We start from the raw sequence: 113,808 nt of genomic DNA on the forward strand, positions 1-113,808 counted from the left end.
CCCGGCTCGCGAGTTCGCCGCCATCCTGCGCGGGCACGGCACCAACGTCGTCATGACCCTCGAGGTCGACGGCAAGGAGCAGCTGGCGCTGACCAAGTCGGTCGTCGTCCACCCGATTCGCCGCTACATCGAGCACTCCGACCTGCTGATCGTCAAGAAGGGCGAGAAGGTCTCGGTCGAGGTTCCCGTCGTGCTCACCGGTGCTGCCGCCCCCGGCGCGCTCGTGACCGAAGAGACCACCACCATCAAGCTCGAGGTCGAGGCTCTGCACATCCCCGAGAACGTCGAGATCTCCATCGAGGGCGCCGAGGTCGGCACCCAGTTCCTGGCCGGCGGCGTCACGCTGCCGAAGGGCGCAGCCCTGGCTGACGATCCGGAGCTGCTGCTCGTCAACATCGTCGCCGCTCAGGCCGCCGAGCCCGAGGCCGCCGACGCTGCAGCCGAAGAGGCCTGAGCAGCTCCACGCTGAACGTCGTGCGGCGCGCCGAACCCGATTCGGGTTCGGCGCGCCGTTTGTCGTAGGACACCGCTGTCGTACGACACGGATCGTGAAAGGACACCTCGGTGAGCGACGAGAACGGCACCGCATTGGTGGTCGGCCTGGGCAACCCCGGGCCGCAGTACGAGAAGACCCGCCACAACATCGGTTTCATGGTGGCCGATCTGCTCGCCGCACGGGTGAGTGGAAAGTTCAGCGCCCACAAGCGCAGTGGCGCCGAGATCGTCCAGACCCGGATCGCGGGTCGGCAGGTGGTCCTCGCCAAGCCCCGGTCGTACATGAACCTGTCGGGCGGCGCGGTGTCCGGGCTGGCCCGGTTCTTCTCCGTCGAGCCCGGCAACATCGTCGTCGTGCACGACGAACTCGACCTCGACTTCGGCACCATCCGCCTCAAGCTCGGCGGCGGCGAGGGCGGCCACAACGGGCTGCGCTCGATCTCGAACTCCCTCGGCACCAAGGACTACCTGCGCACCCGCGTCGGCATCGGCCGGCCCCCGGGACGTCAGGACCCCGCCGACTACGTGCTCAAGCCGTTCTCGACCGTCGAACGCAAGGAACTCGACCTCGTCTGCGAGGAGGCCGCCGACGCCGCCGAACTGGTCCTGCAGCTCGGCCTCGAGGCCGCCCAGAACCGGCTGCATTGACCGCGCAGCCGGTGCACCGGTCAGGCTGCCATCGTCGGGGCGATGGCCTCCATCTGCTCGATGACCAGTTTGATCGCGGCCGGCTGACGGTCCGGCGGATACCCGTGCCGGGTCAGCAGTCGCTTGATCTGTGACCGAAGGCGGGCCTTGACGTCCTCCCGGACGGTCCAGTCGGTCGACGCGTCACGGCGCATCACCGAGACGAGTTCGCGGGCGATGTCGGCGAGCTTGCCCTCCCCCTGTTCCTCGACCGCCGACTCGTTCTGCGCGACAGCGTCGTAGAACGCGAGTTCGTTCTCGTCGAGCGGCGGCGTGAAGTGGCTGCCGCGATCCGATTCGGCGGCCACCTCCTTCGCCATCTCCACCAGCGCGGCGATCACCTCTGCGGAGGTGAGCTGGCTGTTGGTGTACTTCACCATCAACGACTGCAGCTTCTCCGAGAAGGCCCGGAGCCGAACCACGTTGTGCTTGGCGGACTTGCGCGCCTCGTCGTTGATCAGCTTCCGCAACGCCTCGATCGCCAGATTGGGGTTCTTCGCGTCCTGTGCCTTGCGGATGAAGTCGACGTTGATGTCTGCCAGCGACGGCTTCGGCATCCCCGCCGCGTCGTAGATGTCGAGGACCTCACCGGATTCGACGGACGCCGCCATCAACTGACGCAGCGCCCGTTGGATGTCCTCGGGTACGGCCTGACCGCGGGCGTAGCGTTCCTCCGCATCCCACTTGGCCATGTAGATGCGCACTTCCTCGAAGAACTGCGCGTTCGGGGCCTGCTCGCGGAGCGCCTCCTGACTACCGCAGATCGCCCATGCCCGCGACAGTTGCGACGCGAACTTGCGATAGCGGGCCGCGAGGGTCTCCTCGCCCTCCCCTACCTGGTTCTCTGGATTGCGGGGATCGCGCAGATAGTTGACGGTCGCATTGGCAGCATGGAAATAGGCTCGCGGACCGGGCTTCTGCAGCTGCGCTTTCCAATCGAATCCGTGCAGGATCTTCTCGATGATCGTGATGAGATTCTTCACGGTGTCGACGGCGGTGTCGATGTCGCGCCCCATCGGCTTCTGCTGCCGATCGGTCTCGGTGTACTCCGCCAGCGCGTGCGCGAGATTGTCGGCCAGCGGCGCGTAGGCGACGAGCAGTCCGTCCTGCTTGCCGCGGAACGTACGATTGACCCGCGCCAGCGCCTGCATCAGCAACGCGCCCTTGAGCGGCCGGTCGAGGTACATCGTGTGCAGCGGCGGCGCATCGAAGCCGGTGAGCATCATGTCCTTGACGATGACCAGCTCGAGCTCGTCGTCGATGTCCTTGATGCGCTTCTTGATCGCGGCGTTCTCCGAGTCCCGGCGCACGTGATCGCTGATAGGCGCCGTGTCGCTCGCGTTGCCGGAGTAGACGACCTTGATCCGCCCGGTGGACAGCTCGTCGCTGTGCCAGTCCGGGCGCAGCGCGACGATCTCCCGATACAGGTTGGCACAGATCTCGCGGGTGGCGCCGACGATCATCGCCTTGCCCGTCGCCGTCGGATTGTCCTGGGAATCGACGAACGGGCGCATCGCGGCCCGCCGGATCTCCCAGTGCTCCACCAGATCGGCGGCAAGCTTCTTCAACCGGGCGGGGGCACCGTAGACGGCGTTGATGACCGCGACGCTCTTCTCGATGCGGTCGCGTTCGGTGTCGTCGAGCCCGATCGTCGCCTCGTCGACGGAGGCGTCGAGATCGTCCTCCGAGATGTCCTCGGCGAAAGCAACTTTGACGAGCCGGCTCTCGAAGTAGATCGGGACGGTGGCGCCGTCCTCGACCGCCCGCGTCAGGTCGTACGTGTCGATCGTCGGGCCGAACACGTCCTGGGTGTTGCGGTCCTCGAACGAGATCGGCGTGCCGGTGAACGCGATCAACGTCGCGTGCGGCAGCGCGTCGCGTAGGTGTCGGGCGTAGCCGTCGAGGTTGTCGTAGTGGCTGCGGTGCGCCTCGTCCACGATGACGATGACGTTGCGGCGCGCGGTCAGGAGCGGATGGCTGGCACCCGAATCTCGCTCGTCCTTGGTGCGACCGAACTTCTGCAGCGTCGTGAAGTAGATGCCCCCGGTGGTTCGGCCGGACAGCTCCTGTCGGAGGTCCTCGCGCTTGCGTACCTGCTGCGGCTGTTCGGGGAGCAGCCGCGACCGCAGGAAGGTCTCGTAGAGTTGGCCGTCGAGTTCGGTTCGGTCGGTGATCACCACCACCGTCGGGTTGGCGAGCGCCGGATGCCGGATGACCTGGTTGGCGTACAGCTCCATCTCCATGGACTTGCCCGAGCCCTGGGTGTGCCACACGACGCCGGCCTTGCCGTTGCTGGCCACCGCCTGCACGGTCTTGCCGACGGCCTTGCTCACCGCGAAGTACTGGTGAGGCTTGGCGATCCGCTTCAGCAGACCGTTCTCGTCCCGGTCGAAAGCAGTGAAGTTGCGGAGCAGCTGCAGGAAACGTTCCTGGTTGAACAGTCCGTGCAACGCGGTGTCGAGAGGTGTCGTGCCGTCGGCGAGTGATTCGGCCGTGACCGGGGTGCCGTAGTCGTCGACGTTCCAGGGTGAGAAGTGGTTGAACGGCGTGAACGGCGTTCCGTACCGCGCGGTGATCCCATCCGAGATCACGTTGAAGACAGCGAATCTGAAGGCGAGCGGGAACTCCTTCAGGTACGTCCGCAACTGCGCGTGCGCCTGTACCAGACCGGCGTTCTCGCCGGCCTTCTTCAGTTCGACGACGCTGACCGGCATCCCGTTCAGGTACAGCACGACGTCGAATCGGCGGTGATGGTCGCCCTTCACCACGGTTACCTGGTTGACCGCGAGCCAGTCGTTGTCGTCCGGTTCCGCCGACAGCAGCCGGATGGTCGGCGTCGTCTCCTCGCCGGACTCGTCGACGTAGGTGATCTTCCGGAGCCCCTCGGTGAGGAACTGATGGATCACCTCGTTCTCCGCGATGGCATCGGTGGACCCTGCAGTCGAGACCGCGGCGACGGCCTCGTCCACCACGTGGTCCGGCAGGTGCGGATTGAACCGCGCGATCGACGCTCGTAGGCGCGGCACGATCAAGAGCTCGTCCCACGACGCCCGTTCACCCGAACCCGGCGCGATGTCCGCGCCCGCGGTGGGCTTCCACCCGAGTTCGCCGAGAACGTCGAGGGCCATCTGCTCCCAGTCGTTCTCGGTCAGCGCGCGGCTTTCGATCACTGCCATGTCCTCCCTCACAACAACACAACAGGGCAAACAGTACCGGGCATCCGCAACGGTCAATCTTGATCGCACCGACACACTTGATATCCCCAGTTATCAACATTCTGCTTGGCAAACTACCGACTCGATCCGCACGATGTGGACATCACCGAAACGAACCTGCGAGTCCGTTACGACCGCTCGTGGCGACAGACGCCGAGCATCCGATCCGTTCGACACCCATCAGAAGGACCCACCATGACCGCTCCTCAGAATCCGCTGCAGCCGAACCAGTTTCCCGCCGCTCCCCCGGCGGCCCCGCCGGCGAAGAAGTCGAAGAAGTGGCCGTGGGTGGTGGGCGCCCTCGCCGCCGTCGTCGTGATCAGCGCGATCGGCAACGGCGGCAAGGAAAATTCGACGCCGGCCGACGGTCAGGCCGCGTCCGCAGACGTCGTCGCCGGCGACGCGGCAGCGCCTGCCGCACCCGCGGCGGCGCCGGCACCCGCCCCTGCCCCGGCCGAGAAGAAGGCCCTGCCGGGATTGAACGCGCCGGTCCGCGACGGCAAGTTCGAGTTCGTCGTCACCGACGTCGAGGCGGGGCTCGGCACCGTCGGCGACAACCCGTTCCTCACCAAGAAGGCGCAGGGACAGTTCGTGATCGTGACGATGACCGTGCAGAACACCTCGGACAAGCCGAAGGGTCTGAGCCCTAGCGACCAGGAGATGTACGACTCCCAGGGACGCAAGTTCACCTCCGACACGTCGGCGGGAATCGCGCTCGACTCGGACGTCTCGGTCTGGGACGAGATCAACCCCGGCAACAAGGTGACGATGAAGGTTGTCTACGACATGCCTGCCGACGCCGTACCGGCCGAGATGGAACTGCACGACTCCATGTTCTCCGGCGGCTCGCGCGTCGCCCTCGGCTAGCGGCCCGATCTGGTGCGGGCGCGAGCGCTGGGGGGTGCCCGCGCCCGCACCGACATATTCCGTACGACAACAAGGGGAGGAAGCAGCATGACCGGCTCGGCCACCGAACGCATCGCCACACTGGAGTACGCCGTGGGGCCACGGCGCGGAATCGTCCACACACACAATCCTGCGCGCCGGGGGGCCAGTGGAGCGGTCCGACCCGATTCGATGTCGGCACCGCACGCTGCGGCCGTGGAATCTGCCGCATCCGCGTTCCGCTACTCCGACGCCTGCGCGCTCTGGCGGCATCTCGCCCAGCCGGCGCCCGACCGCATCGAGATCACGCGGTGCAACGACGATGCGCTGGTGGCCTCACCCGACCCGGAGGTCGTCTACCACCTCAGCGGGGTCGACAGCATCTGGCATCAGGGGCGAGATCCACTCCGCTACAACGAAGTTCCGACCCGCGACGTGCTGAACGAACTGCTCGACAGGCTCGACGACCACAGTGGCCTGCTGGACGCCTCACCCGCGAGTGCCCACGACATCTGGGACCACCTCACCATGCGCGGCGAGCAGAGCTGTTCATCGGCGCCCGAGGGCGTCGGCCCCTACACCGGCTGGAGGCTGATTCCCGGAGCCTCCGTACGCGTCGAACCGCTGGGCCGGAACAACTTTCGAGACGGCAATGAGGTGGCTGCCATTCAGGCGGTGATCGACAGCGCCGGCGGCACGGTCGCGGGGTGGTGTGACGCGCACGACGCACTGCTCCGGCCGTCGGGGATCGCCGGCGATCCCGATCTGGACGACCGGCGACTGGTCCGCGAGTTGTTCCTCGATCTCGTTCTCTGGCAGGCCGGTCGGACGTCAGTGGCCGGCACGGGAACGATGCGGCACGACAGTCTCGGTGTGCACCGGCCTGCCGACGTGGACGTGGTGTTCCTCGGGATCGGTGCGGACCCGGACGGGCGCAAGCTCTTCATCGGCGCGGGCAGGGACGGATTCGAGTTCGCGGCTTACGCTGTCGACGCCGTCCCGGGGTCGGCGCAGCCGGTGTACCGGCTGACGGTGTCGCACGCGCGCATCCGCTCCCTGTGCGACGGGTGGGGTGCGCCGTCGCATGCGCATCCGCTGCCCGTCGTCAGCCTGTTCGCGGACGAGATCGGCGAACTCGGCCCGCAGGAGTGGCTGCGGCGCAACGGCGTGGACGACTGGACCGAGGAGCGTCCTGAGCCCGTCGCGACACCCTCGTCGCGGGAACTCGCGGAGGACTTCGTCGCAACCCTGTTCCGGCCGCCCGCCGGCGGGCACGGATCGGGGGTCGGGATTCCCGGCAAGACCGAGTTTCCCGCCACCTGGTCCCGGGGGACAGTGATGGAGCGGATCGAGTCGACGACGGTAGAACCGATGTCGCGGACGGTCATCGGAGCCACGGTGTTCGACGAACGCGCATTCGACGGCGTCTGGGTCTGTGTGGTGTGGCGACGCCGACCCGACGAGGAACCGTGTGTGGTCACCGCCTATCCGTTCGGCGGCGACGGGGTGGTGTTCAACGAATTTCCGGATGACTACCCGAGGAACCTGGTGATTCCGACGGCGAACGACCTGTGCAAGGCAGTGGATTCGGCGCTGGACGAGTTGGTGCGCCTGGTCCGGAATGCCGTCTCCTGCGGCGAACCGTACGAGGCAATCCTCGCCGGCCTGCATGTCGCGGCTGTGCACGATGTCGCCCTGCCACTCGACCTCATGAACACCGTCGCGCAACTCATCTTCGACAGGTACTTCGACGACGCCGACTACGCGGAACTCACCGACGTCTTCACGACCTTGGCGGAGCGCGACCATCCCGAATCGACCTGGGGGCCTGTGGGATGGCTGCCCGCGTGAACGTGAATTGGATACAATTAGGAGTCGTCCGTCTCACGTCGGAACAGTTCGTCGTGAAGTATCGGGATGCGTGGCAGTTCGTCATCGACCGCGGGCTGGCCGCACCGTTGGCCTTCGGCGACCGGATCCCCGATATCCCTCTCACTGGAGGCGCACCGGCAATCCCCGTATGAGTGGCTGCACCTGCGGCTGCGATACTCCGCTACAAAGATTGTGGCGGGGCTTACACCCTGAGTAGTTCCTCGACGGGATCGATACGCCGGGGGGACGCCCAATCCGCATGCGCCATACGGAAGCCGAGACGAGAAGCCATGCCGCGATGCTTGTTGACGATCGCATCATAGGCGAGCTTCATTTTCGTTCGGGTCACGAGTTCCGAGATCAGAATCAGCTCGAACGCCACCGATTCGACCCAGTCGACGTTCTTCGTGTAGCCCACGATCGCCCGTGCTTTCGTCTTGCGGCAGAATTCCCGCAACGTGTCGTCAGAGACCGAGAGCGTGCTGCACGATCCCAGATAGATCGTTCTTCCTTCGCACTTGCCGCTCAACAGGTCGGCGATCTCATCGAGGGTTATGTCCTCGGCACCCAGATGCAGCATTTGCGCGGAACCATGGAACGCGAGGCACAGCAGGTTGTATCGCTTGCTTCGCATCCGTAGCCACTTGTCGAGCAGGTACTCCAACTCGCGACGAGTGGCGACGTCTCTGTGAACGAGCGATATCATCTCGCTCCGTTCGAGCAATCGGAGCGCTGGTTCGATGCTCATCCGCTCCTCCAGCGAGTCACCCCAATCCCCCTCGAGACACAGCACGCCAGGTGGCTTCGACAACGTGTCGCCCTTCTCTCTCTTTCGATCAACATGAAGTGCGATCGGAAGAGTAGTTCCTTTTGTCGCCGACGACCTCAAAAGGGCGCTGAACCACCGCCGGTGCCGATCGTGGGCGTTGAGGTGCGGTGGCCGGTGTCTTGCCAATCGGATCCGCGGCGTCTGCGTTGCCGCAATGGGATGTGACTTTCGAGGAGGAAGTCGAGGTCGAGTTCGGCAAGCGTGTAGTTCAGCCTTCGGAGGGTGGCGCTGTCGGTGAGTCGAGCGGCGAGTCGTGGATCGACCCCGGCCCGGAGGGTCGATGGTGACGTCGGATCGGAGAACGGCCCCTGTGGGCGCGTCTCGGTAGCCCGGCCTGTGGGGTCGAGCCATTCGAGTCGGCCGTCCCCGACTTGGCGGACGGTCCAGTAGCCGAGTGTCTTGAGCCGGTGATGGGTTCGGCACAGGCACGCCAGGTTCGATTCGACGGTGAGTCCACCGCGGTCGGGGTTGTCGTGATCGAACGGGACAGTGTGGTCGAGGTCGCACGCGGTGGCGGGCACACCGCAATTCGGGAAACGGCACACGCCGTCCCGGGTCCTGACGATCTCCGCCAACTGGGTGTTCGGCCGGTATGTTGTTGCCCGCAATCGTTCTCGGGTTCTCGAGGCGACCGCTTGCGGGGAGTGTTCGGGTGACGGCAGAGCCGGGCCGATTCCGAGGACCGGCCCGGTGTGGCCGCTGCCGGCGAGTAGCGCGCGGTCGGCTGCGGACAGCGTGAGGACCTGCTTCCACGTGGCATCCGCGGCGAGTTCGCGGGCGAGGTCTGCGTCGATTGCGCCGTAGCCCGACAGGTAACCGGGCGCGTCGTCGAATCCCAGCAGGGTCGACGCGTCCACCCCGACGAGCACCTGGATCTGGACTCCGGTGCCACGTTTCGCTGTCATGTCGACGCGCGCTGTGCAATCTGTTCGTCCACAACGGCATTCGAGGTGGGTGTGACCGGAGGCGAGCGCGACGAGGGCGTCTGCCCGGCGCTGCGCCTGCGTCCGCGGATCGTGCCTGCAGGCGTCGAAAGTCATGGCGCGGAGTCTGGTTGCGAGGATCCGGCCACCCTCGGCGGGTAGCAGCCCGTCGAGTTGCGACATTGCGTCGTCGCCGGCTATCACGCGCACGTCGCGGTCCTCGGTGGCACGTCGGCGTCGTTCCCGCGCACCGTCGGGGTCGAGCCGGGAGATCAGACGTCGGGCACGTTCCTTCAGCCGGGTGGTGCTCGCCTGTGCCGCGCCGTCGAGCAGACAGCGCTCGATCTCCTCGAGTTTGTCGTCGGACACGTTTGCCAGTGCCTCGGACAGTGCGTGGGCTTTCGCGAGGTCGACCCGTCCGGCCTGGAACTGTGCACGAACCTGATGCAGGCGCCACCGCAGGTCGCAGCCGAGTCCGATCATTCGCCGCGCCGCCGTCTCGGTGAGCCCCAGGATGCCGGCCACCTCGACGTGCGCGAATTCGCCGTGGTGCGCCTCGTTCCGGCCGAGCCGCGCATCCTCTTCGCAGCGGGTGACGAACAGCGTCGTCACCGCGTCGATCTCACCGAACTGTTCCCGCGCGATTCGGGCATGCCGCGCGACGAGGACCGCGGCCACATCCGCGTCCGCCGTCTCCGTCAACACCCCCGCATCGAACATACTTTCGACTCTAGTCGACCGCTCTGACAATCTCCGGCGTTTGCCCAGATCCGGCCGGAGCGAATGGCCTCCCGCGTCAGCGAACGCTGCGTCCGCGCTGCTTACCCGTCGAGGCAGAGGACTTCTGCGGCACGCTGCGCTGGATCCCCTGCTTGGTCGCGGATGGCACGACGGTGGGCGGCCGGCGTCGCCGCGATGCGAGTGCGTGCATCGCTTCCCGACCTTCCGCGCGGATCCTGGCCATGCCGGCGACCTCACTCTGTACCGCCTTCTCCAGCGGCGGCGCTCCGAGCGCGGCGAGGGCCCTCTTCGAAGAAGCGATCTCCTTCTCCAGGCGAAGACACGTTACGCACCGCCAACGGTCCTCGTACCGCGACAGGTTCTTCACCTCCAGGCACACCCCGCACCGTTTCGACTGCGGCGCGGGCACCGCCTTCGGTTCCGGCGCCGGGCGGCGGGTCGGTTGCGCCTGCACCTTCGCCTTCGCAACCGGCGGCGGGCTCGGGGTCGGCTTGGGTGGCGACTGCTGCGCCCGCACAGGTTCGGACGGTTGAAGGGGCTTGGGCGGGCGGATCACTTCCAGTTCCGCTGCGAGTTTCGCCACCCGCTCACGCTTGCTCTCGATCAGGGCCGAAAGTTCGTTTGCGAGGCCGCTCGGAGACTGTTCGAGGTAGCGGAGCTCCGCCTCGGCCTGCCGGTACTCCGCCTCGAGTTGAGCGACACGGCGACGGTCGACGATGGCCGTCTCGCAGGCCCCCAACCCGCCTGCAGGCAAGTCGGATTCACCGAACACAGCCATTGCAAGTTCGGTGCGGGCGCGGTTCCAGGCCAGTACGCGCGGCTGGAGATTCACCTCCAGGGATTCCTCTTCCGCGACGAGTGCGAGCGCGAACTCGAGTTCGTCGGTCAACGCCCGAGCGGCAGACCGGGCCCGATCCAGCAGTGCATTCAGATCGTCTACCGAACTGGTCAATCCTCAGTCCTTTGTTTCAGTTTCAGCTTCACCCGCGCCGGGGCGTGTCAGGAACAGTCTCCGGGTTCCCCCAGCTTGACGACCGACAGCATCGCGTCACCCTCGGAGATCGGGGCACCGACTGCGGGGCTCTGTGCCACGACCACCCAGCTGCGGTCCGAGACCTGCATGCGCCCCTTACCGGTAGCGTCCTCGCTCTGCGAGTAGTAGACCCCGGCCTCCTGGATCGTGTCCTGCGCCTTCTGCAGATTCATGCACATCACGTTCGGCATCAATGCTTGCGCCGTACCGGTACCGGCCGATGCGGCCGAAGTCGGTTGCTGGGCAAGCGGTGCCTGCGCGGCGGGTGCTGCGGGCGGTGTAGGCGCCGGAACCGGTGTCGCGGATGTCTTGGTGGTGCCCTCCGTCGACGAGTCAGGGTCGAGTCCATCGCTGATGTCGCCGATGATCCCGATCAGGACGAACGCAGCAGCCACTGCGGATGCGATGACGACACCCCGGCGAACAGGCTTCTTCGCTGGCATCTCCGGGGGCGGGGCGAAGGCCGCGGAGGTATCGCCGGCGAGGAACGCCTCGTGCCCGGCCTGGGCGCGGGCGGCCAGGGCGTCCTTCTCGGCCTTGATCCGCGCGAAGTGATTGCGGATCGGTCGTCCGATGGCGAGATACCACAGGCCCGCCGCCATGATCAGGAAGATCGCGACGGAGCCGAAGTCGAGTTGCACGAGGCTGACGATCGCTAGCCAGGTCGCGACGCCGGCGAAGAGTCCGGCAATGACACGAAGGTACGGGGTTACGGCGTTCATCATCTTCCTGGTGCTGTGCAGGGACAGGCTGGGTGCCAGCCGATTCTGACGTGATTGTGACAGGTCCCACCGACGGTTCGGGCGGGGTGTCGCGACTACGACTCCGCCGCCGGCACAAGCAGGCGACGGAGTGGGTTCAGCGCCACCAGCGCGTCTTCCGGTCGTCGGTCGTCTATTGCTCCTCGGCTGGCTGTAAGTCGAGCAGTCGTTCCAGGAGCGGCAGCAGCATTCCGAACTCCAGTGCGTCGTGGGTCGCCCGTGCCGATGTGCAACCGACGCCGATAGTGTTGGCGATCATCCCGAGAACCTCGGTAGGACCGAGCCGCAGGGCAAGATTCCGCATTCCCATCAGGTTCAGTTGATCGACCACCCACTTCCCTTCGAGGTGATTGGGGCCGATCAACTCGTGATCATGGAGGAAAGTCACGACCTCCTCCACGAGCGGATCCGGTGCGTCTTCGCGGTCCCACGGGGCGCGGAAGTTCGATCCGTCCGCCGGCCAACGTGTTTCGATCCGCTCAACCAGCGACCGGAGTTGCACCCAGGCTTCTTGGTCGAGGTCGGCGATCACGTGCGGGGTCCCGGATTCGACGATCCCGGTCTGCCCCGCGTCCATTCGCGTCTCGTCGCTCACAGCACCGCTTCGACCTGGCGCTCCGCATCACGGACACGGAGTTCCCCGGACATCAGGCGTGGGAGCAGCACATCACGGGTGGTGGTGAGGGTGTCGCACTCACTTAAGTGATGCCCAGACAAGCCGACCAGACTTTCGAGCCGGTCACGAAGCCCGATTTCCCTATCCGGTGTGATGAAAGGCAGTCGCAGGCGTCCCAACTGCTCGCGGGATAGCTCCGTCTGGCCGGTGCTACCCTCGCCCATCGATTCGATTACTTGTTGGGCCTGCAGCACCGTGAACCCGGCACACATCGGATCCACCAGGGCCTCATCAAATCGAACGATCGACACATGTGAATCCACGGTTGCCTCCACCGGATGACACCAGCGGGCAACTCGGCCGAGTGTTCCTTGCCCAGTGGAGTTCACGAGAACATCGTTGCTTCGAAGTAGCTTTACTTCTTGCGCTTTACTCCGAAGGGTCTTCCGCGCAGGCGCGAGGTTTACACGATTGTCACGGATGCACTTCTGATTCAAGACAATCAGTTCGGATTCGTCTTCGGTGTATTTCGGTGCGACACCGCGGGTGATCAGCTGGGCGACGTCCACGAGTGAGCGCTCAAGAGACCCCATCCGCGAGGCCTCAACAAACAAGGCCATGGCCATCTCTTCGGCAGTACGCGCGATCCTCCGGTTCGCCGAGATCTTGTCGTCTAGGGCGCCTAGGACATCCGCGACGGCATGCTGTTCATCCAACGACGGGAGGAGTATCGGTACTGATCTCAAAGAACGGAGTGGTTGCCCAATCCCCGGTGTTCCTACGGTTGAAGCGCGGGTGAGAAGCTCCTCGCGTCCTGGTCCACGGAAGTAGTAGAGAACGAACTCGGGATGCGCAATTTCGGGATCGCAGGTGAGCTTCATCATGCTTGACGACAGAAGACACGAGCGATCTCCCACCAGCGCAACCGCTCCGATCGCGCCTCGATGAGGAAAGACCAGGTCATCTTTCTGGACGATCGCGCCAGGCAACGACTGAGCAACGTCTTCGGGAACAAACACGGGGTCTTCGAGACTCACATATCGGCCATCTTTGATGTCCTGTCCTCGAATTACCGGGAACCCCTCTTGCACATACATTTCAGATTTCAGACTTGATCCGAACGGTCCAATTGCGATTGATCGTCCTTGCGCTGCAATTGCCTCGACGGTGGTCCTTTTCCAACCATGTGGTGGAGCGACATCTCGCCGATTCACAGCAACCTCCCGAACTGATCACGCACGACGGCCTGCAGACGCACCGATTCGTCGAACTGCTCGAACAGCTCCTTGGTCAATCTCTCGAGCTTCTCGGCGATCGGCTCACCATCGTCCTCAATCGGCGCCGCACCGACGTAGCGGCCGGGAGTGAGCGCGTAGTCGGCTTCCTTGATCTCCGCGAGAGTGGCCGAATAGCAGAAGCCCGCCTCATCCTCGTAGACAGAATCTGAAGCGGATTCCGTTCCGCGCCAAGCGTAGAACGTGCCCGCGATCTTGGCGATGTCGTCGTCGCTCAGGGCCCGCTCGGCGCGATCGACCATGTAGCCCATGTTGCGGGCGTCGATGAACAGCACCTGACCCTGGCGGTCGATCTTGCCCTTGGGCCCGACAGCCTTGTCCTTCGCGAAGAACCACACGCACACCGGAATGCCGGTGCTACGGAACAACTGCGTCGGCAGCGCGACCATGCACGAAACCAGATCGGCCTCCACCAACTGCGCTCGAATCTCGCCCTCTCCACCGGAATTCGACGACATCGAACCATTGGCCATGACGACGCCGGCACTGCCGCGCTCGGCGAGCTTAGAGATGATGTGCTGGATCCACGCGTAGTTCGCATTACCCAGTGGGGGGACGCCGAACTTCCAGCGCTTGTCGTCCTCCTTGCGGGTCCAGTCCTTGATGTTGAACGGTGGATTGGCAAGGATGAAGTCCGCCAACAGGTCCGGATGCTTGTCCTGGGCGAACGTATCCTCCCAGCGATCCCCGAGGTTGCCGGTGATGCCGTGGATCGCGAGGTTCATCTTCGCCATCCGCCACGTGCGCTCGTTGAGCTCCTGGCCGTACACCGCCACCTCGGTGGGGTTACCGCCGTGCCGCTCCACGAACTTCTCGGTCTGCACGAACATGCCACCCGAACCACAAGCCGGGTCGTACACGCGGCCGCTGTACGGCTCGAGCATCTCGACCAGCACGCGCACCACACCGGCAGGCGTGTAGAACTCGCCGCCGCGCTTGCCCTCCGCGCGAGCGAACTTCTCGAGGAAGTACTCGTACACCTCACCCAGCAGGTCCCGTGCCTTCGTGGCGCCATGCCCGGTGAACCGGGTGTCGCCGAACAGGTCGATCAGCTCACCCAGCCGGCGCTGGTCGACGCTGTCACGGTTGAAGATCATCGGAAGGGTGCCCGCGAGAGTCGAATTGGCCTTCATCAGCTCCTGCATCGCACCGTCGATGAGCTGGCCGACCGTCCGACCCTCGACACCGACAGCGTCCTGGATTCCCTTTGCGTTCTCCGCGAGGAAGCTCCACCGCGCCGGCTCCGGCACCCAGAAGACACTGCTGCCGAGGTATTCGTCCTCGTCGTCGATCAGCGTCGCGATCTGCTCCTCGTTCATCCCCTCTTCGAGCAGCTCATCCCGGATCTGGCCACGGCGCTCGTCGAACGCGTCGGAGACGTACTTGAGGAACACCAGTCCGAGGATCACGTCCTTGTACTGCGAGGCGTCCATGGACCCGCGCAGCTTGTCCGCGGCCTTCCACAACGTGTCCTTGAGTTCCTTCATCGTCGACGGCGCAGAATCCGCAGACTTCTTCCTCGGTGGCATCGTCAGCCTTTCTCTGTGACGTTCTGTGGTGCCGGTGCGACGGTGAGCGCTCCGTGCGCCACGCCGTCCACCAGTGTGGTGGTCAAGTCGTCGATGGTGGAAAGCAGCCGTCGGGCCGCTTCCCTCCGCTCTCGGAGGTCGGCGAGTGCGGCCGTGACCGGACCCACCTGATCGGGTTGCACTCGCGGGATCTCCCAGGTCTTCCACGCCGATCCGCTGCGGATCGCGCCCGGCGGTTTGGCCCCGACCCCGCGGCTCAGCAGATGCCGCGCAACGAGTTCCGGGATCAGCCCGGATGCGGCCGAATCCGCGATCCGGAGGATCCGCGCCGGCCACATCGCCACCGACGCCCCCTCGACATCGACGATCACCCCGAACGACGGACTGGTGCAGAAGACGACGTCTCCCGGTTCGGTGTAGCGGCCACTGGGGTAGTCGGTGACGAACGTCAGTCGGTCGATGCCCCGTGACCCGATCTCGCAGCGACCAAGGATCTCGTCGGTACCGATGACCGGCACCGCACCGCCTGTTTCGATGTCGACGGCGTCGATCCGGTTGCCCGACAGCACTCGGAGTTCTTTCGCGGCCGCGAGTTCGCCGGCCGTCTGGAACTGCCGGTCCTTCGTCGCTCGGTACTCGACCCGCAGATCGAGTCCACCGTCGACAACCTCGGCCGCGCCGTCGAGGGCGCCCACCAACTCGAGCACGCGGGCCGCGGCCTCACCGGCGTCGACCGGAGGGCGGTGCACCTTGGGCTTCGCGGTGAGCACGCCGCCGGTCGCAAGCAGTTCCGCAATCTTGTGGACGTGACTGAACCGAAAAGCATGGGCGCGCAACGATTTCCACGCTCCCATCGCGGCAGTCACGTCGGCGATCACGCCGTCGACGACGTCGTCCGTGAGCTCGACGGCGCTGAGATCGGCCAACACCGTGCGCCGTTCTGCAACCGAGATGGTGCTGTCCTGCGCACCCAACACCCACAACGCCATCGACGTTCCCGGGCGGGCGGGCAGTAGCCCCTCCGACAGTCGGATGACCGCCCGCAGGTGGCCCGAGCGCAGCAGGTCCGAGCGCACCGTATCGGCTTCGCGATCGCGCAGCGGGTCGACCAACGTCGCGGCCGGACCGATGACCACCGCACGCTGTCCCGGGCCCATCTGCAACGAGATGTTCTCGATCTCCGCAAGGATCTCGACGTCCGTGTGGCCGATCGTGGACGGCGACGGGTACTGCATGACGAAGATTGCCGGGCGGCCGACGCTGAAGTCCGCCCCGAAACCGCCCTCGGGCGGACGCTCACGCCGCAACCCGTGCGCCGCGAGCCGCCGCAGCGCCAGTCGCGCAGCCGGAGTGGACGACGCCCCGGTCATGACCGTCGGTTCCGCGTACTCGGGCAACGCGGTCCTCAACGCGATCAGCAGATCAGTACTCGCCGGGGCCGGATCGATGAACAACGTGTCGGTGTCGTCCGCGAGGGCGACACTCACCCGGGCACCCAGAGCCAACGCGGCAGCGCCGAGGGCACTGTCCGACAGTTCGGGTCGCTGCATCCGGAAACGGCGTGCCATCACGGCCTCGAACGCATCCACCGCCGTGAACGCAGCGTCGGACATCCGATCCGTGTACCGCGCAAAGGTCTCGAGTTCGTCGCCGAGAGCCTCGATCTCGGCGGAGAGGAACTCGTCGTCCGGATCGAGCTCGTCCACCTCGTCGAGCAGGTCTGCGGGCGGGAGCTCTCCGAGCCTCTCCCCCAGCATCGTCTTGACGGCCAGCAGAGCCGTGATGCCGTCGATCACCGCCCTCGGATGCAGTTCCGTCTTGTGGTCCAGCGCGGCGTGGATCGCGACGTCCTCGGCGAAGGAACTGTTGTTGCCGAGGCCCCGCGACCGTAGCCACTCGACCACCTCGTCGGCGTCGAATTTGTCCAGGACGCCGTCGACGACGGTCGGCCGCGGGAAGGGGCGATCGTCGCTGCAGTACCGCTGTGCCCACGCGGACACGACCGCGCGTTGCACCTTGGCCAACTTCGCGATGTCCGGCCGGGTGAGGAGCAGCGGTGACTGATCGGACTCGCGCATGCGTCGGACTCCCCCACCTCGCCTCGATCCGGCCTCGGTCGACGGCCGTCCGAGCAATCTATCCGATCCGACCGATCGTCCCGACAACTCTCGTCAATCAGGTTTCGATAACCCCGGTTATCAATCTTCGTACGAACTTTGTCGTACGTACCGGGCATTCTGTTCGGTGTCCCCCGAACGAAGGAGAAGCCCTTGCTTGCTGTGATCCACGCCCGCAAGAACCGCGGCGTCGACGGTGGCCTCGCCCGCGCTGTCGCCGTGTGGCGGGCGAACGACGAAACCCACACGCGCCTGTTCGTCCGTGACGATGCGACCGACGCGTCGTACTTCGCGGCGGCACTCGACGCGTTCTCGTTCCTCCTCGACCTCTCGACCGCCGGCGCGGAGCCCATCCTGCTCCACCTCACCGACAACACCCTCCGCAAGGAGATTTCCGACGTCCTCGACGCGTTCCCGTCGGTCACGATGGTCGGGGTGGCCCGGGGCGCCGTCGCGGATCTCTCGCGCGCCGGTCTGGACGCCCTCGATGCCGACGCCGGCGCGCGGACGGCCGCACGCGAGGAGCTCGAACGCCTGCGGATCGCGGCGTTGCCGGAGCTGACGGTCGCGACGGATGCCTCCAAGTCACGCCGTCGGGGAGTCGGCGTGGCCTGCGTGAGCGAAGAGGGCAATCGTCACCAGCGGATGGTTCCGAACGTCAAGACGGTGCTCACCGGCGAGCTGCTCGCGATCGAGCTCGCGATCGACCGATTCACCGACCGCCGCCTCCACATCCTCACCGACAGTCAGGCCGCGCTGAAGTACCTCGGGGTCACGCCTTCCACTCCGCCGCTGCCCCGCGACGGGGAGGCCGCCGTGGTGGCGGACCGGATCAGGCACGCGTCGGTCGGCCGGCGCATCCGATTCTCCTGGGTGCGCGGGCACAGCGGACACCTGCTGAACGAGACCGCCGACCGGCTCGCCATGGCGGTCCGGCGCGCCCACGAGGCGCAGATCCCCACCGAGATCCGCCGGGCCGTCGCGCAGCGCATCGTCGAGCCCGTCCTCGCCGCGGCCTGAGCAGCCCGATTCGGGGCCGTCAGAGCAGACTGATCGAACTCGACCGTCGCAGCTTGCCCGACGAGGTCTTCGGGATCGACCCGGGTCCGAGGACGGCGACGGTGCGGGGGCGGACGCCGACCTCGGAGACCACGGCGTGCGCGACCTCGCGCTCGATCCGTCTCACCTCGTCCTCGTCGTCGATTGCGTTGGTCTCCACCGCAACTGCGAAACTCTCCCGCTTGTCACCGGCATCGAGGCGGATCGCCACGGCGTTGCCGGGGCGCACGCCCGCGACCGAGCCGGCGGCGCGCTCGATGTCGGTGGGATAGATGTTGCGACCACCCATGATGATGACGTCCTTGACTCGACCGCACACCACCACCAGACCGTCCTCGGTGAAGTAGCCGATGTCACCGGTGTTGATCCAGCCGTCGTCGTCCTGGGTCGGCACCGGCCCGTCGACGGTGAGATAGCCCGGGGTGACGGACTTTCCGCGCAGTTCGATGACACCGACGGCGCGGCGCGGCAGCTCCAGCCCGTCCCGCGCGACCACCCGCCCCTCCAGACCCGGGACCAGCGGCCCGAGTGTCGGGAGGGGCCGGGCGTTACTTCGGTTGGAGCGCACCGCCATTCCGCCGGCCTCGAGCAGATCCGGGTCGACGTGGTCGAGCACCATGCCCTGCCCGGGTTCGGGGACCGACACCGCGAGCGTCACCTCGGCCATCCCGTAGGTCGGCGCGAGCGCCATCGGATCCAGCCCGAATCGGGCGCCGGCCTCGGCGAGTGCGATCATCGTGTCCGGGTCCACCGGTTCGGCACCGTTGAGCAGGCATCGCATGGTCGACAGGTCGTACTCACCGTCGGGCGCCTGTGCCAGTCGGCGGGACAGCAGCGAGTACGCGAAGTTCGGTGCCGCAGTGAGAGTTCCCCGGTACTTACCCATCAGCTCGGCCCACAGCAGCGGCGACTTGAGGAAGTCGAGCGGCGTGATGTGGACCGTGGTGGCGCCGATCTGCATCGGGACGGTGAGGAACCCGATCATGCCCATGTCGTGGAACAGCGGCAACCAGCTGACCATGACGTCGCGGTCGGGGTTGAACTTGACGCGGTCGATCATCGCGTACGCGTTGGCGTAGAAGTTGCCGTGCGTGAGCTGCACGGCCTTCGGAGATCCGGTGGAGCCGGACGTCAACTGCTGCAACGCAATGTCGGTCTCGGCCGCCTCGACCGGGTCGATGGCTTCACCCGTACGCATCTGATCGATGGTCACGACTTCGATCCCCCGCTCGACGAGCAACGGGCCCGCTGCCTCGAACGGCGCGCCGACGATCACCGCGGTCGCCTCGATCATCCCGATGATCGCCTCGGTGTCCTGCGCCCACACCTGCAGGTCGGTACGCGGCGTGGGCTGGTGCAGCATTGTCACCGACGCGCCCCGCATCCACGTCGCCTGACAAGCCGGCGCGATGTCGGCGGGCATGCCGGCCAGGACCCCGATCGCATCGCCGTGCCCGATCCCGGCGTCGGCGAGAGCACCGGCCATGCGGCGCGCGATCGCATGCACCTCTCCCCATTCCTGGCGCAGTGGCGCATCGGGTTCGCCGGTGATCAGGGCCTGCGAACTCGTCGCGGCCGTGGCATACATCTCGTCGGTGAACTTGCTCATCGCAAACTCCTGCCGGTCCCTGTCGGGACACTACGACTGCACCACCCGGTTCCCGACACGTATATCCACAAGCGGTGCCGACCTGTTACCCGTCGGCGGTGCCGTCCTCACTTCCGCACAGCGCCCGCGTACCCTGGTATCGGTTTCTCACCACCGCTGCATCGCTCCGACTCCGACCACGAACCTGAGAGGCACACCCGTTGAACAGCGCGCCCGACTCGGCCGAGCTCACCACCGCCGAGGCGGCGTCCACCACGGTTGCCGTGCCCAAGTCCCTGAAGGTCGAGGCCACCCGGCGTCGCACGTTCGCCGTCATCTCGCATCCCGATGCCGGTAAGTCGACGCTCACCGAGGCTCTCGCGCTGCACGCGAAGATGATCTCCGAAGCCGGCGCCGTGCACGGCAAGGCCGGCCGTAAGTCGACCGTCTCCGACTGGATGGAGATGGAGAAGGCCCGCGGCATCTCGGTGTCGTCGACGGCCCTGCAGTTCAACTACCACTCCGACGAGACCCCCGACGACCAGATCAACGTCATCAATCTCGTGGACACCCCGGGTCACTCCGACTTCTCGGAGGACACCTACCGCGTGCTCACCGCAGTCGACGCGGCCGTGATGCTGATCGACGCCGCCAAGGGCCTCGAGCCGCAGACCCTCAAGCTGTTCCAGGTCTGTCGCCACCGCGGCATCCCGGTCATCACCGTGATCAACAAGTGGGACCGTCCGGGCCGCACGCCGCTGGAACTGCTCGACGAGATCGACGAGCGCATCGGCCTCACCCCCACCCCGCTGTACTGGCCGGTCGGCATCGCCGGCGACTTCCGGGGCCTGCTGCGCCGCGGGGAGGACGGGGCTCCGAGCGAGTACATCCGGTTCACGCGCACCGCGGGCGGCGCCAAGATCGCCCCCGAGGAGATCCTCGACGCCGACGCCGCCTTCGAGCGTGAGGGCGACGAGTGGGAGACGGCCGTAGAGGAGAGCGAACTGCTCTCGGCAAGCGGCCAGGACCACGACCAGGAACTGTTCCTCGCCGGCCAGACCTCACCGGTGATCTTCGCGTCCGCGATGCTGAACTTCGGCGTCCGGCAGATCCTCGACACCCTCGTCGCGCTCGCGCCGCCTCCGGGTCCACGCAAGGACATCGCCGACAACGCGCGCGAGGTCACCGACCCGTTCAGCGCCGTCGTGTTCAAGGTGCAGGCCGGTATGGACACCGCACACCGCGACCGCCTCGCCTTCATGCGTGTCGTGTCCGGAGTGTTCGAGCGCGGCATGGTCGTCACGCACGCACAGACCGGGAAGCCGTTCGCGACCAAGTACGCGCTCACCGTCTTCGGACGCGACCGGACCACCGTCGAGAACGCCTACCCCGGCGACATCGTCGGCCTCGTCAACGCCAACGCGCTGGCCCCGGGCCACACGTTGTTCACCGACAAGAAGGTCGAGTTCCCGCCGATCCCGTCGTTCGCGCCCGAGCACTTCTCGATCCTGCGCGCCGAGAGCGCCAGCAAGTACAAGCAGTTCCGCCGCGCCGTCGACCAGCTCGAGTCCGAGGGCGTCGTGCAGATCCTGCGCAACGACATCCGCGGCGACGCTTCCCCCGTCATGGCGGCCGTCGGCCCCATGCAGTTCGAGGTGGTCGCCGCCCGGATGAAGGCCGAGTTCAACGTCGAGGCACGGATGGAGCCGCTCGGCTACGCGCTGGCCCGCCGTACCGACGCCGAGTCGGCCGTCGAGCTGGGCCGTCAGCGCGGTGTGGAGGTCTTCACCCGCACCGACGGCGTGCTGCTCGCCCTGTTCAGCGACAAGTGGCGCCTGCAGTACATCCAGAAGGAGATGCCGGAGCTCACGCTCGAGCCGCTCGTCGCCGCAGGCGACTAGTGAGCGTTCTGCAGACGCTGTTCGACGCCGAACTGCACATCGGCGGTGCCACGATCCTGTGGCGCGAGATCATCGGGAACGCGTTCGGCATCGCGTCGGCGATCGGCGGGATGCGGCGCGTCGTGTGGGCGTGGCCGGTGGGGATCATCGGCAACGCGCTGCTGTTCACGGTGTTCATGGGCGCGCTGTTCCACACCCCGCAGGACCTCAACCTGTACGGCCAGGCCGGGCGGCAGCTGCTGTTCATCACCGTGAGCGTGTACGGCTGGACCCGTTGGCTCCAGTCGCGCCACGACTCCGGGAAGGCCGTGCTCCCGCACTGGGCGTCGACCCGGGCACGGGTCGGGATGATCGCGACGATGGTGATCGGCACCGTCGTGTTCGCGAAGGTCTTCGAGATGCTCGGTTCATGGGGTCCGTGGCCCGACGCCTGGATCTTCACCGGGTCGATCCTCGCGACGTACGGCATGGCCCGCGGCTGGACCGAGTTCTGGCTGATCTGGATCGGGGTCGACGCGGTCGGCGTGCCGCTGCTCTTCAGCGGCGGCTACTACCCGTCGGCGCTGCTGTACCTCGTGTACGCGGGATTCGTGCTGTGGGGTTTCGCGGTGTGGCTGCGGATCCAGCGCACTGCGACGGCACACACCGCACCGACACCGGCGGAATGATTCACCGACCGGTCCCGTTGCAGCCGGTATGACACAGGACACAGCAGAGCCCCTGAACTTCGGCGCGTTCGGCGTCTGGCGTCACGCCTTCGGTCTGCAACCGGAGGTGGGCGCGGAGATCGAACGTCTCGGATACAGCGCCATCTGGGCGGGTGGGTCTCCCCCGGCGGATCTGCAGGTGATCGAGGACCTTGTGGCCGGCACCGAGAAGATCCCGGTCGCGACGGGCATCGTGAACATCTTCGCCGCACCCGCCGACGAACTGGCCACGTCGTACCACCGCATCGAGTCCAAGTATCCGGGGCGGTTCGTCCTGGGCATCGGTGTCGGCCATCCGGAGGTGCCCGGCATGGGCGCCGAGCGGCCCTACGAGGCCCTGGTTCGCTACCTCGACGTCCTCGACGACGCCGGCGTCCCGAAGAACCGCCGCGTGCTGGCCGCCCTCGGTCCGAAGGTGCTGAAGCTGGCCGCGGAACGCTCGGCGGGCGCCCACCCGTACCTGACGCCGCCCGAGCACACCCGGGAAGCCCGCGAGGTGCTGGGCCCGGACGCGCTCCTGGCGCCCGAACAGAAGGTGGTGCTGAGCACGGACACCGAATCCGCCCGGGCGATCGGCCGCGAAGCCGTCGAGAACCCGTACCTGCACCTGCGCAACTATCGCCGGAACCTCGAACGTCTCGGCTTTCCGACGGCCGAGCTCGACAACGGCGGCAGCGACCGCGTCATCGACGCCCTCGTCGCACACGGCGACGCGGCGACCGTCGCGAGCAGGCTCACCGCACACCTCGACGCAGGCGCGGATCACGTTGCGGTGCAGGTGCTGCCGATGGCGGGCAACCCGCTACCGCCGCTGCGGGAGCTGGCTACAGCGCTCGGGATCACACACCCGTGATTCTCTAACGGACCCCTAAGACTTCGCTAACGAGAAGCGAGTTTTTCGCCCATAACTTGGTTGATGTCGGGGCCACAAGGGCCCCGACATCGAGCGAGGAGTCCGACGATGAACAAGTCTTCCACCACCCACATCACCCGCCGCCGGTTGGCCGTGGCCGCCGCGGGCATCGCCGCAGCGGGCGCGCTGGCCGTACCGGGCTTCGCGTGGGCCCAGAACGCAATTCCGGAGGGCGCGCCGACTGCCGTCGACTCGCCCGCGGTGTCCACCCCGGCCGGCGACGCACTCGAAACGGTCGAGGGTGTGGCCTCGCCGAGCGATACGCCGGAGGCCACGGTGCTCGTCCCGGCCAGCGAAGCCACCGCGGCCGGCGACGCGGCCCAGGGTGAGCTCGCGCTCGACACCGTCGAGGGTGTGACCTCGCCGAGCGATACGCCGCACGTCACAGTCATCGTGCCCAACCCCTGAGTTCACGGGAGCGGGCACTATGGACCGAGTGACCGATAGCGCCCGCATCCTGCTCGTCGACGACGACCCGAAAGTCCTGTCATCCCTCACGCGGGGGCTCCGCCTGTCCGGTTTCGATCTCGAGACCGCGGCGGACGGGGCCTCCGCGTTGGGTGCCGTCGCCGCATCCTGCCCGGATGCGATCGTGCTCGACGTCAACATGCCGGGGCTCGACGGGGTCAGTGTGGTGACGGCTCTGCGGGCTATGGGCAACGAGGTGCCGATCTGCGTGCTCAGCGCGCGGAGCACCGTAGGCGACCGGATCGCGGGACTCGAGGCCGGCGCCGACGACTACCTCACCAAGCCGTTCGAACTGGGCGAACTGGTGGCCCGGCTGCGGGCTCTGCTCCGCCGTGCACCGCGTACACCGGCACCGGCGGGGGTCGTCACCGTCGGCGCGCTCGAGGTGGACCTGCCGGGCCGACGCGTCCACGCCCAGGGCCACCGGATCGAGCTCACCAAACGCGAGTTCGACCTGCTCTGCGTCCTCGCCGAGAACGCAGGCATCGTGCTGAGCCGGGTGCAGTTGCTGCGCTTGGTGTGGGGCTACGACTTCGACGCAGACACCAACGTCGTCGACGTCTTCGTAACATATCTGCGAAAGAAGTTGGAGGCGAACGGGATGCCGCGAGTGCTGCACACCGTGCGGGGGGTCGGGTTCGTGCTGCGGGAGCAACCGTGAAAGCACGTCGCCGCTCGCTGTCTCTGAGGGCCCGCGTCGCCCTGGTCACCGCGCTGGCCGCCACCAGCGTGATCGCGGCAATCGGGGTGGCCTTCGCGGTATTCCTGCGGATCAACGGATCCGAGCAACTCGACCGCACACTCGACGCGGTGACCATCAGTGCTGCGGCGGACACCACTGTCACAGAGAGCGGTCCGCCGTCGAGCTCCCCCGAAACCGGTGCCCATCCCACCGTGGTCCTGCCCGCCCCGGTCGCGGTCCGCGCAACGACGATCGACGGCGAAGCCGTCCGCGCGAAGGACGTCCCGATCGGTGGTTCGGTCGGCCAGACGGTCGCCATCTCGATACCCGAGGACGCGCTGAGCCGCGCTATCCGCGAACAGCAATGGCAGGTGGCCGGTGCCGCAGTCGTCGCGATTGCGGCGGCAGCGGGACTCGGCTGGCTTCTCGCCGGCCGCGCGGTCCGACCACTGCAGCGGCTCGCGGCGGCCACCCACACGGTCGGAGACGAACTACCAACCGCCCTACCCGACATTCGCGGGGCGCGCGAGGCCGAGGAGCTCGCCGACGCGATCGCACACATGCTCGACCGAATCAGCAGGGCGCAGAGCCGGACACAGGAGGCTCTCGGTTCGGCGCGCGACTTCGCAGCTGTCTCCGCACACGAACTGCGTACCCCCCTCACCTCGATGCGCACCGACCTCGAGGTGCTCGCCACGATGCCGTTGTCCGCCGAGCAGCGCGCCGAGATCGTCCGCGACGTGCTGGCCACCGAACAGCAGATCGAGACCACGCTGTCGGACCTCGAGAGCCTGGCCGTCGGCGAACTGTCCGACGCCGACGATCACGAGGATCTCGACGTCGTGGAACTCGCGGACCGATGTGTGCAGGAGGCGGCCAGGCGCCTGCCCGACGTCGCGATCGAACTCTCCAGTCCGGCGTCGCTGAGAATGCGTGGGCTGCCATCGGGGCTCCGCATGGTCCTCGAGAATGCGGTCACCAACGCAGTCCGGCACGGACGGGCCGATCGGGTCCGGATCACCATCGTCGACGACGGTGCATGCGGGGTCGCGATTGCGGTCGACGACAACGGGATCGGTGTACCCGAGCACGAACGATCGACGCTGTTCGAGCGCTTCGCGCGGGGATCGTCCGCGCATCCCGACGGGTCCGGGCTGGGACTGGCCCTCATCGCACAACAGGCCGCCCTGCACGGCGGCGGCGCCGAACTGACCGACAGCCCGCTCGGCGGCGCACGCCTACGGATCGTCCTGCCCTCGACGCCCTGACCGCGGCTACTCCGCCGGTTCGGCGGTGACCTCGGCGAACAGCGCCTCGATCGCCTCGGCGTCGATGTCGTCGAGGGAAGGCGGATTCCAGGACGGATTGCGATCCTTGTCGACCAGGACGGCCCGCACACCTTCGATGAAGTCCGCGTTGCGGGCGACCTCGGCGCCGAGGACCAGCTCGAGCTCCAGACACTGTTCGAGGGTCAGTGCTGCGCCCCGGCGCACCAACTCGGCCGTGATCCACAAGCTGCTGGGGGCCATCGCGGCCAGCGCCTCACGGGTGGCCTTGGTCCACTCGTCGTCCCCGGTCAGCCGGGCCACCATGTCGGTGACGGTGCCCGACCCGAAGACCCGGTCGATCTCGTCGAGCCGAGCCGCCATCTCCGATGCGGGCGCCTCGGTGGTGTGACGAGCGAGCACACCGTCGAGAACCGCGGCATCGCTGCCGCGGATCGAACGAATCTCCTCGGCGAGCGCGTCGAGCTTGTCGCTGGGCACGAAATGGGTGGCCAGTCCGGTGACGACGGCATCGGCTGCCGTGGCGCGGGCACCGGTCAGGCCCAGATACATTCCCGTCGCGCCGGTCAGGCGGGGCAGGAAGTAGCTGGCCCCGACATCGGGGAAGAAGCCGATTGCGGTCTCGGGCATCGCAAGACCGGCCCTCTCGGTCACGACACGAACCGACCCGTGCACCGAGATGCCTAGCCCACCGCCCATCGCGTGCCCGTCGATCAGCGCGACATACGGCTTGGGGTAGTTCGCGATGAGCGCATTGAGCTGATACTCGGTGGAGAAGAACCTGTGGACGGCGTTGTGGTCACGGTCCAGGGCAGACTGCCGCACCGACTTGATGTCACCGCCTGCGCAGAACGCGCGTTCGGACGAACTGGTCACCAGCACCGCGACGATCGCGTCGTCGTCGCGCCACTGCACCAGTGCCGCGTACATGTCTCGGATCATGCTCGCGTCCAGGGCGTTGAGCGCCCTGGGCCGATCGAGCACGATCTCTGCGATGTTCCCGTGTACCCGGGTCTGGATGAACGACGTCACCGGACCTCCTTATGTTCTTCTCGATCGGTTCACGGCCACAGCGCGTCACGGGCCCAGCTCACACCCTCGACTTCCAGGCTGCGCCGGTACCGCACCCGCAGGTGCCGGCGGCCCGGATCGGCGTGCCAGAACTCCACCGTCTCCGGGACCAGACACCAAGCCTGCCAGGTGTCCTCGACGTAGGACGGATCGGCCTCCACCTCGGCCACCGACTCCCGCACCGCGGCGTCGTATTCCGCGACATCGGTGAGGATCTCGCTCTGCCGGCTCGCCGCGGCCACCGCACGCGCCGTCACCGAACGCTCCAGGAAGTCCCGCGCGCTGACGTCCGCGTCGCCGCGCACCACCGAACCCCGCACCCGCACCTGACGGCCCTGCTCCCGCCAGTAGAAGGTCAGCGCCGCAACCGGATCAGCGTCCAGTTGCCGCGCCTTGGGCGAACGCCGATCGGACGAGAACCACCATCCCGCCTCGGTGACGTCCTTGAGCAGCAGCGTGCGGGCATCGGGCGCGCCCGCCTCGTCCACCGTCGACAGCGTCGCGACGTGCGGTTCGACCACGCCGGCCACGACAGCCTCCTCGAGCCAGTCCAGGAACAGGGCCACCGGGTCGGCGGGCAGCGCGGCGGCGCCCGTGGCGCCGGGCATCGGGAGTCCGGTGGCGGGCGCGGTGGCCGACGCACCGGGAATGGCCCGGATCCAACTACGGGCGTCCGGATACGACGCGCGGATCTGCCTGGCGGACATACGCGGAACCCTAGTCGCCCACCCGCGCGTGCCACCCTGCGGCACGCTCGATTGCTGTGATGCGCCACACAGCCGACCCTGTGGATTCGTCGACTGACGTAGCCACATCGAAGGAGTGCTATGCATCTTCCGCACGCCGCGCACACGGATCCCTCACCGAAGGATTCGCGTCGCGCGCTGGTCTCGAGCTTTCTGGGATCGACGGTCGAGTACTACGATTTCCTGCTCTACGGCGCCGCCGCAGGATTGGTGTTCCCGGCGCTGTTCTTCCCGGAAACGATGGATCCGGTGCTGGGGTCGACACTCTCGTTCATCATCCTGCTCGCCGGATACATCTCGCGCCCGATCGGCGGCATCCTCTTCGGGCACTTCGGCGACAAGTTCGGGCGCAAGAACATCCTCGTCATCACCTTGCTGATGATGGGGCTCGTGTCGGTCGCGATCGGCCTCATGCCGACCTACGCGACGATCGGCGTGGCCGCCCCGCTGATCCTGGTCACCCTCCGCGTCATCCAGGGCCTGGCCGTCGGCGGCGAGTGGGCGGGCGCCACCCTGATGGCCGCCGAACACGTGAAGCAGGATCGTCGCGGCTTCGCCGCCTCGATCGCCGTCACCGGCGGTCCCACCGGGTCCGTCCTCGCGACTCTGATCCTGGCCCTGTTCGCGGGGCTTCCGGACGAGCAGTTCCTCAGTTGGGGCTGGCGCGTACCGTTCCTCCTCTCCGCGGCCTTGGTGATCGTCGGCCTCTTCATGCGCTATCGCGTGACGGAGTCCCCGGACTTCGCCAAGGCGCGGGCGGCCGGCGACGTGCACACCGGCACGCCGATCCTCCGCGTCCTGAAGAAGTACCCGGCGTCGACCGTGTACGGGATCCTGGCCACGGCCGGACCGCTGTTCATGCAGGCCCTGCTCGCCGTCTGGGTCGTTCCGTACGTCGCGGCCCAGGGTGTGGTGCCGCGCCAGGACGCCCTCTACATGCTCACCTTCTCCAGCGTCGTGCACATCTTCGCGATCCCCTTCTTCGCCTGGCTCTCGGATCGATACGGACGGCGTCCGGTGATGCTCTTCGGTGGCCTGGTCTCCGTCGTGCTCGTCTTCCCGATGTTCGCGCTGTTCAACTCCGACAGCTACTGGCTGGTCGCGGTCGGCTTCCTGGTGGGTAATCCGATCATCCAAGCATCGATGTACGGCCCCATCGGCGCCTTCCTCGCCGAGAAGTTCGAGACGCAGGACCGCTATACCGGTGTCTCCCTGACCTTCCAGTTCGGCTCCGTCATCGGCGCCGGGACGGCGCCGCTCATGGCGAACTGGCTCATCGGACTCGGGAACGGCGGCGGCACGGACAACATCGCCTGGTACTTCATCGGGCTCATCGCACTGTCCGCCCTGGCGGTCTTCCTCTCCAAGGAAACCCTGGTGCGGGCCAGCCGACCGGTCCCGCGACCGGACCCCCGCGAATCCGTCAGTTCTTGATCGGACCCGACAGCATCCAGCGGTGCCCGAACGGGTCTATCAACGTCGCGTTACGGCGGCCGTGGTTCTCCGAGATCCACCGCTCCACCGTGCCGCCGGCGTCGTGGGCCCGTTCGAGCACCGCGTCGGTGTCGTCGACGGGCAGCATCAGACTGACCGACGTGGCACCCGATTCGGGCGCGCTGAGCCCCATCTCCGGGAACTCCTCGGCGAGATAGATCATCCCGGACTGGAACCGCAGCTCGGCGTGCCCGATCCGACCGTCGTCCATCACGATCGGCTCGCCGACCAACTCGGCGCCGAACGCCTTCCGGTACCACTCGATCGCCCGGCCCGCCCCGCGCACCGTGAGGTACGGCAGAGCACCGGCGGCGGGCAGATCCGTCACGGCACGATCCCGGACGCCGTTCCGGACTGTGGCGACCCGATGAGGGCCCACCGGTTCGACGTGAGACGGAAGCTCGGCATGTCCGCGAGCGAGTACACCGACTCGTACGTGCGCTCGTACGCGGTGCTCGCGATCTTCCACCGGCCGGCGGCGTCCCGCCGGTAACTGTCCTGGTAGAAGGCCGCGCCGTGCATCATCATCTGGTCGCCCGGCACCACGACGGTGTCGGACAGGTACCAGATTCCGGTCGCGGTGTCGCCGCTCACGTCGATCTCGGGGTGCCCGCAGTGGTGCTCGGTGATCACGTGCGGACCGAGGGTGTCCTGCAGGAAGGACACGAACGCGTCCCGCGAATCGAACCGCAGGTGCTCGGCATACGTGGCCGTGGCGTCGGGCAGGAGAGTGTCGGCGAAGTCGACCCACGACTTGGTGTCGAGGGCACGCACGTATCGGTACTTGAGCCGACCGATCTCGGCTATCGCCTCCAGATCCACGCTGCCCGCCCTCCGCCCGAACCCGTACGGTACAAGTGCAGGCTAACCGTCACCACGGACTTATGGGGTCCGTAGTGCGATTATCGTTGCCGGGCAGCTACACCGCCGCGTCTCAGTCGAGCTCGGCAGCGAGCTCCATCCACTGCTCCTCCGTGGCCTCCTTCTCGGCCACCACCTGCTTGAGCTCGGCGTCGAGCGCCATCAGCTTCGCCGGATCCGTCGCCGCCTCCGCCAACTGGGCGTGCAGCTTCGCCTCTCGTTCGTCGAGCTTGGCGACGGCGCGCTCGAGCCGCGAGAGTTCCTTGCGGGCCGCCCGATCGGCGGCACCGTCGCGGGCCGCCCTCGGCGCGGACGCCCCCGCGGTGGACGCCACCGACTGCGCCACGTTCTCCGGCTTCTGGGCCAGGATCGCGCGCCGGCGCAGATACTCCTCGATGCCGCCGGGCAGGTTGGTCAACTTGCCGTCCCCGAACAACGCCCACGTCGTGTCACAGATCCGCTCGATGAGGTAGCGGTCGTGGGAGATGACGACCATCGTGCCGGCCCAGCCGTCGAGCAGATCCTCGAGCTGCTGCAGGGTGTCGATGTCGAGGTCGTTGGTGGGCTCGTCGAGCAGCAGCACGTTGGGCTCGGCCATCAGGACACGGGTGAGCTGCAGCCGGCGCCGCTCGCCGCCGGACAGGTCGCCGACCGGCGTGCGCTGCCGGGCCGGCGCGAAACCGAGTCGCTCGGCCAGCTGGCCGGCCGAGATATCCTTGTCCCCCAGCGTGATCCGCTCAGCGACGTCCTTGACGGCATCGAGGACACGCATGTCGGTCGGCAGGTCGTCGAGTTCCTGGCGCAGCCACCCGATCTTCACGGTCTGGCCCTGGATCCGCTTGCCGGACGCCGGTTCCAGTTCGCCCGCGAGCGTTCGCAGCAGCGTCGTCTTTCCGGAGCCGTTGACGCCGACCAGGCCGACACGCTCGCCCGGGGCGAGCCGCCACGTGAGGTCGTGGACCAGTTCGCGGCCGTCCGGGGTGGTCAGCTCGGCGTCCTCGAGTTCGACGACGACCCGGCCCAGCCGCCGCTTCGCGAACGACGCCAGCGCGATGCTGTCACGCGGAGCGGGGACGTCGGCGATCAACGCCTCGGCCGCCTCGACCCGGTACTTCGGCTTGGACGTGCGGGCCTGCGGACCGCGCCGCAGCCACGCGAGTTCCTTGCGGGCCAGGTTCTGTCGCCGCTCCTCAGCGGCGTCGGCCTGCCGGGCGCGTTCGGCGCGAGCGAAGATCCAGTCGTTGTAGCCGCCCTCGTAGCTCTCGACCTTGCCGCCCACAACCTCCCACGTGCGGGTCGCGACGGTGTCCAGGAACCAGCGGTCGTGGGTGACGACGACCAGAGCCGAGCGCCGCGACACCAGGTGCTCGGCGAGCCACTGCACGCCCTCGACGTCGAGGTGGTTGGTGGGCTCGTCGAGCACAAGCAGATCGAGGTCCTGCACCAGCGCCGCGGCCAGCGCGACACGCCGCCGCTCACCACCGGAGAGCCCGTCGACCCCGGCGTCGAGGCCGAGGTTGTCGATACCGATGCCGGCGAGGATGCTGCGGATCCGCGCGTCGCCCGCCCACTCGTGGTCCGCGACGCCGAGCGGTCCGAGGACCACGTCACCGACCGTCGACCCCGCGGGCAGGACACCGCGCTGGGTGACGACCGCCATCCGCAACCCGCCGACGCGGCTGACCCGGCCGGAGTCGGGTTCCTCGATGCCGGCGAGCACCTCGAGCATCGTGGTCTTGCCGCCGCCGTTGAGGCCGACGACTCCGATGCGCTCACCTTCCTGCACGCCGAGCGAGACGGAATCGAGCAGCGGCTTGATGCCGAAGGACTTCGAAACCTGTTCGAGATTGATCAAATTCGCCATCAGTGGCTGCCTTCTTCCGGCTCGGGGTCGATCACGCGCGCGCCGGGCACGGGCCCACTCGCGACGCGTACGGTGCGGCACACTCCCGCACCCGAGAGTTCCGCACCCACCGCGACGGCCGCGTCGGCGTCCTCGCACAGGAACGCACATGTCGGGCCGGAGCCCGACACGATCCCGGCGAGGGCGCCCGCGGTGACACCGGCGCGGAGAGTACGGCGGAGGTCGGGGGCCAGCGACAGCGCCGCCGCCTGCAGGTCGTTGCCGAGCAGCGGCGCCAACGCCGCCGCATCGCCGGTCGCGAGCGCACGCATCAGGTCCGCGACGTCACCGACCCGCGGCGGATCGCCCTCCACGCGCAGGCGGTCGAGTTCACGGAACACCGTCGGCGTCGACAGCCCGCCCTTCGCGAGCGCCAGCACCCAGTGGAACGTGTTGCGGGAGAGCACCGGCAGCAACTTCTCACCCCGGCCGGTGCCGACCGCGGTCCCCCCGTGCAGGGAGAAGGGGACGTCGCTACCCAGCCGGGCGGCGAATCCGCTCAGCTCGTCGCGGCTCAGGCCCAGACCCCACAACTGGTCGAGCGCCACCAGCGCGGCGGCCGCGTCGGCGCTGCCGCCCGCCATCCCGCCGGCCACGGGGATGCCCTTGACGATCGAGATCTCCACGTCGGGCGCGATGCCGGCCTCGGCGGCCAGCAGCTCCGCCGCCTTCCACACCAGGTTCGTGTGGTCGGTCGGCACCGCCACCGCGCCCTCTCCGCGCACCCGGACGGTCAGGGCGTCCGCGGGCACCACCGAGAGGTCGTCGCTGAGCGAGAGCGCCTGGAAGACCGTGCTGAGTTCGTGATAGCCGTCCTCGCGCAGGTCGCCGACGGCAAGGTGCAGATTGACCTTGGACGGGGCCCGGACCGTGACGGGGCGTGGGACGACGGAAAGCACAATTTCCAACAATAGGCGCTCGGCGCGGGGTCACGAAAACGCACCTCAGACGGCACTTCCGCCTATCGCACGGACCGGACGCCGATACCCAGCCCCACGACCGCCACGGTGACCGCCGCGACCACCCCGGACAGCACGGCTCCGGACGCGAGATCGCCCGCGAACAGGGCCCGCTCCGCGTCCACCACGTAGCCCAACGGGTTGATCGCGACCAGGGCACGCATCCACCCCGGGGCGTCGTCGAGCGGCAGCATCGTGCCCGACAGGATCAGCATCGGGAACATCAACGTCTGCTGCACCACCCAGAACATCCAGTCCTGGTCCCGGACCGCCAGCGCGAGCGCATAGGACAGCGCGCCGAGCCCCACACCGAAGACACCGAGCAGCACGATGCCGATCACTGCGCCGAGCGGATCGACGTCCAGGCCGAGCGGCAGAGCCACCAGGATGATCAGGATCGCCTGTGCGGCAAGTGGAACCATCTCCTTCGCGGCCCTCCCGATCAGCAGCGACGACCGGTGCAGCGGCGTCACCAGCATCCGCTCGTGCGAGCCCTGCTGCATCTCCATCAGCAGGTTCGAGCCGGTCATCGAGGTGCCGAAGATCGCGATCATCACCAGCACGCCGGGGATGAACCAGTTCCACACGCTCTCCTCCATCCCGGGAACGCTCTTCAGCAGTGGACCGAACAGGGCGAGCAGGATCAACGGCTGGGCGAGGCTGAACACGACGCTCACCGGGTCGCGCAGGGTGGGTCGCAGCTCGCGGGCCATGACGATGCCGCTGTCGCGGACGATGCCGATCATGAGTGAGGCTCCTTCGGGTCTGGAATTCGGTCGAGTCGAGGGATCAGCGGTCACGCCGCAGCGGTCTCGCGCAGGCTGCGGCCGGTGAGGCCGAGGAAGACGTCGTCGAGGGTGGGGCGGGTGATCTCCGCGGTCGCGACCCGCACGCCGTGTTCCTCGGCGACCCGCAACAGCTCGGGCAGGGTCGCGTCGCCCTGACTCGTCCGCACCGACACGCCGGCACCGGCCGCCTCGACGGCGCGAACCGTGACGAGCGTTTCCGCGAGGCCCGCGACCCGGGCCGCCGCCGCCGGGTCGTCGAGCCCGATCGTCAGCAGATCGCCGGCCAGTTCGGACTTCAGGGCGGTCGCGGTGTCGTCGGCGATCACCGTGCCGCGGTCGATGACGATCACCCGCTCGGCCATCGAGTCGGCCTCCTCCAGGTAGTGCGTCGTGAGCACGATCGTCGTGCCCATCTGCGCCCGGAGCCGCAGGATGTGCTCCCACAGGTTGGCGCGGCTCTGCGGGTCCATGCCGGTGGTGGGCTCGTCGAGGAACAGCAATGGCGGCCGGTGGACCAGTCCGAGCGCGATGTCGAGGCGCCGGCGCTGACCGCCCGACAGCGTGCTCACCTTCCGCGTGGCCAGGTCGACGAGTTCCAGTGCGTCGAGGAGTTCGTCCGCCCGGGCACCCGACGCCGCCTTCGTCATGTCGTAGCACTGGCCCTGGGTCACCAACTCGTCCCGCACCCGCTGGTTGTGACCGGCCCCGCTGCCCTGCCCGACGTACCCGATCCGGCGGCGGACCTCGTCGCGGTCGACGGTGACGTCGAAGCCCGCGACCCTCGCCCGACCCGACGTGGGCGCCAGCAGCGTCGTCAGCATCCGGAGCGTGGTCGACTTGCCGGCGCCGTTGGGCCCGAGCAGCGCCACCAGCTCGCCGTCCGCGACCTCGAGGTCGACGTCCACGACGGCGTCCACCGTGTCCTTGCCCTGCTTGAACCGTTTGGTCAACGACTCAGTGCGGATCATCGCGTGCATCGTTCCTGCCTCTGCTCGTGGCTCGTTCCCTGTCGCCACGAAAACTAGGAGCAATTGCGGACACCTACAGTCCGCTATCGGTGGGATGCTGCGATGCATGCGGGAAACATCGGCACGACTACTGCGACTGCTGTCCCTGCTCCAGACCCGCCGGGACTGGTCGGGCGAGGAACTGGCCGAACGGCTCGCCATCACGCCACGCACGGTCCGGCGGGACGTCGACAAGCTGCGCGGGCTCGGCTACCCGGTGGACGCGACCGTGGGCGTCGGGGGCGGCTACCGGCTCGGTGCGGGCGCCGAGATGCCGCCACTGCTGCTCGACGACGACGAGGTCCTCGCCGTCGCACTCGGCCTGCAGTCCGGCGCGACGGGGTCCGTCGTCGGGATCGGCGAATCGTCGGTGCGGGCGTTGACCAAGCTGCGGCAGGTGATGCCGTCACGGCTGAGGCACCGCCTCGAGTCACTGCAGGTGGACGTGGTGCACCGGGAGCCGGCCGCGAGCGCCGTCGACGCCTCGGTGCTGTCGGCGATCGCGTCGGTGTGCCACAACCACGAGCGCTTGAGGTTCGACTACCGCACCCACGACGGCAGCGAGAGCCGACGCGAGGTCGAGCCGCATCGACTGGTCCGATCCGGGCAGCGCTGGTACCTGGTCGCGTGGGACACGATGCGCGACGACTGGAGATCCTTCCGGGTCGACCGCATGGAACCCAAGATCCCGACCGGGCCACGATTCACGCCGCGCGAACTGCCACCCGGGGGCGCCGCCGAGTTCGTCGCGCGCGGCGTCAATCGGGCCATCACACAGGTCCGGGCGCGCGTGCTGCTCCACGCCCCGATCGACGAGATCGCCCCGATGGTCGATGCCGAGTGGGGCACGCTCGAGGACGCGCCCGACCATCGCTGCGTGGTGGCGCTGGGCGGCGACTCACTGCCGTCGATCGCACGCTGGCTCAGCGCCTTCGACGTCGACTTCACCGTGCTCGATCCGCCCGGGTTGCGCGACGAGTGCCGGCGCCGGGCCGAACGGCACGCGCTGGTCGCCGAACGCTACCGCGGCGCCTGACCGGGCACGTCCATCCACATGCCACCGACGTCGTTGCGGATCCACTCGACCTCGATCCGGCGGTCCGCGACGGCCCACCGGCCGTCCCGGCGCTCGAACCGGTCGAGATAACGCAGCCACACCGTCAGGAAGTTGCGGGTGGGATTGCCGGCGTCGGACGCGCTGGTGTGCTGCGCCATCACATAGGTCTCGGTGTCGGCCGTGTCACCGGCGAGTTCGATCAGCATGTTCCCCACGAAGTGGAACGTCCGGTCGAACAGACCGAAGCCTGCAGGATCACCGAGGAAGTCCATGAACTCGTCGATCCCGCCCTGGTAGAAGGGGGCGTAGTCGTTGTGGGCGTCATCGAAGAAGCACGAACGCACCAGGTCCCAATCACGCCGATCGACGCCGCGATAGTAGCGGTGGAGCACGTCACCGATCTCGGCTCGATCGCTGAGTGCGCGGAGCTCGTTGGCAGTCACCTCGGTCCTTCCGTCGCGCGGGCGCGGTTGCCGAACACTACTTCCGATTCGACGCCGAGGTGACGATTAGGGCCCGGACACACGGAACGGGGCCCCACTCCCGAAGGAGTGGGGCCCCGTCCTCGTCGTCAGCCCGGCTCAGCCGGGCAGATCCGAGTCAGCTCAGACAGCGGTGACGTCGGTGGCCTGCGGGCCCTTGTTGCCCTGGCCGACCTCGAAGCGCACGCGCTGGTTCTCTTCCAGGGTGCGGAAGCCGTTGGTCTGAATGGCCGAGTAGTGGACGAAGACGTCGGCGGAGCCGTCGTCGGGCGCGATGAAGCCGAAGCCCTTTTCAGCGTTGAACCACTTCACGGTGCCTTCTGCCATGTTTCTTTCTCTCCTCTTACACAGTGCAAACTCGGGAAACTCCAGGTCAGGGATTCCCGGGCCGGTGTTACTCGGCGGCTACGTCGCTCTCAGGAGAGACCTCGTCCGCCCGCAACTTCAGGATTTGCGAGCGTGGACTAACACAAACACAAAAACTACGACCGACATCAGTCAACCACAACCAGCGCCGATACGCACTGACTCGGGCCAGACGTGTCGCACATCTCGAATGGCCCCCTTGCGCTTGATACCCCCTGGGGGTACCTTTCGAGTTGTTCGACCAATACCCACACGGGGTAGTGGTAGCACAGAAGGAGATCACCATGAGCACCGCCGAGTACACCGTCACGGGAATGACCTGCGGACACTGCGTCTCCTCGGTCAAGGAGGAGGTCGGCGCGGTCGCCGGAGTCTCCGACGTCACCGTCGACCTGCCCTCGGGCCGCCTCACCGTCACCTCCGCCACGCCCGTCCCCGAGTCCGCGATCACCGCCGCGGTCGAGGAAGCGGGCTACACAGCACAGCCGATCTGAGGAATCCGATGCGCACGTCCACCACGCTCATCGCCTACACCGGGGGGCTCGCGGTCGTCTTCGCCGCGGCCCTCGGCGTGGGCGCCGTCACGGGAAGCCCGATCGACATGACGAGCACACACACCGACAACCACGCGGCCGCCGACGCGGGGACCGCCGCGGCCGTCCCCGCGGGGTTGCAGGTCTCGCAGGACGGCTACAACCTCGGCGAGATCACCTCGCCGCCCCGCGCCGGCGAGGCCGGCACGCTCGACTTCCGCATCGAGGACGCCGACGGCACCCCGGTCACCGCGTACGACGACCTGCACGAGAAGCAGCTCCACCTGATCGTCGTCCGCTCGGACACCAGCGAGTTCCGGCACGTCCATCCCACGCTCCGCGCCGACGGCACATGGTCGATCGACTGGACCTGGCCCACCGGCGGCACCTACCGGGTGTTCGCCGACTTCCAGGCCACCGGCGCCCCCGCCCAGCTCACGCTCGGACGCAACGTCGACGTCGCCGGCGACCTCGAACCGGCGCCGCTGCCGACGCCGTCGCGCACCGCGAACGTCGACGGCTACACCGTCACCCTGAACGGCGACCTCAGCACCGCCGGCGGACCGCTCACGCTGACAGTCTCGCGAGACGGCGTCCCGGTCACCGACCTCGACCCCTACCTCGGCGCATACGGCCACCTGGTCGCACTGCGCACCGGCGACCTCGCGTACCTGCACGTCCATCCCGAGGGCGAACCCGGTGACGGCGTCACCGCGCCCGGACCGGACGTCACGTTCCACGCGCAGGCGCCGAGCGCCGGCACCTACCGGCTGTACCTCGACTTCCAGCACGAGGGCACCGTCCGCACCGCCGAGTTCACCGTCCCGGTGGGCACCACGGCCGAGCCGACACCCACCACCGACGGCCACGAAGGAGGGCACTGATGACTACGGCAGATCTCGCAACCGGCCGTGACGGCACCGTCGAACTCGCGATCGGCGGCATGACGTGCGCCTCGTGCGCCTCGCGGATCGAGAAGCGACTCAACAAGATCGACGGCGTGACCGCCACGGTCAACTACGCCACCGAGAAGGCGAAGGTGACCTTCGACGGCTCCGTCAGCACCGACGACCTGGTCGGCGCCGTCGAGAAGGCGGGCTACACCGCGACACTGCCGACCCCGCCCACCGCCGACGGACAGGGCACGGGCGAGGATCAGGGTCCTAGCGCGGCCGATCGCGACCTCGCGTCACTGCGCACCCGGCTGATCGTCTCGGCCCTGCTGTCGGTCCCCGTTATCGCGATGGCGATGATCCCGGCCCTGCAGTTCACCAACTGGCAGTGGCTCTCGCTGACCCTGGCCGCACCGGTGATCGTGTGGGCGGGACTGCCGTTCCACCGCGCCGCCTGGGCCAACCTGCGCCACGGCACCGCGACGATGGACACCCTGATCTCGCTCGGCACGTCGGCGGCGTTCGCATGGTCGCTGTACGCGCTGTTCTTCGGCACCGCCGGTACCCCCGGCATGACGCACGCTTTCGAGCTGACCATCAACCGGATGGACGGCGCTGCGAACATCTACCTCGAAGTCGCGGCCGGCGTGATCACGTTCGTCCTCGCCGGACGGTACTTCGAAGCCAAGTCCAAGCGGACCGCCGGAGCCGCACTGCGGGCGCTGCTCGAGCTCGGAGCCAAGGAAGTCTCGGTCCTGCGGGACGGCGTCGAATCCCGTATCCCCGCAGAACAACTGCGGGTCGACGACCTGTTCGTCGTCCGCCCCGGCGAGAAAGTCGCCACCGACGGCGTTGTCGTCGAGGGCAGTTCCGCGGTCGACATGAGCATGCTCACCGGCGAATCGGTACCCGTCGAGGTGAGCGTCGGCGACGACGTCGTCGGTGCCACCGTCAACGCGGGCGGACGCCTCGTGGTGCGGGCGCGTCGCGTCGGCAGCGACACCCAGCTGGCCCAGATGGCCGCTCTCGTCGAGGACGCGCAGAACGGCAAGGCCGCCGTGCAGCGGCTGGCCGACCGCATCTCCGGCGTGTTCGTCCCGATCGCGATCGCGGTTTCGGTTGCCGCCCTGGGCTACTGGATCGGCACCGGCAACCCGCTGCAGGTGGCGTTCACCGCGGCCGTCGCGGTGCTGATCATCGCGTGCCCGTGTGCTCTGGGCCTGGCGACTCCGACGGCGCTGCTCGTCGGCACCGGCCGCGGCGCCCAACTGGGCGTGCTGATCAAGGGGCCGGAGGTGCTCGAGACCACCCGCGGTGTCGACACCATCGTGCTCGACAAGACCGGCACCGTCACCACCGGCAAGATGACGCTCGTCGACGTGATCACCACCGACGGCACCGACCGGGACCAGGCGCTGAGACTGGTGGGCGCACTGGAGAACGCATCCGAGCACCCGATCGCGCAAGCCCTCGCGGCCGGCGCCGCCGACACCGTCGGCACGCTGCCCGGCGTCGAGGACTTCGTCAACGTCGAGGGCAAGGGCGTGCAAGGCATCGTCGACGGCCACGCCGTGGTCGCCGGACGCGAGAGCCTGCTCGCCGACTGGTCGCAGCATCTGTCGGCGGATCTCGCGGAGGCCAAGCGCAATGCCGAGAAGCTCGGTCAGACCGCCATCGCGGCCGGCTGGGACGGGCAGGCGCGAGCGGTGTTCGTCGTCGCCGACGCGATCAAGGCCACCAGCGCCGAAGCCGTCCGACGCTTCAAGGAACTGGGGCTGACCCCGGTCCTGCTCACCGGCGACAACGAGACCGTGGCCCACACCGTCGCCGCGCAGGTCGGGATCGACACCGTCATCGCCGAGGTCCTGCCCGGCGACAAGGTGGACGCCGTCAAGGACCTGCAGGCCCGCGGCAAGGTCGTCGCGATGGTCGGCGACGGAGTCAACGACGCGGCCGCTCTCGCGCAGGCCGACCTCGGTCTGGCGATGGGCACCGGCACCGACGTCGCGATCGAGGCCAGCGACATCACCCTCGTGCGCGGTGACCTCCGCTCGGCGGCCGACGCTATCGAGTTGTCGCGCAAGACGCTTCGCACCATCAAGGTCAACCTGTTCTGGGCCTTCGCCTACAACGCGGCCGCGATCCCCCTGGCCGCGGCGGGCCTGCTGAACCCGATGCTCGCCGGTGCCGCGATGGCATTCTCGAGCGTGTTCGTGGTCAGCAACAGCCTGCGACTGCGGAGGTTCCGCCCGTCGAGCTGAACGCACCCCACCCACGACAGGGGCCCTGCGCCGTCATCGAGACGCGCCGGGCCCCGTCGTCGTCGGAGGTCAGCCTCGCCAGGCCTTGTCCAGCAGCATGATGCCGGTGGCGGTCGGGACCACCCCGTGCACGTCCTTCTGCCAGGACACGTAGATCATCACGGAGCTGGTCGGCACGCTCGGAACCGACTCGTTCCACTCCGCCTGGATCTCGCCCAGCACGCTGCGGGTCTGATCGTCACCGTCCGCCGCCTGCAGCTTGTCGAGCAGCGCGTCCATGGCCGGGTTCGAGTAGCCGGCGAAGTTCGACGTGGAACTGCCGTCCAGCGTCGTCTGCAGACCCAGGAACGGAATCGACTCGTACAGGCCGATTCCCGCGTGCGCCATGTCGTAGTCGTGCTGCACGTACACCTGCTTGACGATGTCGCCCGCGTTGTTCGCGTTGACGATGTTCACGGTGAAGCCCACCGCCTGCAGCAGCGACTGCACCGCGAGACCGATGGCCTGCTCGTTGGGCACCTGCAGCACGATGTAGTCGAGCCGGCCGTCGTAGCCGTCGGCCTTGGCCTCGTCGAGCAGTTTGCGTGCGGCGTCCGGGTCGTACGGCAGCGCGTCGACATCGGTGGCCCAACGCGAACGCTCGTCGAACAACGCCTTGCCCGGCAGACCCATACCGTCGTCGCCGCGCTGGCCGACGAGCTCCGGATCGATCGCGAGCGCGATCGCCTTGCGCACCCGGACGTCCGCACCGGGGCGACCCTCGCGGTTGTTCACCAGTTCGGCGCCACCGCTGTTGAGGATGCTGAAGTAGCCGGGGTAGCCGGCGTCGATTGCGTCGTAGATGGCCGCCGGGTTGCCCCGCAGGACGCCGATGTCGATGCCGTCGGTCTTCATCGACTCGAGATTCTCGCGCGAACCACTGAGCGCGACGAACTTCAGCTTGTCGGCGCTCGGCTTGCCGTTCCAGTAGTCGGCGCGCGCAGCGAGCACCCGCTCCTCGTTGGGTGCGTAGCGCTCCAGCACGAAGGGGCCGGCCCCGATCGGCTTGAAGGCCTCGCCCTCACCGGCGCCGGGGGCGACGATCATGCCGTGCCCCAGTGCGAGCATCGACGGGAAGGTCGGCCACGTGGTGCGGAGGCGGAACTCGACGGTCTCAGGATCCACCGCGGCGGTCGATTCGACGGCCTCGAGCCACACGGCAGCGCCGTTACCGCGGCCGTTGTTGTATCGGTCGATGCTGGCGACCACCGCATTCGCGTCGAGCGGCGTGCCGTCGCTGAACGTCACACCCGGGCGGAGCTTCAGCGTCCACACCGTGCCGGCGTCGTTCGCCGTCAACGACTGCGCCAGCCGTGGCTCGTACTCGTTGGTGTCACCGTCGTAGCGCAGCAGGACGTCGTAGACGGCCGCCAGTTCGTCGCCGCCGCTTCCGCCGCGGGCCGCGGTCTTGGTCGGGTCCAGGACGGCCGCGAGTGCCTGCACGCTGAACGTCAGCTGCGGCACCGACCCCGTGGTGTCCGAGGCCTGCTCCCCGACCATGCCCACCGCGGGCGGGGTGCGGGTGTCCCCGCTCTCTCCGCTGCTCTCCGAACTCGCACAGCCCGCAAGAGCCAGCGCACCGGCCACCATCACTGCTGTCAGGCTCCTGCCGAACCTCGTCCTGCTACCCACGCACCCCTCCAGTCACCCAGGTGTGACGCTCGCCACACACTGGCGCAGACGTTAACCGGCGACGGAACGCACGGAATGCCCGTTCCCATTGAGTGAGAATTCCGGGGTACGGCACGGAATCGACCGGCCGGATCCTCACGGACCCGGCCGGTCGTCACGGAACACGACCTACGGTCGCACGGTCTCGGTGCACACCGTGAATCGGCGCTCGTCGTGGACGAAGCCGCCCTCCGAGCACTGCTCGACGTCCGTCGTACCCTCGATGATCTCGACCGCGCGCTCGACACCCACGGCGGTCACGTCGTCACACTCGACGCGCTGCGGCTCGTCCTCACCGTCCGGCAGACTCATGCATCCGCCGATCACCCAGTCGATGTCGAGGCACAGCGCCCCACGCTCGCTGCCCCACCTGGTCTCGTAGTACACCTGGTCGACGTCCGACGCGCACTGCGCGTTCTTCTCCGCCTTGGCGACCACCCGGTAGTTGGATTCCGTACTGCCGCAGACCGCTTCGTCGATGGTCGCGTCGTCCGTCGTCCCGCCGAGTCGCACGCAATCGCCGATCTCGACGTCGATGTCGACCGAGCCGCCGCCGTCGCTACCCGCCCGACCCGACGCAGGGGCCGAGGACGAGGTCGCCGCCGCCGTCGAGGACGTGGCGTCGGCCGCTGCGGCACTCCCCTCGACCGAGGACCCGCATCCCGCCACCGTCAATGCCGCAAGCGCGACCACGACGGCGCCGGACCGTCGCACTACCGCCCGAATTCCCTTGTTCACAACCACATTCCTCGAAGCAATCGATTGTCCGGGAGAAGATCCCGATGGTCCGACGCACCGGACCACCGTTGCATTCTCGCCGATCAGACCGCTTCGACGAAACAGACCGGTTGGATCAGCGGGTCCCGGGATCTCGCTCCGTAACAGTCCTGTTCGTGCGGGCTGCTCAGGGCTGAACCGATGCCAACCGCACGAATGCGGCCGCGTCCAGCTTCTCACCGCGCGTCGACGGCTCGATTCCGGCGGCGACGAGACGCCGCTCGGCCTCGGCGGGCGATCCGGCCCAACCGGCGAGAGCCGCTCGGAGCGTCTTGCGCCGCTGCGCGAACGCCGCGTCGATGACCGCGAAGACCTTACGACGATGATCCGCGTCGATCGGCCACGGCGCGTCCTCGTAGCGATCGACCCGCACCAGACCGGACTCGACCTGCGGCACCGGCCAGAACACCGCGCGTCCGACGTGCCCGGCGCGTCGGACGGTACCGAAGAAGTTGGCCTTCACACTCGGCACGCCGTACACCTTGTTGCCCGGGACGGCCGCGAGGCGATCCGCGACCTCGGCCTGCACCATCACCAGCGCGGTGCGCAGACTCGGGAACTCGGCGAACAGATGCAACAGCACCGGAACCGCAACGTTGTAGGGCAGATTCGCGACCAACGCGGTGGGCTCGGCCGGGACGTCGTCGGGCATCACCCGCATCGCGTCCGCACCGACCACCGTGAGTCGATCCGTGAGTTCGGGTGCACGGTCCGCGACCGTCGCGGGCAGCCGCGCCGCCAGCTTGGGGTCGATCTCGACGGCGATCACCTTGTCGACCACGTCGAGCAGTGCCAACGTCAACGACCCCAGCCCCGGACCGACCTCGAGCACCTTGTCCTGCGGGCCGACTCCGGCGGTCGCGACGATGCGGCGCACCGTGTTGGCGTCGTGCACGAAGTTCTGACCGAGCTGCTTGGTGGGGCGCACCCCGAACTCTTCGGCGAGGGCGCGGACCTCGGCAGGACCGAGGAGGGCGGCCTGGCCTCGTGGGCGGATGGGGGGCGGCACGGCGTCTGACACCTGAAGAACCTAACGCACGCGGGCTGCGATCAACGCAGGCCCAGCTTGCTGGTACACGACGGCCACGCGCCCCAGCCCTGCGTCGCCTGCGTGCGGCTGGCGATCGCGATCTGCTCCTCGCGGGTCGCGAGGTCGGCGCGGGGCGCGTACTTGAGGCCGCCCTGCCGCTCCCACGTGTTCTGATCGAACTGCACGCCCCCGTAGTAGCCGTTGCCGGTGTTGATGGCCCAGTTCCCCGTGGCCTCGCACTGCGCGAGCGCGTCCCACGTGGCACCGTTCTGCACCGGCGGCACCTCGGTGCCCGGCTTGGCGCCCACTCGCACGACCTTCGGCTGCGCCGGGGTCGTCACGGCGGTCCCGACCGGCTTGCGGCTCGTCTCGACGCCGTTGACGGTGGTGACCTCGTACGTGACGTCCGCGACGCCCGCGGCACCCGGGTTCTCGACGACCGTGCGACTCATGTTCATCGTCGGGTCCTCGATACGCTGTTCCGGTGGCGCGACCGGTTCGGTGATCACGCGGGTCTCGACCCGGCCACGGGTCACCGTGACCTCCATGCCCTCCGCGAGCGGGGTCTCCGCGGACGGGACGACGGTGTCCGCCTGCTCGAGCGGGGTGCCGTGGGCGGTGAGGAACTCGCCCACCGTGGGGGCGGCCAGGCGCACATCGGTCGGGGCGGCGGCTCCGTCGACCAGTTTCACGGTGCGCGGGTTCAGCACGTCGAGGTCCGCACCCTCGAGCGGCAGGCGCTGCGAGCGCGACGCCGACACGTGCACGTCGCCCGCGAGCCGGAACTGATTCAGGGCCTCGTCGACGGTGAGCGCCGTCGTCCACAGGGTGCGCGGTTCGCCATCGACGGTGAGAGCGACCTCGCGGCCGCGGCGCAGCACCACGGTGTCGCCGTCGTGCAGGCCCGAATCCGCTGCGGGGGCAACCACATCGTGCTCACCCAGCGAGTAGCCGGCGGCCGCGAGGGCCCCGTTGACGTCGGACGACATCGTGCCCACGCTGACCAGTTCGCCGTCGACGTCGACGGTCACCGTCTTGTGCTGGGCAATGGCGACGCCACCACCGGCCGTGAGTGTCACGAGGGTCGCGGCCACCACGCCGTACAGGACGGGTGAGCGACTCGAGTTGATCTTCGACAGCGGCGACATCGGGATTCCTTTACCGGAGACCTAGTTTGCTGGTGCACGACGGCCAGGCACCCCAGCCCTGCGCGGCCTGGACCTTCTCGGCCACCGCGATCTGCTGCTCGCGAGTCGCGCGGTCGGCCGTCGGTGCATACTGCGTTCCGCCGTACGCCGCCCAGGTGCTCTGACTGAACTGGAGGCCGCCGTAGTAACCGTTGCCGGTGTTGATCGCCCAGTTGCCGGTGGCCTCGCACTGCGCGATCGCGTCCCACGTCGATCCGTTGCCGACGGTCGGGACCGCCGGCGCGGGCTTGGTACCGACACGGACCACCGTCGGGGTGGGCTCGCGGACGACGGCGGACGACAGTTCCTGACGTCCCGTCTCGACCCCGTTGACCGTCTGGACGGCCACGGTCACCGTGCGCTCACCCGGAACACCGTGGTTGTCCACCGCGGTCTTGCCCTCGGTGAGCTGCGGATCGTCGACGCGGTGTTCCGGAGCCGCGACGGGCTGCGTCTCGGTGCGGGTCTCGGAGCGGCTGCGGGTGACGACGATCTCGAGACCGTCGGTGAGCGGCGCCTCGGGCGCCGGGACGACACTGTCGGCCTGCTCCAGTGCCGCGTTCGTGGCGGCCAGGAACTCGCCCACGGTGGGAGCGGCGACGCGGACCTCGGCCGGCGGCGCGCCACCGTCGGAGATCTTCACGGTCTTGGCGTTGACGACGTCGAGTTCGAGCCCTTCGAGGGGGATGCGCTGACCGCGCGACGCCGATACGTACGCGTCTCCGGCGAGGGCCAGCTGGCGCATCGCGTCGTCGACGGTGAGCGCCGTCGACCACACCGTGCGGCGCTCGCCGTCGACGGTCAACACGATCTCGCGAGCGCGCCGCAGCACGACGGTGTCGCCGTCGGACAGCTCGGCGTCCGCACCGGGGGCGACCACATCGTGCTCACCGACCGGGTAGCCCGCACTGTCGAGCACCGACCCGACCTCGGAGCGCAGCGTGCTGAGCGCGATCGTCTCGCCGTCGACGTCCAGGGTGACCGTCTTGTGCTGCGTCACGACCAATCCGCCACCGACGAGCAGGGTCGCGAAGAGAGCGGCGACCACGACGTAGAGAAGGGGCGACTTGGCGGTGTTGATCCGAGCGAAAGGCGACACGAGGAGTCCCAAAGGCTGACGACAGGTTCGATCACAGCACGGTAACGGTGAGGCTGTGATCTGGCAACTACAACGTGTCGATCAGCACATACGCTGCGACAATCATCTCGGAATCGCCGCTGGTCGATCACGAATCGGTCACGGGCCCAGTGGAAGACGACGTCCGTCCGGGCGTGTCGCGACCGCGTGGAAGGGCGGGTGGGAGGGTGGGTGCATGAGCAACGTCGAAACCCACCCGGTCGAGATCGAGTGCGAGCACGGCCCCGACACGCCGGGACCCTCAGGCGGTCCCCTGCTCGAGGTCATCTCCTCCCGCGAGGTGCCGCTGGGCGGCCCGCGCGCGATGCCCGTCCGCCGCACGCTGCCGCAACGACAGCGGTCGCTGATCGGCGCCTGGTGCTTCGCCGACCACTACGGCCCGGACGACGTCGCACGCACCGGCGGCATGGATGTCGCGCCGCACCCGCACACCGGACTGCAGACGGTCAGCTGGCTGTTCACCGGTGAGATCGAGCATCGCGACAGCAAGGGCGTGCACGCGATGGTCCGCCCCGGCGAGGTCAACCTGATGACCGGCGGACACGGCATCTGCCATTCGGAGGTCTCGACCCCCGAGACGACGGTCCTGCACGGCGTCCAGCTGTGGGTCGCCCTGCCCGACGCCTCCCGCGACGCGCCCCGCAACTTCGAGCACTACGTACCGCCCGTCGTGGGTCTGGACGGCGGGTGTGCTCGCGTCTTCCTCGGCTCGCTGGCAGGTTCGTCTTCGCCGGTCCACACCTTCACTCCCCTGCTCGGCGCGGAACTCGTCCTCGAACCGCGAGCCTCGGTGCGGCTGGACGTGGATCCGGCGTTCGAGCACGGTGTCCTCGTCGACACCGGATCGGTGCGGCTCGAGGACCTCGACGGTGTCGATCTTGCCCGGGCCGACCTCGGCTACGCCGGCACCGGGGCGTCGCGGCTGACGCTGACGAACCTCACCGACGAACCCGCGCGGGTGGTGCTGCTCGGCGGCGAACCCTTCGGCGAGGAAATCGTGATGTGGTGGAACTTCGTCGGCCGCAGCCATGAGGAGATCGAGGCTTACCGTGACGCGTGGGAGGCCGAGTCGGAACAGTTCGGAGCCGTCGAGGGCTACGCCGGCGACGTGGCACGACTGCCCGCACCGCCGCTGCCCAACGCGAAGATCCGGCCGCGGCGTAATCCCCCGTCGGCCTGAGTGACGACGCGACCGAGGTCAGTCGCGAGTGGGGAGCCGGTAGACGCGCTCGGCCGTCGCAGTCGAGGCCTTGGCTAGTTCGACAGGGTCCTCGCCGCGCACCTCGGCCAGCGCGCGCAACGTGTACGGCAGGCAGTACGACTGATTGGGTGCGCCGCGGAACGGGTGCGGCGTGAGATAAGGCGCGTCGGTTTCGACGAGCAACTGGTCCGTCGGGACGAGCAGCGCCGCCTCCCGCAGCGCCTTGGCGTTCTTGAAGCTGACGGTGCCGGAGAAGCTCAGCACGTAGCCGGCGTCGACGCAGGCCCGCGCCATCGTGGCGTCGGACGAGAAGCAGTGGAAGATCACCGTGTCGGGGGCGCCCTCGGACTCGAGGGCCCGCAGCAGATCGGTGTCGGCCTCACGGTTGTGGATCATCAACGGCTTGCCGAGGCGCTTCGCGAGGTCGATGTGCCATCGGAAAGCTCCGAGCTGTTCCTCCAGTGTTGCGCAGCCGTCGAGCTTGCCGGGCCAGTACAGGTCCAGGCCGGTCTCCCCGACCGCGACGACGCGCGGATCGGATGCCAGACGCTCGATCTCCGCCTTGGTGGCGTCGTCGAGGACGTTGGCCCGCGTCGGGTGGATCGCGACGGCCGCGAACACACGGTCGTCCCAGTTCGCGGCGTCGACCGCGAACCGAGCGGCGTCCAGGTCGTCGGCCACCGTGACCACCCGCTCGACACCGACCGATGCCGCGCGGTCGACGATCTCGCGCACACTCGCGGCGTCCGTCGCACCACACGCGTCGAGATGGGTGTGCGCGTCGACGAGGGGAAAAAGCGGCTCGGGCAGGTCCGGGGCGGGACGATCCTTACTCACGCCGATAGAGTAGGCGCACCATGACTGTGCCTGCCCAGCCCTCCCGGCCCCCGTTCTATCTGACGACCGCGATCGCGTACCCCAACGGCGCCCCGCACATCGGGCACGCCTACGAGTACATCTCGTCGGACGCGATCGCACGCTTCAAGCGTCTCGACGGATTCGACGTGTTCTTCATGACCGGCACCGACGAGCACGGCCTGAAGATGCAGCAGACGGCAGCCAAGGAAGGCATCGACGTCCGCGACCTCGCGACGCGGAACTCGGACGTCTTCCAGTCGATGGACAAGGTCCTGGGCATCTCGTACGACCGGTTCATCCGGACCACCGACACCGACCACCTCGAAGCCAGCAAGGCGATCTGGGAGCGGATGGAGGCGTCCGGCGACATCTACCTCGACACGTACTCGGGCTGGTACTCGGTGCGCGACGAGGCGTTCTTCGCCGAGGACGAGACGACTCTCCAGGAGGACGGCACCCGCATCGCCACCGAGACCGGCACGCCGGTCGAGTGGACCGAGGAGTCGAACTACACGTTCCGTCTCTCGAAGTACCAGGACCGTCTCCTCGCGCTGTACGAGGAGAACCCCGACTTCATCGCGCCGTCCACGCGCCGGAACGAGATCCTCAGCTTCGTCAAGAGCGGACTCAAGGATCTGTCCATCTCGCGCACGACGTTCGACTGGGGCGTTCCGGTCCCGGGCGACCCCGCGCACGTCATGTACGTGTGGGTGGACGCGCTCACCAACTACCTCACCGGCGCCGGCTTCCCGAACACCGATTCGGACGAGTTCAAGCGGTACTGGCCCGCGAACCTGCACATCATCGGCAAGGACATCACACGGTTCCACACCGTGTACTGGCCGGCGTTCCTGATGTCGGCGGGTGTGGAGCTGCCGCAGCGCGTCTTCGTGCACGGCTTCCTCTACAACAAGGGCGAGAAGATGTCGAAGTCGGTCGGCAACGTCGTCGACCCGCTCGCGATGGTGGAGCAGTACGGCCTCGACGCGGTCCGCTTCTTCCTGCTGCGCGAGATCTCCTACGGCCAGGACGGCAGCTACAGCCACGAAGCCATCGTCACGCGCATGAACACGGACCTCGCGAACGAGCTCGGCAACCTGGCGCAGCGCTCGCTGTCGATGGTCGCCAAGAACTGCGACGCCCAGGTGCCGACGCCGGGTGAGCTCACCGATGACGACCGCGCGCTGCTCGCGCAGGCCGACGCGCTGCTCGCGAAGGTCCGCGCCGAGTTCGACGTGCAGGCGCTGCACCTCGGGCTCGAGGCGATCTGGCACGTACTCGGCGAGACCAACCGGTACTTCTCGCAGCAGGAGCCGTGGGTGCTGCGCAAGACCGATCCCGCCCGGATGACGACGGTCCTGTACGTCACGCTCGAGGTGGTCCGCATCGTCGGCATCCTGGTCCAGCCGGTGATGCCGGGCTCGGCCGAGAAGATTCTCGACCTCCTGGGGCAGACCCCCGACGCCCGCACGTTCACCGACCTCGAGAACCGCATCGTCGCAGGTACTCCGCTCCCGAAGCCGGTCGGCGTGTTCCCGCGGTACGTCGAGGAGACGGTCGAGGAATAGCGCCCACCAAAAGTTGTCGGTCCCCTGGTGCACACTGCACTCCATGGGGAGCAATAGAACATACTTTCGAACACGGGATCGCCTGACCGGCGACTGCACGCCGCCCCGGCAGCGGTCGGCGGCCGGGCTGATCACCGCGCTGGCCGATGCCTACGAGCGGGGCTGGCAGCCCGCGGACGTCATGCATGTGACGCGCCGGGCCCTCGGCTCCGGCACCGCGCCGACGGCAGCTGTCGCCGTGCTCTACCACGCTCGCGCGACGGATACCGACGGCCGCGCACCGCACGAGTGGCGGGCGCAGCTCGAGCAGGTCGCCGACCGCGACCCCGAAGCGGGCGGGTTCGCTGCCGGTCTCCCGGCGTCCTGCGACCCCGACGAGTTCGCGGCGGCGCTGGACGCAGTGGGCTGGCAGATCGGGGTGCGCGAGTGGGTCGCGCTCACCGTGCTGTGGCTCGAACTCCCCCGCCTCACCCAACTGGGACCTCCTCCGTCGATGTGGCCGCGCTCCGGCACCCGTACGGGGACCACCGACGTCACGGACCGCAACCCGTCAGCGGACCCGAAGGTGCTGGGCAGGATCCGTGGGTTGCTGGCCAAGGCGGAGGCCACCGATTTCGTCGAGGAGGCCGAGACGTTCACAGCCAAGGCCCAGGCGCTCATGACCCGCTACGCGATCAGCTCGGCCCTGCTGCAGGAACCCGGGCCGGCCGGTACCCACATCGCGGTCGCCAGTCGGCGCATCCACCTCGACAACCCGTACGTCCGCGAGAAGGTGCACCTCCTCACCGCAATCGGCGAGGCCAACCGGTCTCGCACGGTGTGGTTCGACAGGTTCGCGATCGCGACCGTCGTCGGCAGCCCGCTCGACCTCGATCAGGTCGACCTCCTGTTCACGTCGCTGCTGATCCAGGCCACCCGGGCGATGCAGTCGGCGGGCGCGAACGACACGGCAGGCTCGCGCACGACGTCGTTCCGCAAGGCATTCCTGTTCGGGTTCGCGGTCCGCATCGGGCAGCGCCTCAAGGAGACCGACAGCCGGGCCACCGCAGAGGCCGCGGTCGACGCCGACGTGTGCATCGACGACCTGCTCCCCGTCCTCGCTGCACGATCGGAGGCCGTCGACGCCGAGTTCGACCGACTGTTCCCGAGTACCAAGGCGTCCCGGAGCAGATCCGTCGATGCCGACGGCTGGTACGCCGGGCAGTCCGCCGCCGACGACGCCTCGCTCTCGCCCGCAGATCGGGCGATCGCGCGATGAGGCACCGCCCACACCCCCGGTGCAGATCGGAGCGAAATCACCGTGGACCGATGTCGGCGGAGGCGCAGCCCCATGGAAAGCTGGACCGATGCGGATCGAGCGACTCGGAAACGGCGGCAGTGCCGCCGCCGTGTTCCGCGCACTGGCTCGGCGGGCTGTCGCGCGGCAGCTTCCACCGCCGGCCGGCCTGATCGGCCACTGGTTCGACGCCGCCGCCGTGATCGCACCCAGCGTGCAGGCGGTCTCGTGCCCGCCCGAGACCGCGTTCACCTTCCCGGCGTCCGCCTCACATGCAACACCCGCACCCGACGGCCCACTGATCGGCGGCGGCTGGATCGGCTACCGCGCCTACCCCGACCGAACGGGCGTGTTGCCGGAGGCTGCCGGAGGCTGGACGGATCACGTTCTGCGGCTGGACGCTTCGGGTTGCTGGTGGTTCGAGAGCCTCACCGACCTGCCCTGCCCCGACGACCTGGCGGCGGCGGTACGTAAGCCCGACGCGCAGCCGCGGCCGTGGCACATCGGCTGGATCACCCCGGATCGGCGCGCGCACCGTCGCGGTGTCGAGGACTGCCTCGACGCGATCGCCCGCGGGGATGTCTACCAGGCGTGCGTCTGCGCGCGATTCCACGGCACCGGCTCGGGTGCGCCCGTCGACTTCTTCACCGACGCCGTGGAGAAGACCCGACCCAGCCGGGCCGCGTTCGTCGAGGGAACCTGGGGCGCGGTGGCGTCGCTGTCACCGGAACTGTTCCTGTCCCGACGGTCCGGAGCCGTCACCTCGAGCCCCATCAAGGGCACCCTCCCCCTCAGCGAAGATCCTGCCGCGCTTCGCCGTTCGGTCAAGGATGTCGCCGAGAACGTGATGATCGTCGACCTGGTCCGCAACGACCTGGGACGGGTGGCCGATCCGGGTTCGGTACGGGTCACCGACCTGCTCCGGGTCAAGCCCGCGCCCGGCGTGTGGCATCTGGTGTCCACGGTGTCGGCCACGGTGCCCGAAACCGTCGACACCCCCGAACTGCTGGACGCCGCGTTCCCCCCGGCCTCCGTCACCGGCTGCCCCAAACACTCTGCCCGACAACTGCTCTGCGGTTGGGAGCCCGACCCTCGCGGCGTCTACTGCGGCACGGTCGGCATGCACAGCCCGATCGCGGGGCTCGAACTGAATGTCGCGATCCGCACCGTCGAGTTCGACGCGACCGGCGGCGTCGCGCTCGGTGTCGGCGGGGGCATCACCATCGACTCCGATCCCGACGCCGAGTGGCAGGAATGCCTCGACAAGGCCGCCAGCATCGTCACGCTCACTCCGGCGCGCACGCACCTCGACCGGACTCCGGCATCTCGAAGTGCGCCGGCCGGTCCCGAGTCAGTTCCGAAGTAGCCGAACAGATCCGCTCGGTCACCGTGTCGGCGTCGAGTCGCCACGTCCGCAGCACGCCGTCGCCGCCACCCGCGATCACGACGGAGGAGTGCGGCAGGAACGTCACCTGCCAGCGCCCCGTCCCGATCGTCGTCAGCGGACCACCGACCGCCTCGCCGCCACTGCCCCGGTCGACGCTCCACAGCCGGACCGAACCGTCGTCGCTACCGCTGACCACGTGCGATCCGTCCGCACTGAACGCGACGCTGTAGACCGTCCCGGTGTGTCCGGTCATCGCCGCGGCGCGCGGAGTGAACCCGCCGTCGGCGTTCCTGTCCCACAGCAGCAGGGTGTGATCGTCACTCGCGGTGACCAACGTGGAGCCGTCCGGACTGAATGCGAGCGAGTTCACGCCGCCGTGGTGTCCGCCCTCCCCGACCGGGCGAGGCTGCGGCGCGGACGGATCGGTGACATCCCAGGCGTGGATGTCACCGTCGGCGCTGGCCACGACGAGGACGTCGCCGCCGGGGCTGAACACGGCGCTGCGCACCAGGTTGTGCGGGCCCACGAGGCTCGGCCCGCGCACTACCGGAGCGGACGGATCCTCGATGTTCCACAGCGCGACCCGGAAGTCGTCGTCCCCGATCGCGAGAGTCCTGCCGTCGGGGCTGAACGCCATCTCCCACGTGAAACGGGTCGCCGTCGAGATGGGCGGGCCCATCGGCACCGGCCGCTGCGGGTTCTGCACGTCCCACAACTGGACGCGCCCACCCGAGGTCTGCGTGGTCGCGAGGATCCGACCGTCCGGCGAGAGCACCGCGACATTGGCGCCGCCCAACGGGCGTGGCACGTCGATGACCCCCGCCCGCTCGATCTGGCCGTGCCGGTCCACCGACCACAGCCGCACCGCCGAGTCGTATCCCGCGGTCGCGAGCAAGGACCCGTCACGATTCATCGACGGCAACGTCATCGACGAATCCGACACCGGAACCGTGCCACCCGGCAATGTCCACACCCGCACCAGCGAATCCTGTCCACCGGTGACGATCGTGCCGCCGTCCGGCGACAGCGCCAGCGCCGGGACCCCACCGCCGTTCCCGCTCAGACTCGGCCGCAACTCGTGCAGAGTGCGGTTGGCCGGGTCCACCGACCACAGTTTCGTCGTCCCGTCCCACGACGCGCTCGCGAGTGTCTCGCCGTCGGCCGCGAAAGCGATGGTCCAGATGCCACCCGTGTGTGCCTGCACGGGAGCGCCCACCGGACGGATCGCGGCAACGTCGGCCGCATCGAACATCCGAATCAACCCGTCGTCGCTGCTGGCCGCGAGATTGCGGCCGTCCGGACTGAACGCCACCGAGTGCACGACGTCGTCGAAGCCCGACAGCTCGGACCCCAACTGCACCGGTCGGGCGGGATCGGCGATGTCCCACACCTTCACGGTGCGGTCGTCACTCGACGTCGCCAGCACCGAGTTGTCCCGGAACGACACCGTCCGCACGGCGCCGGAATGCCCCCGGATGGTCCACGTCGGGAACTGTCCGGAATTCGGGGCGGACGTGTCGAACAAGGTGACGGTGCCGTCGTCGTGCGGGGCCGCGAGGAGCCGACCGTCGGGACTGAAGCGGACGTTGTGCACGGCGCCGGGTGCGGTGCGCAGTCCCGAGAGCAGCGGCCGCGGCGCCGATCGGTCGGTGACGTCCCAGATCCACATGGTGCCGTCGCCACTGCCCGCCGCGAGGAGCCGACCGTCGCGGCTGAACGACACCGACGCCATGTACTGATCGGGCCCGGTGAGTTCGGCGCCGAGTGGCGCGGGCGCGGAGCGGTCGGTGAAATCCCACAGCCGCACCGAGCGGTCATCGCTCGCGGTGGCCAGTGTGCGCCCGTCGGACGAGATCGCGACCCCGTAGATCGGCCCGGTGTGACCGGGCAGGGTCCGGGAGATCGGCGTGTTCTCCGTCGCGACCAGTCGGGTGAAGGCGTCGGCGTTGTCGGGTCGCATCTGCCAGGCCGCGAGCGACAATTGGGCCGCGGTGGTCGGGTCGGTGTCACGCAGGGCGTCCGCCAAGGCGACCACCTGCTGGAACTGGGCGGTGCTGCGCTCGCTCTCGGCACGGGACTTCGCCCCCAGCGCCATCGCACCCATCACGATGGCGACGACGGTGGAGAACGCGAGCGCGGCCATCACGGTCCGCTGAATCCATGCCTGTCGACGGACCTGCCGTTCCGACGATTCGAGGAAGTCCTCGGCCGCGGGCGTCAACGACGCCGCGACCGCCGCGATCCCGCCCGGTGCCGCCGCGGCCGCGCTGTCCGCTCGGTTCGCGGCGTGCTCGGCGAGCAGGTCGAGCCGACCGCGGTGGTAGAGCAGGCTGTGGTTGCGGTCGGCGTGCTCCCAGTGCACGGCATCGGTCTCGACCTGCTGCCGCAGCGCCGAGTACGAGCGGTCCTCCTGGATCCAGGTCTTGAGCCGGGGCCACGTGTCGATCACCGCGTCGTGGATGAGTTCGACGTCGTCGCCGTCGACCACGAGGACCCGCGCGTTGACGAAGTGGTCGATGACGCGACGCCCGGCGCCGGTGTCGTTGCTCTCGAAGGCCACGAGCTGGCTCAGGGTCCGCCGGATCTTGACGTCGGTGCCGGTGCTGGTGACGTAGACGAGGTGGACCATCATCGCCCTCGCCAGGACGCGGCCCTGCTCGTCGAGCTGTTCCCAGGCTCGTTCGGCGGCTGCCGCGATCGAACCCAGCACGCCTCCGGTTGCCCGGTAGTTCGCGATCGTCAGCTGGCCTCCGCGCCGCCGCTCCCACATCGTGTCGAGCAGGTGCGAGACGAGCGGCAGGACGGTTCCGCTGCCCTCACCGGCGGTCAGCACCCCGAGGTCGTTGAGGATCAGATCGACCAGGCCCGGCTCCAACTTGAGCCCGATCATCCGCGCCGGCTGGGTGATGACCTCGACGACGTCCTCACGAAGCAGCGGCGACACCGCTTTGCTGCGCTGTTCGAGTGCCCGCGCCAGCACCGGGTACGCGAGGGCCTGCGCGTAGAAGTCGGAACGCATCGTCGCGACCGCCGACGCGGTCTCCGACGGCTCCGAGCCTGCGCGAGCCGTCGCGGCGAAGTCCAGAATCGTGAGGAACCGGGCCCGCTCGTCCGAGTCCGTGCACTGGGTGAAGAGTTCCTCGATCTGGTCGATCACGAGCAGGAGCTGGTTTCCCTGCATCCGCACCGCGGCTTCCGCGAGCGCGGACTCGACCTGCTGGTGGTCCGGCTCCGCGACACAGTCGCCGAGTTCCGGGACCGCGGTGACGAGGGCCGCGAGCGGATGGGCGCCGGGTGTGAAGACGACCGGCGCGAAAGTGGCCCTGCCGCCCTCCCGATCGTGACCCCGCAGTTCCGGGATCAGGCCCGCCTGGACGAACGACGACTTGCCGACCCCCGAGGCGCCGGTGACGACGACCAGTCCCTGGCCCTGCGCCGACAGCACCGCGCCGACGAGTGCGCTCACGCTGTGACGGCGACCGAAGAACAGCCGCTCGTCCTTCTCGCGGTACGGCGCCAGACCTCGATAGGGCCGGACTCCGGCGGGCAGGACCGGTACCGACGACTCGGCGCCCGCGGCGGCCGCGCGTCCCTGCTGGACCGCGTTGGCGCTACGCCACCACGTCTCCCACTGACGCATCGAGAAGAGCCCGTCGGTCGGCGGGGGTCCGCCGTGGAGCGGCCGAGCCATCCGGATCAGCACGGCCAGCACCGGGCGCACGGATTCGAACGTCGCGGGCATCCGTTTGCCCGAACGCCAGTCGCTGACGCGCTGGACGGAAGCGGGCTTGTCGCCACCCATCGACCGGGTCAGGGTCGACGCCTCGGTGACGACCTTCTTGAGCGGCGGACCGCCCGCGGTCGCGAACAGCAGGCGCAACTGGTCGGCGAAGAACAGCCGTGCCTGCGCACCCGACCGCTCCGCCTCCGGCGTCTGTCCCGTATCGGACGTCATCGCCCGCGCACCCTCCTTCGGTCCCCGACCGCTTCCACCAATTCGACCTGTTCGGCGCTTCCGCGGGCCTGCGGAATTCCGCTGCGGATTAATTCCTCACCACCCGCGAACTGCGATGATAGCCCCCGATGCGGACCTTTCGGTTTTCCTGTGGGGCGAAGCGGGGCAAAGTCGACATCGACGCACAACGGCCCTGCGCCGGCGGCGCGGTCGCCGGTTGGGGCTGAGTTGGACGAGGGGTAGTCCCTGCCGGTGCCACGCCACGGTGAAGGAGCGCGAGATGATCGAACGAGCGACCAGACTGACGGCCAAGACGCCGCCTGCAGTCGCTGCCGGTCTGATCATCGCCGCGACAGTGGGCCTGATGGTGCTGTTGGGTGCGGCCCCCGCCGATGCGGCCGCCACCCCGTCGGGTGGGACTTCGACTTCGGTCGAAGTCCCACCCGCGGGTGAGTGACCCGTCGGGGGTCGGCGGGGGCAGCTCGGATTCCGAGCATCCGGCCGGATCGGTGACCGGCGGACGGACCGCGAGGACTCAGTCCCGCCGAGCCGCGAGCACCGTCTCGTACAACTCTCGCTTCGACACTCCCGGCGACGACTCCGCAGCAACCTGCGCGCACGCGTCCTTGAGACGTATCCCGTCGGCCACCAGTCGTTCCACCTCCGCGACCAGGTCCTCCGGATCGGCCGACACCGGCTGCGCGCCCTCCAACACGACGGTGATCTCGCCCCGCGCGCCTTCGACGGCCCACTCCGCGAGTTCGGCGAGCGTGCCGCGACGCACCTCCTCGTACGTCTTGGTCAGCTCACGGCACACCGCGGCGCGGCGCTCGCCGCCCAGGACCTCCACCGCGTCGGCCAGGCACGCGGCCAGGCGGTGCGGTGCCTCGAAGAACACGCACGCGCGGGCCTCGGTGCGCAGTCCTTCGAACCAGGTGCGCCGCTGCCCCTGCTTGCGTGGCGGGAATCCGTCGAAGCAGAACCGCTCCACCGGCAACCCGGACAACGCGAGCGCGGTGGTGACCGCGGACGGACCCGGCAGGCAGGTCACCGGCAGGTCCTTCTCGACGCACGCCGCCACCAATCGGTATCCGGGGTCGCTGACCGACGGCATGCCGGCGTCGGTCACCAGCAGGACCGTCTTCCCCTCCTCGATGTCGGCGACGAGCACAGGCAGTCGGGTGACCTCGACCTGGTCGTAGAAACTGACGACCCGCCCGGTGATCGTGACTCCCAGTGCGGCGGCCAGCGACTTGGTGCGGCGAGTGTCCTCCGCGGCGACGACGTCGGCGGAACCGAGCGCCGCGCGCAGTCGTTCGGAGGCGTCACCGACGTCGCCCATCGGAGTTGCGGCAAGGACGAGGCGACCAGTCATGGGGGACAGCCTACGATCGACACGTGACCCAGCTGACGGACGAGCGCCCCATGCCGCCGTCCGGCAGTGTCCGCAAGGTGAGTCCGGCGCCGCTCGCGCCGGACCCGGACTTCGGCCCGACGGACCGACTACGTGGTTGGGTCGTGTCGCTGGTGATCGCCGCGCTGGCCGCGATCACCCGGTTCACGATGCTGAACTACCCGACGGACGCGGGCACGCCCGTGTTCGACGAGAAGCACTACGTGCCCCAGGGCTGGCAGATCCTCACCGGCGGCGGCATCGAGGACAACCCCGGCTACGGCCTGGTGGTGCATCCCCCGGTCGGCAAGCAGTTGATCGCACTCGGCGAGGCGATCTTCGGCTACAACGCGTGGGGATGGCGCTTCGCGTCGGCGGTCGCCGGAACGATCCTGGTACTGCTCGTGGTCCGGATCGTGCGGCGCATGACCCGCTCCACCCTGGTCGGCGCGATCGCCGGGCTCCTGATGATCGTCGACGGCGTCTCGTTCGTCTCGTCCCGACTCGGCATGCTCGACATCTTCCTGGCCCTGTTCACCGTCGCGGCGCTCGGCTGCCTCGTGGTGGACCGCGACCAGGTGCGCGAACGGATGGCCCGGGTGCGGGCGGAGGGCCGGATCGGTGTCAGTGACCTCGGCCCCCGGCTCGGGGTGCGCTGGTGGCGGTTCGGCGCGGGTATCATGCTCGGGCTCGCCTGCGGCACCAAGTGGTCCGGGCTCTACATCATCGCGTTCTTCGGCCTGCTCTGTGTCGCGTTCGACGTGTCCGCCCGGCGTGCCTACGGGGTTCGGCGGCCATGGGTCGGGACGGCGGTCCGCGACATCGGCCCGTCCCTGTACGCGCTGGTACTCGTCCCGCTCGGGGTGTACCTCGCGACCTATTGGGCGTGGTTCGCGAGCGAAACCGGGGTGGACCGGCACGCGGCGGGCAATCAGATCGGCACCGGCGGTACCTTCTCGTTCGTCCCCGATGCGCTGCGTTCACTCTGGTACTACAGCGCCAAGGTCCTCGAGTTCCATTCGGGACTGACCAATTCGGCCGGCAATGTCCACCCGTGGGAGTCGAAGCCCTGGACGTGGCCGATGGGCCTGCGGCCGATGCTCTACTACTTCGCCGAGGGCGAGCAGGTGTCCGGCTGCGGGGGCCCGACGTGTGTCAAGGCCGTCATGCTCATCGGCACCCCCGCGATGTGGTGGCTCGCGCTGCCCGTCCTGGCGTGGGCTCTGTGGCGGACGTTCGTGAGCCGCGACTGGCGGTACGCGACGGTCCTCACCGGCTACGCGGCCGCGTTCCTGCCCTGGTTCGTCACCTTGGACCGGCAGATGTACTACTTCTACGCGGTCGCGCTCGCACCGTTCCTGGTCATGGCGATCGCCCTGGTTCTCGGCGAGATACTCGGCACCGCGAAGGATTCCGCCGAGCGCCGTGGCACCGGGCTGCTTGCGGTGTGTCTGTATCTGGGCCTGGTGGTGGCGAACTTCGTGTGGCTGTGGCCGATCCTGACGGCGGTGCCGATCAGCCCGGAGTTGTGGCAGCAGCAACTGTGGCTGCCGAGCTGGCGCTGACCTGTCGGATCCTTCGTTCCTCCGACAGCACCCGCCCGGCTGGGTAGTGTGCACCGGATGTCCAGGTTTCGGGTCTCCCTCACCGGGGCCGTGTCCGTCGTCGCCCTGCTCCTCTTGTCCGGTGTGCCGGTCGCGCAGGCCGATTCGGGCCGGGACGACGCTCCGCGGTACTCCGACGTCACGTCGGTAGGGGTGCACAACACGTTCGAGAAGCATCGCTACGCGTTCCTCGCGGACGCACTGGACGCCGGGACCGGCATGATCGAACTCGACGTGTGGACCAACGCGGTCGGGCCGGATTGGCGCGTGTCGCATTCGAATCCGGTCGCCAACGACAACAACTGTGCGGGCGCGACGTCGGCGGCACAGTTGCGGACCGGCGCGCGCGACCAGTCCCTCGGCGGGTGTCTGGCCGATCTGCGTGCGTGGCACGACGCCAACCCCTCTCACCCACCGGTCATGGTCAAGGTCGAGATGAAGGACGGGTTCACCGCGCCGCTGGGCCGCGGTCCGCGCGAGTTCGACGCCCTGGTCCGTACTCACCTCGGCGACGCGGTGTTCGGGCCGGGCGATCTCGTCGCCGAGTCCGGAGCGACGACCCTCGACGACGCGGTCCGGACCGGCGGCTGGCCGGACCGGAGCGAACTACACGGCAAGTTCCTGTTCGAGCTGATCCCCGGCACCGTGCAGGAAGTGAATCCCCTGGATCACTGGTGGACCGACCGCGCGTACGCGACACACCTGCGGGACCTGGCACGCGTCGGCGGCCTGGGTCTGGCGACGGCTTTCCCGGCGGTGCACAAGGCGCAGCCCGGCGATCCTCGCGTCACGCGCTACGACGAGGATCTGCGGCCGTGGTTCGTCGTGTTCGACGGGGACGCGAGTGCCTTCGCCGCCGACGGGATCGACATGCGCTGGTACCGCGACAACGGGTACCTGGTGGTGATGACCGACGCCCACGCCGCGACGCCGGCGCTCGACGCGGTTGCCCCGGCCGAGGATGCCGCGCGCGGTCGGGTCACCGAACTCGCGGGGCGCTCGGCGAGCATCGTGTCCACGGACTGGACGCCGCTCCCGCGGGTGCTGTCGATGGTCGTCGAGAGGCCCTGACCGCGGACGTCAGGACCAGCGCCGCCGGGCCCGCACCGACAGTTGCCGTTCCTTCCGTTCGGCGAGGATCAACGGATCGCGGGCCAGGTCCCGGTACAGGGAAATGCACAGGCCGATCATGACGATCACGAACGGCGCGGCGGCGATGATCGTCATGGTCTGCAGCCCGTTGAGTGCGTCGGCGCCACCGGTCCAGAGGATCAACGCGGCGACCCCACCGGTGAGCGTGCCCCAGAAGACGACCACCCAGCGCGCGGGCGCGAGCGAACCACGCTGTGACAGCGTGCCCATCACCATGGACGCGGCGTCGGCCCCGGAGACGAAGAAGATGGCGACGAGGATCATCACGAGGACGGTCGTGATCCCGAAGAGCGGCAGGTGTTCGAGCATCCCGAACAGTTGACTCTCGGTGGTGTCGCGGCCGGCGAGGTCGATGCCTTCGCGCTGTTCGTTGATGCCGGCACCGCCGAACACCGCGAACCACAGCAGACTGACCAGGCTGGGGATCAGGATCACCCCGACGACGAACTGCCGGATGCTGCGACCGCGGCTGATCCGGGCGAGGAACATCCCGACGAACGGGGTCCAGGAGATCCACCACGCCCAGTAGAAGATCGTCCACGACGACAGCCACTCCGCCGTCTCGGGGTTGCTCGACGCCGCGGTGCGGGCGGACATCGCGGCGAGGTCGGCCGCATAGTTGCCGATGGTCGTCGGGATCAGGTTGAGGATCAGGACGGTCGGCCCGAGGACGAACACGAACACCGCGAGGATCAGCGCCAGCACCATGTTGGTGTTGGAGAGCCACTGGATTCCCTTCGCGACCCCGGACACCGCCGACGCGACGAACGCGAGGGTGAGGACGGCGACCACCGCGACCAGCAGCAGCGTGCCGACCTCGCCCATCCAGCCGACCACCTCGAGCCCGGAGCCGATCTGCAGCGCGCCCAGCCCCAGGGACGCGGCGGTGCCGAACATCGTGGCGAAGATCGCGAGGATGTCGATGACCCGACCGATCGGCCCCTCGCTCCGCCGGCCCAGCAGCGGGAAGAAGGCCGCGCTGATCAACTGCGGTCGGCCCCGCCGATAGGTGCCGTATGCGATGGCGAGCCCCATCACCGCGTAGATCGACCACGGGTGCAGACTCCAGTGGAACATCGTGGTGGCCATGGCAGTTCCGACGCCACCGTCGGTTCCCGGTGGCGGATCGACGAAGTGGGCCAGTGGTTCGGCCACTCCGAAGAACATCAAACCGATACCCATGCCGGCGCTGAACATCATCGCGATCCAGCTGACGGTGGTGAACTCCGGCTTCTCTCCGTCCTTGCCGAGCGGGATGCGGCCGTACCGGCTCGCGGCGAGCCACAGCGTGAAGATCACGAACGCGGACGCGGCGATGACGAACAGCCAGCCCAGATTTGTGACCAGCCAGTCGAGCATGTCGCCGGTCACCGATTCGAGGTTGTCGGGTGCCGCGAGACCCCACACGACGATGGCGGCAACGGCGCTCGCGGCCACGCCGAACACGACACGATCGGTCCCGGACAGCTCGCGTGCGCCTGCCATTCCTCACACGGTGCTCATCCGGACCGGCAAAAGCAAGCACCCGGGCGTCGTGGCGACGTCCCGGGTGCCTGCGGCACAGAGATCAGCCGGCGGACAGGACGCCCCGGGAGTTCTTGCCGACCACCGCATCGACGCTGAGCCGGCCCGCTCCGACGCCCGCGATCAGCAGCGACGCGACACCGAGCGCGAGGACCAGTTCGAAGCCGCCGTCGCCGACGAAGATTCCCTTGTCGACGTGGACGAGGAAGAACGCCCCAGCCATGTTCAGGAACAGCAGTACGCCGGCGATCCGGGTCGCGAAGCCGATGAGCAGTGCGATGCCGCCGACGAGCTCGATCGTGGCGGCGACGATCGCGGAGACGTCGGCGAGCGGAATGTCCATGCCCACGAACGCCGCCTGCGTGCCGTCGATGCCCCAGTCGAAGAATTTCTGCCAGCCGTGGGCGATGAAGATGACACCGATGCCGATCCGGGCGATGAGCAGGGTGGCGTCGCGGAATGCGGTGGAATTCATGAGAGTCCTCGAAGGTGGTGGGACACGCGCAGAGAAGGGGGACGCGCGCTGTCGGGTGGAACCACTCTGACACGTTTAAGTTGAAGCGTCAACCAAACCGATCACGCACCCTTCAACGCGGTCGCCACGAAGGCCGTGGCATCGGCGTCGGAAATCCCCATGCGGCGAACCGCCGCGACGTAGTCAGTGGCGGCCTGCTGAGCCTTGGTCCGGGTCGGATCCCCGGACGCCGCGATGAACGAACCGAGCCGTCCGCGAGTCTCGATGACCCCGAGCTGTTCGAGCTCGCGGTAGGTGCGGGCGACCGTGTTCGGCGCTATGCCGAGGTCGGACGCGAGCTTGCGGACCGTCGGAATCTTGGCGCCGGCCACCAACTCCTCGTTGTGTACGAGTTCGAGGATGCGCACCCGCAACTGCTCGAACGGCGGCGTCGTCGAGTCGTGGTCGATCTCGATGTCCACTGAATCCCTTTCATCTCATGTCCCGCGGCCGTTCGCTCCGGTGAACTCACGGTAACGCGGCTACGGCCTCCTGGATCGGAATCGGACCTTTCGTGAGCATCAACGTCCGGCCCACCGCCCGGGGCGCGCCGCCGTCCGAGCGGGGCGCCACCAACGCCGCGATCACAGCCGCGACATCGGCACGGGGAACGGTGCCGCGTTCGAGTGGCGGTGCGGTGAGCGTCACTTCCCCGGTCGGCTCGTCGTCGGTGAGCCCGCCGGGGCGCAGGATGGTCCAGTCCAGCCCCTCGCGCCGCCGCAGGTCGTCCTCGGCGGCGGTCTTCGCCGCGAGATACGCGGCGAAGACCTCGTCCGTGCCCGGTGGCACAGGCTCGCCCGCACCGAACGAGCTGATCTGCACGAACCGCCGGACCCCGGCCTGTTCGGCGGCATCGGCGACCAGCACCGCCGCGCCGCGGTCGACGGTGTCCTTTCGTGCGACTCCACTACCCGGACCCGCGCCCGCCGCGAACACGACCGCATCGGCGTCGTGCAGCAACTCCGCGACCTGGTCGACCGTCGCCCGTTCCAGGTCGACGATCTCGGGCAGGGCACCGAGGGCGCGCACCGGCCCCTCGTGGTCGGGATTGCGGATCAGCGCCACCGCGCGGTCCCCCGCCGCGGTGAGCAACTTGGTCAGATGCCGGGCGATCTTGCCGTGCCCTCCGGCGATGACGATGCGTCGACCTGTCATTGCGGACTCCTCGACTCGGATTCGACATGCATACGCGTTCCCTCCCATTGTCCCCGTGCAGAATGGCTGTCATGGCGAAGACCGCAACGATTTATCACAATCCCCGCTGCAGCACGTCGCGGAACACGTTGAAGCTCATCGAGGAGGCCGGCATCGAGCCGACCGTCGTCAAGTACCTCGAGACGCCGCCGTCCCGCGACGGTCTGCGCAAGCTGCTCGACGACGCCGGCCTGCGCCCGAGCGAGGCGATCCGCAAGAAGGAGGCCCTGTACAAGGAACTCGGGCTGGCCGAGTCCTCCGAGGACGAACTGCTCGACGCGATGGTCGACAACCCGATCCTGATCGAACGCCCGATCGTGGTCACCGATCGCGGCACCGTCCTGGCGCGGCCCCACGAGAAGGTCCGCGAGATCCTCTAGCCGTCGGTCAGTCCAGCGGACCGCGCGCGAGTGGACACGACATACAGCGCGGTCCGCCCCGGCCCGATCCCAGCTCGGAGCCGGAGATCCGCAGGACCTCGATGCCCGCGGCCTCCATCCGCGCGTTCGTCTCGACGTTGCGCTCGTACGCGACCACGACGCCGGGGGCCAGCGCGAGGGTGTTGTTGCCGTCGTCCCACTGCTCGCGTTCGGCGGTCACATGATCGAGCCCGGTATCGATCACCCGCAGCTTGCCGATGCCCATCGCGGCCGCCGCGGCCTCCAGGAACGGTTCGGGTCCACCGATCCCGACGACGCCGTCCTCGCGTCGAATGGTGAACGCCGACAGGGTGTCCCGCACGGCGGGATACATCACGACGGCATCCGAGTCGACCATCGTCAGCACCGTGTCGAGGTGCATCGACGCGCGCCGCTGCTCGATCGGCACGGCCAGGACGGTGTGCGCCAGCCCGTCCTCGAACACGCTGCGCGCCAACGCCTCCGCACCGGCCGGGGTGGTCCGCTCCCCCACCCCGACCGCGATGACCCCCGGTGCGAGCAGCAGGACGTCACCGCCCTCGACGGGCGCGGTGTGGGACTCGTACGCCCGGCGCACCCCACGGAACCGCGGATGGTGCGCGTAGATCAGATCGGTCAGCGACGCCTCACGCACCCGCGCCGGCAGTGCGAGCGACGTGATCGCGACCCGGCCGCCGATCCAGAACGACGAATCCCGCGTGAACAACAGGTTCGGCAGCGGGTCGATCACGAAATCCGCGCCGTGATGCATCAGCCGCACGAGCGACGGGGTGGCCGCACCGGTCCCGATCGGCAACTCGTCGAACGTCATCCCGGATGTGAGGATCGTCGACAGTTCGGCGGCCGGAACTCCGCGCAGGTGCGCCGCGAGGTCCTGTGCCAGCACGTGTCCGAGTTTGCGCGGGTCGACCGCTGCCGAGATGCCCTGCATCCGGGCGGCGCCGCTGGTGGTCAGGGTCTCGGTGACCAGGTCGGACAGGAGCAGCACCTCGACTCCGCGGCCGCGCAGGACGTCCGCGAACGCGTCGTGCTCGTCCTGCGCGCGATCCACCCAGGGCAGCCCGTCGAACAGCAGTTGATCGTTGTTACGGGGAGTGAGGCGTCGTAGTTCGTCGCCGGGGCGATGCAGGAGCACCGACCGCAGCGCACCCACCTCGGTGTCGACACCCAGCTCGGACGGCTCCCGCACGCTCATGCGTAAACGGTAGTCCCGCGCGCCGAGGTCGGCACCCCGCACCCGGGATCCTCGAGTATTGTTCAGGTTGTCGGTTCAGGAAAGGCGAGTGCCGTGGACATGCCCGAATGGAACACCCGGGAACTGACGCCCGGACAGCTCTCCGAGCGCAGTGGCGTGGCGGTCTCGGCGCTGCACTTCTACGAGCGCGAGGGCCTGATCTCGAGCCGACGCACCAGCGGGAACCAGCGCCGCTACAAGCGGGACGTGCTGCGCCGGGTCGCGTTCATCCGGCTGTCCCAGAAGGTCGGCATCCCCCTCGCCGAGATCCGCGACGCGCTCTCCACGCTGCCGGACGGCCGCACCCCGACCCGTAGCGACTGGGCGCGGTTGTCGAGCCGGTGGCACGCCGATCTCGACCGGCGGATCGAGCAGCTCACCCGGCTGCGCGACGACCTCACCAACTGCATCGGGTGCGGGTGCCTGTCCCTCGCGAGCTGCACGCTGGCCAACCCGCACGACGAGTTGGGAACCGAGGGGCCCGGCGCGCGGGTGATCGACGTCGAGATCGACTGAGGTCCGGTCATCGTCCGTCGAGGTGACGGTGCGCCTCGGCGCGGTCCCGCTCGACCATCTGTGACACCATCTGGCGCACCAGGAGTTCGATCTGGCTGCCCACCAGCGGAATTCGTACGGTGGCGGTGCCACGGACATCCAGCACGGAGCCGCGGACGCGAGAGCGCAGGGTGTACTCACCCTCGATCGTGACGGGAATGCCGGTGGCGGACCCGGCGAGCCTCCCCGACGCCCGATCGTCGTGCACGGCGCGCCACGTGTCGATCCGCTCCATCCGCATCTCACCACGAACGACCTTGCGCACGAGGGCCGGGAACTTGTCGGTGTCGGCCGTCTCGGTCATCGTCACCGTCACGAGCGGACACCCGTCGTTGTCGGACGTCCGGTCCACCCGCACCGATCCGCGCGACCGCGGCGGCATCCGTGAACGCCAGTAGCCCTCGTCGGTCAGGAGCTCGTGCACCCGGGCGACGGGATGGTCGAAATCGGCCGAGAACTCGAATCGCTTCGGCATCCTGCCGACGCTACCGCACCGATCAGGCGATCAGGCCCCGTTCGCGGGCCGCGGCCACCGCGGCCGTGCGGCTGTCGACCTCGAGCTTCGTGAACGCATGCACCAGGTGCGATTTCACCGTCGCCTCACTGACGAACAACTGTTTCGCAATTGCCCGATTCGACAGTCCCTCGGCCACGAGTGCCAGCACCTCGATCTCCCGCGCGCTCAGGTCGGCGCGCGGCTGCTGCATCCGCCGGTACAGCCGCTGTGCCACCTCGGGATCGAGCACCGTCTCGCCGCGCGCCGCCGCGAAGACCGAGTCGATCAGCACGTCCGGGGCGGTGTCCTTGAGCAGATACCCGGCGGCACCGGCCTCCACGGCCCGGAGGATGTCGGCATCGGTGTCGTACGTCGTGAGCACCACCACCCGCGGCGGATTCGGGCGCGCGACGATCTCGGCCGTCGCGCGGGCGCCGTCGATCCCGGCGCCGAGACGCAGATCCATCAGGACCACGTCCGGTTCCGCGGTCGCGGCCAACGCCACCGCCTCCTCGCCCGAGGAGGCCTCGGCCACGACATCGACGTCGTCGTGCGACGCGAGCAGCGCGCGCAGCCCGGCGCGGACGACCGGATGGTCGTCGACGAGCAGTACCCGCACGGCGCTCACTGGAGGCGCCCGACGGGAAGTGTTGCAGCCACGGCAGTTCCGTCGCCCGGAGCCGATTCGACCACCAAGGTTCCTCCCAACAGTGCGAGACGATCACGCATCGCCCGCAGCCCGAATCCGCCGGCCTCGCGCTCGTCGAAACCGATGCCGTCGTCGACGACGTCGAGCCGCACCTCGTCGGCGGCGTAGGTCAGGGTCAGCCGCACCCGCTGTGCGTGCGAGTGCAGGCGCACGTTCGCCAGAGCGCTCTGCCCCACGCGCAACAGTGCGACGTCGTAGTCCATCGGCAACGGAACGGGATCGCCGTCGGTGAACAGGTCACCGGCGATGCCGGTGTGCTGTTCGAGCTGCTCCAGCTGTCGGCGCAGCGCCGACTCGAGCGGCGCCGACTCGAGATCCGACGGCCGCAGCGCGTCCACCACCCGCCGCGCCTCCACCAGGTTCTGCTGCGCCGTGTCGGCGATCTGGGTGAGGGTCGAGGCCGTTTCGGTGCCGCGCAGGCCGGCACGAGCCAGGAGCAGGATCGACGAGAAGCCCTGTGCCAGTGTGTCGTGGATGTCGCGGGCCAGGCGCGAGCGTTCCGCGACGGCGCCGGACTCACGCTGCAGCGCCACCAGTTCGTCCTGGGCGTCCAGCAGTTCGCGGTGCGCGTCGGTGAGCTCGTCGACCAGCTTCTGGCGTTGCGCTGCCTCCCGGACCAACTGCTGATAGACCATCGCCATGCCCGCGGCCACCGCCGAACCGAAGAACGGCCCGAGAACCGACGCCATCGTGTTGGCCTCGCCGTGCCACAGGCTCGCGGCGATCGAGACCGCCGTGAGCGCCACGGTCGCCGCCAGCGCGGCGGGCACCGGCAGCAGGTGGAAGCACAGGAAGAACAGTGCGAACACGAGCCATACGAAGTTGGAATCAGACGCCACCAGCGCCAGCCATCCCGCCACCAGGACCGCCAGCCACACCCGCCCCGTGGAGAGCTGCACCAGACCGCTGCGGCGGACGAACCACACCCCGCCCAGGTACCAGGCGAACTCGGCGAAGGCGAGGACCAGGATCCAGGCCTCGTGCGCCCCCTGCTCCACGAGAACCCTGCCGACTCCCACCGACAACAGGAGAACGAACAGGACGTGAGCACCGATCTGCATCGCGCGCAACACCGGCGCGACGCCGCCGGGGTGGGACACGTCGGAAGTCTGCATTTCACTCACGCTAACACCGCCGCACCAGGTGCCGCCGCCGCGAACCCCCTTCTCCAACTTTCGATGGACCGGGCAATTCAACCGATGCGCGATGCCCCGCAGACCCCTATCCGGCGACGCTGGATGGCATGTTCCTCAGTATTCGAGATCTCCGCTTCGCCAAGGGCCGATTCACCCTGATGAGTTCGGCGCTGTTCCTGATCTCCCTGATGGTCGTGATGCTGTCGGGGCTCACCACCGGGCTGGGTAACCAATCCATCGCCGCGGTGCAGCACCTCGGCGCGGACAACCTCGCGTTCGGCAAGCCCGCCGACGGACAACCCCTGTCCTTCGGGGAATCCACCGTCACCGAGCAACAGCGCGACGCGCTCGCCGCGACCGCCGGCGTCGACGAGGCCTCCGTCATCGGGATCGCTCCCGTCCGGATCTCCGCCGGTGACCGTGAGGTCGCGGCCTCGGCCTTCGGCGTCGACGGTCACTCGTTCGCCGCCCCCGTCCCGCTCGATGCCGGCTCGGTCGCGGTCGACACCGACCTCGCGAACGAGAACGGCTGGGACGTCGGGAGCCGGATCACCATCGGCGCCGACACCGTGACCGTCACCGCCCTCGTCGACGAGTCGTTCTACAGCCACCAGCCGGTCGTGTGGATGAACCACGACGTGTGGACCCACCTGCCGGCCGCCGGCGACAGCGACGGCACCGTAATCGCGATGCGCACCTCCGGCGGATTCGACGCCGACAGCGCGGCCGCGGCCACCGGAACGTCGATCACCGACGAGGGCGGCGCTCTGAACGCGATCGGCTCCTACACCTCCGAGCGCGGATCCCTGTTGCTGATGCAGGCCATGCTGATGACCGTCAGTGCCCTCGTCGTCGGCGCGTTCTTCACCGTCTGGACCATCCAGCGCAGCCAGGACCTCGCGATCCTCAAGGCCGTCGGCGCCTCCACGAAGTACCTACTGAAGGACGCGCTCGGGCAGTCCCTCATCGTCCTGACGCTCGGTGCCGGCCTGGGCAGCCTGGCCGCCGTGGGGCTGGGCGCGATCGCGTCGACGTTCGTGCCGTTCACGCTGACCCTGTCGGGCACGCTCGTCCCGTTCGTCGCCCTGATCGTGATGGGCATGCTGGGCGCCACGGCGGCACTGGCCCGGATCGTCTCGATCGACCCGCTGACCGCGCTCGCGAACGCGCGCTGAGCCCGGCGTCCGACAACTCGAAAGGACCTTCCATGAGCATCTCGCTCCGCAACACCGTCCTGACCTACCCCGACGGAGACACCCGCCTCCGCGCGCTCGACGACGTCGATCTGGACGTGAACCGTGGCGAACTGGTCGCCGTCACCGGCCCGTCCGGCTCCGGCAAGTCGAGCCTGCTCGCAGTGGCCGGACTGCTGATCGCCCCCGAGTCGGGCACCGTCGCGATCGACGGCACCGACGTCACGGGCCTCGATCGTGCGGCGCGCACCGACATGCGCCGGGAGAAGCTCGGCTTCGTGTTCCAGCAGTCGAATCTGCTGCCGTCCCTCACCGCGACCGAACAGTTGGAGATGATCACGCATCTGAACGGCGGCTCGGTGCGGGCGAGCCGCAAGCGCGCCCGGGAACTCCTGTGCAGCCTCGGACTCGAGAGCCAGCTCGATCGACGCCCGAACCAGCTCTCCGGTGGCCAGCGTCAGCGCGTCGCGATCGCCCGATCGATCGTCAACGATCCCGCGGTCCTTTTGGTCGACGAGCCGACCTCGGCGCTGGACGAGGAACGCAGCCGCGAAATCGTCGCGCTGCTGGCCCGGCTGAGCCGCGAGCGTTCCGTCGCCACCGTGATGGTGACGCACGACCTGAGCCAGCTGGACCTGGTGGACGCCGCGTACGAGATGCACAGCGGCGCACTGCGCCGTCGCGGCGCCGCGATCGCTACAGCAGCTTACTGAACTGGTCGTTGGCCTTCTGCATCACGAACTCGTACGGCGGGGCGAACTTTCGCGCCCACCAGTAGCCGAATCGGATGTCGTTGGACGTGTACACCAGGTACCGGTTCTTCTCGATCCCGGCGAGGATGCAGCGGGCCACCTTCTCCGGAGACACGGCACGCTTCTCGAACCGGTGGGTGAGCTTGCGGATGCGGGGGTCGTCACGGTCCACACCGGCGATCTGCACGGTGCCGACCAACGGCGTCTTCACTCCGCCGGGCACCACCAGGCTCACGCCGATGCCGTGCCGCTTGAGATCGAACCGCAGCACCTCGGACACCCCACGTAGACCGAACTTGCTGGCGCTGTACGCCGCGTGCCACGGCAGCGCCAGCAGGCCGGCTGCCGACGACACGTTCACGAGGTGCCCGCCGCGCCCGGCCGCGATCATCGGGGGAACGAACCGCTCGATGATGTGGATGGGTCCCATCAGGTTCACGTCGACCATCGACTTCCAGTGACGATGCTCGAGATTCTCGACGGTGCCCCAGGCCGAGATACCCGCGACGTTCATGACGACGTCGAGGCTCCCGACCTGTTCGTGGATCTCGTCCGCGAACGCGGTCACCGCGTCGAAGTCGGAGACGTCCAGGGCCCGCGAGTACCTGACGGTGCCGCGGAAGGGCCCGCACAGGTCGACGGTCTGCGCAAGCCCAGCCTCGTCGATGTCGGTGAGGAACAGTTCGGCGCCTTCCGCGGCGGCCGCGAGCGCCGTGGCCCGGCCGATTCCACTGGCAGCCCCGGTGATCAGGCACTTCTTGCCGTCGAGCGTCTTGATCGCCATCGCCTGCGTTCCTCGCCTTCGCCGATCGGTTCGGTCCGTGTTCGGCAGTGTACGTGGCGGTTCGTGGCGCATGTCGGATCGACGCCGGACGATCACGGCGCCGATGTCGGGCAGATTCGGTGGGCCGCGTCAGAGACGCTGCGCCATCTCGTCCTGGTAGTCGCGGATGGTCTTCTCGAGACCCTCCGCGTCATCGGGACGACCGTGGCTGCGGGCCTCGTCGGCCCGGTCACGCAGCACGCGAATCGCCCTGCGCAATTCGTTGTCGCTCATTCTGCGGTCCATGCCTCCCAGTTTCCCCGCCGCGGGCGCCGTTTTCCAGACGTCGCGCACGGGCGGTAGCAATTCGAGACCGAACAGTTGGCCGTGAGCTACCACAAGGTTATTCAGATGCCAAGGTCTTGTTCCACCTTCCTGATCGGCGCCACGGCGACAGTTTTCGAACGATTGATCAATCAACATATTCGAGCTACCGGCCGGTTATCTCCGATGTTAGGATCGTCGCGATGTCTGACTTCGCCGCACGGCTCAACAAGCTCTTCGAAACCGTCCATCCACCAGGCCGGAAGCCGCATACCAATGCGGAGGTGGCGAACGCTCTCATCGCGGACGGCCACAAGATCTCCAAGCCGTACATTTCGCAACTGCGCTCCGGCCAGAGGAGCAACCCCTCGGACGAGACCGTCGCAGCCTTCGCCAAGTTCTTCAAGGTGAAGCCGGCCTACTTCTTCAACGACATCTACGCCTCGAAGGTCGATCACGACCTCGAACTGGTCACACGGCTCGAGGGGTACGGGCTCCGCCGACTCGCCACCCGGGCTTTCGATCTGTCCGAGGAATCGCAGACCCTGCTGACCACGCTCGCGGAGAAACTGCGGGCGGCGGAGGGACTGCCCGAGATCCCGCCGGACGCGTCGCGCTGACCGGAACACGAAGGAACACGAAAGAGGCCCTCTCCCGAAGGAGAGGGCCTCTTGTTTGTGGAGCTGAGGGGAATCGAACCCCTGACCTCTTCGATGCGAACGAAGCGCGCTACCAACTGCGCCACAGCCCCGAACCACGGTCCGCTTTCGCTGACCGCTCGGCAACTCTAACAGGACATCCGCCGGGATAACGAATCGCCTGGCCAGAGGCGGAAAACGGTCGGAAAACGCAGGGCGCCCGACCACCGTGGTGATCGGGCGCCCTGAAACCGGAAGGCGGACTTCGGAGAAGCTCACTGCCCGGCAGCGCGCCTCATGTCGTCGTCGCGATAGGAGACCTCGTAGTCGTCGTGCCGGCGACGATCGCCACGCTCGACGTACTCCGCGTCGTAGTGGTCGAGATGATCGAATGCAGGGTCACCGTCGTCGACCTCGAGCACCACCGCGCCGGGACGCCGCAGTCGCGCCGGGACCAGTCGCAGTTCCTCGTCGGACGCCGACTCGACGCCCAGTCGCGAGCGACCGAGGCGGGCCATCCGGCGACCGCGGATCTCCTGCTCGAGATGGACCTGGCGACGCAGGTGCGCAAGGTAGCCGACCAGGGCAACCACCGAGAACGCCGAGACCCACCACATCACAGGGGTCAACGCGACGGCGAGCGCGGCCGTCAGGATCGTCGCGAAGATCAGACCGAGCACCGCACGCTGACGGAACTGATACCGGGCTGCGCTCGCGATCGCGTCGGCCTCGGGATCGAATCCGCCCCGGCCGCGCCGATTCGGCACGAAGTCCCGGGCCGCACCGCGTGTGCGGTCGATCGCCTCGTCCATCATGTTCTCGTCGGCGTGAGCGTCCATTCGATCCTCCGCATCCGTGCCGTATGAGTCGTCGCCGTGGGTGTCACCGCGGAACCGTACCGACGCGGGGCGCCAGTTCGGATCGCTCCGATGTCCGGCCGCAGGCCCGCGGGCCGGTCGTTCCGCGTCGCCGCGATGCAGCACTCGAGTCGCGAGCGCCGCATCCGTCGTCTGCCGGATCCGGGGCCGCTTACTGACAAGCATCGGAACAAGGACGAACAGCCAGACGGCAACCAGTGCGATCCAGATGATCGAGGAACTCGGCATACCGACGACCTCCTCCCATTCGTCTACCAGCACTGATGACGCCAATGACCTGCTCAGGCTAGTGGCATCTTCCCCGTCGCCGTCGCAGGCGCGCCGACTCAGGTTTCGCAGGTGTCACACCCGTCACTCGATTATCACCTCTCGAGAAGGAAATTGCAGCCTCGAGATTCAAGTGAGCCGAAGGCCACTCCCGGCACACGGGCGCCTCGATGCCACCCGCTGAAGCCCGACCGCGACCGACGAGCCGCGGCCGCGGCGCTCACACCCGGGACGACTCATGTCCGCAAACACCCGGAACCGCCGTTTCCCGACCGTTCACGCGAAAGCGAAAACAGCGACAATTCGGCGTCGAAACATAATCGTTAGCGTCCCTTTATCAAATTCGTGAAAACAAGTCGCCAAAACCTTACGGATCGGTGACACAGAACCAATACTGCAACCGGACGTCTACGACTGCCGTTGCCGTCCGACTCTGCCCGAGGCCGGCACGCTCCGGTCGCGAACAATCGAAGACGAGGAATTCTCATGCACGTGAATCACCGGTCTTTTCTTCGCCGCAGGCTTACGCGATCTGCTTCCGCAGTCGTCGCCGGAGCAGCCGCCGTGATGCTCGCGGTTTCCGTCGGCTCGGCAGGCGCCGAAGCCACCTTTCAGGAAGACACCTCAGCACACGCCGTGAGTTTCGACGGCTGGGAGCTACACATCGACCAGACCGGTCAATCCCTCAACAGCGTCCCGCCGCTGTCCGGCAATCAGTTCACCCGCGATATCTTCGCCAGCGGCCGAGCCCTCGCAACGGTCAGCGGCAACGGCGGCTCCCCCTACACCGGTGGTGTGCTCGAGGTGGGCTACCAGATCGGATACCAGGCCGACGTCTCGAACGGCGCCGTCGTCACCGGCAACGCCGGCGTGACCCCGGGCGCCGTCTTCATCCCGGAGGTGTCGGAGAACCTGATCCTGACGGCCGACCCCGAGGTTCCCGCTGTCGTGGAACTGTTCAACGGGCAGGCACTCGAACTGGGTGTCGAGACACCGGTCGAGGGCAACCTGTCCACGCAGATCGCCCCGGGCACCATCGCGACGGTCCCGGTGCAGAAGAAGGAGTGCAAGTCGACGCAGTGCGCCATCACACTGCGCGACGTCCACCTCGAGGTCAACCATGCCCTGGGCTCGGTGTCGGTGCGCTCCTACGCCATCTTCACGGCATCGACCGACATCGCGGACGACGTGGTCGTCAGTTACGGCCCGCCCGTGATCGTGTGACCCTCGGCCGAACGGCCTCGTCGGGCGTCGGGCCCCGGCGGGGCCGTTCGGCCGTTCGGACGCGCGGCCGTCAGCCCCAGGTAGCCCGTCCGGCGCGTACCAGTCGGTCGGACACCGAACCGGGCACCTCCTCGACGGTCATCGCGACCAACAGGTGATCACGCCACTGCCCGTCGACGTCGAGGTACCGCCGCAGCAGGCCCTCCTCCCGGAACCCGGCATTCCGCAGCACGGCCTGGCTCGCCAGGTTCTCCGGACGCACGGTGGCTTCCACCCGGTGCAGTCCCATCGCTCCGAAGCAGTGGTCGAGGCCCAGGGCGAGGGCCGCCGTCGCAATGCCCTGCCCGCCCACATCCTTCGAGACCCAGTAGCCGATCCATGCCGACGACAGCGCACCACGGATGATGTTGCCGACGGTGATCTGACCGCAGAAGTTGCCGTTCAACTCGATGGCCATCGGCAGCATGCGCCCTTTGCGGGCCTCCGAGCGAAGACTCGAACACAGCCCCGGCCACGCGGTGATGTGGTGCCGGTCCACCCACGAGGCCTGGCCGGTCGGCTCCCACTGTTCGAGATGTTCCTGATTGGCGATGCGCAGCCGGCTCCACACGGCCGCATCCCGCAGACGGATGGGCCGCACCGTCACTCGACCGCCGGCGACGCCCAGCGGACCGAGCCGAGCGGGCCATCCCGGATGGACGGACACGGTCCGTTCAGCCCCGCTGCGCAAGGAACGCGACTTCCACCTCTTCACCGGCGCGAACCTCGGTGACGTCGGGATCGACGAGAACCAGGCAGTTCGCCTCGGCCAGCGTCGCGAGCAGGTGCGACGACGCGCCCGGAGCACCACCGAGCGCCTGCACGAGGTACTCCCCCGTCGACTCGTCGCGCATGAGCTGACCACGCAGGAAGCCCTTGCGATTGGCGATGGACGTGATCGGCGCGACCGTGCGGGCCGTCACGATCCGCCGCATGGGCTGACGGCGCCCGAGCGCGATCCGGATCAGCGGCCGCACCATCACCTCGAACACGACCAGCGCGCTCACCGGATTGGACGGCAGCAGGAACGTCGGGACCTCGTCACGACCCAACTGCCCGAACCCCTGGACCGAACCGGGGTGCATGGCAACCCGCTCGACCTCGAGGTCGCCCAGATCGGCCAGCGCGTCCCGGACCTCGTCGGAGGCGCCGCCACCGACCGCCCCGGCGATGACGACGATCTCGGACCGGATCAGCTGGCCCTCGACGACTTCCCGCAGGCGGCGCGGATCCATCGTCGCGATGCCGACGCGGTTGACGTCCGCGCCGGCGTCACGTGCGGCGGCAGCGAGGGCGTACGAGTTGACGTCGTAGACCTGGCCCGGCCCCGGGGTGCGGTCTATGTCGACCAGTTCCCCGCCCACCGAGATCACCGACAGACGCGGCCGTGGATGAACCAGGACCTTGTCCCGGCCCACTGCTGCCAGCAAACCCACCTGCGCGGCGCCGATGATGGTGCCCGCCCGCACCGCGACATCGCCCGGCTGGACGTCGTCACCGGCCCGACGCACGTAGTCGCCGGAGCGGACCGGCTTGTAGACCTTGACTCGGGCGTGACCACCGTCGGTGCGGTCCATCGGCAGGACCGCGTCGGCAAGGGTCGGCAGCGGCGCGCCGGTGTCGACGCGAACGGCCTGACGCGGCTGCAACCGAATCGGCTGACGCGAACCCGCCGTCACCTCCCCCACCACGGGGAGCGTGAGTTCGGTGGGCTCGCCGTCCTCGCCACGGATGTCGGTACCCGCGGCGAGAACGTCGACGCTCCGAACTGCGTAGCCGTCGATGGCGGCCTGGTCGAAGCCGGGCAGTGGCCGTTCGGTCACCACTTCTTCGGCGCACAGCAATCCCTGTGCCTCGGAGATCGCCACCCGGACCGGCCGGGGCGCCACCGCGGCAGCAGTCACTCTCGACTGCTGCTCCTCAACCGAGCGCATGTGGTTCCTCGTCCTCCCGACCCTGTCGACCCGACCTCGTACCGCGGACTGCTACTCGCCGGACGGCTTCAGCCGCTCGACCAGCCATTCGCGCAGCGACGGACCGTACTCCTCGCTGTTCAACGCAAAGTCAACCGCAGCACGCAGGTAGCCGCCGGGATTTCCCAGATCGTGTCGAGATCCGCGATGGACGACGACGTGTACCGGGTGGCCCTCGGCGATCAGCAATGCGATCGCGTCGGTGAGCTGCAACTCACCACCGGCACCGGGCGTGATCCGGCGCAGTGCGTCGAAGATCGCACGATCGAGAAGGTAGCGGCCGGCGGCGGCGAACGTGGAGGGCGCGTCCTCCATGGCCGGCTTCTCCACCATCCCGATCACCTTGAGGACGTCCGGGTTGGTGGCGTCCGGGACGGTCTCGACGTCGAACACGCCGTACGCGCTGACCTGGTCCTTCGGGACGTCGATCGCACACAGCACCGAGCCGCCGCGCTTCGCGCGGACCCGGGACATCGTCTCGAGGACGCCACGCGGCATCACGAGATCGTCGGGCAGCAGGACGGCGATCGCATCCTCGTCGTCGTCGAGGACGGCCTCGGCACACCCGACGGCATGCCCGAGCCCGAGCGGCTCCTCCTGCACGACGGAGTCGACCTCGAGCAGACCCGGGGCCTTCCGCACCTTCTCGAGCAGGTGGTATTTGCCGCTCGCTTCGAGCTTGCTCTCGAGCACCAGGTCCTCGACGAAGTGAGCGACGACACCGTCCTTGCCCGGCGAGGTCACGATGACCAGTCGGTTCGCTCCGGAGTCGGCCGCCTCTCCCGCCACCAATTCGATTCCCGGGGTGTCGACCACCGGAAGTAACTCCTTCGGCACGGTCTTCGTCGCAGGTAGGAACCGTGTTCCCATCCCTGCAGCGGGCACAACCGCCGTCCGAAAGCACCTGTTGTCATTGGTGACGGCATCTGTCATAACTCACCACCCTATCCACCGGCCCCCGCGGCCGGTCGGAGCGATCCTAAGGTGGCGATCATGAAACCGCTGTCCAAGACCGAATGGCGGAGCTCGATCCTCCGGGAACGTCGAGCCGTGGACGACCGAACCCGCATCGCGGAGGACGCCGCGCTGGTCTCGTTCGTCACATCCGCCGTGTCGACGCTGGCCGGAGATCGCCCCGGCCGAACGGTGTGCGCGTACGTCCCGGTCGGCACCGAGCCCGGGACCATCGACATGCTCGAGGCCCTCCGCGCATCGGAGATCCGGGTCCTGCTGCCGGTCACCGGCGATCCCGGCCCGCTCGAATGGGCGGAGTTCACCGGCGCCGACCACCTCGTCGCGGCGGACTACGGACTACGCGAACCGAGCGGCCCGGTTCTGCCGTCGACCGAGGTCGCAGCCGCGTCCGTGGTGTTCGTCCCGGCATTGGCCGTCGACGAGCGCGGTGTCCGACTCGGCCGCGGGGCCGGGTTCTACGACCGCACGCTCGGGCTCGCGGATCCCGCGGCCGCGTTGGTCGCCGTGGTCCGGGACAGCGAGCTGGTGGCCGACCTTCCCGCCGATCCGCACGATGTCGCGATGGGGTGGGCGCTCACACCGGGCCGCGGTCTGGTGCGCCTGGCGGCGGGCGAGCGCGAGGACCGGGAGGCTGCGCAGGAATAGGCCTCTGGTTCGCACTGTTGGCACTGTCGACTGTAGAGTGCCAACACCTGCGGTTTGACTACACAATGCGGAGGAACCCAGTGCCCACCTACTCGTACGCCTGCACCGAATGCGACAACCGGTTCGACATCGTGCAGTCGTTCACCGACGACACCCTGACCGTGTGCCCGGAGTGCTCCGGCAAGCTCCGCAAGCTGTTCAACTCGGTCGGCATCGTCTTCAAGGGCAGTGGCTTCTACCGCACCGACAGCCGTGGCGGATCGAGCACGGCGAGCGAGCCGGCCAAGAAGTCCGAGTCGTCCTCGACGGCATCCGCCCCGTCGACGCCTGCGCCCGCGTCCACCAGCGCCCCGGCCGCCGCGAGCTAGTTCGCCTTTGTCCACAGCCCGCCGCTCATCCACAGGCGGGCCGACGTCGGCGTCGTGACGGGATCGGGTCTCCGCACCCCGGCCTAGCCTTCCCGTCATGCCGACCATCCCGTTTCGCCGACACGTGTCCGACCGCAACGGACCGCTGGCCCCCACGCTCGGCGACCGTCTCGGCCGGATGGCACGTCCGGGCTGGGCACGAACCGACACCGCCCGGAGAACCGCCGCCGGGGTCCTGGTGATCGCCGCGGGAATTCTCCTGATCCGGGGTGACCCCGACGCGGCCGGCGAATCCGTCGTCGTCGCAGCTCGGGACCTCACCCCCGGCCTGGTTCTGTCCGAGGCCGACCTGCGCACGGTCGACCGTTCCGGAGCCGACACCCCCGCCGGTGCCGTCCGTGAGCCGGACGCGGCAGTCGGACACACTGTCTCGTCGCCCGTCCGTGAGGGCGAGGTCCTCACCGACGTCCGGCTCCTGGGCCCGCGCCTCGCGGCGGCTGCCGTCGGCTCCGCCGATGCACGGATCGTGCCTGTGCGACTGTCCGATGCGGGACTCGCCGCGCTCATCCGCGAGGGCGACCGGGTGGACGTCCTGACCGTCGACCAGTCACGACCCGCCACCGATGCGCGGCCACCCTCCGCGCAGATCCTGGCCTCCGGCGCCACCGTGGTCCTGGTGTCCCCCGAGAAGGCATCGGGGACCGAGCGACGGGATCGGGTGGTACTGCTGGCACTGCCGGCTCCCGATGCGGGCGCCGTCGCCGCGGCGTCACTGACCGACGCGATCACGGTGACGCTCCACTGAGGACTGCTCACGGCGCGCGGATCCACGCTCCCCTCAATTACTCTCGATTCGACCTCGAGACAACCAGACCGGAGGGGGCTGCACATGCTGAAGGGCTTCAAGGATTTCCTGCTTCGAGGAAACGTCCTGGATCTTGCCGTCGCCGTGGTGGTCGGCGCGGCCTTCACGGCGATCGTGACCGCGTTCACCAACAACATCATCAATCCGCTCGTGGCGGCGGTTGGCGGATCCGACGAACTGGGCTGGGGATTCCCGGTGATCGCGGGCAACGACGCGACGTTCGTCGACGTCGGCGCCGTGGTGACCGCGATCATCAACTTCGTCATCATCGCCGCCGTCGTGTACTTCGTGCTGATCGTGCCCGCGAACGCCGTGAAGGCCCGCTTCGCGACGGAGGAGGAGGACACCAAGGCCAGCGAGGCCGATCTCCTCATCCAGATCCGCGACATCCTCGCCGAGGGGCGGATCGGCGAGTCTGCCGACTCCCGCTCGCCGTCGGACCCGGACGGCAAGCACGCCCGCGTACCCGAGTAGCCCGTTCGGCAGGAAACACCACAGCACCATCACGACTCGAGCCCGCCCGGTCTTGTCCGGGCGGGCTCGAGGGCTGTCAGCGAACCCCGTCGGAAGTCAGGGGATTCGGAGACTTCAGAGAACCCAGGGCTTGCCGAACGTGGTGACCACATCGCCGGCGGCGCTCTTGACCGTCACGTACGGCCGGATCGTGACCGGGCCGACGACACCCGTGGCGCTGCCGTGCGCGTTCGCGAACTGGATCTCGGTGGAGGCGCCGTCGAACTTGCCCTTGGCGACCTCGACGGTCTTCACGCCCCCGCCCGGCGCGAGTTCGAGATCCAGGCTCGGACCGAACGCCACCGAGACGCCGGTACCGCTGGCCTCGAGCTTGGGGACGAAGTTCATCTTGAGCTTGCCGCCCAGCGAGACGGGGTACGCGACCTGGTAGCCGGCGATGATCTCGCTGCCCTTGTACTTGTCGGCGCCGGGACCCTCGATCTTCGCGGCAGCCCGGCCGTTGTGGAACCACTCGCGAGTGAGCGGCGAACCGTCGAGCGGGGCGACACCGTTGATGAAGGTGTCCTCCTGCGACACGGTGATGGTCGAACCCTTGCCGTCGACGATCGAGTTGCTGTCGTCGACCGCCGCCGAAGCCACACCAGCACTGCCCACGACCAGTCCGACCGCTGCCGCGCCTGCAACCGCGAGGTTCCGCGCAGCCTTGAAACGACCCTTACGAATCTCCGTCATTTTCCCTCATCCATGTAAATCCGAACACCCACCGGGATCTGCCCGGTTGCGCCGAAAGCATTCGGACTTCGGCATTTCCGAGCGGATCCCGGGCCGAGATTAGACGGACCGGTCGCCCAGTCGCCAAACGCCGGACACCGTCGAATTGCGTTCGACCTACAAACATGTGAACCGGTCTGTTCGTTCCGGCGGGGTTCGACACCGGCGGTCATCCGAGCCCAGCAAGATCACTATGGCTTCCCACACCCCTCAACTGGGAAGAGGCTGACCTCACGCTGCGGATTACCTGTGAGCGAATCGGCGAGCCGACGGCGGCGGCCGCATGGCGCACTTGCCGCACAGACGAAAATGGCCGGATACGCGTGATGAATCACACATACCCGGCGCATTTTCCAGCTATTCAGAAAACAATCTATTGATTGAACTGATGATGCGGGTCAGCCGTGGTGAGGGGGAACCTGGCGCCTCAGCCACTCGTCCTGACCACCACCGGCCGTCGCGGCCCCGTCGGAGGACCGTTCGTCCGAAGTCTGCTCGGGCAGAACGGTACCGAAGATGGCGTCGAGCCGGGCCCGGTCGACGCGCGACCGCCCGGAATTCGCCGACTTCGAACCGGTGTCCGTCTCGTCCGACATGACTGAGGTGCGCCCCCTTCCTACTCGTCGATGCTCGACAGTTGTCCGATGACGTGGCTCGCCAACGGCGTCAGCGTCGCCATGCCGTCGCGCACCGCTGCGCGCGAGGACGCGAGATTGACCACGACGGTGCTGCCGGAGATCCCGACCAGTCCCCGCGAGATGACCGCGTCCACGGCGCCCGCAGCCAGCCCGGAGGACCGCAGCGCTTCACTGATTCCCGGCAGCTCCCGATCCAGGACCTCAGCGGTGGCATCCGGCGTCACGTCGCGCGGTGACACACCGGTCCCGCCGACCGAGATCACCAGGTCGACACCACCGATCACCGCGGTGTTGAGCGCGTTGCGGATCTCCACCTCGTCGGCGGTCACGGCAATCGTTGCGTCCACCAGGAAACCGGCTTCGGTGAGGAGTTCGGTGACGAGCGGCCCCGTCGAGTCGACATCGCCGTGTGCGGTCCGATCGTCGACGATCACTACCAGCGCTCGTCCGGCCAACGGTGGTTCGAGTTCCATGGTCCCTACCGTAATGGCCGCATCCGGGTCAGTCGGGACCCGGCGGAGAATCCGTGTCAGCACCTGCCGGTTTCCGGTCACCATCATCGTCCGCCGGTGGTCGGCGCGGTGCCGAGTTCGACGTCGACCGACTTCGAGTTTCCGGCGCCGTCCTCATACGTCACGGTCACCTTGTCACCGGGCGCGTGGGAACGGATCGCCGCGATCAGGGAGTCGCCGCTCGTGATGATCCGGTCGTCGACCTTGGTGACGACGGAACCCTTGGGGATACCCGCCTTCTCGGCCGGGCCGCCCGCGGTGACGTCGACGACGGTCGCGCCACCCGTGGATTCCTTGGCCGAGACCTGCACGCCGATGATCGCCTGCGTGGCCTTGCCGGTCTTGACCAGTTCGTCCGCGATGCGGCGCGCCTGGTCGACGGGGATCGCGAAGCCGAGGCCGATCGAACCGCCCTGTCCGCCGGCCGTCGCGATCGCCGTGTTGATGCCGATCAGCCGGCCTTCCATGTTCACGAGCGCGCCACCCGAGTTGCCCGGGTTGATCGCGGCATCGGTCTGGATCGCGTCGATGACGGTGTTCTGGTTGCCGGTCTCGCCGCTGGTCGACACCGGTCGGTCGAGCGCGGAGACGATACCGGCCGTGACGGTACCCGCCAGGCCCAGCGGCGAACCGATCGCGACGACCTCCTCGCCGACCTTGACGTCCTCGGAGGAGCCCAGCTCGATCGGGGTGAGGTCCGACTTGCCCTCAGCCTGGATGACCGCGATGTCGGACTGCGGGTCGGTGCCGACCAGCTTTGCCGGCGCAGTGGTCCCGTCGGAGAACGCGACCAGCAGTTTGCCGTCGGTTCCGCCGCCGGCGACGACGTGGTTGTTCGTCATGATCAGCCCGTCGGACGAGAGGATCACGCCGGAGCCCTCGCCCTCCCCACGGGTGCCCGCCACCTGGATCTGCACGACGCTCGGAACGACCTTGGCGGCGACGGCCTCGACGGAGCCCGCCGGCGCGTTGGATGCCGGGCTGGTCTCGGCCTTGGGGGCGTCGAGTGCATTCGACACCGGAGCATTGCCACCGTTCGACGACGTCGCCATCGACCCGACGACTCCACCGATGCCACCGCTCACCAGGGCGAGCGCGATCGCACCGGCGACGAGCGCGGACCGGCCCACCCGACGGGGCTCGGTGGTGACAGGTGCGCCCGTCGTGGGCAGCGTGCCCGTGGTCCCGATGCCCGGCAGCTGCTCGGTGGGCTGGTAGCCGCCCTGATATCCATGCTGGGGGTAGCCCGCGCCGGGCGCTCCGGCACCGCCCTGGTAGCCCGGGTTCTGCTGGTTCCGGGCCTGGTTCTGGGCATAGTAGGCACCGCCCGAACGCCACTGGTCCTGCGGGCCGGGCTGGTGTCCGCCCTGGTAGGGCGAGCCCTGCCGGGGTTCGCCGTGCTGGGGAGCCCCCTGGTCGGGGTTGCCGTGGAGGTTACGGTCGTCGGTCATCGCACCGCCTTCTTTCGTGACCGCCAGGGATTGGGCGGTCGCAGTGTCTCGATCGGTGCTCGAGCGCTGCCACAGAAGTCTCTGCGGCTTCGATTCGATTCACCGAGATCCCGGATCCGGTCCGGTCGCTGAAACCAGATTGCCCGGCACGGCTGAGAAGCCGCTGAGACGCTGCTTTCAGTTTCCCGTGTTCCCGCCGAAGTGGCCAGGCTCACATTCCGAACGTCCGAATCAGCGGTTGTCTGCCTCGGGTTCACCCGGCAGGACGATGCGGATACGGGCACCGCCGCGATCGGAGGTCTCCACCGCGATGGTGCCGCCGTGCTTGACGACCACCTGCCGGACGATCGCCAGCCCGAGGCCCGATCCCGGCATCGACCGGGACGCCGTCGACCGATAGAACCGTTCGAACACCAGCTCACGATCCTCGAACGGGATTCCGGGACCGGCGTCGTCGACGACCAGTTCGAGCAGTCGGTCACCGATCTGCCGCATCGTGACCTGGACGCGCTCCCCCGTCGGGCTCCACTTCGCGGCGTTGTCCAGGACGTTGAGGACGGCTCGGGACAGGCCGGCCTGGTCGCCGTAGATGAACCACGGCGTGGTGACCGCCTCGAAGTCGATCTCGTTGCGCCGACGCCGGGCCTTCTCCAGGGAGCGATCCACGACCTCGCTGAGATCGACCAGCTCGAACACGGTTTCGGGGGCGTCCTCACGCGCGAGGTCCACCAGGTCGCCGACGAGCGTGGACAGCTCCTCGATCTGCGCCACCACGTCGGCACGCAGGTCCGCCATGTCCTCCTCCGGGATGCTCGGCGCCCCCGGGCGACTCGACGCGATGAGCAGTTCCATGTTGGTCCGCAACGAGGTGAGCGGGGTGCGCAGCTCGTGTCCGGCGTCGGCGACGAGCCGGCTCTGCCGGAGCCGTGACTCCGCGAGGGCGCGCAGCATCGTGTTGAAACTGGTTGTCAGACGGGCCAGTTCGTCGTTACCGGTGACCGGGATGGGAGTGAGATCGTCGGTGCGGGCCACGCGTTCGGTCGCTGCGGTCAGTCGTCCGATGGGTCTGAGACCCGTGCGGCCCACCGTCGTGCCGGCCGCCGCGGCGAGGACGACACCGCATCCGCCCACCACGAACAGCACCCAGGCGAGCCGGTCCAGCACGTCCTCGGTCGGCTCGAGCCGCTGCGCGATCACCAGGGTGCTGCCGTCACGCGTGCGCTCGGCGAGCACCCGGTTGCCCTCGACGGTGCGCAGCGAGAAGTCGCGCTGTCCTCGGGCAACCGCCATCTCGGCCGGGCCGATCGGAACCACCGAGCCGGGCGGGATGTACTTGTTCAGGTCCGGAAAGATCAGCGCCACACTGATATCGCTGGTGTAGAGCGTCGCGCCCGCGATGTACCGCGGGTCGAACGTGATGAGGTCGTTGTCGACGATCGCGGACGCCCGTGAACGCAGTTGGTTGTCGACGTCGGCGTACAGGGCCCGTGAGACCACCGCGTACGCCGCCAGTGCCATGACGGCGACCGCGACGGCCACGACCGACGCCGCGAGCAACGTCACACGCCACCGCAGCGACACCGACCGGGTGAGCGGCATCGGTGGCCGCATCTCGTGCCGGGGCGGGGGCATGGGACCGAACGGCGGACCGGTCGGGTTCGGGTCGGCGCCGGCTCGTCCGAAGGGAGTGACCATCACGGAGGAGTCTCCCGCAGTACGTACCCGACGCCGCGGACCGTGTGGATGAGCCGGGGCTCACCCTCGGCCTCGGTCTTCCGACGCAGGTAGCCGACATACACCTCGAGCGCGTTGCCCGACGTCGGGAAGTCGTATCCCCACACCTCTTCCAGGATGCGGCTGCGGGAGAGCACCCGCCGGGGGTTCGCCATGAGCATCTCGAGGAGCGCGAACTCGGTGCGGGTGAGGCTGATCGAACGACCGGCGCGGGTGACCTCGCGGGTGACGGGATCCAGGGTCAGGTCCTCGAACGTCATCGCCTCCGACTCGTCGCCGGCTGCCGGTGACGCGCGGCGCAGCAGGGCACGGAGCCGAGCCAGCAGTTCCTCGAGTGCGAACGGCTTGGGCAGGTAGTCGTCGGCGCCCGCGTCGAGGCCGGCCACCCGCTCCGAGACCGAATCACGAGCCGTCAGAACGAGAATCGGAAGATCGTCACCCGTGCTCCGCAAGCGCCGGCACACTTCCAATCCGTCGAGTCGCGGCATCATGACATCGAGCACCAGCGCGTCGGGGCGCGACGCGGCGACCTTCTCCAGCGCATCCATGCCGTCGACCGCGAGGTCGACCGTGTACCCGTTGAAGCTCAGCGAGCGCCGCAGTGACTCCCGGACGGCCCGGTCGTCGTCGACCACCAATATGCGCATGCGGCCATTTTGGCCCCACCGACTGAGATCCCGCTGAGAGGCTCCCATTCACCAGACCCGGCGTGTCGCATCACTCGCGGGGTTGCCGCGGTCCCGGCAGATTCCAGTGCCGCCACAACGCGGCCAACCGGACGGTCGTCGCGACGACGGTGCCGAGGACGAGCGTGGTGTTGCCGGTCAGTCCCGCCTCGGACCCGGCGACCACCAGCGTCGCGCCGAGCAGCGCGGGGATCGCGTAGAAGTCACGGTGCAGCAGCAACGGCACCTCGTTGACGAGCACGTCGCGCAGAATTCCGCCGCCGATCGCCGCGGTCGCGCCGATCAGCACGGCGGCGAGGGCACCGGCGCCCGCTCCGAGGGCGATCGTCGCGCCCGTGCTCGCGAACAGTCCCATCCCCAGCGCGTCGAGCACGAGGATCTCGCGGCGCAGCCGACCGACCGCCGAATGCACGAAGAACACGATCGCCGACGTCGCCGCCGCGGTCACGAACAACGGCCAGCTGGTCAGCGACGTCGGCGGATGGATGCCGAGCAGTACGTCACGCACGATGCCGCCGCCGATGCCGGTGAACACGCCGACGAGGCAGACGCCGAAGATGTCGAACCGCTTGGTCACCCCGACCAGCGCGCCCGACGCGGCGAACACGGCGCTGCCCGCGAGCTCGAGGATCTTCAGCAACACGCGGACAGCGTCGCACGGACCGGGCGACAACAGCCTGGCCGCCGCGCGTGTCCGGTAGGATTGCGCAATCGAAACGCTGCGGATGAACGTCCGCGCGCGGACCTGCGCTGATAAGGAAGAGCAATGGCAGTCAAGAGGGCACCGTCGAAGAAGGCGCGCAGCGAACAGGGCCGCCGTCCCAAGAAGAACCCGCTGATCACCGCGGGTGTCGAGACCGTCGACTACAAGGACGTCAACCTGCTCCGCACGTTCATCTCCGACCGCGGCAAGATCCGCAGCCGCCGTGTCACGGGCCTCACCCCGCAGCAGCAGCGTCAGGTGGCCGTCGCGGTGAAGAACGCCCGCGAGATGGCCCTGCTGCCCTTCACCAGCCCCCGGTAGCACACACGCATCGTCGAGAGGCCGCGCAGTCGAGCGACTGCGCGGCCTCTCGTCGTTTCCGGCACGGTCGCACCCGCCTTCTGGGGTCCGCGCTAGATTCTCCGGGTGTCGTTCTCGCTCCGTACCGCAGCACTCCTCACCGCAACCGTCCTGACAGTGGGAGGTGTCGCGGCCTGCTCGTCCGGCTCGCCGACGACCGCCGACGGCGGTAGCGGTGCCGATTGCATCACCGACTTCGACGCGAACACCGACTACTTCCCCGACAAGCAGACCGTCGAGTACGCCGAGAACTTCGACATCGAGTACCACAACTCGTACCAGGTGCTGACGGTCCGCCAGCCCGGGCAGGCCGACGAGTCGTACGTCCTCACGAGGTGTGGCGCTCCGGCACCGGAGCTGACCGGTGAACTGGCCGTCGCCCAGCAGGTCGCGACTCCGGTGACCGACCTGTTCGCCGAATCGACCACCCACCTGCCCAGCCTCGAGGCCCTCGGCAAGCTCGACACCCTCACCGGATTCGCGAGCGCCGACTACGTCTACAGCGAGACTGCCCGCGCGCACATCGCCGACGCCGGTGTCACCCAGTTCGCGACCGCCGGCCAGGTGGACGCCGAGGCCGTCGTCGCACAGGGCCCGCAGGCCTTCGTCACCGGCGGATTCGAGGATCCGGCGTTTCCCGTGATCGAGCGGGCGGGTATCCCGGTCCTCGACAACTACGACTGGCTCGAGACCGATCCGCGCGGCCGCGCCGAATGGATCAAGTTCTTCGCGGCCCTGACCGGAACCGAGAAGCAGGCCACCGAGACGTTCGACGGGATCGTCGCCGACTACGACGAGTACACGACGCTGGCGGCGAACGAGGCTCCGGTCGCGATCGTTCCGGGTCTGCCGTACCAGGGCGCGTGGTCGGTGCCGCTCGCGAGCTACTCCAACGAGCTGTACGCGACGGCCCGCATCACCCACCCGTGGATGACCGATCCGGGCACCGGCAGCCTGCAGACCGACCTCGAGACGGTGTTCGCCCGGGCCGGGGACGCACCGGTCGCGATCAGCAACTCGTCGGACACCACCAAGGCCGAGGCGATCGCCGCGGAGCCGCGCCTGGCCGAGTTCGCGGCGTTCCGCGACGGGCAGGTGTGGACGTCGTCGAATCGGATCACCGATGCCGGCGCCATCGACATCTACGAGCAGGGCGTCCTGCGTCCCGATCTGGTGCTGGCCGACCTGATCGCGATCGCCCATCCGGACCTGATGCCCGGACACGAGTTCACCTTCTACCGCCGCCTGCAGTGACCCGCACCGCAGCGGCACTGACCGCGCTCGCCGCGTTCGTCGTCGTCGCGGTGGTACTCGCGGTGTCGGTGGGTTCGGTGACCATCCCGTTCGGCGCAACCGCGCGATACCTGTTCACCGGCGACGCCGGCAACGCGCGGTGGACCACGCTCATCGCGGACATCCGTCTCCCCAGAGTCGTCACCGCAGCGTGCGCGGGCGCCGCGCTCGCCGTCGCCGGCCTGCTGATGCAGACGCTGTTCGCGAACCCGCTCGCCGACCCGTACATCCTCGGGGTGTCGTCCGGTGCGAGTCTCGGTGTCGCACTGGTCGTGCTCGGCTCGGGAACCGGTGCCGGTGTGTTCGCCGCGGTGGCCGGCACGGGACGCCTGGGGATCGCGGCGGCCGCGGCCGTCGGGGCGCTCGTGGTGCTGCTCGTGGTGCTGGCGATCTCACGGTGGATCCGATCGATGGTGACGCTGTTGATCGTCGGCGTCATGGTCGGCTCGGTCACCAGCGCGGTCGTGTCGCTGCTCGTCGCCTTCTCCCAGCCCGCGCAGATGCAGCAGTTCATCCTGTGGAGTCTGGGGTCGTACTCCGGGGCGTCGTGGTCCGATCTGCGGGTGCTGATTCCCGCCGTCGTCGTCGGCATCGCGCTGTCGGCCACCCTGGTTCGCCCACTCAACGCAATGCTGCTCGGCGAGGACTACGCCAACTCGATGGGCGTGCACCTGCTGCGCACCCGCACCGTCGCGATCACGTCCGCCGCCCTCCTGGCGGGCGCCGTCACCGCCTTCTGCGGGCCCATCGCCTTCCTCGGGATCGCGGTCCCGCACCTCGCGCGTCTCGCGCTCGGCACGTCCGATCACCGGTTGCTGCTGCCCGGTACCGTCCTGATGGGGGCCGCGGTCTCGCTGCTGTGCTCGGTCGTGGCGCAGTTGCCGGGCCGCGACGGGGTGCTGCCGCTCAACGTCGTGACCGCACTGGTCGGGGCGCCGGTCGTGATCCTCGTCCTGATGCGGTCGCGGCAGACCAAGGCGGGCATGGCATGACCCTCGTGCTCGACGACGTCACGGTGGGCTACCCGGGACGGCCACCGCGGGAGATCCTCCGCGGACTGCACCTGACCGCCCGTTCCGGGCAGGTCACCGCCCTGCTCGGACCCAACGGTGCCGGCAAGTCGACCCTGTTGCGGTCGGTGGCCGGCCTGCAGCGGATCCTCCACGGGTCGGTGCGTCTGGGCGACGCCGACATCACGAAACTGTCCCCGGCCGAGCGGGCCCGGCGCGTCGCGGTGGTGCTCACCGACCGCGTCGACGGCGGACTGCTCACCGGCGGCGAGGTCGCCGCACTGGGACGACTCCCCCATCAGGGCTTCGCATCCCGACTCAGCGCGGCCGAGCGGCGGCTGATCGCCGACAGCCTCGACCGCTTGGGCGCCGCCGATCTCACCGACGTCCGCCTCCACGAGATGTCCGACGGCCAGCGCCAGCGGGTGCTGATCGCACGCGCGCTCGTGCAGCAACCGGCCCTGCTGGTGCTCGACGAACCCAGCGCCTTCCTGGACGTCGCGGCCCGCGTGGAACTGTTGGCACTGCTCACGGAGATCGCCGACGACGCCGGCATCACGGTGCTGCTGTCGACACACGACGTGGAACTGGTGCTGCGGACCACGCAGCACGTGTGGCTCGCGTCGGGCGACGGCACCGTGGTGGACGGCACCCCCGCCACGCTGATCGACTCGGGCGCGATCCGTCGGGCCTTCGACTCGCGACGGGTCCACTTCGATCCCGCCGACGGGATCTTCCGATTGGGTGAAGGCTAAGCGCCCGAGCCGTTCTCGGCATCCGGACGCGGCGCGATCTCGTGCAGCATCGCGTCGGACGTGACCCACTTACCGGTGCGGACGAGTTCCTCGATCACGATGTCGAACGCGTCGGCCAGCCACTCGTGCCGCGCCTCGACCAACACGACGTCCCCGTCCCGCTGTTGCTCGAAGAAGCGCACCAGCCAGATGTCCTGAGCGTCCGGGTCGTTGCTGAGACCGTGCTCGGAATTGGTGGCCAGCACGTACATGCCGAACGCGAAGTCGACTCGAATCGCGTACTCGCCGGCGATGTTGACGACGCTGGTCGGCCGATGTGTCGCTGCCGCCAACGCGGTCATCGCGTCGGCGTAGCGGTCGGAGTACTCCTGCGTGCGTGGCACTGTCGATCGTCCTTCGGGTCGGTACAGCTTCAGACCGGGTGCAACTCGAACGCTACACAGTCGCGGCGATCGCCTCGACGGCCGACCGCAGGCGCGCGTTCTCGGCGACCAGCTGCTCGCGCTCGTCCTCGAGCGTGAGAATCCGGCCGATGCCGGTGAGATTCACGCCGAGAGAGACCAGTTCGCTGATCCGCGCGAGACGGTGCAGGTCGTCATCGCTGTAGCGGCGGGTACCGCCGCCGGTGCGGGACGGCGAGATCAGGCCGCGACTCTCGTACAGACGCAACGTCTGGGGACCGATTCCGGCCAGTTCGGATGTCACCGAGATGCCGTATACACCACGTTTCGACCGGGTCGACGCATCCGGCGATTGGATTCCCACGCGACGAACGGTAGCAGCGCGGCTCACATCGAATCCGAGACGGTTCGCATAGCTAACTTGCACCGCTCCGGTCAGTGCAGCAACCCGGTGTCGGCGCCTCCGATAAAAACCGACCGGTCTTGTATTTCCGGATTCGGCTGTCTACTCTGAGCGAAGTCGTTCAACTCTTCAGTCACACGAACGAGGGGGCGACGCCTGTACCCACGGGGGGCCACAGGGGGTGGCGTCGAAATTTTCGGACTGCGCCGACGCCGCATCGACTCATGACATCCCGGACCGGCCCTCGGCCGTGTCCGACCGGGACGTCGAACCATGTCCACTACTCGCACAGAGGTGAGTGAAGTATGTCCAAGAACGCATTCCGCATCGGGTCCGCCGCGGCGATCCTCAGCGCCGCCGCGCTCGTCGCACCCGCGCTCGCCGGCGCCTCCTCCGCCGGATCGCTCGGCTCCACCGGATCCCTCGGTTCGAGCGAGGCGCCGGAGGGAATCGCCTGCTCCGAGCTGTCGACCGCGACCACCCCCAACGGCTGGGGAATCCCTTTCGACGACGAGAAGCGGCAGATCGCGTACCACACCGCCGACAAGGTGCTCGACGACGACGGCTCGCTGAAGCTCGAGGTCAACGGCCCCGCCGACCGGTCGGTCAGCTACCAGGAGGCCGGGGGCATCAAGCTGTCCGACGCCATCAAGCACGAGATCGGCTTCTCCGAGCGCGCCGCGAACCCGACGGCCGCGTTCCAGCTGCGCCTGACCGGCACCACCGAGAACGAGCGCTACCCGGACAACGGGTTCACGACCCTGGTCTGGGTTCCGGACGCCGACGCCACTCCCACCGCCGATGGCGGCACCCATGCCGACCTGCAGAACGGCAAGTGGTGGAGCACGTCGAACATCAAGGGCGCCAAGGATCGTGCGCTGGTGCCGCTCACCGACATCGCCGCTGCCAACCCGAACGCGGTCGTCGACCACTACGGCGTGAGCATCGGCCGCGGATCTGCCGCGACCTCGACGCTGGTCGACGCCGTGAAGTTCAACGGCTGCACCACGAACTTCGCGCTCGAGGATCCGGCGCCGAGCGCGTCCGGTTCGCTGGGCTCGCTGGGGTCGACGAGCACCGGCTCGCTCGGTTCGCTGGACCTCGGCTCGCTGAACACCGGTTCGCTCGGTTCCTGATCCGACGTCTCGACACGAGCCCCCGCCTCGGTGCCCGACGAGGTGGGGGCTCGGCGTCGTTCCGGATCCCGGCGACGGGGAGACCCGACGGGCCGACGCACGGCGTGCGATTAGCGGCGGTAAGCTTCTCGAACTGGGTTGATCATGCAGGTCGGCGCCACAATTGAAGCGAAGGATGTAGGCGTGTCGGGCGTGGTGGCAGGGTTCACGGTCATCTTCGTCGTCATCGCGATCGGGTTCTTCCTGGGGCGCAGCGGCACACTCGGCGAGCACGGACAGTTCGTCCTCAGCCGACTGGTGTTCTTCGTCGCGACTCCCGCCCTGCTGTTCGACACCCTCGCGAACTCCGACCTGTCGGTCGTGTTCTCCCCCACCCTCGCGGTCGCCGCGGCCACCGCATTCGCCGTCGCCGGCATCTACCTCGTCATCGCGAAACTGTGGCTGCGCAGACCACTGCCGGAACTGACGATCGGCGCGCTCGCGTCGTCGTACGTGAACTCGGCGAACCTCGGCATCCCCATCGCGGTGTTCGTGCTGGGTGACGCGTCGTTCGTCGCACCCCTGCTGCTGTTCCAGATCATGATCTTCTCGCCGATCGCGCTCACCGTCCTCGACGTCAGCACGATGCGCGAGGGCAGTTCCCGCCTCGAGACGATCACCGCGCCGTTCAAGAACCCGATCGTGCTCGCCGGCGCCGCCGGACTCGCAGTAGCCGTGTCGAACTGGACGCCCCCGGAGGCGCTGATGCAGCCGTTCCGGCTGATCGGCGGCGCCTCCGTCCCCGGCGCCCTGCTGGCGTTCGGGCTGTCCCTGTACGGCGTGCGCGTCCTGGAGAAGGGCGCGAGTCCGCGGCGCGACGTGGCACTGGCGTCGGTTCTCAAGATCTGCGTGCAACCGGTCCTCGCGTACCTGATGGCCCGCTTCCTACTGGGCCTCGACGGGCACGAGTTGTTCGCGATCGTCGTCGTCTCCACGCTGCCGACGGCACAGAACGTCTTCGTCTACGCGAGCCGCTACCAGCGCGGCATGGTGCTGTCCCGTGATGCCGCGTTCGTCACCACCCTTGCGTCGATTCCCGCGATCGCCCTCGTCGCAGCGCTGTTGACCTGACGCCCACACCGTCACTCGAGGCGATCGAAGTCGGCGGTCCACACCCGTTGCAGCATGTGCCAGTCGGCCGGGTGCGCGGCGATGGCGGCGGCGAAACGGTCAGCCAATGTCTGTGTCGCGCACGTCACCCCGCCGATGGTGTCGATCGGGGCACCGACGTGGAAGCCCCAGCCGTCGGGGGTGAACCAGCAGTTCACCGGCAGCAGTGGTGCACCGGTGTCGATCGCGAGCCGGGCCGGGCCGGCCGGCATCCGGGCGGATTCGCCGAAGAAGGTGACCGGCACGCCCGTGCCGGTCACGTCGCGTTCGGCGAGGAGCCCGACTATCCGCCCCTGCCGCAGCCGCGCGGTCAGCTGCTCGGTCGGTGGCGTCTCGGTACCGGTGAGCGGGACGATCTCGAAACCCAGATGCTCGCGGAACCGGACGAAGCGCTTGAACAGCGATTCCGGACGGAGTCGCTCGGCGACGACGACGGGTGGGCCAACCCGCTGCGCCACCCAGACTCCCGCCAGGTCCCAGTTACCGCTGTGCGGTAGGGCCAGCACCGCCCCGTCGCCACGCGCGACCGCCTCGTGAATGTGTTCGAGCCCGGTGGCCGAGGATTCGATGCTCTCGGCCAGCCGCACCGGATCCATCGACGGCAGCCGGAAGGCTTCGCACCAGTAGCGGGCGTAGGAGCGCAGGCTCGCGTGGACGAGGTCGTCGGGAACCTGCGTCGGCGTGGTGGACAGCACCCGAGCCAGATTGCGCCGCAACTGATCCGGACCTCCGTTACGGGCCGCGCGATCGGCCGCGGTGTCGAACAGGCGCCTCGCCGACCGCTCGGGCAGGGCACGAACCAGTCGCCAACCAGCCGCGTACCCGAGATCCCAGGCTCGATCCTTCGGCTTCATTGATCACCACCGGCGTCGTCCGCCGCGTCGGGACACGATGCGACACTGCAGAACACCGTACGACACACCACCACCTCCTCGCCGGAGATGACGGCGGGTTCCCGGGGTGACCGAACAGCCTCGGTGGCGGCCGCGCCGTTGACATGCAAGGCGTCACTTGCCTATTGTCGGGCTGTGGGTGATCTGTTCAAGGCTCTGGCAGACCCGACGCGGCGTGCGATTCTGGACGAACTCGTCGACCGTGACGGGCAGACGCTCTTCGAACTGTGCGCCCGACTCGTCACCAAGTACGGGTTCGGGTCGTCCCGACAGGCCGTCTCGCAGCACCTTGCGGTGCTCGAGGACGCGGGACTGCTCCACACCCGCCGCGAAGGCCGCTACAAGTTCCACCACCTCGACACCACTCCCTTGCGGGCCGTAGCCGACCGGTGGCCGATACCGGACCCGGACCCGGACCGCGACAGGAAAGGACAGGCACCGTGAAGATCCACCTGACCAGCGTGCACGTCAACGACCAGGACAAGGCCTTGGCGTTCTACACCGACGTTCTCGGTTTCGTGAAGAAGCACGAGGTTCCACTGGGCGAGCACAAGTGGCTCACCGTCGTCTCCCCCGACGCGCCGGACGGCACGGAGCTGGTCCTCGAACCGGACGCGCATCCCGCCGCGCAGGCCTACATGCGGGCACTGGTCGCCGACGGCATCCCGATCACGTCGTTCGGCGTCGACGACGTGCAGGCCGAGTACGAGCGACTGAAGGCAGCCGGCGTGGTGTTCACCCAGCCCCCGCTGCAGATGGGACCGGTCACCACCGCAGTGTTCGACGACACGTGCGGCAACCTGGTGCAGATCGCCAGCCAGGTCTGAGCCGGATCACCGCTGCGGTCGGCGCATCCGCATGTAGTCGCTGACGACAGCGGCGCCGAGACCGTCGAGATCCGGAGCGACGACGCGGCCGCCGACGCGCTGCGCCATCCGGTCCACGACGCGGGCCAACCCGGGGTCGTCGCCGAGGCGGAAGATAGTCACCTGCGCACCCAGACGGGCGAGCGTATCGAGTTCGCGCACCGTCAGTCCCAGGGTCCGCATGCTCGGCGGGTAGTCGAAGAACGCTTGCCCGTCCGGCTCGAGGTGCGCGGTGGGCTCGCCATCGGTGACGACGAGCACGACGGGCTGCGCGTTGGGGTGCCGGCGCAGGTGCCGGGCGGCCAGCAGCAGCGCGTGGTGCAGGTTGGTGCCCTGATCCCACGCGCCGTCCAGACCGGCCAGCTCCGCCGCGGACAGGACCTGCGCGTGCCGTCCGAACCCGATGAGCTGCAATGCATCCCCGCGGAACCTCGTGGTCACCAGGTGGTTGAGCGCCAGCGCCGTACGTTTCATCGGCACCCAGCGTCCGTCCATCACCATCGAGAAGGATGTGTCCACCAGCAGTGCCACCGCGGCCTGCGCACGCTGCTCGGTCTCGGCGATCTCGACGTCGGACACCGTCATCCGCACCGGCACCCGGCCCGGCTCGCGCAGCACCGCGTTGGTGAGTGTGCGGGTGACGTCCCACGGCTCGGTGTCCCCGAACTCCCACGGCCGGGATGCCCCGGTCGGCTCCCCCATCGCGCCCGCGCGGCGCGTCTCCCGCTGACCGCCGCGGTGCGACAGCCGGCCCGCGACGTCGCGCAGAGCGGTCTGCCCCAACTGCCGCATCGCTTTCGGCGACAACCGCCACTGGCCGTCCGGGGCTCGATCGAAGAAGCCCTGCTGCTGCAGCGCCCGTTCGAGATCGGCGAGCGTCTTCGCGTCCGCTACGGCCTCGTCGCCGAGCTGCCGAGCCAGTGCCTCGGTGTCGATGTCGTCGAGCTGAGCGCCCGGATACTGTTGCGACAGTTGCTCGGACAGCCGTTCGAGCTCCGCGACATCCGCGAGCGCGGACGTACCCTCCCCCAAACCCATGCCGTCGTCGCCACGGAACTGCGCGTTGCCGGTCCAGTCCTCGCCGGGACGCGCGGCCTGCAGGTGCGCGTCGAGCCGGTCCAGTTGGCCCATCAACGACGGATCGCCGAACGCCTGCTGCGCCAACGCGTCCAGTTCGGCGCGTTGGTCCGGGGTGAGCGAGTTCCGCAGACGCTGGGCCGCGGCGGCCCGGCGCGCGAGCGAATCCAGCAGTTCCTCGGTACTGCGCGGGTTCTCCGGGAAGTACTCGCCGTGCCTGTCCATGAAGTCCCGGAACTGCCGCGTGGTGTCCTCGCCGCGTGCGTGACTGTCCAGCAACGCGTTCAGATCCTCGAGCATCTCGCGGATTCCTTCACGGTCCGCGTCGGTGGCCCCCTCCAGCGCCTCCTTCATGCCGGCGAACCGCTGATCCAGCAGCTCACGCCCCATCAGGTCGCGAATCTTCTCGTAGTCCTCGCGCGCCCGACTGCTGCGCCAGTCGTAGTCGGCCAGGTCGGACACCGCCTGCGCCGTCGACGGCGGAAGCTCCTCGATGCGCATCTCCGCGAAACGCGCGTCGTCGTCCAAGGCGCGGGCGAGGGTCTTGCGTTCCTCGAGGACCGCCCTGTCGAGCAGTTCACGGATCTCGTCCAGCGTGCCCTCGAGATTGTTGTTCTCCAACAGTTCCCGCCGACGCCGATTCGCCTGCGCTGCAAGGTCGTCGAGCCCGCGCCGGTCGCCGAAGCCGCGCCGCAGCAACTCGCGCAGCGCCTGCCGGGGCGACGCGCCCTCGAGGACATCGTCCCCGATCGCGGCCAGCGCGTCACGCAGATCCACCGGAGGTGCCAGTGGATCGCCGCCCTCGTACGGGCCGTACCGAGCGCCGCGGTACGGGCTCACGGGGCCGACATCCTCATGAATACACCGCCTGCCCGTTCTCGTCGGGATTCTTCGAGATCCTCCGGGCGAGGTACAGGCCCTCGAGCGCGAGTTCGGCGGCCGACGCCCTCTCGCCGTCGGATTCGGCGCCGAGCCGGCCGGCCACCTCGTCGAGCACCTCGAGGTCGGGCAGCTCACCCAGCAGCGCCTTCGCGGTGACCCGCTCGCCCGTGACCACCGGCTGCCCCAGTTCCACCGCCGTCACCAGCGGTGCGAGGTCGATGCCGCCGAGTCGGATCCGCGCGGTGTCCGCGGTCGCCCGCCGCAGCAGGTGCTCGAGCACCTCGAGCTCGCGACCCTCCTCGCCGGACTCGAACTCGATCTTGCCGCGCAGCACCTCGACGACGGTGCCGAGGTCGATGGGCCGCGCCACCGGGTCGGCCTCACCGAGCACGGCACTGCGGTGCACCGCGGCCGCGCCGACCGTCTCCGCACCCGCCACCGCGAACCGCGCCGACACACCCGACCGCTGGTCCACCGACGTCGACTCGCGCAGCAACCGCGTGAACCGGGCGAGCACCTCGAGCAGGTGGTGCGGCACCCGCGCCTGCAGGTTCGCCTCCTGCTCGATCACGGCGATCTCGTCCTCGAGCAGCGACGGGTAGTGCGTGCGGATCTCGGCGCCGAAGCGGTCCTTGAGCGGCGTGATGATCCGGCCGCGGTTGGTGTAGTCCTCCGGGTTGGCACTGGCCACCAGCACGACGTCGAGCGGTAGCCGCAGCGTGTAGCCACGAACCTGGATGTCGCGCTCCTCCATCACGTTGAGCAGCGACACCTGGATCCGCTCCGCCAGATCGGGGAGCTCGTTGATCGCGACTATCCCGCGATGGGCGCGCGGCACCAGACCGAAATGGATCGTCTCCGGATCGCCCAGACTGCGCCCTTCCGCAACCTTGATCGGGTCCACGTCCCCCACCAGATCCGCCACCGACGTGTCCGGGGTTGCCAGCTTCTCCGCGTACCGCTCACTGCGGTGCCGCCACTCGACCGGCAGCGCGTCGCCCAGTTCGGCGGCCCGGCGCACCGAGACCGGAGTGATCGGCTCGTACGGGTGCTCGCCCAGCTCGGACCCGGCGATCACCGGGGTCCACTCGTCGAGCAGCAGATGCAGGGTGCGCAGCAGCCGCGTCTTGCCCTGCCCGCGCTCGCCGAGCAGGACGACGTCGTGCCCGGCGATGATCGCCCGCTCGAGTTGCGGCAGCACCGTCTCCTCGAAACCGACGATCCCGGGCCACGGGTCGACACCGTCCCGCAGCGCTGCGAGCAGGTTCTCGCGCATCTCGTCCTTGACCGGGCGCCGGACATGGCCGGACGCACGCAGTTCCGCGACGGTCCGCGGCAGATCGGCTGGCGATGTGGCAGTCACCACTCCAAGTTACGAGTGTTCGGGCGATTCGGCACGCGGGATCGCCGGCGCATACGAAGTGGGTGCCCGGCTCTGATAAACACTGGGCATGGCCGATACCGAGATCACCTTTGCCGCCGGCGACATCACCCTGCACGGCAGCCTGCGCCTGCCGGCCGGGTCGGGTCCCGACGCACCCGCCCCCGCAGTCCTCCTGCTCGCCGGTAGCGGGCCGACCGACCGCAACGGGGACAGCGCGCTGCTGCCGGGCTCGATCGGCACCCTCGAGTTCCTCGCGGATCTGCTCGAGCAGCACGGCTTCGCGAGCCTGCGCTACGACAAGCTCGGCAGCGGCTCCACCGGCCTGGGCCCGTACGACGTCGAGGACATCGGCGACCTCGGCTTCTCGGTGTTCACCGACGCTGCCGGTGCCGCCCTGACCTTCCTGTCCGACCGTGCGGCCGTCGACCCGGAGCGGGTGTACGTCGTGGGGCACAGCGAGGGTGCGCTCATCGCCCTCGCGGTGGCCGACAGTGGTGCGAAGGTCGCCGGCCTGGGCCTGCTCGAGCCGCTCGCCGTCCGGCTGCTGGATCTGCTGACCACGCAGATCGACGGTCAGCTCACCGCCGTCGTCGGCGCTGGACAGCTGCCGGTGGAACTGGCCGACGAGCTGCGGGTCGCGCTCGCCGGCGCGGTCGAGTCGCTGCGGACGGACGCCACCCTCGGCGACGACCTGCCCGATCCGTTGCGCGCCGCCGGCCTCGTCCCGGCGAACGCCCGTGCGCTCGCGGAGGAGGACGCGCTCGATCCCCGCGAGCTGGCCGCCCGCCTTCCGTCGGGCATGCCGGTGATCACGAGCTGCTCCGCCAAAGACATCCAGCTCGACTGCGCCGATGTCGACGCGCTCGACACCGCGCTCGCCCACACCGCGCTGACGTCGGTACGGATGACGACCGCGAACCACGTGCTCAAGGAGATCGGCGCCGCCGCCTCCACCGGCGCCGACTACATCGAACCGCTGCCGTGGTCCGCCGAGTTCAGGGACGGTTTCGAGGGCTGGCTCGCCACCCTCCGCTAGACACCGGGCAGGGCCGCCGGCGACATGCTCGTCCGAAAACGAGATGTCGCCGAGCGGTCACTGCTGTATGGTTCTCCGTTAACCAACGGGCACACACGAGAAAGGTACGGTTCCGATGCGCGTCGAAAGCCCCGCGAAGTATGCAATGCAGCTTCGCAGCAAGCATTTTTCTCACGATCACGTATTTGCAGCCGTACCCGCGTGGCACAGCCCCGCAGCCTTCGATCGACGGCACCGAGAATGAGTCACCCGTAACCGGCACCATTCTCGGGCACCCGAAGGCACACCGCCTCGGGTGCCTTTTCTTTTGCCTCTTTCACCCATACACAGTTCAGGAGAACCATCATGAAGCTTCGACTCGGCGCACTGAGCGCCCCCCAGCAGGACCTGCCCGGCGATCTCACCGGACAGGTCGTCACCCTCGACCTCAGCCACATCGACGCCGGCCAGAATGCGGCCGCGACGGAACTGATCGGTCAACTGCTCGCCCGCGGCGCGGCACGACTGGTCATCTCCGGCACCGACGACGCCAGCGCCCGCGCGCTGGTCGAGTCCGCACAGCACAACGCTCCCCCGTCCGGGCTCGCGGCCTGAACGGCACACGAGCCCCGGACGAGGGAGCGCAGTAGAGCAGTCGATCAGTGCGCGAAGTGGCGCGCACCGGTCAGGTAGAGCGTGACACCGGCCTCGCGGGCGGCCTCGATGACCTCGTTGTCGCGGACCGAGCCGCCAGGCTGGACGACGGCGCGGACACCGGCGTCGAGCAGCACCTGCAGGCCGTCGGGGAACGGGAAGAACGCGTCGGACGCGGCCACCGACCCCTTGGCACGGTCACCGGCACGCTGCACCGCGAGGTGCGCGGAGTCGACGCGGTTGACCTGGCCCATGCCGACGCCCACCGAGGCGCCGCCGTCGGCGAGCAGGATCGCGTTGGACTTCACGGCACGGCATGCGCGCCACGCGAACTCGAGATCCGCGAGGGTCTTCTCGTCCGCGGCCTCGCCGACCACGAGGGTCCAGTTGGCCGGGTTGTCGCCGTCCGCGTCGAGAACGTCGCGCTCCTGCAGCAGCGTGCCACCGGAGATCGGGCGCAGCTCGATGCCGGTCTCGGTGGGGGCGGCGGCCTCGAGGACGCGGACGTTCTTCTTGCGGGCCAGCACCTCGACGGCACCCGGCGCGTACGACGGGGCGATGATGACCTCGGTGAAGATGTCGGCGACCTGCTCGGCCATCTCGACGGTCACCTCACGGTTGGCGGCGATGACGCCCCCGAACGCGGAGACCGGATCGCAGGCGTGCGCCTTGCGGTGGGCCTCGGCGATGTCGGCGCCGACCGCGATGCCGCACGGGTTGGCGTGCTTGATGATCGCGACGGCCGGCGCGGCGTGGTCGAACGCGGCCCGCCACGCGGCGTCACCGTCGGTGTAGTTGTTGTACGACATCTCCTTGCCGTGCAACTGCTTCGCCTGCGCGAGGCCCGCCGGGCCGGCAGGGCTGTCGTACAGCGCCGCCGCCTGGTGCGGGTTCTCGCCGTAGCGCAGCACCGCGGAACGCTCCCATGTCGCGCCGACCCAGCGCGGGAACTGCGACAGTGCAGAATCTTCCGTCGCTTCGCTCGGGGTGACGGTCTCGATCAGGCTCTCGGTCATCCAGGTGGCGACCGCGACGTCGTACGACGCGGTGTGCTGGAACGCCTGCGCGGCCAGCGCGGTGCGCTCGAAGAGGTTGAAGCCACCGGCCTCGACAGCAGCGAGGACGCCCTCGTACTTCTTCGGGTCGACGACGACCGCGACGGACGGGTGGTTCTTCGCCGCCGCGCGGACCATCGACGGGCCGCCGATGTCGATCTGCTCGACGCACTCGTCCGGGGTGGCACCCGACGCGACGGTCTGCGTGAACGGGTACAGGTTCACGATCACCAGCTGGAATGCCTCGATGCCCAGTTCCTCGAGCTGCGCGAGGTGCTCCGGCTTGCGGGTGTCGGCGAGGACACCGGCGTGCACGCGCGGATGCAGCGTCTTCACGCGACCCTCGAGGCACTCGGGGAAGCCGGTCAGGTCCTCGACCTTGGTCACCGGGATGCCGGCGTCGGCGATCTTGGCTGCGGTCGAGCCGGTGGAGACCAGCTCGACACCGGCCTGATGCAGGCCGGTGGCCAGTTCGACCAGTCCGGTCTTGTCGTAGACGCTGACAAGTGCACGGCGCACAGCCTTGCGTTCACTCACTGGGGATCACGGCCTTTCGTCCGTCGGAAACAACACCTCTGAGGGCGACGGCGGCCACGACCTCGGCCAGCAGTCGCCGTTCGACAATCTTGATGCGCTCGTGCAGCGCGGCCTCGTCGTCGGCGGCGAGGATCTCGACCGGCTCCTGCGCGAGGATCGGTCCGGTGTCGATGCCACCGTCGACCAGGTGCACCGTGGACCCGGTCACCTTGACGCCGTATGCGAGGGCGTCGCGGACCGCGTGCGCGCCGGGGAACGACGGCAACAACGCGGGATGCGTGTTGATGATCCGGCCACCGAAGCGTTCGATGAACGCGGAGCCGAGGATCTTCATGAATCCGGCACTGACGATCAGATCGGGCCGGTGCGATGCGACGACCTCGGTGAGCGCGACGTCCCACGCGGCGCGGTCCGCGTGGTCGCGCAGTGCCACACGGAAGTGGTCGACGCCCGCACCGTCGGCATGAGCCGTTGCTGCGCAGTCCCGGTCGACGCCGACCGCAACGACGGTCGCGGGATATCCGTCGGTGCGCGTGGCGGCGATGAGTGCCTGCAACAGGCTGCCCGTCCCCGACGCGAGTACGACGATCCGAGCGGGCACTGTGGGCCGCAGCTGGTCACGCGTGGCAGTCAGCGCACTACTCCTGGTTTTCGAGACGGTCGGGCCGCATCACGGGCCGGGTAAGAGCCTAGTCGCTGGGGGTGACCGGACCGCGCGGCAGGTCGCCTTCGGCGGACTCGGCCGACCGGTCCGACGTCGGCTCGGTCTCGACCTCCACGTCGATCACGTCGGCGCCGTCCACGACGGTCGGGGTCTGGGCGGCATCGTCGACGAGTTCACCCTCGAGCACGGTCGGGCCGGGGTCGTCGACGTGCCCGGAGTCCTCGACGTTCCCGGGGGCCTCGGGGGCCTCGGGGTCCTCGGATTTCTCGGGGTCTCCCGGGGTCTCGGCCGCATCGGTCCCGGCCTCCGACTCGGCCTCCGACTCGGCCTCCGTCGCCGACTCCGGGTCCACCTCCGGCTCGGACCGGTACCGCACCGACGGCAGCGCGAGGCGCTTCACCTCGAACGCCATTGCGGCGGTTCCGTCGTCCGCGAACACCGCAGTCGCGCCGGCACTCTCGGACTGCTCGGACTGCTCGGGATGTTCGGTCTCGTCCCTGTCGGCCGCCTCGACACCGTTGCGCCGAGCAATCATCGTCGCGACCGCCAGTCCGGGTAGCACCAGGAGCCCGAAGGTGATCAGTCCCAGCGCCACCGGCTCGACGCCGACGAATCCGTAAGCCCCCAGGTCACCGCCGGCAAGCACACCGACGAGCGCAGCCACCACACCGACACCGGCAGCGGAACACCCCACGGTGTACGCGGTCTCCTGCACGGGCAGGCGCAGTCGGCCGCAGTCCCGCCCGAGCAGCGCCCCGATCGCGAGGGGAACGATCAGCAACGCCGGCCACGCGGTCCCGACGAGTTCGGTGGGGACCCCGCCGAGCACCGGGACCGGCGGCACCGGGCCCGGGACGATGTCGAACACGCTCACCGAGGTGCCGCCGACGTGGGCCGTGCCGCCCGCCAGGACAGCGACCGCCCCGACTGCGACGTTCGGCAGGTACAGCACCGACAGGACGGTGAGCCCCAGTACGCCGACCAGATCCGAACCCTCGCCGAGGAGTGCCCCGACCTCGGACCACGACCACACCAGCGCGGCGACCGTGACCGCCGAGCCCGCCGCGAACAGGGCCAGCGCGGCCCGCGCGGCCGGGCGCGACACCTCCGGAACCCAGGAGGGGACGCCTCGACGCGCGCATTCCGCACGCCCGATCGTCGTGACGATCCCCGCCGTGGCCGCGACGAGGTGAATGCCCACCACCCATGCGAGTGCCCCGGCCGCGTTGGGAGCGTCGAACGGGACGACGGACGTCGCCTCGGACACCACCGCGAGCGCGATCAGCGTCGTCACGAGCGGTCCGGCGACCGCCGCGGCCACCACCGGCGCCGCGTCACGCACCGTCGCGCGCGCCGTCACCGCACGAGCGCATCCACGGGCGACGGCCCACATCATCACTGCGGTCGGCAACAGCGGCAGGACCCCGAGCGGGGCGTCGGTGACCGTGAGCGAAACCTGGTGCAGCGCCAGCCAGCACGCGGCGATCGCACCGGCCACCCCGGTCAGGTCGCTGTTCGACGCGACCAACGTGACGATGACGACCGCACTGATCAGGACGATCGCGACACCGGTGGGCCGCAAGGCGACACCGAGCAGCGCGCGCACCTGATCGGTGTCGGGATCGGGCCGGTCGGAGATGTCGCGGCGTTCGCCACGACCAAGCAGAGAAGTCATCGGTTCGAGGGTCGCACCCACGCCCGGCGGCGGCGTTCAGGCGCGCCGAGGCGTGGCGTGGCCCACTCGATCACTTCTTCTCGTCGTCCGGGTTCTCAGTCTGCGCCCCGAATGCCTGGGTAGGCGCGCTCGGTGCATCGGAGGAACCGGTCGGCGTCGCGGGCGATGCCGGCGGCGCATCGGACTGCGGCGCCTGCTGCGGAATGTGCTGCGTCGGCTGGTGCGGCTGGTACGCCTGCTGACCGGCCTGGAACTGTCCGTAGCCGGCCGTGGGCTGCGGCGGCTGCGGGTATCCCTGTTGCGGGTAGCCCGGCTGCGCCTGGCCGGACTGACCGTAGGTCGGCTGCTGCGGGTACCCCGGGGCATAACCCTGCTGGCCGCCCGGGACGCCGTAGCCGGGCTGAGGCGCCTGGCCCGGGTAACCCTGCGGATGACCGTAGGCGGCGGGGTGGACGTGGGTACGGGTCGGCCGGCCCTGCGGCTGCTTGACGAGCCCGGCACCGAACAGGAACACCGCGGTCGCGATCACCGCCTGGATGAACGCCAGGATCAGGATCATGATGCCGCCGCCCGCGAGGCTACCGCCGGTGGGAATGTTGAGCATGAGGACGAACGACACGAGGAATCCGACGAGCGAGGCCGCCGCAGCGGGGCCCGCGTAGGACTGCTTGGGCAGCAGCGCCAGACCGGCCAGCAGTCCGCCGAGGAGCAGGAAGCTGAGCGCGACCGTGCCGTCGCTCTCGAACGCGTTCGCCGAGAACTCGACGCCGTACCTGGAACTCGTCGAGTTCTTCAGGTAGGGAGCGAACCCGAGAAGGAAGTTGACGACACCCAGCGCGAGGACCGCAATGCCGAGATAGAACGACAGATTCTTCGTGCCGTTCGCCGCCGGCGGCTGCGAGGGCTGACCGAAGCCGGACCCTCCGTCGGTGTAAGTCATGATTGCTCCTAGTCGACGTATCAAACCCCATGAACGCTACCCTGATCGTCCACGCGAATCATCGGGAAAGCCGTCGGCGATACCGCGACGACGCCGGTGGCCGGGACGGCGCGTGTACGGCCCCACCGCACCGCACGGGAAAATGGGCTCATGCCCTTCACGCTGCCCGCCGGTTCCGATGTCGAGACCGAGACCGAGGTCAAGCATTCGCGGTTCATCGCGGTACTCCGGCGGATCGACGGCCCGTCCGACGCCCAGGACTTCGTCGACGAGCAGCGCCGCCGGTATCCCGACGCACGGCACCACTGCTGGGCCTACATCACCGGCAACGGACCGTCGGACCGGATCGAGCGATCCAACGACGACGGCGAACCGGGCGGAACCGCCGGGATTCCGATGCTCCAGGTCCTGCGGGCCCGGGACCTCGTGGACGTCGCGGTGGTCGTCACGCGCTACTTCGGGGGCATCAAGCTCGGTGCCGGCGGGCTGGTGCGCGCGTACTCGGGGGCCGTGGTCGCCGCCGTCGACGACGCGGTCGCCGCGTCGGCGCTGCTCAGCCGCGAACGCCTCGAGTTGGTGTCCGTCGAGGTGGGCCACGACACCGCCGGGCGCATGGAGTCGGATCTGCGCATCCGCGGGGTGAACGTCGTCGACGCCGCCTACGGTGCTGCGGTCACCTTCACGCTCGCCACCCGGGATCCCGCCGGGCTCGCATCGATCGTCGCCGAACTGACTTCCGGCACAGTCGAACTCACACCCGCCGGCGTTCGGTGGGTCGACATCTGACGGCGTCGACCCACCGAACGCGAACGGCGCCCGCGGCCAGGCAGATGCCTTGGCTGCGAGCGCCGTTCGGGTGATCAGACTGCGATCAGAGGTTCTTCAGGATCTCGCGCGCGAGAGCGGCGGTCTCGGACGGCGTCTTGCCGACCTTGACGCCGGCCGCCTCGAGGGCGTCCTTCTTGGCCTGCGCGGTGCCCGAGGAACCGGAGACGATGGCGCCGGCGTGGCCCATGGTCTTGCCCTCGGGGGCGGTGAAGCCCGCCACGTAGCCGACGACCGGCTTGGTGACGTTGGCCTTGATGTAGTCGGCGGCGCGCTCCTCGGCGTCGCCACCGATCTCACCGATCATCACGATGACCTTGGTCTCGGGATCCTTCTCGAACGCCTCGATGGCGTCGATGTGGGTGGTGCCGATGACCGGGTCGCCGCCGATGCCGATGGCGGTCGAGAAGCCGTACTCGCGCAGCTCGAACATCATCTGGTAGGTCAGGGTGCCGGACTTGGAGACCAGGCCGACGGGGCCCTTACCGGCGATGTTCGCCGGGGTGATGCCGACCAGCGCCTCACCCGGGGTGATGATGCCGGGGCAGTTGGGGCCGATGATGCGGGTCTTGTTGCCCTTGTCGACGTTGTAGGCCCACGCGTAAGCGGAGTCCTGCACCGGGATGCCCTCGGTGATGACCACGAGCAGCGGGATCTCCGCGTCGATGGCCTCGACGATGGCGTCCTTCGAGAAGGCCGGGGGAACGAACGCGATGGAGACGTCCGCGCCGGTCTCCTTCATCGCCTCGGCGACGGTCGCGAAGACCGGCAGCTCGACGGCGTTGCCGTCCTTGTCGGTGTGCGAGACCGTGGTGCCGGCCTTGCGGGCGTTGACGCCACCGACGACCTGGGTGCCGGCCTTGAGCATCAGAGCGGTGTGCTTGGTGCCCTCGCCGCCGGTGATGCCCTGGACGATGACCTTGGAGTCCTTGGTGAGGAAGATAGCCATTGTTGTGTGTGTCCCTTACTTCGCTGCGAAGGCGAGCTCGGCAGCCTTGTCGGCAGCCTCGTCCATGGTTGCGACGACCGTCACCAGCGGGTGGTTGGCCTCGGCGAGGATGCGACGACCCTCTTCGACGTTGTTGCCGTCCAGGCGCACGACGAGCGGCTTGTTGGCCTCGTCGCCCAGGGTCTGCAGCGCACCGACGATGCCGTTGGCGACCGCGTCACACGCGGTGATGCCACCGAAGACGTTGACGAAGACGCTCTTGACCTGCGCGTCGTTCAGGATGACGTCCAGGCCGGCAGCCATGACGGCAGCGGAAGCGCCGCCACCGATGTCGAGGAAGTTGGCCGGCTTGACGTTGCCGTGCTTCTCGCCCGCGTAGGCGACGACGTCCAGGGTCGACATGACCAGGCCGGCGCCGTTGCCGATGATGCCGACCTCGCCGTCGAGCTTGACGTAGTTGAGGTCGTTCTCCTTGGCCTTGAGCTCGAGGGGATCGGTGGCGTCACGATCCTCGAAAGCCTCGTGGCCGGGCTGACGGAACGCAGCGTTCTCGTCCAGCGTGACCTTGCCGTCGAGGGCCAGGATCTGGTCGTCGGGCGTACGGACGAGCGGGTTGACCTCGACCAGGAGAGCGTCTTCCTTGATGAAGACCTCCCACAGCTTCTGGATCGTGTTGGCCGCGGCGTCGAGCACCTCGGCGGGCAGCTTGCCGGCCTCGGCGATGCTGCGCGCGAATGCGAGGTCGACACCCTTGACGGCGTCCACGGGGATCTTCGCGAGGGCGTCGGGGTTCTCCTCGGCGGTGACCTCGATCTCGACGCCACCCTCGACCGAGCACATGGCCAGGTACGTGCGGTTGGTGCGGTCCAGCAGGAAGGAGATGTAGTACTCCTCAGCGATGTCACTCGCCTCTGCGACCAGCAGCTTCTTGACGACGTGACCCTTGATGTCGAGGCCCAGGATCGCCTCCGCGTTCGCCTGCGCGGCATCCGCGTCGGGCGAGTACTTGACGCCACCGGCCTTACCGCGGCCGCCGACCTTGACCTGCGCCTTGACCATCACGGGCTTGCCGATTTCCTCGGCGATCTCGCGGGCACCGGCGACAGTGTCGGTAACACGGCCGGCCGACGTCGGCACGTCGTGCTTGGCGAAGAGTTCCTTCGCCTGGTATTCGAAGAGATCCATCTGCTCACCGTCTCGTCTGCGTTGACGCCCGCTCGAGGGGTAGGAGCGGGTCCGTGTCGGACTTTAACTAGTTCAATCAATCGACTATCGCTCGCCCACATGCTATGTGGCATATGTCACGCATCGACAGTCGTCGCGGCACGACTCACCGCGGGTTGCGATACCCGGCGAGGGTCGCAGTCCCGGCGAGGAGCACCACGGCAAGGATTGCAGGTGCGGCACCCGGACCTGCGACCGGATCGGTCAGACGGCCCGCCGACAGCGGCCACGCCACGAGATGACAGACCATGACCAGGCTCGCGCCCAGGAGAAGAGCGGTTGCGCGGGCCGCACGGGAATGCGCCGCGACCAGCACCGCAGCCACGACGACCACCGCCGACAGCGCCTGCCCCCACTCATCCCACCCCCACGGGATCCGCCCCAGAGAGGCGGCCGTGCCGTCGGCACCTCGGTACAGCGGAAGCACGTAGGCGAGGACGACCGCGGTCGCGGCGAGTACGCCGACGACCGACACCGAGCGGATCGGTTCGACGCGCTGCGACGTGTCCACGTCGTCACGCTCGGCCGCTCCCGCCGATCCCGCCGAGAGCCCCGCTGCGACCGCCGCGAACGCTCCGGCGGCCATGAGCCAACTTCCCGCACCCAGTCCGACTCCGGGAATCTCGAGCGCCGCGAGGGCGCTCTGCGCGACGGTCGCGACGGCCGCGACAACCGCCACCCACAGCACGCTGACCACGGGACGGACGAGGGCAGCGAACTCCGACATCAGCAGCCACACGGCGGCGATCACGAGCAGCGCGCCCGCGACCAGCACGACACGGGTCGCGGGTACCTCGGGGGCCGGCGCCGAATCGGGGACCGTCAGCACGGGCAGCAGCGCGCCGACGCCGGCCAGCAGCCCGGCACCGATGCCTGCCACACCCGCGACGTTGTGCCATCGGCGAGCGGAGTCCCGCGGTGTCGACCGGGTGACTGCACCGCCCCGGTGTTCCGGCGCGGTCGACTCGGCCGAGCGCTGCTCGCGGCGGCGCACGGCGACGGGAATCGACGCCGCCGCGACGATCAGCAGCGCGGCGCCGACGGTCCCCCACACGGCGCCCGGGCCGGGTGCGAGCCGGTCGTCGGACATACCGGCAACGAGTCGGCTGCCGACCAGTCCGAGCGCCGCCAGGCCTGCACCCCCGACAGCCCCGGCCGCGACCGTGGAGTCGATCGACGCCAGCGCGGCGGCAACGACGATCAGGACGGCCACCGCGAGGACCACGGCACCGATCGCGGTTGCACCGTCCGACGCGATCGCGGCACGCACCAGGATCACCGGGTCGCTCGACGTCAGCGGACGCGCAGACAACGCGAACGCCAGCACACACGCGGCCACGAGAACCCCTGCGGTGAGCCCGAATCCGATCCGCGAACCGACGGGCCGCCCGACCGCGTCGGGATCGAGCGAGGCACCGTACCCGTCGGCGTGCGACGCCCGGTGCACCGTCAGCAGGCCGAGCACACCCGCCGCGACGGCGAGGAGATGACCGGCGAGGACCAGCGCGGCGCCGGGCCCGGTGGCGATACCGGCGGCAGTCGCGGGACGGAACAACTCCAATCTGTTGGCATCGATCGGATCGGTCCACAACTGGATGTCGAGGACGCAGAGCCCGACGGTCACCGCACCGGCGCCGGCCAGCAGCGCGCCCGCCGTCGCGGGCCACCGGGACACGAGCGCGGCAGCCGCCGCCGGAACGGCGAGTGCGATCACGACGGCGATCAGTGTCGCGCCCCCCACCGCGGGGATGCGGGCGCCCTCCACGGTCCGGGCAACATCCGTCATCGAGCCCGCGGCGACAGCGATCGCACCTACCGCCGCGACCGCGACGGCTGTGATCGGCAGCTTCCCGCCGGCATCGAACGACGACCGGACAGCGGGCTCGCCCCGGGCCACATCGGAGTGGGCCGTTGCGGACACCGTGCGCGATCGGGTTGGGGATTCCACCCGCGTGACGCTATCTCGTGAACTCGTCACCGCGCGGTGTGTAACACCGCCGTGTCATCCCGATATATGAACGAGACCATTCGGGATGTTCGGCATCCTCCCAGCTCAGGATGTGACGCCGGTCACATCTTTCGATTCGCCATGGGCTACAGGTTGCCCCGCCGCAACCGTTTCGTTACCGTCGCCAGGGTCTAAGTCACAGGCAGGTCACGGGCAGGAGGACGGCAGGGCACATGCACCACCGCGCTCAGTTCACGGCCAGTCGATTTACGAAACAACACGCCGACCCGGAATCCATGGAGCCCTCGCGGGCATTTCGGACCGCGGCAGATCACGAGTTCGAGCGTTGCAATCCAGCAGCGGAGCCGTCTCCGGTCACGCTGCTTCACCGAGTGGACGACGGCGTCACGCCCAGTTATCCGACGCCCCCGGAGGTTCGTTACTCCGAGGCCGAAAGTTCTGAGATTTGCAACGCCATGCTCCACAGTGAAAACAAGCCCGAAGATCTCGAAGACGCGACTCCGTTCGACGCCTTCACCCCTGCGGGATCCGCCGCCGCGGACCGCGATGTCGCCGCCCCGGCGCGACGCGGCGGTCTCCACCGCCTCCCCACTCCCCCCTCCGCCCTCAAGGGCCGCGCCGCAGTCATCGCGGTTGCCGCCGGCGCAGTCGTCGCCGCGGGCCAGGCAGCAGTCAGCTCGCCGGCCAAGAATTCCGACCACTCCGAGGTCGCACTCACCGCCTCCGGTTCCGCCGCGACCACCGCCGTCCCGCAGGCCGCTCAGTTCAGCGACGTCGCCCAGAACTCCTCCGCCGACAGCTCGGCACCCCAGGTGCTCGCGGTCGCGAACCCCACCGATCTGGGGCAGTTCTCCAATCTCCTCGCGAAGGGGCAGCGTTTCAGCGAGGAGCGTGCCGCCCGCGAGGCCGCCGCCCGCCGCCCGCTGTTCGCTCTGCCCGCCCAGGGCACGTACACGTCGTCGTTCGGGGCCCGCTGGGGCACGCTGCACGCCGGCGTCGACATCGCCAATGCCATCGGTACCCCCATCTACGCGGTCGCCGACGGCACCGTGATCGACTCCGGGCCGGCCTCCGGCTTCGGCATGTGGGTGCGCATCCAGCACCCCGACGGCACCATCACCGTGTACGGCCACATCAACGACACCCTCGTGACGGTCGGCCAGAAGGTCATGGCCGGCGACCAGATCGCGACGATGGGCAACCGCGGTTTCTCCACAGGTCCGCACCTGCACTTCGAGGTGCATCTGGCCGGCGAGAACAAGATCGATCCGCTCCCCTGGCTCGCCACCCGCGGCATCAGCCTCGGCGTCGAGCAGCCCTGACGCTCGATCCCACGATCGCGGCCTGCGTCACCACGCTGAGCGGACGTGCCGAGCCTGGGCCGGCAACCGGCCTGTTCGAACACCTCGGAGTGGGCTTCCCGTCGGACTCTCGTCGCCGGTTCGACTCGAGGCGACTCTGGAGGATGGAGCTGGGGTTCCGAACCGGATTCTCGTACGATCCGTGCTGCATCCACCGGCTGACTTCTAGAGTGTCGCAACGGATCCTGAGTGCCGTCCTCGACGACACCGGCAAAATCGGCCGGGAGATCCGATTCGAGAAAGACGTGACCGCAACATCGGGCTCTGCCGGTGCGGCGACGAATCGACGCCGACCGGATCGTTCTACGAAGACTGAGTGAACCGCTCGCGCAGCGTTGCGATTTGCTCGGCGGTGAGGCCGAGCCCGTCACGCGCGTAGTCCTCGACGGTGCCGAAGTGCGTGCGCATCTCGTCGAGAGCGGCATCGATGTAGCTCTCACGGACGCCGAGGAGAGGACGGATCAGCTCCGGGTCGACGCCCTTGCTCTCGACGAAGGCGAGGATCGGATCGGTCATGGGCGCCAGATCGGTGTTCGTTTCGAGGTAATCGGCGCGCACGTCGCTCTCGTCGGCGCCGAGGAGGAGCAAGAAGGAGGTCGCGGCCCATCCGGTGCGATCCTTGCCCGTGGTGCAGTGGAAGAGGGCGGCCCCAGCGCGCTTCTCGTCGATCAGGTCGAGGTAGAACGCGCGATATGCGCTCAGCGCCGAGGGCAAACTGACGAAGTTTCGGTTCGCCTCCTCCATCTGCCCGATCCCGCGCCCGTCGCTGATCGTCCCGGCGTATGCAACCGGGTCCGTCATGAGAAGTCCGGTGGCCGCGGCGTTCTGGGCATTGTCGGCCAGCACGTCGAGCCAGACCGTACGCACCGTGCCGGGAAGGCGATCGAGGGCACCGTCGCGCTCGGCAGCGGTGCGGAGGTCGTACACAGTCGCGACACCGAGGACCTCGAAGGCGGTGAGGTCGTCGTCGTCGAGCTTCGCGAGCGTCGCCGAGCGGTACAGCGCGCCCGGACGGACGGTTCCGGATGCAACGGGGATGCCGCCGAGGTCACGGAAGTTCGGGGCACTCTTCAGGAGAACGCGACGGTCGAGCGGGTGAGCGGTCACAGGTGACTCCTACTGGGTTGTTCCAGGACAAGATGTTTCGGCGGGGCGTGCAGGAAACTCACGCCTGATTCACACTGCGCACGAGCTTCTCTGCACTGCGTCGTTTGAGCCACCTGTCGATGACGAAGGCCATGAAAATCCACCCGCCGAGTGCCGTGATCACCCAGACAATGATCGGTGCGAAGATCCAGGACTTGACGCCGCTGATCTGAATGCCGTCGGGGAACAGGGATGCAACCCACAGCGCGAGCAGCGTGGCGACCAGCCCGACACCACCCGCAAGCGGAGCGGCATAATGTTGCGCCACGCTGAGCACGAACGGGCCGAGAATCATGTGGGCCAAGGTGAACACGCCGATTGCCACGAAGAATCCGGTGAAGCTCAGATCCACCCCGGGTAAGACGAAATGCACCACGATCAACGCCACCACACCGAGCACGCATTGCGAAAAGAGCTGGAACAGCAGACGCACGCCGTGCCTCCTTGATCAGTCGAGCCACCCGGCGACTACCCGGTGTTCTCGGAACAATGTTCTCGGAACAATAGTGGGTTTGCCCTCCGACGATCGTCGGTCCGATACCTCGCGGAGAGGAAGCCGAAACCGGCCGGATGGCCTTCACGGGACTCGCGGAGCCAACGACAGAAGGTATCGAACCCGCGCATATGACCAGGTCTCCGCTGGCCTGCGATCCACCAGAGCCGGCGCGGTCGAAACCGGCCGCCACCAGTAGCGACAATCTCGACCACACCGCCGGACGGAAAAAAACTACCCGCGTTTCTACCCGCCCGAGTGTGCCCCGTAGAAGTACTCCATTGACGAGTCGATCGGGATGAGACCACTATCTCTTGTCGGCTGCTTGAACAGCTGCACGACGTTTGGTCACGCCCAGCTTGCGGTAGATCGAGCGAATGTGCGTCTTCACCGTGGGGTAAGCGATGCCGAGGTGCTCAGCGATCTCATCTGCAGTCATCGCGGTACGCAGATATGTGAGTATCTCCTTCTCTCGTTCGGTCAGGACTCCCGCGAGCAGTACGGACAGCTGGTTCCGTCGTTCGAGGATCGTGCACAAGAGCCCGTGATGTCTCGACCCCCGTATTGCGTGAGCGTTCAAGAGATCGACAATCACCGGATCGTCGGCGAGAAATGGGGCAAGAATCCGTTCGGGGAGTGCAGCTTCCAGCGCGCGATCCAGCTGCTCATGTGCCTGGAATCCATGCCCCGATACGGCGCTCAGCGCGGCTGAGGTGACGAGTGTGCTCACCAGCGCATATCGTGGCAGCCCGGCCGACGTTGCGAGGCGAAGCGCTTGAGCCGACGGTTCCCGATCCCCCAGGACTCGATAGAGCTCCGCGAGAAGCGCATGGGCAACCGCGGCACCTGTGCGGGTAAGAGCAGGCCTGGCGATACGGCGAGCTTGCTCGTCCTGCCTCTGCGCGTGGGCGAGCCAGGCCGTGGTGACGCGCCGCAGCGTATCCCAAGGAATGCCGTGCTTGTCCGCAGTGCTCACGCCTCGCAGCAGGCGCGCCGCAGTGTGGTACCGGTCTTCCCGGTTCAGAGCGATCAGGCTCATCACCAAGTAGAGACGGGCGAGCGCCTCGAAGTTGGTTCCGGGGCTGCCCTCTACGATGACGGAGTCGAACTGAGCGATCGCCTCCTCGAAGTCACCGCGCCAGAAAGCGATGCACCCTCGATTCGACTGGGGAAGACCGCCTTCGAAGCGTTCCCAGTCGGACACCACTTCCCTGGAAGGTAGCCCGTCGAGAATCTGTTCAGCTTCGGTGAATGCTCCCGCGTGGGTGAGCGCAAAGGCCAAATTGGATTGGGCGAGACGCAACGTCTCCGCGCGCGACTGCAACTGCGCCTCGTCGATGGCGGAGCGAAGTAGCGCAATGGCACGAGGGAGATCACGGCGTAACCGCACCTCGGTCCATCCGAGGAGGAAGAGCGCGGACGGGTAGTCGTCCTCCGGCTCGCACTGGGCGAGCGCGTGGCGCGCGCGATCGGCGATGACGGCCTTGGTCGAGGTGTCGGGAGCAAGCAACAGGTCAGTGAAGCAGACGACGAAATCGTCGGACGCAACCCGCAAACCTTGTCCGCGGAGAAACTCCGCACCGTACGGGTCGCCACTGAGGTCGCGGCAGCACGCCCGTATCAGCAGGATGTGCGGGTCGTGCGGATCAGGATGGGCAAGGCAGAGCTGCTCGAGTTCCTTGGTGTGCGATTCGAGAATCAGACGGAGCCAGTTCTTCCGTAGGACGCTTCGAGCCTGCTCCGCCTCACCGGAGGCGAGTGCCTCACGCACCGCTTCGA

The 113,808-nt window shown here is 68.4% G+C and carries 109 protein-coding genes and 1 tRNA gene (2 of these 110 running past the window's edge); 45 read left to right on the forward strand and 65 right to left on the reverse strand.

Translation table 11 applies throughout. The features are described 5' to 3' along the window. Positions 1–454, forward strand: the 3' portion of a protein-coding gene (locus AC1RIF_RS01445; RefSeq protein ID WP_492599591.1) for a 50S ribosomal protein L25/general stress protein Ctc. The gene continues 134 nt to the left of window position 1, outside the view; 454 of the gene's 588 nt are visible here — the last part of the coding sequence; its start codon lies beyond the left edge, outside the window; it ends in the stop codon at positions 452–454. A gap of 110 nt (positions 455–564) precedes the next feature. After that, entirely contained in the window at positions 565–1,143 is a 579-nt protein-coding gene (gene pth, locus AC1RIF_RS01450) for an aminoacyl-tRNA hydrolase (RefSeq protein WP_492599592.1), read from the forward strand. A gap of 20 nt (positions 1,144–1,163) precedes the next feature. On the opposite strand, the gene AC1RIF_RS01455 is transcribed toward pth, so the two are convergent. Next, on the reverse strand, positions 1,164–4,358 hold the full coding sequence (locus tag AC1RIF_RS01455) for a type I restriction endonuclease subunit R (protein WP_492599593.1): 3,195 nt from the start codon (positions 4,356–4,358) through the stop codon (positions 1,164–1,166). A gap of 234 nt (positions 4,359–4,592) precedes the next feature. Here AC1RIF_RS01455 and AC1RIF_RS01460 point away from each other — a divergent pair, with 234 nt between their 5' ends. Both AC1RIF_RS01460 and AC1RIF_RS01465 read left to right on the forward strand, forming a co-directional pair. Continuing rightward, the gene (locus AC1RIF_RS01460; protein WP_492599594.1) at positions 4,593–5,264 is read left to right on the forward strand and encodes a DUF4352 domain-containing protein; all 672 of its coding nucleotides are present in this window, start codon (positions 4,593–4,595) and stop codon (positions 5,262–5,264) included. Between the two features lie 234 nt (positions 5,265–5,498). Continuing rightward, positions 5,499–7,133 (forward strand): hypothetical protein, encoded by a 1,635-nt coding sequence (locus tag AC1RIF_RS01465; RefSeq protein WP_492599595.1) that lies wholly within the window; start codon positions 5,499–5,501, stop codon positions 7,131–7,133. A 223-nt stretch (positions 7,134–7,356) separates the two neighbouring features. Here the strand turns inward: AC1RIF_RS01465 and AC1RIF_RS01470 are convergent, their stop codons facing one another. The 8 genes from AC1RIF_RS01470 to AC1RIF_RS01505 form a co-directional block, all read right to left on the reverse strand. Then, entirely contained in the window at positions 7,357–7,947 is a 591-nt protein-coding gene (locus AC1RIF_RS01470) for a DUF6642 family protein (RefSeq protein WP_492600112.1), read from the reverse strand. Between the two features lie 92 nt (positions 7,948–8,039). Further along, entirely contained in the window at positions 8,040–9,626 is a 1,587-nt protein-coding gene (locus tag AC1RIF_RS01475; protein ID WP_492599596.1) for an HNH endonuclease signature motif containing protein, read from the reverse strand. 76 nt (positions 9,627–9,702) lie between these two features. Then, a complete protein-coding gene (locus AC1RIF_RS01480; protein WP_492599597.1) occupies positions 9,703–10,599 on the reverse strand; it encodes a hypothetical protein in 897 nt (298 codons plus the stop codon). A 47-nt stretch (positions 10,600–10,646) separates the two neighbouring features. Beyond that, positions 10,647–11,402, reverse strand: a complete 756-nt coding sequence (locus AC1RIF_RS01485; protein WP_492599598.1) for a PASTA domain-containing protein — start codon at positions 11,400–11,402, stop codon at positions 10,647–10,649. Between the two features lie 172 nt (positions 11,403–11,574). After that, the gene (locus tag AC1RIF_RS01490) at positions 11,575–12,036 is read right to left on the reverse strand and encodes a hypothetical protein (RefSeq protein ID WP_492599599.1); all 462 of its coding nucleotides are present in this window, start codon (positions 12,034–12,036) and stop codon (positions 11,575–11,577) included. Continuing rightward, positions 12,033–13,271 (reverse strand): restriction endonuclease subunit S, encoded by a 1,239-nt coding sequence (locus tag AC1RIF_RS01495; RefSeq protein ID WP_492599600.1) that lies wholly within the window; start codon positions 13,269–13,271, stop codon positions 12,033–12,035. Before AC1RIF_RS01495 ends, AC1RIF_RS01490 begins: the two co-directional genes overlap by 4 nt. Further along, positions 13,268–14,881, reverse strand: coding sequence for a class I SAM-dependent DNA methyltransferase (locus AC1RIF_RS01500; protein WP_492599601.1), 1,614 nt, complete (start codon positions 14,879–14,881; stop codon positions 13,268–13,270). The genes AC1RIF_RS01495 and AC1RIF_RS01500 overlap by 4 nt, the downstream gene beginning before the upstream one ends. 2 nt (positions 14,882–14,883) lie before the next feature. Beyond that, positions 14,884–16,959 (reverse strand): hypothetical protein, encoded by a 2,076-nt coding sequence (locus tag AC1RIF_RS01505; RefSeq protein ID WP_492599602.1) that lies wholly within the window; start codon positions 16,957–16,959, stop codon positions 14,884–14,886. Positions 16,960–17,160: 201 nt separating this feature from the next. Between AC1RIF_RS01505 and AC1RIF_RS01510 the strand changes: the two genes are divergently transcribed. Beyond that, entirely contained in the window at positions 17,161–18,018 is an 858-nt protein-coding gene (locus tag AC1RIF_RS01510) for a ribonuclease H family protein (protein WP_492600113.1), read from the forward strand. Between the two features lie 19 nt (positions 18,019–18,037). Here the strand turns inward: AC1RIF_RS01510 and AC1RIF_RS01515 are convergent, their stop codons facing one another. Further along, positions 18,038–19,666: a fatty acyl-AMP ligase gene (locus tag AC1RIF_RS01515; protein ID WP_492599603.1), complete on the reverse strand. Its 1,629-nt coding sequence runs from the start codon at positions 19,664–19,666 to the stop codon at positions 18,038–18,040. Between the two features lie 200 nt (positions 19,667–19,866). Here AC1RIF_RS01515 and AC1RIF_RS01520 point away from each other — a divergent pair, with 200 nt between their 5' ends. The 6 genes from AC1RIF_RS01520 to AC1RIF_RS01545 all read left to right on the forward strand — a co-directional run bounded on the left by AC1RIF_RS01520 (position 19,867) and on the right by AC1RIF_RS01545 (position 25,584). Continuing rightward, the gene (locus AC1RIF_RS01520; RefSeq protein WP_492599604.1) at positions 19,867–21,546 is read left to right on the forward strand and encodes a peptide chain release factor 3; all 1,680 of its coding nucleotides are present in this window, start codon (positions 19,867–19,869) and stop codon (positions 21,544–21,546) included. Continuing rightward, on the forward strand, positions 21,546–22,214 hold the full coding sequence (gene pnuC, locus AC1RIF_RS01525; protein ID WP_492599605.1) for a nicotinamide riboside transporter PnuC: 669 nt from the start codon (positions 21,546–21,548) through the stop codon (positions 22,212–22,214). Before AC1RIF_RS01520 ends, pnuC begins: the two co-directional genes overlap by 1 nt. Positions 22,215–22,242: 28 nt before the next feature. Beyond that, positions 22,243–23,106, forward strand: coding sequence for an LLM class F420-dependent oxidoreductase (locus tag AC1RIF_RS01530; protein ID WP_492599606.1), 864 nt, complete (start codon positions 22,243–22,245; stop codon positions 23,104–23,106). A gap of 108 nt (positions 23,107–23,214) precedes the next feature. Beyond that, entirely contained in the window at positions 23,215–23,574 is a 360-nt protein-coding gene (locus AC1RIF_RS01535; RefSeq protein ID WP_492599607.1) for a hypothetical protein, read from the forward strand. Between the two features lie 19 nt (positions 23,575–23,593). Continuing rightward, a complete protein-coding gene (locus tag AC1RIF_RS01540; RefSeq protein ID WP_492599608.1) occupies positions 23,594–24,295 on the forward strand; it encodes a response regulator transcription factor in 702 nt (233 codons plus the stop codon). Then, a complete protein-coding gene (locus tag AC1RIF_RS01545; RefSeq protein ID WP_492599609.1) occupies positions 24,292–25,584 on the forward strand; it encodes a HAMP domain-containing sensor histidine kinase in 1,293 nt (430 codons plus the stop codon). Before AC1RIF_RS01540 ends, AC1RIF_RS01545 begins: the two co-directional genes overlap by 4 nt. Positions 25,585–25,590: 6 nt before the next feature. On the opposite strand, the gene AC1RIF_RS01550 is transcribed toward AC1RIF_RS01545, so the two are convergent. Further along, a complete protein-coding gene (locus tag AC1RIF_RS01550) occupies positions 25,591–26,634 on the reverse strand; it encodes an enoyl-CoA hydratase/isomerase family protein (protein WP_492599610.1) in 1,044 nt (347 codons plus the stop codon). A gap of 29 nt (positions 26,635–26,663) precedes the next feature. Then, the gene (locus AC1RIF_RS01555) at positions 26,664–27,380 is read right to left on the reverse strand and encodes a pyridoxine/pyridoxamine 5'-phosphate oxidase (RefSeq protein WP_492599611.1); all 717 of its coding nucleotides are present in this window, start codon (positions 27,378–27,380) and stop codon (positions 26,664–26,666) included. A gap of 120 nt (positions 27,381–27,500) precedes the next feature. Between AC1RIF_RS01555 and AC1RIF_RS01560 the strand changes: the two genes are divergently transcribed. Beyond that, positions 27,501–28,853 carry an MFS transporter gene (locus tag AC1RIF_RS01560; RefSeq protein WP_492599612.1) on the forward strand — a complete coding sequence of 451 codons (1,353 nt, stop codon included), beginning with the start codon at positions 27,501–27,503 and terminating at the stop codon, positions 28,851–28,853. On the opposite strand, the gene AC1RIF_RS01565 is transcribed toward AC1RIF_RS01560, so the two are convergent. From AC1RIF_RS01565 to AC1RIF_RS01590, 6 genes are all read right to left on the reverse strand, one after another. Next, positions 28,843–29,241 (reverse strand): VOC family protein, encoded by a 399-nt coding sequence (locus AC1RIF_RS01565; protein ID WP_492599613.1) that lies wholly within the window; start codon positions 29,239–29,241, stop codon positions 28,843–28,845. The two genes, AC1RIF_RS01560 and AC1RIF_RS01565, sit on opposite strands and share 11 nt — an antisense overlap. Then, positions 29,238–29,735, reverse strand: a complete 498-nt coding sequence (locus AC1RIF_RS01570; RefSeq protein WP_492599614.1) for a nuclear transport factor 2 family protein — start codon at positions 29,733–29,735, stop codon at positions 29,238–29,240. Before AC1RIF_RS01570 ends, AC1RIF_RS01565 begins: the two co-directional genes overlap by 4 nt. Before the next feature lie 112 nt (positions 29,736–29,847). Next, on the reverse strand, positions 29,848–31,638 hold the full coding sequence (locus tag AC1RIF_RS01575) for an ABC-F family ATP-binding cassette domain-containing protein (RefSeq protein WP_492599615.1): 1,791 nt from the start codon (positions 31,636–31,638) through the stop codon (positions 29,848–29,850). After that, positions 31,638–32,576, reverse strand: a complete 939-nt coding sequence (locus AC1RIF_RS01580) for a 4-(cytidine 5'-diphospho)-2-C-methyl-D-erythritol kinase (protein ID WP_492599616.1) — start codon at positions 32,574–32,576, stop codon at positions 31,638–31,640. The genes AC1RIF_RS01575 and AC1RIF_RS01580 overlap by 1 nt, the downstream gene beginning before the upstream one ends. Before the next feature lie 62 nt (positions 32,577–32,638). Then, complete coding sequence (locus tag AC1RIF_RS01585) at positions 32,639–33,382, reverse strand: ABC transporter permease (protein ID WP_492599617.1); 744 nt, start codon at positions 33,380–33,382, stop codon at positions 32,639–32,641. Positions 33,383–33,432: 50 nt separating this feature from the next. Further along, positions 33,433–34,392 carry an ATP-binding cassette domain-containing protein gene (locus tag AC1RIF_RS01590; protein WP_492599618.1) on the reverse strand — a complete coding sequence of 320 codons (960 nt, stop codon included), beginning with the start codon at positions 34,390–34,392 and terminating at the stop codon, positions 33,433–33,435. A gap of 106 nt (positions 34,393–34,498) precedes the next feature. On the opposite strand from AC1RIF_RS01590, the gene AC1RIF_RS01595 reads away from it, so the two are divergent. Next, positions 34,499–35,467 (forward strand): helix-turn-helix transcriptional regulator, encoded by a 969-nt coding sequence (locus AC1RIF_RS01595; protein ID WP_492599619.1) that lies wholly within the window; start codon positions 34,499–34,501, stop codon positions 35,465–35,467. Here AC1RIF_RS01595 and AC1RIF_RS01600 read toward each other — a convergent pair. Next, positions 35,452–35,931 (reverse strand): nuclear transport factor 2 family protein, encoded by a 480-nt coding sequence (locus AC1RIF_RS01600; protein WP_492599620.1) that lies wholly within the window; start codon positions 35,929–35,931, stop codon positions 35,452–35,454. The two genes, AC1RIF_RS01595 and AC1RIF_RS01600, sit on opposite strands and share 16 nt — an antisense overlap. Before the next feature lie 162 nt (positions 35,932–36,093). Further along, on the reverse strand, positions 36,094–36,297 hold the full coding sequence (cspE, locus tag AC1RIF_RS01605) for a transcription antiterminator/RNA stability regulator CspE (protein WP_031940068.1): 204 nt from the start codon (positions 36,295–36,297) through the stop codon (positions 36,094–36,096). 323 nt (positions 36,298–36,620) lie between these two features. On the opposite strand from cspE, the gene AC1RIF_RS01610 reads away from it, so the two are divergent. The 3 genes from AC1RIF_RS01610 to AC1RIF_RS01620 are packed head-to-tail and all read left to right on the forward strand — an operon-like array spanning position 36,621 to position 40,023. Beyond that, positions 36,621–36,830, forward strand: a complete 210-nt coding sequence (locus tag AC1RIF_RS01610) for a heavy-metal-associated domain-containing protein (protein ID WP_492599621.1) — start codon at positions 36,621–36,623, stop codon at positions 36,828–36,830. Positions 36,831–36,838: 8 nt separating this feature from the next. Next, entirely contained in the window at positions 36,839–37,753 is a 915-nt protein-coding gene (locus AC1RIF_RS01615; protein ID WP_492599622.1) for a DUF8832 domain-containing protein, read from the forward strand. Next, positions 37,753–40,023: a heavy metal translocating P-type ATPase gene (locus AC1RIF_RS01620; RefSeq protein WP_492599623.1), complete on the forward strand. Its 2,271-nt coding sequence runs from the start codon at positions 37,753–37,755 to the stop codon at positions 40,021–40,023. The genes AC1RIF_RS01615 and AC1RIF_RS01620 overlap by 1 nt, the downstream gene beginning before the upstream one ends. Before the next feature lie 69 nt (positions 40,024–40,092). Here AC1RIF_RS01620 and AC1RIF_RS01625 read toward each other — a convergent pair whose 3' ends face one another. The 5 genes from AC1RIF_RS01625 to AC1RIF_RS01645 all read right to left on the reverse strand — a co-directional run bounded on the left by AC1RIF_RS01625 (position 40,093) and on the right by AC1RIF_RS01645 (position 45,826). Then, positions 40,093–41,694, reverse strand: coding sequence for an ABC transporter substrate-binding protein (locus AC1RIF_RS01625; protein WP_492599624.1), 1,602 nt, complete (start codon positions 41,692–41,694; stop codon positions 40,093–40,095). Positions 41,695–41,862: 168 nt separating this feature from the next. Continuing rightward, on the reverse strand, positions 41,863–42,477 hold the full coding sequence (lppU, locus tag AC1RIF_RS01630) for an LppU family putative lipoprotein (RefSeq protein WP_492599625.1): 615 nt from the start codon (positions 42,475–42,477) through the stop codon (positions 41,863–41,865). 160 nt (positions 42,478–42,637) lie between these two features. Beyond that, positions 42,638–43,531, reverse strand: a complete 894-nt coding sequence (gene rsmA / locus AC1RIF_RS01635) for a 16S rRNA (adenine(1518)-N(6)/adenine(1519)-N(6))-dimethyltransferase RsmA (protein WP_492599626.1) — start codon at positions 43,529–43,531, stop codon at positions 42,638–42,640. 29 nt (positions 43,532–43,560) lie between these two features. Then, positions 43,561–44,688, reverse strand: a complete 1,128-nt coding sequence (locus AC1RIF_RS01640) for a resuscitation-promoting factor (RefSeq protein ID WP_492599627.1) — start codon at positions 44,686–44,688, stop codon at positions 43,561–43,563. A 10-nt stretch (positions 44,689–44,698) separates the two neighbouring features. Then, positions 44,699–45,826: a resuscitation-promoting factor gene (locus tag AC1RIF_RS01645; protein WP_492599628.1), complete on the reverse strand. Its 1,128-nt coding sequence runs from the start codon at positions 45,824–45,826 to the stop codon at positions 44,699–44,701. Positions 45,827–46,040: 214 nt separating this feature from the next. Between AC1RIF_RS01645 and AC1RIF_RS01650 the strand changes: the two genes are divergently transcribed. Next, on the forward strand, positions 46,041–47,045 hold the full coding sequence (locus AC1RIF_RS01650; RefSeq protein WP_492599629.1) for a pirin family protein: 1,005 nt from the start codon (positions 46,041–46,043) through the stop codon (positions 47,043–47,045). A gap of 18 nt (positions 47,046–47,063) precedes the next feature. On the opposite strand, the gene AC1RIF_RS01655 is transcribed toward AC1RIF_RS01650, so the two are convergent. Next, positions 47,064–47,903: a TatD family hydrolase gene (locus tag AC1RIF_RS01655; RefSeq protein ID WP_492599630.1), complete on the reverse strand. Its 840-nt coding sequence runs from the start codon at positions 47,901–47,903 to the stop codon at positions 47,064–47,066. Between the two features lie 20 nt (positions 47,904–47,923). Between AC1RIF_RS01655 and metG the strand changes: the two genes are divergently transcribed. The 3 genes from metG (at position 47,924) to AC1RIF_RS01670 (ending at position 52,134) form a co-directional block, all read left to right on the forward strand. Then, a complete protein-coding gene (gene metG / locus AC1RIF_RS01660; protein WP_492599631.1) occupies positions 47,924–49,492 on the forward strand; it encodes a methionine--tRNA ligase in 1,569 nt (522 codons plus the stop codon). A gap of 43 nt (positions 49,493–49,535) precedes the next feature. Beyond that, positions 49,536–50,750, forward strand: coding sequence for a DUF2786 domain-containing protein (locus AC1RIF_RS01665; protein WP_492599632.1), 1,215 nt, complete (start codon positions 49,536–49,538; stop codon positions 50,748–50,750). 88 nt (positions 50,751–50,838) lie between these two features. Beyond that, the gene (locus tag AC1RIF_RS01670) at positions 50,839–52,134 is read left to right on the forward strand and encodes an aminodeoxychorismate synthase component I (protein ID WP_492599633.1); all 1,296 of its coding nucleotides are present in this window, start codon (positions 50,839–50,841) and stop codon (positions 52,132–52,134) included. On the opposite strand, the gene AC1RIF_RS01675 is transcribed toward AC1RIF_RS01670, so the two are convergent. Continuing rightward, positions 52,055–56,110: an nSTAND1 domain-containing NTPase gene (locus AC1RIF_RS01675; RefSeq protein WP_492599634.1), complete on the reverse strand. Its 4,056-nt coding sequence runs from the start codon at positions 56,108–56,110 to the stop codon at positions 52,055–52,057. The genes AC1RIF_RS01670 and AC1RIF_RS01675 overlap by 80 nt on opposite strands. 280 nt (positions 56,111–56,390) lie before the next feature. Here AC1RIF_RS01675 and AC1RIF_RS01680 point away from each other — a divergent pair, with 280 nt between their 5' ends. Next, positions 56,391–56,567, forward strand: a complete 177-nt coding sequence (locus tag AC1RIF_RS01680) for a hypothetical protein (RefSeq protein WP_492599635.1) — start codon at positions 56,391–56,393, stop codon at positions 56,565–56,567. 78 nt (positions 56,568–56,645) lie between these two features. Here AC1RIF_RS01680 and rsmI read toward each other — a convergent pair whose 3' ends face one another. Further along, positions 56,646–57,485, reverse strand: coding sequence for a 16S rRNA (cytidine(1402)-2'-O)-methyltransferase (gene rsmI, locus AC1RIF_RS01685; RefSeq protein WP_492599636.1), 840 nt, complete (start codon positions 57,483–57,485; stop codon positions 56,646–56,648). Between the two features lie 50 nt (positions 57,486–57,535). On the opposite strand from rsmI, the gene AC1RIF_RS01690 reads away from it, so the two are divergent. Further along, on the forward strand, positions 57,536–59,068 hold the full coding sequence (locus AC1RIF_RS01690) for a dolichyl-phosphate-mannose--protein mannosyltransferase (RefSeq protein WP_492600114.1): 1,533 nt from the start codon (positions 57,536–57,538) through the stop codon (positions 59,066–59,068). Between the two features lie 57 nt (positions 59,069–59,125). After that, positions 59,126–60,178 (forward strand): phosphatidylinositol-specific phospholipase C domain-containing protein, encoded by a 1,053-nt coding sequence (locus tag AC1RIF_RS01695; RefSeq protein WP_492599637.1) that lies wholly within the window; start codon positions 59,126–59,128, stop codon positions 60,176–60,178. 9 nt (positions 60,179–60,187) lie between these two features. On the opposite strand, the gene AC1RIF_RS01700 is transcribed toward AC1RIF_RS01695, so the two are convergent. The 4 genes from AC1RIF_RS01700 to AC1RIF_RS01715 all read right to left on the reverse strand — a co-directional run bounded on the left by AC1RIF_RS01700 (position 60,188) and on the right by AC1RIF_RS01715 (position 63,452). Continuing rightward, positions 60,188–61,744, reverse strand: coding sequence for a BCCT family transporter (locus AC1RIF_RS01700; RefSeq protein ID WP_492599638.1), 1,557 nt, complete (start codon positions 61,742–61,744; stop codon positions 60,188–60,190). 82 nt (positions 61,745–61,826) lie between these two features. Continuing rightward, a complete protein-coding gene (locus AC1RIF_RS01705; protein ID WP_492599639.1) occupies positions 61,827–62,258 on the reverse strand; it encodes a DoxX family protein in 432 nt (143 codons plus the stop codon). 101 nt (positions 62,259–62,359) lie between these two features. After that, positions 62,360–62,719 carry a GntR family transcriptional regulator gene (locus AC1RIF_RS01710; protein WP_492599640.1) on the reverse strand — a complete coding sequence of 120 codons (360 nt, stop codon included), beginning with the start codon at positions 62,717–62,719 and terminating at the stop codon, positions 62,360–62,362. A 46-nt stretch (positions 62,720–62,765) separates the two neighbouring features. Continuing rightward, entirely contained in the window at positions 62,766–63,452 is a 687-nt protein-coding gene (locus tag AC1RIF_RS01715) for an SDR family oxidoreductase (protein ID WP_492599641.1), read from the reverse strand. A 71-nt stretch (positions 63,453–63,523) separates the two neighbouring features. Between AC1RIF_RS01715 and arsC the strand changes: the two genes are divergently transcribed. After that, a complete protein-coding gene (gene arsC, locus AC1RIF_RS01720) occupies positions 63,524–63,871 on the forward strand; it encodes an arsenate reductase (glutaredoxin) (protein WP_492599642.1) in 348 nt (115 codons plus the stop codon). Positions 63,872–63,878: 7 nt separating this feature from the next. Here arsC and AC1RIF_RS01725 read toward each other — a convergent pair whose 3' ends face one another. Continuing rightward, the gene (locus AC1RIF_RS01725) at positions 63,879–65,105 is read right to left on the reverse strand and encodes an arginine deiminase (protein ID WP_492599643.1); all 1,227 of its coding nucleotides are present in this window, start codon (positions 65,103–65,105) and stop codon (positions 63,879–63,881) included. A gap of 93 nt (positions 65,106–65,198) precedes the next feature. Here AC1RIF_RS01725 and soxR point away from each other — a divergent pair, with 93 nt between their 5' ends. Next, a complete protein-coding gene (gene soxR, locus AC1RIF_RS01730) occupies positions 65,199–65,660 on the forward strand; it encodes a redox-sensitive transcriptional activator SoxR (protein ID WP_492599644.1) in 462 nt (153 codons plus the stop codon). Positions 65,661–65,667: 7 nt separating this feature from the next. Here the strand turns inward: soxR and AC1RIF_RS01735 are convergent, their stop codons facing one another. From AC1RIF_RS01735 to AC1RIF_RS01745, 3 genes are read right to left on the reverse strand one after another with little or no spacing between them, the layout of a single operon-like run. Continuing rightward, positions 65,668–66,174, reverse strand: a complete 507-nt coding sequence (locus AC1RIF_RS01735; protein WP_492599645.1) for a DUF2505 domain-containing protein — start codon at positions 66,172–66,174, stop codon at positions 65,668–65,670. Between the two features lie 22 nt (positions 66,175–66,196). Then, positions 66,197–66,823 (reverse strand): response regulator, encoded by a 627-nt coding sequence (locus AC1RIF_RS01740; RefSeq protein WP_492599646.1) that lies wholly within the window; start codon positions 66,821–66,823, stop codon positions 66,197–66,199. After that, on the reverse strand, positions 66,820–68,019 hold the full coding sequence (locus AC1RIF_RS01745; protein WP_492599647.1) for a sensor histidine kinase: 1,200 nt from the start codon (positions 68,017–68,019) through the stop codon (positions 66,820–66,822). Before AC1RIF_RS01745 ends, AC1RIF_RS01740 begins: the two co-directional genes overlap by 4 nt. A gap of 128 nt (positions 68,020–68,147) precedes the next feature. Between AC1RIF_RS01745 and AC1RIF_RS01750 the strand changes: the two genes are divergently transcribed. Both AC1RIF_RS01750 and AC1RIF_RS01755 read left to right on the forward strand, forming a co-directional pair. Next, complete coding sequence (locus AC1RIF_RS01750) at positions 68,148–69,215, forward strand: ABC transporter permease (protein ID WP_492599648.1); 1,068 nt, start codon at positions 68,148–68,150, stop codon at positions 69,213–69,215. Between the two features lie 32 nt (positions 69,216–69,247). Next, on the forward strand, positions 69,248–69,946 hold the full coding sequence (locus AC1RIF_RS01755; protein WP_492599649.1) for an ABC transporter ATP-binding protein: 699 nt from the start codon (positions 69,248–69,250) through the stop codon (positions 69,944–69,946). Here the strand turns inward: AC1RIF_RS01755 and AC1RIF_RS01760 are convergent. Together AC1RIF_RS01760 and AC1RIF_RS01765 are read right to left on the reverse strand one after the other, a co-directional pair. Next, a complete protein-coding gene (locus tag AC1RIF_RS01760) occupies positions 69,930–70,769 on the reverse strand; it encodes an SDR family oxidoreductase (RefSeq protein WP_492599650.1) in 840 nt (279 codons plus the stop codon). The genes AC1RIF_RS01755 and AC1RIF_RS01760 overlap by 17 nt on opposite strands. 129 nt (positions 70,770–70,898) lie before the next feature. Then, entirely contained in the window at positions 70,899–71,042 is a 144-nt protein-coding gene (locus AC1RIF_RS01765) for a hypothetical protein (RefSeq protein WP_492599651.1), read from the reverse strand. Positions 71,043–71,275: 233 nt separating this feature from the next. On the opposite strand from AC1RIF_RS01765, the gene AC1RIF_RS01770 reads away from it, so the two are divergent. Continuing rightward, positions 71,276–71,692, forward strand: a complete 417-nt coding sequence (locus AC1RIF_RS01770; protein WP_492599652.1) for a helix-turn-helix domain-containing protein — start codon at positions 71,276–71,278, stop codon at positions 71,690–71,692. A gap of 58 nt (positions 71,693–71,750) precedes the next feature. Here the strand turns inward: AC1RIF_RS01770 and AC1RIF_RS01775 are convergent. Then, positions 71,751–71,823, reverse strand: a tRNA-Ala gene (locus tag AC1RIF_RS01775). A gap of 162 nt (positions 71,824–71,985) precedes the next feature. Next, positions 71,986–72,816 carry a divisome protein SepX/GlpR gene (sepX, locus tag AC1RIF_RS01780; protein WP_492599653.1) on the reverse strand — a complete coding sequence of 277 codons (831 nt, stop codon included), beginning with the start codon at positions 72,814–72,816 and terminating at the stop codon, positions 71,986–71,988. Between the two features lie 675 nt (positions 72,817–73,491). Here sepX and AC1RIF_RS01785 point away from each other — a divergent pair. Beyond that, positions 73,492–74,079 (forward strand): MspA family porin, encoded by a 588-nt coding sequence (locus tag AC1RIF_RS01785; protein ID WP_492599654.1) that lies wholly within the window; start codon positions 73,492–73,494, stop codon positions 74,077–74,079. Between the two features lie 70 nt (positions 74,080–74,149). Here the strand turns inward: AC1RIF_RS01785 and AC1RIF_RS01790 are convergent, their stop codons facing one another. The 3 genes from AC1RIF_RS01790 to AC1RIF_RS01800 are packed head-to-tail and all read right to left on the reverse strand — an operon-like array spanning position 74,150 to position 77,024. After that, positions 74,150–74,785: a GNAT family N-acetyltransferase gene (locus AC1RIF_RS01790; protein WP_492599655.1), complete on the reverse strand. Its 636-nt coding sequence runs from the start codon at positions 74,783–74,785 to the stop codon at positions 74,150–74,152. A 7-nt stretch (positions 74,786–74,792) separates the two neighbouring features. Then, positions 74,793–76,052, reverse strand: coding sequence for a molybdotransferase-like divisome protein Glp (gene glp, locus AC1RIF_RS01795; protein WP_492599656.1), 1,260 nt, complete (start codon positions 76,050–76,052; stop codon positions 74,793–74,795). 51 nt (positions 76,053–76,103) lie between these two features. Next, positions 76,104–77,024, reverse strand: a complete 921-nt coding sequence (locus AC1RIF_RS01800) for a UTP--glucose-1-phosphate uridylyltransferase (protein ID WP_492599657.1) — start codon at positions 77,022–77,024, stop codon at positions 76,104–76,106. 60 nt (positions 77,025–77,084) lie between these two features. Here AC1RIF_RS01800 and AC1RIF_RS01805 point away from each other — a divergent pair, with 60 nt between their 5' ends. From AC1RIF_RS01805 to mscL, 4 genes are all read left to right on the forward strand, one after another. Then, positions 77,085–77,711, forward strand: coding sequence for a 5-formyltetrahydrofolate cyclo-ligase (locus AC1RIF_RS01805; RefSeq protein ID WP_492599658.1), 627 nt, complete (start codon positions 77,085–77,087; stop codon positions 77,709–77,711). A gap of 80 nt (positions 77,712–77,791) precedes the next feature. Next, on the forward strand, positions 77,792–78,079 hold the full coding sequence (locus AC1RIF_RS01810) for an FmdB family zinc ribbon protein (protein ID WP_492599659.1): 288 nt from the start codon (positions 77,792–77,794) through the stop codon (positions 78,077–78,079). 97 nt (positions 78,080–78,176) lie between these two features. Continuing rightward, entirely contained in the window at positions 78,177–78,884 is a 708-nt protein-coding gene (locus AC1RIF_RS01815) for an SAF domain-containing protein (protein ID WP_492599660.1), read from the forward strand. Positions 78,885–78,968: 84 nt separating this feature from the next. Further along, on the forward strand, positions 78,969–79,418 hold the full coding sequence (gene mscL / locus AC1RIF_RS01820) for a large-conductance mechanosensitive channel protein MscL (RefSeq protein ID WP_492599661.1): 450 nt from the start codon (positions 78,969–78,971) through the stop codon (positions 79,416–79,418). Between the two features lie 114 nt (positions 79,419–79,532). Here the strand turns inward: mscL and AC1RIF_RS01825 are convergent, their stop codons facing one another. The 7 genes from AC1RIF_RS01825 to AC1RIF_RS01855 form a co-directional block, all read right to left on the reverse strand. Further along, positions 79,533–80,150: an MspA family porin gene (locus AC1RIF_RS01825; RefSeq protein ID WP_492599662.1), complete on the reverse strand. Its 618-nt coding sequence runs from the start codon at positions 80,148–80,150 to the stop codon at positions 79,533–79,535. A 437-nt stretch (positions 80,151–80,587) separates the two neighbouring features. After that, the gene (locus AC1RIF_RS01830) at positions 80,588–80,785 is read right to left on the reverse strand and encodes a hypothetical protein (protein WP_492599663.1); all 198 of its coding nucleotides are present in this window, start codon (positions 80,783–80,785) and stop codon (positions 80,588–80,590) included. Positions 80,786–80,805: 20 nt separating this feature from the next. Beyond that, a complete protein-coding gene (locus AC1RIF_RS01835) occupies positions 80,806–81,300 on the reverse strand; it encodes a MogA/MoaB family molybdenum cofactor biosynthesis protein (protein WP_492599664.1) in 495 nt (164 codons plus the stop codon). An 83-nt stretch (positions 81,301–81,383) separates the two neighbouring features. Then, entirely contained in the window at positions 81,384–82,790 is a 1,407-nt protein-coding gene (locus tag AC1RIF_RS01840) for a S1C family serine protease (RefSeq protein WP_492599665.1), read from the reverse strand. A gap of 231 nt (positions 82,791–83,021) precedes the next feature. After that, positions 83,022–84,485 (reverse strand): HAMP domain-containing sensor histidine kinase, encoded by a 1,464-nt coding sequence (locus AC1RIF_RS01845; RefSeq protein WP_492599666.1) that lies wholly within the window; start codon positions 84,483–84,485, stop codon positions 83,022–83,024. Further along, positions 84,485–85,171: a response regulator transcription factor gene (locus tag AC1RIF_RS01850; protein WP_492599667.1), complete on the reverse strand. Its 687-nt coding sequence runs from the start codon at positions 85,169–85,171 to the stop codon at positions 84,485–84,487. Before AC1RIF_RS01850 ends, AC1RIF_RS01845 begins: the two co-directional genes overlap by 1 nt. 70 nt (positions 85,172–85,241) lie before the next feature. Then, on the reverse strand, positions 85,242–85,853 hold the full coding sequence (locus AC1RIF_RS01855; protein ID WP_492599668.1) for a trimeric intracellular cation channel family protein: 612 nt from the start codon (positions 85,851–85,853) through the stop codon (positions 85,242–85,244). A 123-nt stretch (positions 85,854–85,976) separates the two neighbouring features. Between AC1RIF_RS01855 and rpsR the strand changes: the two genes are divergently transcribed. The 4 genes from rpsR (at position 85,977) to AC1RIF_RS01875 (ending at position 89,331) form a co-directional block, all read left to right on the forward strand. Beyond that, on the forward strand, positions 85,977–86,234 hold the full coding sequence (rpsR, locus tag AC1RIF_RS01860) for a 30S ribosomal protein S18 (protein WP_492599669.1): 258 nt from the start codon (positions 85,977–85,979) through the stop codon (positions 86,232–86,234). A 105-nt stretch (positions 86,235–86,339) separates the two neighbouring features. Beyond that, the gene (locus AC1RIF_RS01865) at positions 86,340–87,527 is read left to right on the forward strand and encodes an ABC transporter substrate-binding protein (RefSeq protein WP_492599670.1); all 1,188 of its coding nucleotides are present in this window, start codon (positions 86,340–86,342) and stop codon (positions 87,525–87,527) included. Beyond that, entirely contained in the window at positions 87,524–88,558 is a 1,035-nt protein-coding gene (locus AC1RIF_RS01870; RefSeq protein ID WP_492599671.1) for an iron chelate uptake ABC transporter family permease subunit, read from the forward strand. Before AC1RIF_RS01865 ends, AC1RIF_RS01870 begins: the two co-directional genes overlap by 4 nt. Then, positions 88,555–89,331, forward strand: coding sequence for an ABC transporter ATP-binding protein (locus AC1RIF_RS01875; RefSeq protein WP_492599672.1), 777 nt, complete (start codon positions 88,555–88,557; stop codon positions 89,329–89,331). The genes AC1RIF_RS01870 and AC1RIF_RS01875 overlap by 4 nt, the downstream gene beginning before the upstream one ends. Here AC1RIF_RS01875 and AC1RIF_RS01880 read toward each other — a convergent pair. Beyond that, positions 89,328–89,714, reverse strand: a complete 387-nt coding sequence (locus AC1RIF_RS01880) for a hypothetical protein (RefSeq protein ID WP_492599673.1) — start codon at positions 89,712–89,714, stop codon at positions 89,328–89,330. The genes AC1RIF_RS01875 and AC1RIF_RS01880 overlap by 4 nt on opposite strands. Positions 89,715–89,766: 52 nt before the next feature. After that, positions 89,767–90,096: a MerR family transcriptional regulator gene (locus tag AC1RIF_RS01885; protein ID WP_492599674.1), complete on the reverse strand. Its 330-nt coding sequence runs from the start codon at positions 90,094–90,096 to the stop codon at positions 89,767–89,769. Between the two features lie 344 nt (positions 90,097–90,440). Here AC1RIF_RS01885 and AC1RIF_RS01890 point away from each other — a divergent pair, with 344 nt between their 5' ends. Then, entirely contained in the window at positions 90,441–91,271 is an 831-nt protein-coding gene (locus AC1RIF_RS01890) for a hypothetical protein (RefSeq protein ID WP_492599675.1), read from the forward strand. A 183-nt stretch (positions 91,272–91,454) separates the two neighbouring features. Then, complete coding sequence (locus AC1RIF_RS01895) at positions 91,455–92,381, forward strand: AEC family transporter (protein WP_492599676.1); 927 nt, start codon at positions 91,455–91,457, stop codon at positions 92,379–92,381. Between the two features lie 11 nt (positions 92,382–92,392). Here the strand turns inward: AC1RIF_RS01895 and AC1RIF_RS01900 are convergent, their stop codons facing one another. Further along, positions 92,393–93,274: a phosphatidylinositol mannoside acyltransferase gene (locus tag AC1RIF_RS01900; RefSeq protein WP_492599677.1), complete on the reverse strand. Its 882-nt coding sequence runs from the start codon at positions 93,272–93,274 to the stop codon at positions 92,393–92,395. Between the two features lie 174 nt (positions 93,275–93,448). Here AC1RIF_RS01900 and AC1RIF_RS01905 point away from each other — a divergent pair, with 174 nt between their 5' ends. Together AC1RIF_RS01905 and AC1RIF_RS01910 are read left to right on the forward strand one after the other, a co-directional pair. Beyond that, positions 93,449–93,757 carry an ArsR/SmtB family transcription factor gene (locus AC1RIF_RS01905; RefSeq protein WP_492599678.1) on the forward strand — a complete coding sequence of 103 codons (309 nt, stop codon included), beginning with the start codon at positions 93,449–93,451 and terminating at the stop codon, positions 93,755–93,757. Then, on the forward strand, positions 93,754–94,140 hold the full coding sequence (locus tag AC1RIF_RS01910; RefSeq protein ID WP_492599679.1) for a VOC family protein: 387 nt from the start codon (positions 93,754–93,756) through the stop codon (positions 94,138–94,140). The genes AC1RIF_RS01905 and AC1RIF_RS01910 overlap by 4 nt, the downstream gene beginning before the upstream one ends. A gap of 6 nt (positions 94,141–94,146) precedes the next feature. Here the strand turns inward: AC1RIF_RS01910 and AC1RIF_RS01915 are convergent, their stop codons facing one another. Together AC1RIF_RS01915 and AC1RIF_RS01920 are read right to left on the reverse strand one after the other, a co-directional pair. Continuing rightward, positions 94,147–96,096, reverse strand: a complete 1,950-nt coding sequence (locus tag AC1RIF_RS01915) for a vWA domain-containing protein (RefSeq protein ID WP_492599680.1) — start codon at positions 96,094–96,096, stop codon at positions 94,147–94,149. Between the two features lie 13 nt (positions 96,097–96,109). Next, positions 96,110–97,501, reverse strand: a complete 1,392-nt coding sequence (locus AC1RIF_RS01920) for an ATP-binding protein (protein ID WP_492599681.1) — start codon at positions 97,499–97,501, stop codon at positions 96,110–96,112. Between the two features lie 88 nt (positions 97,502–97,589). Here AC1RIF_RS01920 and AC1RIF_RS01925 point away from each other — a divergent pair, with 88 nt between their 5' ends. Together AC1RIF_RS01925 and AC1RIF_RS01930 are read left to right on the forward strand one after the other, a co-directional pair. After that, positions 97,590–98,558: an alpha/beta hydrolase family protein gene (locus AC1RIF_RS01925; RefSeq protein WP_492599682.1), complete on the forward strand. Its 969-nt coding sequence runs from the start codon at positions 97,590–97,592 to the stop codon at positions 98,556–98,558. A 345-nt stretch (positions 98,559–98,903) separates the two neighbouring features. Beyond that, positions 98,904–99,152, forward strand: coding sequence for a hypothetical protein (locus AC1RIF_RS01930; RefSeq protein ID WP_492599683.1), 249 nt, complete (start codon positions 98,904–98,906; stop codon positions 99,150–99,152). A gap of 44 nt (positions 99,153–99,196) precedes the next feature. On the opposite strand, the gene purH is transcribed toward AC1RIF_RS01930, so the two are convergent. From purH to AC1RIF_RS01950, 4 genes are all read right to left on the reverse strand, one after another. Beyond that, a complete protein-coding gene (gene purH, locus AC1RIF_RS01935) occupies positions 99,197–100,783 on the reverse strand; it encodes a bifunctional phosphoribosylaminoimidazolecarboxamide formyltransferase/IMP cyclohydrolase (RefSeq protein ID WP_492599684.1) in 1,587 nt (528 codons plus the stop codon). After that, positions 100,776–101,384, reverse strand: a complete 609-nt coding sequence (purN, locus tag AC1RIF_RS01940) for a phosphoribosylglycinamide formyltransferase (RefSeq protein WP_492599685.1) — start codon at positions 101,382–101,384, stop codon at positions 100,776–100,778. Before purN ends, purH begins: the two co-directional genes overlap by 8 nt. 88 nt (positions 101,385–101,472) lie before the next feature. After that, positions 101,473–103,122, reverse strand: coding sequence for a cell division protein PerM (locus AC1RIF_RS01945; RefSeq protein WP_492599686.1), 1,650 nt, complete (start codon positions 103,120–103,122; stop codon positions 101,473–101,475). A 70-nt stretch (positions 103,123–103,192) separates the two neighbouring features. Then, positions 103,193–104,062 (reverse strand): DUF5336 domain-containing protein, encoded by an 870-nt coding sequence (locus AC1RIF_RS01950; protein WP_492599687.1) that lies wholly within the window; start codon positions 104,060–104,062, stop codon positions 103,193–103,195. A gap of 150 nt (positions 104,063–104,212) precedes the next feature. Here AC1RIF_RS01950 and AC1RIF_RS01955 point away from each other — a divergent pair, with 150 nt between their 5' ends. Next, positions 104,213–104,848, forward strand: coding sequence for an IMPACT family protein (locus AC1RIF_RS01955; protein WP_492599688.1), 636 nt, complete (start codon positions 104,213–104,215; stop codon positions 104,846–104,848). An 85-nt stretch (positions 104,849–104,933) separates the two neighbouring features. On the opposite strand, the gene sucD is transcribed toward AC1RIF_RS01955, so the two are convergent. The 3 genes from sucD to AC1RIF_RS01970 form a co-directional block, all read right to left on the reverse strand. After that, positions 104,934–105,836, reverse strand: a complete 903-nt coding sequence (gene sucD, locus AC1RIF_RS01960; protein ID WP_114718183.1) for a succinate--CoA ligase subunit alpha — start codon at positions 105,834–105,836, stop codon at positions 104,934–104,936. Between the two features lie 15 nt (positions 105,837–105,851). Beyond that, the gene (gene sucC, locus AC1RIF_RS01965) at positions 105,852–107,021 is read right to left on the reverse strand and encodes an ADP-forming succinate--CoA ligase subunit beta (protein ID WP_114718182.1); all 1,170 of its coding nucleotides are present in this window, start codon (positions 107,019–107,021) and stop codon (positions 105,852–105,854) included. A gap of 145 nt (positions 107,022–107,166) precedes the next feature. Beyond that, the gene (locus AC1RIF_RS01970) at positions 107,167–109,008 is read right to left on the reverse strand and encodes a hypothetical protein (protein ID WP_492599689.1); all 1,842 of its coding nucleotides are present in this window, start codon (positions 109,006–109,008) and stop codon (positions 107,167–107,169) included. Positions 109,009–109,241: 233 nt separating this feature from the next. Here AC1RIF_RS01970 and AC1RIF_RS01975 point away from each other — a divergent pair, with 233 nt between their 5' ends. Beyond that, positions 109,242–110,351 carry a M23 family metallopeptidase gene (locus tag AC1RIF_RS01975; RefSeq protein ID WP_492599690.1) on the forward strand — a complete coding sequence of 370 codons (1,110 nt, stop codon included), beginning with the start codon at positions 109,242–109,244 and terminating at the stop codon, positions 110,349–110,351. A 342-nt stretch (positions 110,352–110,693) separates the two neighbouring features. Here AC1RIF_RS01975 and AC1RIF_RS01980 read toward each other — a convergent pair whose 3' ends face one another. The 3 genes from AC1RIF_RS01980 to AC1RIF_RS01990 all read right to left on the reverse strand — a co-directional run. Beyond that, a complete protein-coding gene (locus tag AC1RIF_RS01980) occupies positions 110,694–111,497 on the reverse strand; it encodes a tyrosine-protein phosphatase (protein WP_492599691.1) in 804 nt (267 codons plus the stop codon). Positions 111,498–111,555: 58 nt separating this feature from the next. Then, a complete protein-coding gene (locus AC1RIF_RS01985; RefSeq protein ID WP_492599692.1) occupies positions 111,556–111,969 on the reverse strand; it encodes a phage holin family protein in 414 nt (137 codons plus the stop codon). Positions 111,970–112,336: 367 nt separating this feature from the next. Further along, positions 112,337–113,808 carry the 3' portion of a LuxR C-terminal-related transcriptional regulator gene (locus tag AC1RIF_RS01990; protein ID WP_492599693.1) on the reverse strand. Its footprint extends 4 nt past the window's final position, so 1,472 of the gene's 1,476 nt are visible here — the last part of the coding sequence; its start codon lies off the right edge, out of view; its stop codon occupies positions 112,337–112,339.

The sequence above is a fragment of the Prescottella sp. GW823-FHT02E09 genome, assembly GCF_058797375.1.

Excerpts from the sequence above, each read along its gene's own strand:
- AC1RIF_RS01890 (WP_492599675.1), top strand. The coding sequence starts at position 90,441 with ATGTCCAAGAACGCATTCCGCATCGGGTCCGCCGCGGCGATCCTCAGC.
- AC1RIF_RS01750 (WP_492599648.1), top strand. The coding sequence starts at position 68,148 with ATGTTCCTCAGTATTCGAGATCTCCGCTTCGCCAAGGGCCGATTCACC.
- AC1RIF_RS01575 (WP_492599615.1), bottom strand. The coding sequence starts at position 31,638 with ATGGCGAATTTGATCAATCTCGAACAGGTTTCGAAGTCCTTCGGCATC.
- AC1RIF_RS01770 (WP_492599652.1), top strand. The coding sequence starts at position 71,276 with ATGTCTGACTTCGCCGCACGGCTCAACAAGCTCTTCGAAACCGTCCAT.
- AC1RIF_RS01610 (WP_492599621.1), top strand. The coding sequence starts at position 36,621 with ATGAGCACCGCCGAGTACACCGTCACGGGAATGACCTGCGGACACTGC.
- AC1RIF_RS01650 (WP_492599629.1), top strand. The coding sequence starts at position 46,041 with ATGAGCAACGTCGAAACCCACCCGGTCGAGATCGAGTGCGAGCACGGC.
- mscL (WP_492599661.1), top strand. The coding sequence starts at position 78,969 with ATGCTGAAGGGCTTCAAGGATTTCCTGCTTCGAGGAAACGTCCTGGAT.
- AC1RIF_RS01640 (WP_492599627.1), bottom strand. The coding sequence starts at position 44,688 with ATGTCGCCGCTGTCGAAGATCAACTCGAGTCGCTCACCCGTCCTGTAC.
- AC1RIF_RS01955 (WP_492599688.1), top strand. The coding sequence starts at position 104,213 with ATGCCCTTCACGCTGCCCGCCGGTTCCGATGTCGAGACCGAGACCGAG.
- AC1RIF_RS01615 (WP_492599622.1), top strand. The coding sequence starts at position 36,839 with ATGCGCACGTCCACCACGCTCATCGCCTACACCGGGGGGCTCGCGGTC.
- AC1RIF_RS01455 (WP_492599593.1), bottom strand. The coding sequence starts at position 4,358 with ATGGCAGTGATCGAAAGCCGCGCGCTGACCGAGAACGACTGGGAGCAG.
- AC1RIF_RS01835 (WP_492599664.1), bottom strand. The coding sequence starts at position 81,300 with ATGGAACTCGAACCACCGTTGGCCGGACGAGCGCTGGTAGTGATCGTC.
- AC1RIF_RS01585 (WP_492599617.1), bottom strand. The coding sequence starts at position 33,382 with ATGATCGGCATCGTCCGCGACAGCGGCATCGTCATGGCCCGCGAGCTG.
- sucD (WP_114718183.1), bottom strand. The coding sequence starts at position 105,836 with ATGGCTATCTTCCTCACCAAGGACTCCAAGGTCATCGTCCAGGGCATC.
- AC1RIF_RS01675 (WP_492599634.1), bottom strand. The coding sequence starts at position 56,110 with ATGACGTCCGATACGGGACAGACGCCGGAGGCGGAGCGGTCGGGTGCG.
- AC1RIF_RS01670 (WP_492599633.1), top strand. The coding sequence starts at position 50,839 with ATGCGGATCGAGCGACTCGGAAACGGCGGCAGTGCCGCCGCCGTGTTC.
- AC1RIF_RS01950 (WP_492599687.1), bottom strand. The coding sequence starts at position 104,062 with ATGACTTACACCGACGGAGGGTCCGGCTTCGGTCAGCCCTCGCAGCCG.
- AC1RIF_RS01665 (WP_492599632.1), top strand. The coding sequence starts at position 49,536 with ATGGGGAGCAATAGAACATACTTTCGAACACGGGATCGCCTGACCGGC.
- AC1RIF_RS01715 (WP_492599641.1), bottom strand. The coding sequence starts at position 63,452 with ATGACAGGTCGACGCATCGTCATCGCCGGAGGGCACGGCAAGATCGCC.
- AC1RIF_RS01800 (WP_492599657.1), bottom strand. The coding sequence starts at position 77,024 with ATGACAGATGCCGTCACCAATGACAACAGGTGCTTTCGGACGGCGGTT.
- AC1RIF_RS01845 (WP_492599666.1), bottom strand. The coding sequence starts at position 84,485 with ATGGTCACTCCCTTCGGACGAGCCGGCGCCGACCCGAACCCGACCGGT.
- AC1RIF_RS01705 (WP_492599639.1), bottom strand. The coding sequence starts at position 62,258 with ATGAATTCCACCGCATTCCGCGACGCCACCCTGCTCATCGCCCGGATC.
- AC1RIF_RS01680 (WP_492599635.1), top strand. The coding sequence starts at position 56,391 with ATGATCGAACGAGCGACCAGACTGACGGCCAAGACGCCGCCTGCAGTC.
- sucC (WP_114718182.1), bottom strand. The coding sequence starts at position 107,021 with ATGGATCTCTTCGAATACCAGGCGAAGGAACTCTTCGCCAAGCACGAC.
- AC1RIF_RS01530 (WP_492599606.1), top strand. The coding sequence starts at position 22,243 with ATGACACAGGACACAGCAGAGCCCCTGAACTTCGGCGCGTTCGGCGTC.
- AC1RIF_RS01850 (WP_492599667.1), bottom strand. The coding sequence starts at position 85,171 with ATGCGCATATTGGTGGTCGACGACGACCGGGCCGTCCGGGAGTCACTG.
- sepX (WP_492599653.1), bottom strand. The coding sequence starts at position 72,816 with ATGCCGAGTTCCTCGATCATCTGGATCGCACTGGTTGCCGTCTGGCTG.
- AC1RIF_RS01515 (WP_492599603.1), bottom strand. The coding sequence starts at position 19,666 with ATGAGCAAGTTCACCGACGAGATGTATGCCACGGCCGCGACGAGTTCG.
- AC1RIF_RS01805 (WP_492599658.1), top strand. The coding sequence starts at position 77,085 with ATGAAACCGCTGTCCAAGACCGAATGGCGGAGCTCGATCCTCCGGGAA.
- rsmI (WP_492599636.1), bottom strand. The coding sequence starts at position 57,485 with ATGACTGGTCGCCTCGTCCTTGCCGCAACTCCGATGGGCGACGTCGGT.
- AC1RIF_RS01590 (WP_492599618.1), bottom strand. The coding sequence starts at position 34,392 with ATGATCCGCACTGAGTCGTTGACCAAACGGTTCAAGCAGGGCAAGGAC.
- AC1RIF_RS01690 (WP_492600114.1), top strand. The coding sequence starts at position 57,536 with ATGCCGCCGTCCGGCAGTGTCCGCAAGGTGAGTCCGGCGCCGCTCGCG.
- rpsR (WP_492599669.1), top strand. The coding sequence starts at position 85,977 with ATGGCAGTCAAGAGGGCACCGTCGAAGAAGGCGCGCAGCGAACAGGGC.
- AC1RIF_RS01595 (WP_492599619.1), top strand. The coding sequence starts at position 34,499 with ATGCGGGAAACATCGGCACGACTACTGCGACTGCTGTCCCTGCTCCAG.
- AC1RIF_RS01735 (WP_492599645.1), bottom strand. The coding sequence starts at position 66,174 with ATGCCGAAGCGATTCGAGTTCTCGGCCGATTTCGACCATCCCGTCGCC.
- AC1RIF_RS01475 (WP_492599596.1), bottom strand. The coding sequence starts at position 9,626 with ATGTTCGATGCGGGGGTGTTGACGGAGACGGCGGACGCGGATGTGGCC.
- AC1RIF_RS01830 (WP_492599663.1), bottom strand. The coding sequence starts at position 80,785 with ATGTCGGACGAGACGGACACCGGTTCGAAGTCGGCGAATTCCGGGCGG.
- AC1RIF_RS01460 (WP_492599594.1), top strand. The coding sequence starts at position 4,593 with ATGACCGCTCCTCAGAATCCGCTGCAGCCGAACCAGTTTCCCGCCGCT.
- AC1RIF_RS01505 (WP_492599602.1), bottom strand. The coding sequence starts at position 16,959 with ATGCGCGAGTCCGATCAGTCACCGCTGCTCCTCACCCGGCCGGACATC.
- metG (WP_492599631.1), top strand. The coding sequence starts at position 47,924 with ATGACTGTGCCTGCCCAGCCCTCCCGGCCCCCGTTCTATCTGACGACC.
- AC1RIF_RS01755 (WP_492599649.1), top strand. The coding sequence starts at position 69,248 with ATGAGCATCTCGCTCCGCAACACCGTCCTGACCTACCCCGACGGAGAC.
- AC1RIF_RS01500 (WP_492599601.1), bottom strand. The coding sequence starts at position 14,881 with ATGCCACCGAGGAAGAAGTCTGCGGATTCTGCGCCGTCGACGATGAAG.
- AC1RIF_RS01760 (WP_492599650.1), bottom strand. The coding sequence starts at position 70,769 with ATGGCGATCAAGACGCTCGACGGCAAGAAGTGCCTGATCACCGGGGCT.
- AC1RIF_RS01825 (WP_492599662.1), bottom strand. The coding sequence starts at position 80,150 with ATGACGGAGATTCGTAAGGGTCGTTTCAAGGCTGCGCGGAACCTCGCG.
- arsC (WP_492599642.1), top strand. The coding sequence starts at position 63,524 with ATGGCGAAGACCGCAACGATTTATCACAATCCCCGCTGCAGCACGTCG.
- AC1RIF_RS01815 (WP_492599660.1), top strand. The coding sequence starts at position 78,177 with ATGCCGACCATCCCGTTTCGCCGACACGTGTCCGACCGCAACGGACCG.
- AC1RIF_RS01700 (WP_492599638.1), bottom strand. The coding sequence starts at position 61,744 with ATGGCAGGCGCACGCGAGCTGTCCGGGACCGATCGTGTCGTGTTCGGC.
- cspE (WP_031940068.1), bottom strand. The coding sequence starts at position 36,297 with ATGGCAGAAGGCACCGTGAAGTGGTTCAACGCTGAAAAGGGCTTCGGC.
- AC1RIF_RS01840 (WP_492599665.1), bottom strand. The coding sequence starts at position 82,790 with ATGACCGACGACCGTAACCTCCACGGCAACCCCGACCAGGGGGCTCCC.
- AC1RIF_RS01875 (WP_492599672.1), top strand. The coding sequence starts at position 88,555 with ATGACCCTCGTGCTCGACGACGTCACGGTGGGCTACCCGGGACGGCCA.
- AC1RIF_RS01925 (WP_492599682.1), top strand. The coding sequence starts at position 97,590 with ATGGCCGATACCGAGATCACCTTTGCCGCCGGCGACATCACCCTGCAC.
- AC1RIF_RS01930 (WP_492599683.1), top strand. The coding sequence starts at position 98,904 with ATGAAGCTTCGACTCGGCGCACTGAGCGCCCCCCAGCAGGACCTGCCC.
- AC1RIF_RS01975 (WP_492599690.1), top strand. The coding sequence starts at position 109,242 with ATGCACCACCGCGCTCAGTTCACGGCCAGTCGATTTACGAAACAACAC.
- AC1RIF_RS01945 (WP_492599686.1), bottom strand. The coding sequence starts at position 103,122 with ATGACTTCTCTGCTTGGTCGTGGCGAACGCCGCGACATCTCCGACCGG.
- AC1RIF_RS01540 (WP_492599608.1), top strand. The coding sequence starts at position 23,594 with ATGGACCGAGTGACCGATAGCGCCCGCATCCTGCTCGTCGACGACGAC.
- AC1RIF_RS01765 (WP_492599651.1), bottom strand. The coding sequence starts at position 71,042 with ATGAGCGACAACGAATTGCGCAGGGCGATTCGCGTGCTGCGTGACCGG.
- AC1RIF_RS01535 (WP_492599607.1), top strand. The coding sequence starts at position 23,215 with ATGAACAAGTCTTCCACCACCCACATCACCCGCCGCCGGTTGGCCGTG.
- AC1RIF_RS01620 (WP_492599623.1), top strand. The coding sequence starts at position 37,753 with ATGACTACGGCAGATCTCGCAACCGGCCGTGACGGCACCGTCGAACTC.
- AC1RIF_RS01560 (WP_492599612.1), top strand. The coding sequence starts at position 27,501 with ATGCATCTTCCGCACGCCGCGCACACGGATCCCTCACCGAAGGATTCG.
- AC1RIF_RS01900 (WP_492599677.1), bottom strand. The coding sequence starts at position 93,274 with ATGAAGCCGAAGGATCGAGCCTGGGATCTCGGGTACGCGGCTGGTTGG.
- AC1RIF_RS01485 (WP_492599598.1), bottom strand. The coding sequence starts at position 11,402 with ATGAACGCCGTAACCCCGTACCTTCGTGTCATTGCCGGACTCTTCGCC.
- AC1RIF_RS01695 (WP_492599637.1), top strand. The coding sequence starts at position 59,126 with ATGTCCAGGTTTCGGGTCTCCCTCACCGGGGCCGTGTCCGTCGTCGCC.
- AC1RIF_RS01725 (WP_492599643.1), bottom strand. The coding sequence starts at position 65,105 with ATGAGCGTGCGGGAGCCGTCCGAGCTGGGTGTCGACACCGAGGTGGGT.
- glp (WP_492599656.1), bottom strand. The coding sequence starts at position 76,052 with ATGCGCTCGGTTGAGGAGCAGCAGTCGAGAGTGACTGCTGCCGCGGTG.
- AC1RIF_RS01745 (WP_492599647.1), bottom strand. The coding sequence starts at position 68,019 with ATGCAGACTTCCGACGTGTCCCACCCCGGCGGCGTCGCGCCGGTGTTG.
- AC1RIF_RS01555 (WP_492599611.1), bottom strand. The coding sequence starts at position 27,380 with ATGTCCGCCAGGCAGATCCGCGCGTCGTATCCGGACGCCCGTAGTTGG.